The organism is Stagnimonas aquatica (assembly GCF_003730135.1).
GTDB lineage: Bacteria > Pseudomonadota > Gammaproteobacteria > Nevskiales > Nevskiaceae > Stagnimonas > Stagnimonas aquatica.
Map to the genome: position 1 here is coordinate 282,165 of NZ_RJVO01000001.1, position 111,631 is coordinate 393,795.

A 111,631-nucleotide genomic window follows, 5' to 3' on the forward strand; every position below is an offset into this window, starting at 1 on the left:
GCGGTGGGGATGCGGTGGCGCTCCAAAAAGCCCTTGGTGAAGGCCTTGCTGGCCTCCAACTGCGCCGCCGCCTTGGTCGGCCCGAAGATGCGCCGGCCGGCGGCCTCGAAGGCATCGACCACGCCCAGCGACAGCGGCAGTTCCGGGCCAACCACGGTGAAGCCCACACCCTCGTCGGCGGCCAGCCTGAGCAGGCCGGCGATGTCGTCGGCCGCCACCGGCACATTGCGGCAACCGGCCTCGCGGGCGGTGCCGGCATTGCCCGGCGCCACCAGCACCTCGCTCACGTTCGGGGAGGCGGCGAGCTTGTAGGCGAGCGCGTGTTCGCGGCCGCCGGAGCCGATGACCAGGACTTTCATGGGGATTCGTCGGACTTCAAGAGGAAGAATGGCCGACTATTTTACGGGCATCGCCCGCACCGGCCTTCGGCCACAAAAAAGCCCGCCTTGAGGGCGGGCTTCTCACACGCTGCGGGTCTTAGCCCTTGTAGGCCTTGATGCCGGCTTCGATCTCGCCACGGGCGCCGGCGGCGTCGCGCCAGCCGGTGATCTTCACCCACTTGCCCTTCTCCAGCGCCTTGTAGGAGCTGTAGAAGTGGTGGATCTCGTTCTTGACGCGCTCCGGCACGTCGGCGAGGTCCTGCAGATTCGGGTAGGCGTTGTTGCTGACCTTGTCCACCGGCACCGCCAGCAGCTTGGCGTCAGTGCCCTTCTCGTCCTCGGTGTCGAGCACGGCAACCGCGCGGCACTTGATCACCGAACCGGCAACCACCGGGTGCGGGGTGATGACCAGCACGTCGACCGGATCGCCGTCGCCGGCCAGGGTCTTGGGGATGTAGCCGTAGTTGGCCGGGTAGCTCATCGCCACGTTCATGAAGCGGTCGACCATCAGCAGGCCGGTTTCCTTGTCCACCTCGTACTTCACCGGCGGACCGTAGGCGGGAATCTCGATGACGACGTAAAACTCGTTCGGCGCTTTTTCGCCGGGGCCAAGGGCTTCAAATCCCATTGCAGTGTTCTCTCTCGGTAGGTGGAGCAGCAGGTTCGGGGGGCGGGATTATACGAAAGGCGCTGTCCGCGTTCGTTGACGCTCTCTGCCGCCGGACGGTACTGTTAAAGGCCAGACGGATCGGCAGTCGACGCCGCCAACCGCTGCCCCCCATTCGAGAAGGCTTGAGAGATCATGAGAATCGTCCTGCTAGGCGCGCCCGGCTCCGGTAAAGGCACGCAAGGCGAAAAGCTGGTTGCGCACCTGGGCATCCCGAAGATTTCCACCGGCGACGCGCTGCGCGCGGCGGTAGCCGCCGGCACCGAGCTGGGCAAGAAGGCCAAGGCGACCATGGACGCCGGCCAACTGGTCGCCAACGAGATCGTGATCGGCATCGTCGAGGAGCGCCTGGCCCAGCCGGACGCGCAGAAGGGCTTCATCCTTGACGGCTTTCCGCGCAACACCGCGCAGGCCGAGGTGCTGGAAGGCATCCTCAAGCGCCTGGGCAAGGACGGCATCAGCAAGGCCGTGCACCTGCACGTCGACGACGAGGAAATCGTCACCCGCCTGCTGCTGCGCGCCGAGAAGGAAGGCCGCGCCGACGACAAGGAAGACGTGATCCGCCACCGCATCGGCGTCTACAACGCCGAGACCAAGCCGCTGCTCGATTTCTACGGCAAGCAGGGCAAGCTGGTGACGGTGGAAGGCGTGGGCTCGCTGGAAGACATCTTCAGCCGCATCCTCGGCGTGCTCTGAACCCCTGCGAAACCGGCAACAAAAAGGGATTTATATACGAAACTAGACGGCGAGCCCCTTAGTTCGGCTTTTTCTTGACCGGCTTCGCCTTCGCTGCGCTCTTGTCGGCGGCGCGAAAAATCGCCTTCGCAATTTCCTCCGGAGTTCCGGGCAGCGGGTCAATTTGGTTGGTGACGGGGCGGCCACGTTGGCGCGTGGGCTTCTCGGTCATGCAGCTATGCTCGTGCTGTAGGGGAGCGATTTAATGTATGTTTCCATAGCCGCCCAATCTGGCTCTTTGGTCCCCGTTGTGGGGAGGCGAACTATGGACTCGTTCATTCGGTCGAGGTGCCATTTGCGGCCGTAATTGAAGCGGAACCGCTCCCGCCTAATCAGCGCGCAAATAAACATCGCGGTGTAGGGGGTCATCTCAAATTTCGGGTACAGGACATTTACGTCATCGGACGCCCGGAAGGGCTCGGGTTGATAGAATGCCTCGGCAACTGATCCGTTGTAGTTGACCGTTATGGTGCCGCCTGTGTGATTTGGCTCGGCGCTGACAAACTGCCGGTAGCCGTTGTTCGTATCGATCGCGCCGATGAAGGGGGTTTCACCCGGCTTCATCTCGGCCTTCGTCAATCTTTGTCCCTTCTTGATGTCGAACAACGCATCGTATCGGAAGCCAGCCCAAGCGCTGGTCTTTAGCGGAGCGGAGCTAGTCGCGAGTACCGGGGCTTTGGCTCCCGCAAATGGATCTAGGCTAACGGTCTTTACCCACGCGGGCATCGCGGTCGGGGCAGGCAATTCTAGCCCCGCAAGTGTTTTGTTCGCCTGTCGGCCAAACCCGAACCTGAAACGATTCGCGGTAATGCACCGAACCCACCAGAGCTTTTCCTGATCGGTCATCGGTGTCTTCGCCGTCAGCACCATGACGTGATAGCCACTGTAGAACGGGAACGGCTGTAGGAAAGCAGCACCAGCGCCCCCTTGGCCGTTGAGCGCCACGGTGACGGTCCCGGCTGCTGCGGGCTCTACATCGGGGAGCCGCTCGACACGCCCGCTGACACCGTTGTTCCGGATAGTGCGCGAGACGAAGTTAACGGCGTCTGGTGCGTCGGACACCGTTAGCCGATTGAACTCCAAGCTGTGTCCGTATTGAAGGAAAAAGAGATCGCTAACCGTCGTCATCGTCCGGCGTCCCATGCATCTTGCCCGCGCCAATCAAGCGAAACATTGCGTAGCTCTTTACGACTTCCTCGAAATCCTTCTGCGTTATCGTGCTGTAATCAGTCTCCATATGCGCCTCCGCGCACCATTCATCGTCTGCGGTGACAGCCGTCAGCACGCTGAGGCCAGTGTCCTTTTCTCGGTTCAGGAATAGTTCGAGCCAGTGGCGGCGGATCGCAGTCCAATTACCCTTGTCGATCCGCCCCATGTGCTTCGTCTTGAGAAACCCGTCGTCCTTGAAATAGCCGAAGAACGTCTTGAATCCCTTGGGCTGAGGCTTGTGAGCGTCAAACACCATGATGCAAGTGATGACACCCACAGGGTGAAAGAGGTCCGCCGGCATCGAAAGAACGCCGGACAGCGTATGACTAGCGAGCAATCGCTCGCGGGCCGCGACAGCTTTCGCGGTCGCGGATGTTACGCAACTCATCTGCACTATCGCGGCACACCGCCCACCCGGCTGTAGGCAGGCCAGGGCATTCTCGATGAACTCAAGTTGCCCGTCCTCACCCACGTCGTAGGGCGGATTGAGGAACGCAACGGTTGGGTTGAGCGAACGGACCTTCTCGATGATTTCCTGAGCGAAAGAGTCGCCCTGATAAATGTGCGATTTCCCGTCGCCGCTCATCATCATGTTGGAGCAAGCGAAGGTGAACATATCAGTCCGGCGCTCGATGCCGATGAGCTGATTTTCCTTAATGGCCCTGCGCTTCTTCTGGTCCGAACCGGCGAGCTGGAGCATGTGCTTCATGGCCGAAATCAGAAACCCACCGCTGCCACAGCACGAGTCAAATACAACATCGTTCGTATTGAGACCGACAAGATCGCAAAACAGCTCTGTTACGTGCTGCGGCGTCAAAACCAAGCCGGTCTTCTTGTCGGTGCCAGCGTAGCGAATGAACTCTCGATAGAAGCGCCCCAGCACGTCATAGCCCTTGTCGCCAAGCGTGATGAGCGGGAGAACGGACTTTTCGAGGCGCTCCGTTATATCGCGAAGGACGTAATTATCGAGTTGATCGGACGCCTTCTTCTTTTTGATTTGCGCCGACTTGGCGATCGAGTGGTTCTTGATCTTCTCGTACTCGCCGATCATCGAGTCCACGCGGCCGGCGTCGATCTCGGCGTCCTTCAGAACATTCTTGATGCTCGATACAATAAACGCCGCCAGCCGCTCCGGCGTCGGTTCGAACTTTTTCGAGGTCGCGCGTTCCTTGTAGGACGCTTTGAACGCCCCATCTTGCAGGGCGAGCAGGATGGCGCTGACAAGTGTGCAGCGTTCATATTCCACAATGGAATAATCGTTCAGTTCCCTGTTGAGGTCGATCGCCGTTTTGGTGATCTCGGCGGACTCAATGCTCTGAGCTTGTTCGTCGCCTTTGAAGCGAGAGATGTACGAGAAAACATCGAGAAGGGTTGAACCCTCGTCGCTCACCTCGGCCTGCCCCATCTTCTGATAGAAGGTGGATATTTTCAGCTTGCCGAGCACGCTGCCGCTCACCGCGATTGAGATCACGTTATATTCTTGGGATAGGAACGCGGAGTAGTGAAGGACGCCATCGACCGCGTACGAGGCCGGATATTGGCGGTCCGCGCTCTCGTGAAATTTCGCGTCTGCCTTGCACTCCACAACGATGATGTCGTCCGGCAGAGCAGGGATCGTGATAATGAACTCGGGGGAGCCCCCTTTCCCAGTCAACTTCTTTGATGCCGTGGCGAGGCAGCGCCTAGCCTTCGCGACCGACGACTTCTGCTCATCAAGCTTGATAGCACTGAAAAGCGGGTCGTTCTTGAAGTGATCGCGAACGAAATCCTCGGTGATCTTTTCGTTTTTCACGATACGTCCACAAGATCGTTATATCGGAGGCGCTTACCGTCGAGGCCCTTCGCCAGCAAAGTCATCTGCATGATGGTATCGAGCCCGCGCACGTAGTGGCGACCCGCGAACTCGGTGACATAACGCGAGATGTGCTTCGCGCTCATCTGGTGATAGGTGCCCTTGTAGCCCCGCTTGAGCATCGCCCAGAAGCTTTCGATGCCGTTGGTGTGGGCCATGCCGTTCACGTATTCGCCGACGCTGTGCCGGACAGAGCTATGGGCAAACGAGGACGACAGGCTGCGATAGCCGCTATGCTCGTCCGTGAAGACAGCCGCGCCAGTTTCCACATTATCCACAACGAACCCCTTCAACGTCGCGGAATCGGTCTTCTCGATCACGCTCGCATTGACCTTGCCGTCGCGCTCTTTGGCCCCGATCACGGCGGTCTTGCCGACCGCGCCCCTGCCGGCCTTCAAACGCGTGCTTGTTGCGTTCTTTCCCGCCCACGTAGGTTTCGTCAATCTCTACCTCGCCAGTCAGCTTCCCACCGCCGTCGATCCACCCCTGCCTGATCTTCTGCGCGAGCAGCCAAGCCGACTTCTGAGTGAGACCGAGATCACGGTGCAGCTTCATGCTCGAAACGCCCTTGAGGCTCGTGGACATGAGGTACATCGCGATCGCCCATTTTTGCAAGGCGACCTTGCTGGACTGCATGACAGTGCCGGTTCTCACGCTGAAATATTCGCGGCACTCGCCGCAATGGTAGGGCATCGGACGCTCATTCGGGGCGGTCGAAGTTTTGAGCGAACCGCAATGCGGGCAATGGCGCTGCCCTTCGGGCCAGCGGATGTCCTCAAGCCACTTGCGGCTCGCGGCTTCATCCGGAAACATCTGAAAAAGCTGCAACACTGTAAGGCCGTTACGTTCGCTTCTGCCAGGAGCTTTCTGTGACATTTCAATCCCCTCTGTGTCTAATTATGTAATTTAAATGAGGCGGGAGGGCAAGCGATTTCGTCTGGCTTCGTATATAACTTCCCCACAAAAAAGCCCGCAGTCGCGCGGGCTTTTTTGTGGGCCGTGGACGGCCGCGCTTTCCTTCAGAGGCCGTGCGATTCCAGCCAGCCGACCGGGTCGCTGGACTCGTCGGACGCCGCGACCCGCTCCTCCAGGCCGAAGTCCTCGCGCTCGGCGTCGAGCGCGCCACGCAGGTCTTCGGGCGGGGCGCAGGGTCGGGCCTCGAGTTCGGCCCAGCTATCGAAATCGTATTCGTCGAGCGCGCCGTCGTAGTACTGCACCAGCACGATCTCGGTCTTGGCGTCGACCCCGACGATCTCGAAGCGCTCGCCCGCCGACTCGTACCAGTCGCCGACCGATACCTCGCGCAACCATTCGGCCATCTGCTGCTCCTTGCGAACCCGTTGAGAGGAGGTCGCGAAACCCTTGTACGCCCGGGGTCCGGGAGCGGCAACCGCCTTTCGTCGTATGACCAGCGGTGCGGCCTAGGCCGGCTCGGCCAGGGCCTGCAACAGGCTTTCGCCGACCACCGCCCGGCGCCAGCCGCTCAATACCCGCACCGGCGCGCTGGCGCCCAGGAACAGCAGCGCCTCCAGCTCGGCGCGCGGCGCCAGCAGGCCGGGCGGCAGCTGCAAAGCCTCGGCGGCCTTGCGACAGGCGTCCTGGAGCCGCTGCAGCCGACGCTTCTGCTCCGGTGCCAGGCGCTCGTCCTGCGCCAGTACCGGCAGCGGCTCGGGCAGCGGTTCGGCGAGCAGGGCGAGCAGACGGCTGCCGTGGCGCTCCAGGGTCTTGGGCGGCAGCACCTTCAGCGCCGCCAGTTCCTCGGGATTGCGTGGCCGCCGCTCGGCCAGGCGGTACAGCGCCTCGTCGTCGAGGATCCAGCCGCGCGGCCGGTTGCGTAGCTGCGCCTCGGTCTCGCGCCAGGCGGCGAGCCGCGCCGCCAGCTGCTGGCCGACCGGCGCCAGCCGGGCGAGGCCGCGCAGGCGCTTCCAGGCATCCTCGGGACGGGTCTCGTAGGTGGCCGGGTCTTCCATGCGGCGGGCATCTTCCAGCAGCCAGGGCTCGCGGCCGGCGGCGACCAGAGCCTCGTGCAGCGGCGGGTAGAGCGTCGCCAGATGGGTGACATCGGCGGCGGCGTAGTCGATCTCCGCCTGGCTCAGCGGCCGCCGCGACCAGTCGGTGCGCGACAGGCTCTTGTCGATGACGATGCCCAGGCGCTTCTCCACCAGGCCGGCGTAGCCGAGCTGGTCACCGAGGCCCAGCAGCGAGGCCGCGAGCTGGGTGTCATAGACCGGCGCCGGGCAGCGGCCGGTGAGCTGGCTGAAGATCTCCAGATCCTGCGAGGCGGCGTGGAACACCTTGATGGTCGCGGGATCATTGAGCCGCTCGAACAGCGGGCCCAGGTCGGCGATGGCGATGGCGTCGATCACCCAGGCGTCCTGGCCGTCGCCGATCTGCACCAGGCAGAGCTTGGGTCGGTAGGTGTCGATGCGCAGGAATTCGGTATCGACGGTCAGCCAGGCGCGGCCCTGCCAGCGGGCGATGGCGGCGGCGAGGCCGGCGGGGGTGTCGATCCAGTGGGTTTGGCTCATGGTTTTGCTGTCGTGCGTAGACCAATACGGTAGCATCGCGCCACCCATTTACCGGCGTCTGATCGATGTTTGCCCACGCCCTCCGCGTGACGCTCGCCCTGCTGCTGTTCCGTGGCGGGCCGCAGGATTTCCCCTATTCCGTGCCCCTGAGCCGGGCCTGCGCCGCCATCGCGGTGGTCAGCAGCCTGCTGCTGATGGCGCCGCTGGCGCCGCTGCCCATGGCCCTGGCCGCCGCGCTCGGCGGCGCCGGCGGTCTGGCCTTCTTCACCCGCAGCCTGCTGCGTGCGCGCGGCATGGAAAACCGTCTGGCGCAGACGCTGGGCGCGCAGTACCTGGCCGGCGCCCTGTTCGCGCTGGCGATGTGGCTGCCGTTCCAGGCGATGGCGCCCTCGTTCCTGGCGCTGATGCAGGACCCGGAGGCGATGGAAAAACTGCGCCTGGGCACGCCGCCGGCGGTGGAGGCCCCGGCCTGGGCGGCGCTGCTCTCCGATCTGCTGTTCTTCTGGAGCATCGCGGTGAGCGTGCGCATCAACCGTCTGGCCGCCGATCTGTCGATGACCGCCAGCGTGCTGCTGACCCTGGTCAGCCTGTTCGTGATGCTCAGCTTCGTGGTGTTCGCGCAGCTGCTGGCGATGCCGCTGCTGGCGATGTTCGGCGATCTGCCCGCCACCGCGCCCGCCGCCGCTCCCACGGTCTGACAAAACCCATGCACCTGCACATCCTCGGCATCTGCGGCACCTTCATGGGCGGCATCGCCGCCATCGCCCGCGAGGCCGGCCATCGGGTCAGCGGCAGCGACGCCAACGCCTGGCCGCCGATGTCCACCCAGCTGGAGCAGCTCGGTATCGCCCTGCAATCCGGCTACGCCGCCGAGCATCTGCAACCGGCGCCGGACGTGGTGGTGGTCGGCAATGTGGTGACCCGGGGCGCGAAGTTCCCGGCCATGGAGTACGCGCTCGACCAGGGCCTGCCCTACGTGAGCGGCCCGCAATGGCTGGCCGAGAACGTGCTGCGCGGCCGCCATGTGCTGGCGGTGGCCGGCACCCACGGCAAGACCACCACCACCTCGATGCTGGCCTGGATCCTCGACTACGCGGGGCTCAAGCCCGGCTTCCTGATCGGCGGCGTACCGGCCAACTTCGGCATCTCGGCGCGGCTGGGCGAGTCGAAGTACTTCGTGATCGAGGCCGACGAGTACGACACCGCGTTCTTCGACAAGCGCAGCAAGTTTGTCCACTACCGGCCGCGCACGGCGATCCTCAACAACCTCGAATACGACCACGCCGACATCTTCGAGAACCTCGGCGCCATCGAGAAGCAGTTCCACCACCTGATCCGCACCGTGCCGGCCAGCGGCCGGCTGGTGGTGAACGGGGGTGACGACAATCTCGCGCGGGTGCTGGGCATGGGCTGCTGGAGCGCGGTGGAGCGCTTTGACGATGCGGCCGGCTGGCGCGCCGAGCCGCGCCCGGCGGTCGCGCCCGGTGCTTTCGAGGTGTTCCGCGCTAGCGTCTCGCTGGGTGTGGCGACGCTGGCGATGCCCGGCGCCCACAACCGCGCCAATGCCCTGGCGGCGATTGCCGCCGCCGAACACGTCGGCGTCGATCCGAAGCTGGCGATGGCGGCACTGGCCAGCTTCAAGGGCATCAAGCGCCGGCTGGAAGTGTTCGGCGAGGCGCGTGGCGTCACCGTCTACGACGACTTCGCCCACCATCCCACCGCCATCGCGGTGACCCTCGCCGCGCTGCGCGAGCGGGCGCCGGGCGCGCGCATCCTCGCCGTGCTGGAGCCGCGCTCCAACACCATGCGGCTCGGCACCCACAAGGACGAGCTGGCGCACAGCCTGGAAGGCGCCGACCGCTGCCATGTCTACGCGCCAGCCAGCCTGAAGTGGGATGCCGCCGCCGCGCTGGCGCCGGTCGGCGCGCGGCTGGCGGTGCATGCCGATCTGGATGCCCTGGTCGCGGCGGTGGCCGCCGAGGCGCGCGCTGGCGACCAGGTGCTGGTGATGAGCAACGGCGATTTCGGCGGCGTCCACGGCCGCCTGCTGAGCGCGCTGGGCCAGGGCGGCTAGGGCCCGTCACCCATTAGAACGTCGCTGCGTTGCCGACCAAAAGCGCGTCAGGCAAGGCGCCGGCTGTCCATCCGCCGCCGCCCGCCTCCCTCCGGCGACGGCGGGTCTGAAAATTTTTCGTGAATTTCCTGCATCCGCAGGGCTGATACCGGGCGTATTCCCCGGGCGTGTGTTGCTGCGCGCTCGCGGTCGATAGGGTGCTGCAACCCGGGGTCCACCCGTGTTGACGGCGCTCGCCAGGTCACCCCACTGACGAGGAAATTTCATGAACTTCAAGATCTTGCCGTTCCCCTTGGCCGCCATGGCGCTGTTCGCCGGCCTGGCCGCCTGCAGCAACAACGACGCCCCGGCGCTGCCGCCGGTGGTTGCCGATACCTATGTGCTGACCAGCGGCAACCAGCTGCTCGGTTTCGCCGCCGCCGACCCCAGCCGCCAGAACCGCGTGGCGCTGCAGGTGCCGGCCGGCGAAACCCTGCTCGGCGGCGACTACCGCCCCGCCGACGGCCTGCTCTACGTGCTGACCAAGGCCGGCACCGCCGGCAAGCTCTACACCGTCAACACCAGCACCGGCGCGCTCACCGCCGCCACCGCCGCCAGCCTGAGCAACGCTACCGGCGGTGCGTCCGTCGAGCTGAGCGGCGTCAAGTTCGGCGTCGACTTCAACCCGGTCGCCGACCGCCTGCGGGTGGTCTCCGACACTGGCCAGAACCTGCGCATCAACGTCACCGCCGCCGCCAGCAACACCATCGTCGATGGCGCCATCTCCAGCGGCCTGACCGAGGCGGCCTACACCAATACCTTCGCCAGCGCCTGCCAGACCGACCTCTATTACCTGAGCGCCAGCCAGTTGTTCCTGTCTGCCGCGCCCAACGGACTGGCCACCAACGCCGCGACGCCGCGCCTGGTCGGCAGCCTGGGCGTGACCGCCGATGCTGACAGCGGCTTTGACGTGCGCACCAGCGCCACCGGCAACAGCCTGGTCGCCGCGCTCAAGGTCGGCGGCGCCTACGGCTATTACGAGATCAATCCGGCCACCGGCGCCGCCACCAGCCGGGGCGGCCTCGCAGTGCCGGCCGGCAACACCGTGGTCGGCCTCGTCGCCACCCTGCCGACCGCCAGTGCCACCCCGGCCTTGCAGCCTGGCAACACCCTGGCGGTACTCGGCGGCGCCGCGCCCAGCCTGGTCAGCTTCAACCGCGCGCCCAGCGGCTCGCCGGCCAAGCTCTGCAGCACGGCGGCGATCACCGGCATCGGCGCTGGCGAGACCATCGTCGGCGGCGACACCCGCCCGGCCAACGGCCAGCTCTACCTGCTCACCCAGAACGGCACCACCGGCAAGCTCTACAGCCTGGCCAGCACTGGCGCCGCCACCCTGGTCTCCACCCTCGCCGCTGACAGCGGCGATGCCAGCGCGCCCTACGCCGGCCTCGACGGCAGCAACTTCGGCGTCGACTTCAATCCGGTGCCGGACCGTCTGCGCGTGGTCTCCGACAGCGGCCAGAACCTGCGTATCAACGTCGATACCGGCGCCACCACTACCGACACCGGCCTGACCACCGCCGGCGTTGAGGGTGGCCGTTCCGGCATCAGCGCCGCGGCCTACACCAACAGCCTGGCCGGCGGTAACGCCGCTTCGCTGGCCACCACGCTGTACGCGCTCGACAGCAGCACCGATGCCCTGGTGCGGATCGGCAACGATCCCGCCAACGGTGTGGCCGGCGACCCGGGTAACCCCAACAGCGGCGTGGTCGCGCCAGTGGCGGCGTTGACCAGTGGTGGTGCGGCCTTCGACCTCGCCGCCAGCAATGCCTTCGAGATCATCGGCAGCACCGGCGGCGCCTTGGTCACCTCCGGTAGCACGCTCTACAGCCTGAGCCTGAGCGACGGCGTGCTGACCTCGGCGGGCAGCTTCACCGGGCCAGTGCTGGCGCTGTCGGCCAGCGGCGCACAGACCGCGACGGTGTTTGGTGTCACCACCGGCAACAAGCTGGTCAGCTTCGCGCCCTCGTCGCCGGGGACGGTCACGGCCATCGGCACCATTGGCGTGCCGGCCGGAGAAACCGTGCTGGGCATCGACTTCCGCCCCAGCGTCGGCCCGCGCGACAACGAGCTATGGGCACTGACCAGCGCCGGCAAGCTCTACACCGTCAACACCAGCACGGCGGCGGCGACGGCGATCTCCACCCTCAGCGGCACCGGCCTGAGCTTCCCCGGCACCGGCGAGCACGGCGTCGACTTCAATCCGCTGCCGGATCGCCTGCGGGTGGTGAATGCCGGCCAGCAGAACCTGCGCATCAACCCGGAAACCGGCAGCACCACGGTGGACGGCAACCTGAGCAGCGCCAACGTCTTCGGCGCCGGCTACACCAACAGCTTCGGCAGCGCCGCCGCCACCAAGCTGTACTACCTGGCCGAGGGCGGCAGCACCGACAGCCTGCAGACCACCACCGCCCCCAATGACGGCGCGCTGACCACGGTCGGCGCCGGCCTGGGCGTCGACGTCAGCGCCATCGGTGATCTCGACATCGCGGGCGGCCAGAACGGTTTCGCACTCGCCGCTCTACAGCCAGCCGCCGGCGGCGTTTCCGGCCTGTACCGGCTGAGCCTCAGCGCCGGCACCGCGACCAGCATCGGCAACATCACCACCCTCGGCGACGAAGCCATCCGTGGCATTGCCATCCAGTTGAAGTGAGGTGAGCGCAGTAGTTGGGGCCGGCTCTGCCGGCCCTTTTTTTTGGGGCGGATTGCGGCATGATCGCGGCCTGCCTTCGCGAGACCCCCATGTCGCTACCCGCCGCCACCGAACTTGAAGCCTGGGCCGTCCGCGCCCTGGAAGCCGCCCGCCGGGCCGGCGCCACGCAGGCGGAAGCGAGTGTTTCCACCAGCCGCGCGCTCACCGTCAACGTGCGCATGCGCGAGCTGGAGTCGGTGGAGTTCCAGCGTGATCGCGACCTGCACCTGACCGTCTATTTCGGCCACCGCATGGGCGCGGCCAGCACCGCCGATCTTTCCGACGCCGGCCTGCGCGACAGCGTGCAGGCGGCCTGCGACATCGCCCGCGCCGCTGGCGAAGACCCCTGCCTGGGCCTGGCCGACGCCGCGCTGATGGCCGATACCACCAAGCTGCCCGACCTCGACCTCTACCACCCCTGGACGCTGAGCCCGGAACAGGCCAGCGAGCTGGCGCTGCGTTGCGAAGCCGCCGCCTTCGCCGCCGACCCGCGCGTCAGCCAGAGCGAGGGCGCCGGCATCGACAGCCGCGAAGGCCTGGGCGTCTACGCCAACAGCCACGGCTTCATCGGCCACCGTCGCTCCAGCGACCATTCGCTCTCCTGCGGCGTGATCGCCCGCGCCGGCGAGGACATGCAGACCGGCCACCACTACAGCAGCGCCCGCGCGCCGGACGATCTCTGGACGCCGGAGGTGATCGGCGCCGAGGCCGGCCGCCGCGCCGCCGCCCGCCTGGGCTCACGGCCACTGTCCACCCGTACCGCGCCGGTGCTGTTTGCGCCGGAGATGGCGCGCGGACTGATCGGCCACGCGCTCAGCGCCATGAGCGGCGGCGCCCTCTACCGCAAGACCAGCTTCCTGCTCGGCAAGCTCGATAGCCCGGTGTTCTCGCCGGCGGTGAGCCTGCTGCAACGCCCCTTCATCCCGCGCGGCGCCGGCTCGGCGCGCTTCGACGGCGAGGGTGTCGCCGCCCGCGAACGCAACCTGGTCGAAGAAGGTGTGCTGCGCGGCTGGCTGCTGGGCAGCTATGCCGCCCGCAAGCTCGGCCTGAGCAGCACCGGCAACGCCAGCGGCGCCTACAACGTGCTGGTGCCGCCCGGCCCGCTCGGCTTCGAGGCGCTGCTCAAGGAAATGGGTACCGGCTTGCTGGTCACCGGCCTGATGGGCCAGGGCGTCAATCCGGTCACCGGCGACTACTCGCGCGGCGCCGAGGGCTACTGGGTGGAGGCTGGCGAGATCGTCCACCCGGTGGACGAGGTGACGGTCGCCGGCAATCTGCTCGACATGTACCGGCGGATCGTGGCGGTGGGCAGCGACGTGGACCGGCGTGGCGGCGTGCGCGTCGGCAGCCTGCTGGTGGACGGGATGACCATCGCCGGGACCTGATCGCGCCTGCCAGGGCCTCAGGCGAAGGCGCTGATCCGCTCCTCGCGCATCTGCTGCGACCGCAGCATCTGGGCGAACGACGACGCCACCACCGGCTTGCACAGGTAGTAGCCCTGGAACTCGTCGCAGCGGGTGCTGCGCAGAAACTCCAGATGCGCCGCCGTCTCGATGCCCTCGGCGAGCACCCGCAGGCCCAGGCTGTGCGCCAGGGAAATCACCGCGCGGACGATGCTGGCGGAATCCGGGTCGCGCGGCGCCGCGAGCAGGAAGCTGCGGTCGATCTTCAGGCAGTGCACGCGGAAGCGCTGCAAGTAGCTCAGGCTGGAATAGCCGGTGCCGAAATCGTCCATCGAGATCAGCACCCCCAGCTCGCGCAGACGGGCCAGCATCGCCGCCGCCTTCTCGCCGTCCTGCATCACCGCACTCTCGGTGATCTCCAGCTCCAGGCACTCCGGCGCCAGGCCGGTCTCGGCCAGCACCTCCGAAACCAGCTCGGCGATGTCGCCGCGCGCCAGCTGCCGGGGCGACAGATTGACCGACACCGGCAAGGCCGGCAGCCCCTGCCGCTGCCAGGCTCGTGCCTGGGCACAGGCGGTGCGCAGCACCCATTCGCCGATCGGCACGATCAGGCCGGTCTCCTCGGCGAGCGGGATGAATCTTCCCGGTGGAATCAGGCCTTCGGAACTCTGCCAGCGCACCAGCGCCTCGACGCCGACGATGCGGCCGCTGGCGAGCTCGTACTTGGGCTCGTAGTGCAGCACGAATTCGCGACGCTCCACCGCCTGGTGCAGGCGCATCAGCAGGTCCAGCCGGCCGGCATCCTGCGGCGCCATTTCCGAGGCGAAGAACTGGACGTTGTTACGCCCCATTTCCTTGGCCCGGTACATGGCGGCATCGGCGCTGCGCAGCAAGGCCTTGAGGTCGTCGCCGTCCTGCGGAGCGAGGCTGACGCCGATGCTGCAGGTGAGGCTCAGCTCGCGTCCGCCGACCCGGCAGGCTTGCGCCACCGCCGAGCGCAGGCGCCCGGCGATGTGCTGGGCCTGCTCGCGGCACATCGGGCCATCAAGCAGCACCACGAATTCGTCACCGCCGAGACGCGACACCAGATCACGTTCGCGCACCGCCTGCTGCAGCCGACGGGCGACGATCTGCAGCAGGTGATCGCCGGCCTCGTGTCCGAGGCTGTCGTTGACCAGCTTGAACTGGTCGAGGTCGATGAACACCAGCGCCGGTCCCTGGGCGGCGGACCGCGACAGCACATGGCCGACCCGCTCGGTCAGCAGCAGGCGGTTGGGCAGGCCGGTGACCGCGTCGTGGGTGGCCTGATGGTGCATCCGCAGCTCGTGGCGCTTGCGCTCGGTGATGTCCTCCACCGTGCCTTCGTAGAACAGCAGCTGGCCGTCCTCGCCACGCACCTCGCGGGCGTTCTCGGAGATCCAGATCACGCTGCCGTCGCGACGGTAGATCTCGGATTCGAAATTGGTGACATGGCCCTGGCCTTCCAGCGCCGCGACGAAATCGGCGCGCCGGCGCGGCTCGACGTAGAGCTGGTGGTCGATGTCGCGCAGGCTGGCGATCAGCTCCGCCGGGGAGTCGTAGCCATACATGCGCGCCAGCGCCGGGTTGACGGTGACATAGCCGTCGCGCGCGGTGGACTGGAAGATGCCCTCGATGGCGTTCTCGAAGATGCTGCGGTAGCGGCGCTCGGCCTCCGCCAGCGACTGCTCCACCAACCGGCGCCGGGAGTTGTCCTGGACGATGGCCTCGACCGCGACCACCGACCCGTCTTCGGCGAAGGCGCCGGCGCCGCGCTCCAGCACCCAGCCGATGTGGCCATCGGCACGGACGATGCGGTACTCGATCTCGTAGCGCTGACGACGCTCCAGGGCGGCGGTGATGGCCAGGCTGACCGCCTCGCGGTCCTCGGGATGCCGCAGCTGGTGAAAGCTCAGGCTGTCGGTACCGCTCAGCGCCTGCGGGCTGTAGCCGGTGAGCGCCAGACAGCCCTCGCTGGCGAAGTCCAGCGTCCAGCGGCCATCGCAGCGGGCGCGGTACACCATGCCGTCCAGGTTCGACAGCAGCGTCGCCAGCGGATGACCCCGCTGCGGCATGCCGCTGGACAGGCTGGGAGGCAGGACTTGCTGAACCCGGAGGGCACGCATCGGTGGGGAGGTCTTGTTCAGGCTGGCGTTGCAGCAATGGTCATGCCAGCCGGCCGCCGACGCCAGACCGGCCCACTCGCAGGGTCGGATTTGCCATGCCAAGCTGCCAGCCCTTGCGGCCTACAGGAAGCCTTGCAGCCATGATTACCGTCCACCACCTCAACAATTCCCGCTCCCAGCGGGTGCTCTGGCTGCTGGAGGAGCTGGGCCTGGGATACCGGGTGCAGCGCTACCAGCGCGACGCCCGGACCATGCTGGCGCCACCGGAGCTGCGCGCCGTGCATCCGCTCGGCAAGTCGCCGGTGATCGGCGATGGCGCGGTCACTGTCGCGGAGTCAGGCGCGATCATCGAATACCTGCTGGAGACCTACGGCCAGGGCCGGCTGCAGCCGCCGCCCGGCAGCCCGGAAAGGCTGCGCTACCGCTACTGGCTGCATTACGCCGAGGGCTCGGCGATGACGCCGCTGCTGCTGAAGCTGATCTTCAGCCGCCTGCCCCAGCAGCCGATGCCGTTCTTCGTGCGGCCGGTGGCGCGCGCCATCGCCAACGGCGCGCTGAAGAGCTTCGTCGATCCGCAGGTGCAGCTGCACCTCGACTATCTGGACGCGGAGCTGGGCCGGCACCGCTGGTTCGCCGGCGAGGCGTTCAGCGCCGCCGACATCCAGCTGAGCTTCCCGATTGAAGCCGCAGGCGCGCGCGGGGGACTCGATCAGCGCTGGCCGCGGTTGCAGGCCTTCCTGAAGGAAATCCAGCGCCGGCCGGCCTACCAGCGGGCACTGGAAGCCGGCGGCCCCTACGAGCTGCTCAGCTAAGCCGGGCACGGTCGGCAGCGCCGCTGCCCGCCGTGAGCGGTGGCGCTTTAGTGGCGCAGACCCTTGACCCGCACCTTGAAGTCCATCGCCGGGCCGGGGGTCGGCGCGGTCTTGGTCTTCATCACGTAGTTTGGCGACTCCAGCTCCAGATCCAGCTTGTAGAACAGCCGCGCCATCGACAGCGCGATCTGCACTTCCGCCAGGCTCTTGCCCAGGCAGGTGTGCGGGCCACGGCCGTAGGGCGAGTAGGCGCCGGCCTTGAGGTGCTCGGCGCGCGGCTTCTGGTAGCGGTCGATGTCGAACTTGCGCGCCTCCGGGTAGTACTCGTCCATGAAGTGCGGGACGCTGGTGCCGATGTAGATCATCTCGCCTTCCTTGATCTGGTGACCTTCGAAGACGAAATCCTTGGTGGCGGTACGCATCTGCGCCACCGCGATCGGGTACAGGCGCATGGTTTCCATGATCGCGCCCTGCAGCGAGGGCAGCTTCTTCAGCAGGCCGTCCTCGTCGACATCGCCTTCGGCGAACAGGGCATCGACCTCGGCCAGCACCCGCGCCTTCACCTCGGGATGCTTGAGCACGGTGTAGACGATGGCGGCGGTGGTGTTGGCGACGGTGTCGAGACCGGCGACGTAGGGGCCGGTCAGGGTCACGATCAGGTTGTTCTCCGGCATCACTTCCGGCTGCTCGACGTGGGCCGCGTAAACGTCGTCGATCAGGTTGCGCTCTTCCGGCTTGATCTTGCCGTAGCGCGCCTTGGCGTTGGCGATCATCTGCTCACCCAGCTCGAACACCCGCGCCTTGGCCTTCTTGTACTGCGGCCGCTTGAGCAGGATCTTCGGACGCTGACGGGTGACCAGCACGTTGAGGATGTAGAGGATGGTGGTGCGGATGTCCTTCACGTACTCCAGCGGCGCGGCGCCGGTGAGGATGGTGCCGAGCTGGTCGACCACCATGTACTGCATCGCCTCGACCACCGGGATGTCCTTGCCCACCGGCCAGTCGCGCTTCATCGCGCCGTCGGTGATCGCCACCAGCTCGTTGTAGCGGCCCTTGATCGACTCCTTGGAGTAGCCGTTGCGCATGATGTCGCGCAGCTGCTTGTGGCTCTCGCCATCTTCGCCGGTGAGGATCTTGGTGGCGCCGTACTCGTTGACCAGACCGGCCCAGAACTCCTTGGAGCGCAGCGACTCCTTGCCCTCGCGGGTGCCGAGGAAATTGGCGGCCTCGATGCCGGCCATCAGCACGTACTTCTCGCCCAGCACCGACAGCCGGCACACCGGCCCGTAGGTGCGGTAGCAGTCGACGAAGAACTGCGCCGGATCCTTGGCCAGGCCGAGCAGGCTGCCGATGAAGGGGAGACCGGGGACAACCGGGGTTTCGCGCAGGGCGACGGGTTCGGCGACGGATGACATACGGATTCTCCTCAGGGCCTCGGGCGGGCGTGGTTCCGGAATTTCGAGAACTCTCTCCCAATATTCCACCGCCCGAATACCCGGATTACGGCTTGACGGCGCCCGGGACTTGTGTCTCTGCCGGTCAGGCCTCGCGGCGCACGTCGGCCTCGGCGATCGACTGCTCCACCAGCCCGGAGCGCCACAGCCAGGCGTAGAGCAGCACGCCCGGCAGCGCCACCAGGGTGGTCAGCAGGTAGAAATCGACGTAGCCGAAGCTCTCGATCAGCGCGCCAGCGCTGGTGCCGGTGAGGAAGCGGCCGACGATGGACGCCGCCGCCGACAGCAGCGCGAACTGGGTGGCGGTGAAGGCCAGATTGCAGAGCGCCGAGAGATAGGCCACCACCACCACGCCGCCGATGCCGCTGGCGATGTTCTCGAAGCCGATGGTGAAGGCCAGGAAGGCATTGCTGTGACCGATGCCGGCCAGCGCCGCGAAGGAGAGATTGGACACCGCCATCAGCACCAGGCTCAGCAGCACCGCGCGCTTCATGCCCAGGCGCGCGTAGAGCACGCCGCCGATGAAGATGCCGACCAGGTAGGCGATGAAGCCGAAGCCGACATCGTAGGTGGCGATCTCCTCGTTGCTGAAGCCGAGGTCGTCCAGCAGCAGGCGCACGGTGAGATTGGCGAGGGTGTCGCCGATCTTGTGCAGCAGCACGAACAGCAGCACCAGCCAGGCGCCGCGCCGGCGGAAGAACTCCACCAACGGCGTCAGCACCGCGTCCAGCGCCTCGCCCAGGCCGCGCCGGCGCGACGGCGGCGCGTGGTGGCGCGGCGGCTCGCCCATGAACAGGCCGGCCAGCACCGCCGGCAGCGCGAAGGCGGCGCAGAACAGATAGGCCAGGCCCCAGCCACCGCGATCCGCCACCAGCAGCGCCAGCGCGCCGGCCGACACCGAGCCGATGCGCCAGCCGTATTGCGACATGCCCGAGCCGATGCCGAGTTGCTGCGGCTCCAGCAGCTCGATGCGGTAGGCGTCGATGACGATGTCGAAGGTCGCGCCGGCGACGCCGACCAGGACCGCCGCCAGCGCCACCGTGCTCAGGCTGGCATTGGGGTCGGTGAAGCCCAGAAAGCTCACCGCCGCCGCCACGGCGGCCGCCGACAGCCACAGCCAGGAGCGGCGCTGGCCGTAGCGGCCGAGCAGCGGCAGGCGCGCGCGGTCCACCAGCGGCGCCCACAGGAACTTGAAGTTGTAGACCAGGAAGGCGAGCGAGAAGGCGGTGACGCTCTTCTTGCTGATGCCGTCCTGCGCCAGCCGCGTGGTCAGCGTCGCGCCGATCATCGCGTAGGGAAAGCCGGAGGAGATGCCCAGCAGCAGCGCGGCGAGCGGAGCGGATTCGAAATAGGGGCGCAGCGAGGCCGGCAGGCGGTCGCGCAGTCGGGAGAGCGCAGTGGTCATGCGCGGCATGCTAGCCGGAAACCGCGCGCCGGCCGCGCCCGCAATCAGGCCAGCGGCGTCGCCGGTTCGGCGGCGGCCACCGCCTCCAGCAGGGTCTTGAAGTGGGCGGCGGAAGCGGTGCCGGAATGCACCGCCCGGCCGCTGCCGTAGACCGGCATCATCAGCCGCACCACATCGCGGTCGCGCGACACCTGGCGCGCACCCAGCGCCAGCAGATGGCGGATGAAGCGCTCGTTGTCGGCGGAGACGTCGTAGATGAACTGCTTGAGTCCGGCCACATGGCCCGCCCGGTGCAGACAGGCGTGCAGCAACTGACCGACGCCGCGTCCCTGGTACTGGTCGAGGATGGTGATGCCGACCTCGGCGATGCGGGAGTCGCCATCCAGCCGGATGCAGCGCGCCACGCCCACACCCGGCTCCTCCGGCTGCGCGAGATTCAGCGCCCCGTAGGCGAGGTGCAGGCGGCCGTCGGGACGGGTGAGGAATTCCAGCTGCTTGGACGACAGGCCACTGAGCTGCCCGAAGAAGCGCATCCGCCGCGACGCTTCGGAAAGCTGCTGGTAGCCGGCCTCGAAGCGCGGCGCGTGCTCGGGCCGGACCGGCGAGACCTGCACCCGCAGGCCGTCGTCGAAACGGTAGTTGAACGTGCCCGGAGGCTTGGCGAGCCAGCGCTTAAACATGAACGCCACCCTAGCAAAGCCGGGGCCAGCCCCCCGCGCATCCAAGACGAACCGCCCTGCGCGGCAGGATCAACGGCGCTTGTATTGATTAAATATTTCAACCATTATTTAAATATGGAACTGAAAACCGCCGTTGCCGCCCTCGCCGCCCTGGCCCAGGAAACCCGCCTGGCCGCCTACCGCCTGCTGGTGCAGGCCGGCCCGGCCGGGCTCGCCGCCGGCCGCATCGCCGAGGCGCTGTCGGTGTCGCCGGCCAGCCTGTCCTTCCACCTCAAGGAAATGGCCTATGCCGGGCTGATCCAGGCCCGGCAGGACGGCCGCTACATCATCTACAGCGCCCACTTCGAGCAGATGACTGCCCTGCTCGCCTACCTCAGCGAGAACTGCTGCGCCGGTGCCGGCCCGGAGGCCGCCAACACCGCCTGCTGCCCGCCGAAATCCACCGGAGACTCACCATGACCGCCGCCCCGCCCAGCGCCGGCAAGCGCTTTCACGTCCATGTCTCGGTCGCCGACCTCGCCGCCAACATCCGCTACTACAGCGCCCTGTTCGGCGCCGCGCCGACGGTGATAAAGCCCGACTACGCCAAGTGGATGCTCGACGACCCGCGCCTCAACTTCGCGATCTCCGCCCGCGGCGCCCAGCCCGGCCTCGATCATCTGGGCTTGCAGGTGAATAGCCCCGAGGAACTCGCCGCCCAGCGCCAGCGCCTACAGGGCGCCGAGCTAGCGCTGGAAGTAGAGGGCGAGACCACCTGCTGCTATGCGCGCTCAGACAAGCACTGGAGCCGCGATCCGCAGGGCATCGCCTGGGAGACTTTCCAGACCCTGGGCGCGGCGCCGACCTTCAATGGCGGCGCCACCGAGCCCGCTGCCAGCGCCTGCTGCCCGGCGCCGGCCGAGACCCTGGTCGCCCTGCCCGGTGGCAGCAAGCCAAAGATCGACAAGGGCGGCTGCGCACCGCGCAGCGGCTGCTGCTGAACACTCCGATCCAGCCCCCGACCGGTCCTTCCCATGGAACACCGCAAGCTCAACGTCCTGTTTCTCTGCACCGGCAACTCCGCCCGCTCACTCCTCGCCGAGGCGCTGATCAACCATCTGCCGGTCGGCGGCGGCAAGTTCGTCGGCTACTCCGCCGGCAGCCAGCCCAAGGGCCAGCCGCACCCGCTGGCGCTGGAAACCCTGGCCAGCCACGGCGTCAGCACCGCAGGCCTGCGCAGCAAGAGCTGGGACGAGTTCGCAGCACCCGGCGCGCCGGTGATGGACTTCGTGTTCACCGTCTGCGACAGCGCCGCCGGCGAGACCTGCCCCTATTGGCCGGGCCAGCCGGTGACCGCGCACTGGGGCCTGCCCGACCCGCCCGCCGCCGGCGACGAGGCGGCCCAGCGCCGCGCCTTCCGCGAGGCCTTCTTCACGCTGAAACGCCGCATAGAGCTGTTCGCCGCCCTGCCCTTCGACAAGCTCGATCATCTCAAGCTCGGCGAACAGGTGCGGCAGATCGGCCAGCAGCCGGCCCAGTAGGCCCGCACGATGAACCTGTTCGAGCGCGGCCTCACGCTCTGGGTGGCGCTGTGCATGCTCGCCGGCACCCTGCTCGGCCAGTGGCTGCCGGGCGCCTTCGCCGCCATCGGCCAGTTGGAGCTGGCCCAGGTCAATCTGCCGGTCGGCGCGCTGATCTGGCTGATGATCGTGCCCATGCTGGCGCGGGTGGATTTCTCCAGCCTCGGCCAGTTGCGCCGGCACTGGCGCGGCTTCGGCGTGACGCTGGCGGTCAACTGGCTGCTAAAGCCCTTGCTGATGGCGGCCCTGGCCGGGCTGTTCATCCGCCACTGGTTTGCCGACTGGCTGCCGGCCGATCAGCGGGACAGCTATGTCGCCGGCCTGATCCTGCTCGCCGCCGCGCCCTGCACGGCGATGGTCTTCGTCTGGAGCCGGCTGGTCGGCGGCGACGCCAATTACACGCTCAGCCAGGTGGCGCTCAACGACGCCCTGATGCTGCTGCTGTTCGCACCGCTGGTGGCGCTGCTGCTGGGCGTGGCGGCGGTGCCGGTGCCCTGGGCCACCCTGCTGCTCAGCGTCCTGCTCTACATCCTGCTGCCACTGGCCCTGGCCCAGGCCCTGCGCCGGCACTGGCGGCGGCGCGGCCCGGCGGAGCTGGAACGCCAACTGGCGCGGCTGGGCCCGGCCTCGATGCTGGCCCTGCTGGCGACCCTGGTGCTGCTGTTCGGCTTCCAGGGCAAGGCCTTGCTGGCACAACCGCTGACGGTAGTGCTGCTGGCACTGCCGATCAGCCTGCAGGTCGCGATCTCCTCGGCCACTGCCTATCTCGCCAACCGCGCGCTCGGCGAGCCGCATGCCATCGCTGGCCCCAGTTGCCTGATCGGCGCCAGCAATTTCTTCGAGCTGGCGGTGGCCGCCGCCATCGCCCTCTACGGCCTGCATTCCGGGGCGGCGCTGGCCACCGTGGTCGGGGTGCTGGTGGAGGTGCCGGCGATGCTGGCGGTGGTGGCCGTGGTCAACCGCAGCCGGAACTGGTATCGGCGAGCCGAGCTCCCTGGGAATTGAACGAACCGTCCGCGCCCCTTTTTGGGGCAGCGTAGAATCCGCGCCCTTGATCGTGCTTTCCGGCCCGTTGCCGACCGATGAATCACCACCAGACTCCCCATCCGCAGCCCGCTTCGCCGTCCGGCAATTCGGCCGCCCGGGGCGCGCGCCGCCGCCGTTCCAGCCTGAGCATCCGCGCCGCCACGCGCGAGGACTATCCGGCGGTGCTGGCGCTGCTGAGCGCCGCCCACCTGCCGCATAGCGATCTCACCGCCGAACATCTCGACCACTTCCTGCTCGCCGAGCGCGACGAGGAGCTGGAAGGCGTGGTCGGTCTCGAAGGCCAGGGTGAAGCGCGCCTGCTGCGCTCGCTGGCGGTGGCCGAGCGCGCCCAGGGCCACGGCCTGGGGCACCAGTTGCTGGAAGCGGCGGAAGCCAGCGCCCGCGCGCAGGGCGCCAACCGGCTGTGGCTGTTGACCACCACCGCCGAACCCTTCTTCGCGCGCGCCGGCTACGCCCGCGCCGAGCGTGAAACCGCGCCCAAGGCCCTGCGCCTGCTCACCGAGTTCACCAGCGTCTGTCCGTCCAACGCGGCGTGCATGACCAAGCTGCTGGGCTGAGGCGGCAAGGCGGCTGGATTCCCAAGGGCCTGGCAGCCTCTAGCGATTTGCCCTAGGGCCTATCACCAATTAGAACGTCGCTGCGTTGCCGGTCAAAAGCGCGTCAGGCAAGGCGCCGGCCGACGCGAAGGCTGGTTGCCTTCGCTAGGCGGGCAACGCCGCATGACGCGCTTTTGGCCAGCAACCCTTCGGGGCGGGACGGTTTTGGGGCATTGCTACGTCAGCCAGTGTTTCAATAGAGCCACTATTGCGCACACTGGCTTCCTTGCACTGCCCCAAAACCGCCTTCCGCCGCAGCGACGTTCTAATTGGTGACAGGCCCTAGGGGTGGCTGTTGAACCAGTTGAGGATTTCCACCGGCGCCATCTGGATCCACTGGTGGCCGACCTTGCAGTTGGCCTGGCTGTCGGCGTCGCAACGGGTGTCGCCCAGGAGCTTCAGGCCCCGGCTGTAGTCCACCACCGTGTAGGCCTTGCCGGCCAGCGCGGCGGCGTAGGGCAGCATGGTCGAGAGCGGCACGATGTCATCGCCGGCGCCGTGCAGGAACAGCGTCGGCGGGTGATCCGGAGGCAGCGCCGGCACCACGCAGCCACGGCCGGAGCAATTGGCGTAGGACGCCGACTGCACCGCCAGTGCCCGGAACCGGCTGGCGTAGTTGATCGCCATGCGACTGCTGTTGTAGCCGCCGCTGGAAATCCCCGCCGCGTAGAGCCGGTTGCCATTCAGCTTGGCGCCGAAGCCGCTGCCCGCCTGACTGGCGTCGATCACCGCGAACAGCGCCTGGAAGAACTGTCCGTCGGCCGTGCCGGGATACTGCTCGGCGGTCGGCCCCTTGTTCTCGGTGCAGCCGCCGGCCGGACAGGCCGACATGTTGTTGGTCTGCCAGGCGGTGCTGACGCTGGTCGCCGGCGGCGCCAGCACCGCGTAGCCGGCGGCGAGCAGGTCGCGCAGGACCTGCACCTGGTAGTAGTTGCCGAAGCTCAGTGCCCCAGTGGAGCTGGCCGGCGCGGTCCAGGAGATCAGGCCGCCGGTGCCGTGATACAGCAGCACCACCGGCCAGCCACCCACCGGCGCGGTCCCGGCCGGCAACTGGTAGCGCACCTCCCTGGAGGGGCTGCCGACGCCGAGCGACTGGTACTCGCAAGTGATCCGGCCGAACAGGTTTTCGCTACAGGCGGAGCCGCTCTGCGCCTGGGCGCCAGCGGCAGTCAGCAGCAACAGCAGTACGAGCAGTGGGCGCATCGGAGGTCTCGCTGGCGGAGCACCACGGAACCCTAACCCGGCGCCACGGCCGGGCGCCAGTCAACGGACTTCGGCGTTGCGCGAGCAATCGGTGACGTGACTGCCGCAATGGCCGGCGTAGAGCCGCTCCACCTCTGCCGCGTGCACCTTGGCGATCACCCCGCGACGCGCCTTGTGGGTGCTGGTGAGCTGGCCGTTGGCGAGGGTGAACGGCGGCACCCAGGCCAGCCGCAGGATCTGGTGGCTGGCGGGCAGGTCGGCGAGCTTTTCCCGGCACAGGTTGAACAAGGCCTTTTCCAGCGCCGCACGGGTCTCGGCATCGTCGAAACCAGCCGGCAGACCCAGGCTCTGGCGCAGCGCCGCGAAGCGGTTGGCATCGGGCACCACCAGGGCGATCAGATAGGGCCGGGACTCGCCCAGCACCACCGCCTGCTCGAACAGCGGCTCGGCGCAGAGGCGCGCCTCGATCTCGCAGGGCGCGGCCTTGACCCCGGTGCTCATCACCAGGATGTCCTTGATGCGGCCGGTGAGGTAGAGCTTGTCGCAACACAGGCGGCTGACCTTGTCGCCGGTGTGCAGCCAGCCGGCTTCGTCGAGCACCGCGCGGGTCGCCGCCTCGTCGTGCCAGTAGCCGCGCATCAGCGAGGGGCTGCGCACCCACAGCTCGCCATCGGGGCCGATCCGGGTTTCGACGTTGTCGAGCGGCGCCCCTGCGGATTCCGGGTCGGCATCGCCCGGGCGGTTGACGCTGACCACCGGCCCGGCCTCGGTGAGGCCGTAGCCCTGCAATACCGGCAAGCCCAGCGCCGCGAAGCTGCGGGCGATGTGCGCGGACAGCGGCGCGCCGCCGGAGATGGCCATGCGCAGGCGGCCGCCGAGTCCGGCGCGCACCGCCTCGATCACCCCGCCGGTGAGCCGGCGCGAAAAGCGCTGGCGGGCGCTGCCCGAGGGGATGCCGGCCGACTGCACCGCCAGATGGAACAGCGCGCGCTTGTGCAGCGGACCATCGTCAACGCCACGCAGCAGACGCGCGTACAGGCGCTCGTAGACCCGGGGCACCGCCAGCATGCCGGTGGGCCGCAGCAGACGCAGGTCCTCAGCCAGGTGCTCGGGGCCGCGCGAATAGGCGGTCTCGGCACCGGCGAGCACCGCGCCGTGCCAGCCGGCGACACGCTCGAAGGAATGCGACAGCGGCAGCAGCGACAGCAGGCGATCGTCGGCGCGCATGCGCAGGGCCCGGGCACAGGCGAAGACATTGGCCAGCAAGGCGCCGTGGCTGAGCATGGCGCCGCGCGCGCGGCCGGTGGTGCCGGAGGTGTAGACCAGGCCGGCCAGCGCCTCGCGATCCGCCGGCGGACGCCGGTAATCGACCCCGGCGCCGAGAAAGCCGGCCAGGGTCGCGCTGCGTTCGCCCTCAGCCGGGCCGCGCTGGATCACCGCCTGCCGCAAGGCCGGCAGCGGCGCCTGCGCGCGCAGAGCCTCCCAGGCGGCGGCCTCGCGCAGGAACACCAGGCTGGCGCCGGAATCTTGAAGGATGTGGGCGGCACTGCCGACGGTGTCCTGCACATAGATGCCGACCGCGACCAGTCCCAGACGGTGAATGGCCTGCTCGGCGGCCACCCAGTCGGGACCGTTGTCGAGCTGGATCGCCACCCGCGCACCGGGTTCCAGCGCCTGCGCCGCGAGGCCACGGGCGAAGGCCTCGACGCGGGCGTCGAGACCGGCCCAGTCGAGACTGCGCCAGTCGCGCGCCTCGGCGTCGAACCAGCGGCAGGCGGCGCCCTGCGGAGTCAGCCGCACCCGGGCATCGAACAGCGCCGCCACGCTGTCGATCTCGCTTTCGGCGATCCCGGCTAACGGCGCTTCGATGAGGGACAGACTTTCGCGGGCTATCGCCATGGAGAAACTCCTCTAGACCCCGAGCCAGGATTTGCGTCGGCTTGCGACGGCCGGGTCCGGAGCCTCGATCAGACTCAACGTCCAGGTGTCGGCGGGCGCCGGCTCCGGACAGATCGCGGCGCGCATCAGCTCGTCGCCGCGGAACCACAACAATTCGGCCGGCACATTGCTCTTCAGCGCGTCGATGCGGCGCGAAAACTGACCGGCGGTGAGCTTCAGGCCGTCGAGCGCCAGCAACTGGTCGCCAACGGCCAGCCCGGCCCGCTGGGCGGCGGAGCCAGCCAGCACCTGCGCGACGCTGCCGTCGCCCTTCAGCTTCAGGCCCAGGGTCTGCTTCTGCGCGCTGCCGCTGCTGCGACCGCCCAGGTCCTGCTCGCCGGTGGCGGCACGGCGCTCGGCACGCACGCCGAAATCGGCCAGGGTTTCCGCCAGCGGCAATTCATCGGTGCCGCGCAGGGCGCTATCGAAGAACGCGCGCAGCTTGAGGCCCGACAGCTCGGCGGCGATTGCTTCCAGCGCGCCCTCCGGCGCCGGCCGGTCGTGACGGCCGTAGCGGCTCCACAGGGCCTGCATGACGGCATCGAGCGTCACCGCCGAATCGCGGCGCAGGATCAGGTCCAGGCAGAGCGCCACCAGCGCGCCCTTCACGTAGTAATTGGTGCTGGCGTTGGGGCTGTTGTCGTCGGGCTGGTAGTACTTGATCCAGGCCTCGAAGCTGGCGTCGGCCAGCGTGTGCACCCGGCGCGCCGGCGTACGCTCCAGCCGGGTGGCGGCCTCGGCGAGCAGATCGAGATAGACCGGCGCTTCGATCAGCCCGGCGCGCAGCAGGAACAGATCGTCGTAATAGCTGGTGACGCCCTCGTAGTGCCAGAGATCGCGCGAGTAGGCCGGGCCGGAAAGATCGCTCTCGGCGAACGACGCCGGGGTGATGCGCTTGACGTTCCAGAGGTGGAAATACTCGTGGCTCACCAGCCCGAGGAAGGTCCGGTATTCCTTGCCGAGGCCGCTGTCGCCGGGGCGCGGCAGGTCGTTGCGGGAGCAGACCAGGGCGGTGGATTCGCGGTGTTCCAGGCCGCCGTAGCCGCCGGCGGTGACATTGGTCAGAAACCAGTAGCGCGGCATCGCCGGCTCGCCGCCGAACATCGCGCGCTGGGCGGCGCAGATCTTCGCAATGTCCGCCGCCAGCCGCGCCTCGTCGGGCTCGCAGCGGCCGGACAGGGTGAGCGTGTGCGGCAGATCGCCGGCAACGAAGTCGATGCGCCGGAACGCCGCCATCTCCACCGGGCTGTCGATCAGGGTTTCGTAGTCGGGCGCGGCATAGCGGCCGAAGCCAGCGGCGTCGATGCGCAGCGGCGTCAGCGCGGTGGCCAGTCGCCAGTCGGCGCAGTCGGCGTCGTCCGGGCGGGCGATCTCCAGCTCGAAGCCGGCGTATTCGTAGCCCTGCGGGCAGTAGACCAGCGAGGAGGCGTTGAAGAAGCCACGGCGCACGTCCAGCCAGGCCTTGCGCACCGAGTCGTCGAGCGCGTGGACCCGATAGGTGAGTTCGATCTCGCCGCCGGCCGCGCTGGCGGGCACCCGCAACCGGGACTTGTCGAGCCGCTCGACGGCCACCGCCTGCCCGCCCCGGACGGCCTGGAGATCGAACAGGTGCTTGGCGAAGTCGCGCACTAAATAACTGCCGCGAATCCAGGCTGGCAGGCGGAATTCGAGGGCATCCGTACCCGCCGTGACACGCAGGCGGACCTGGTACTGATGGGCGCGTGGGTCGGCTCTGACGGCGACCTGCACAGCCGGAAGGGAGACGGCCAAAGTGTGATCGGGTTGGCGAAAAGACCGGCAGTTTACTCCCGCGCTCCGGCGCCGGGCAGCCCCCTTCCATCAGCCCGATGACGGGCTTTGTAACCAAACCGTCGCCGGGCCTTCACACGGGCTTTTTAGAGTCCGCCCGCTGCGCCTAGACGCCGCCCAGATCCCAGCACCAAACCAGCAAGGAACCCCCATGTCTCTCGACCGGCACGAACACGACACCGAGAACGTCGACCACGGCGACGTCCTGAACTCCCCCAACTACTTCGGCAACGTCCTGTCGGCGACCATGAACCGTCGCGAAGTGATGCGCGGCGGTCTCTCCGCCGCCGTGGCGGCCGGCTTCGCCGGCAGCGCGCTGAGCGCCTGCGGCGGCGACGGCCCCGGCAGCGGCGCGGTGGTCGGCACCAAGAATGTCGCCCGCAGCCTCGAAGACCGCGTGCTGATCCCCTCCGACTACAGCGCCTCGGTGCTGTTCGCCACCGGCGATCTCATCAACGCCGCCGGCGGCGACAAGAAGTTGCAGGACATCACCGGCGACGAGATGGCGGTGCGTGCCGGTGACCACCACGACGGCATGTACTACTTCGGCCTCAACGCCGCCGGCGCGCTCGACCGCAACGGCAGCGACCGTGGCGTGATCGCCATCAACTTCGAGAACATCAATCAGCAGTTCCTGCACGCCGCCGGCGCGACCGTGGATGCCAGCGGCAACCGCACGGTCGCCGACGAGGTGGTGAAGGAAATCAACGCCCACGGCGTTGGCCTGATCGAGGTGAAGAAGAACGCCGGCAAGTTCGAAGTGGTCGCCGGTTCGGCGCTGTCGCGCCGCATCACCCCGGAAACCGAGGCCAAGTTCGCCGGTCCGGTCGCCGGCTCCAAGTGGGTGAAGACCAAGTACTCCACCGACGGCCTGAAGAGCCGTGGCACGCTCAACAACTGCGCCTACGGCTACACCCCCTGGGGCACCTACCTGACCTGCGAGGAAAACTGGGCCGGCTACTTCGACAACGCCAGCGAGGCGGCTCCCGGCGTCGAGTACAGCCGCTATGGCATCAGCAAGGGCCAGAAGGGCAGCTACCGCTGGGCCACCGCCGGCAGCGACGACCGCTTCGCGCGCTGGCAGCTCAACAGCGTGGGCGCCGACGCCAGCGCCGACTACCGCAACGAGGCCAATACCTTTGGCTGGGTGGTGGAGATCGACCCGATCAACGCCGCCGTCACCCCGGTCAAGCGCACCACCTTCGGCCGCATGGCCCACGAGTGCGCCTATCCCTCGATCATCACCGCCGGCAAGAAGTTCGCGTTCTACATGGGCGACGATGCCCGCTTCGAGTACGTCTACAAGTTCGTGCCGAACAAGGCCTGGGACGCGGCCGACGCCACCGGCGGCGTCAGCGCCGGCGACAAGTACCTGAACGACGGCGTGCTCTACGTCGCCAAGTACAACGCCGATGGCACGGGCACCTGGATTCCGCTGGTCGCTGGCACCGGCGCGCTGACCGCCGCCAACGGCTTTGCCGATCAGGCCGAAGTGCTGGTGAAGACCCGCGCCGCCGCCGACGCGGTGGGCGCCACCAAGATGGACCGCCCGGAATGGTGCACCGTCGATCACGGCAGCGGCGACGTGTTCATCACGCTCACCAACAACACCAACCGTGGCGTCGGCACCAACCCCGGCGTGGACGCGGTCAACCCGCGCGCCGCCAATGCCTACGGCGAAGTGCTGCGCATGCGCGAAGCCGGCAGCGACCCCGCCGCCACCAGCTTCGCCTGGACCATCTTCGTGTTCGGCTCGCCGGCGACGCTGGCCGCCAGCAATCTGTCGGAGCTGACCGCCGACAACGACTTCGGCTCGCCGGACGGCCTCTGGGCGGACCCGCGCGGTCTGCTCTGGATCCAGACCGACAATCCGCACGGCAACGACATGGGCAAGCTCTGCAACAACCAGATGCTGGTCACCATCCCGCCGAGCGCCTTCGACGTGAAGCCGGTGATCAAGCGCTTCCTGGTCGGCCCAACGCAGTGCGAGCTGACCGGCATCGACATCACCCCGGACGGCAAGACCATGTTCGTCAACATCCAGCACCCGGGTGAAGACACCGCCGCCGCCGACGTCAACGCCGCCGACAGCAATGCCGCCAGCAAGTACAGCAGCGCCTGGCCCTACGACCGCAGCGACGCCACCAAGGCCGGCACCAAGGCCGGCCGGCCGCGCTCGGCCACTCTGGTCATCACCAAGAAGGACGGCGGCGTGATCGGCTTCTGATTCCGGTTTAACCCCGTGGTCTCTGGAGCCCGCGCAAGCGGGCTCTTTTTTGTCCGCGCTCCGGCACTCAGCCGCGACGGCGCAGCCAGACCTGGTACATGCCGCCGAAGCTGCGCGGCGCGTCGGCCTCGTAGGCGTCCCACTGCGCGGCATCCAGCCGCTCGGCCGGTCGGCCCAGTCGCCGCGCGGCCTGCTCGGCGACCGGGGCCGGCGCTTCCAGTTGCAGCCAGTCGAAGCCGGCCGCCTCGGCTTCGGCCAGGAATTCCGGCAGGCGGTAGTGCCGCTCGCGGCGGTTGAACAGCAGGTCGCGGCAACCGGCGCGCGAGTAGAAGTCGATGGATCCGACGATGGCCGGATCGGGACTGCCGTAGTCGCCGCGCAGATAGGCCGCGCGGCCTTGCCGCACCACCGCTTCATCGCCCTCGAAAGCCGGCGCTGGCCAAAGCTCGCGCAAGCGCCGGACCTCGGCGCGCGCACGGGCGCTGTAAACCGCCGCGCACAGCAGGCCGCCGGGGGCGAGTACCGAGGCCAGCGCCGCCAGTCCGGCGGCCGGGTCCGGCAGGTGGTGCAGCACGCCGATGCACTCGACCAGGTCGTAGCGCGCGCCGCTGCCGGTGAGGCTGAGCAGATCGGCGCAACGCCATTCCACGCCGCGCAGCCCGGCGGCGGCGCAGGCGCGCTGCGCGTAGGCCAGGCTGCTGCGGGAAAAGTCCAGCGCCTGCAGGCGCGCGCCGGGATAGCGGTCGGCGGCGCGCAGCAGTTGCTGGCCGCTGCCGCAGCCGGCGATCAGCACCCGGGGCCGCGCCGGCAGAAGGCGGGTGACCCCGGCGGGTGGCGGCCAGGGACGGCGCGGCTCGGCCTGCCAGCGCGGATAGGGATCGTCCTCGTACTGGGCGGCCAGCCCGGCATCGACGGTGGTGGCGGCCGGCCATGACCGCGCCAGTTCGGCCTCCGCCAAGGGCTCGGCCAGGAGTCGGCGCACCAGTTCGCCGGCTGGTAGCCGCGCCAGCACCGGCGCCCAGTCGCCAGGCTCGGGCGCCGCCGCCAGAAAGGCCCAGGCCAGCAGCGCCTCGGGTGGTGGCCGCCCTTGCGCGGCGGCGGCGATCAGCGAGGCGTGCGCAGCGGCGCGGACGGTGGCGTCGGTCGTCGGCAGGGCGAGGCGGCCGGTCTGCTGCGCCCACAGCGCCAGCGCGACCAACAAGCGCGGGTAGCGCTGGCAGGCCGCGCCGGCCTCGATCAGGAGCCGCGCGGCGAGCGCCGCCAGCAGAGCTTCCCAGCGCGGCTGCGGCAGCGGGCTGAGCGCCAGCAGACGGTGCAGCAAGAGGTCGGCTTCCAGCGCCGCCAGCACCGCCGTCGAAACCGGATCGGGCGCCGACAGGGCGGCCGCGACCGGCGGGCTCAGCGCCAGATACTCGGCCAGCGGCGCCGCCAGTTCGGCGGGCCGCGCCCAGACTTCGTCCAGCGCCAGAACCCAGACGCGGTCGATATCGGCATGCCGCGCCGCCGGGCGGTGCGCGCGCAGGAAGTCGAGCAGGCCATCGCAGCCGGCATGCGGCCGCGCGGCGCTGTCCAGGCTGGCGAGCAAGGCATCGAACTGCGCAGCCGTCAGGCCGGCGCGCGCCGCCTGATCGGCCCGGCGCAGCAGGTCCTTGAGGGTTTCGGGCGGCGCGGCGCGGGAGCTCACCGCGCCATGCTAGCCAGCCGGCATGACAGCTGGCGGACAAAAAAATGGGGCCGCGATGCACTCGCGGCCCCCAGAAAACCACCCAAGGAATTTTTACAACGCGGCTTCCAGGGTCAGGCCGACACCCCGGCCACGGCCGTCGATGCCGGAGGCGTGCTCGCGGTAGCTCTTGTCGAACAGGTTTTCACCGACCAGCTGCAGGCGCAGGCGCTCGCTGGGGCTCCAGCGCAGGGCGAGGTCGACCACCGCGAAGCCTGGCGTGCCGCCGTCGGCGATGCGGGCGTCGGTCTGATCCAGGCCGTCGAGACGGTGCTGGCTGTCGTTGAACCAGACGCTGGGCGCGATCACCAGCTTGGGCAGCGCCTGCCAGTCGAGACCGAGCACGCCGTTGAGCGGCGGGATGCGGTTGCCGGGCTCCTTGCTGCCATTGGCCAGCTCCTTCTCCGCCCAGGTGTAGTTGAGCGTGGCACGGGCGGTGATCCGGGCCAGCAACTGCTGCCGCAGCGAGCCTTCGAAACCGTAGTAGGTCGCGCTCGGCAGGTTCTCGGCCTGGTAGCAGCCGGCGGCGTCGGTGCAGCCCTGCTCGCCCTGCGGCACCACGCGGGTGGGGTTGTCGGTGGAAATCTGGTCGCGATAGCCGAAGTAGAAGATGCTGAACTCGCCGACCGTGCCGCCCGACCGGTACTTGAGGCCGGTGTCGAGCGACAGCAGGCTCTCCGGCTTGAGGTTGGTGTTGGCGACGAAGGGCCGCGCCGGGCTGCCGCCACGGTCGCCGACCAGGGCCAGGTCGAAGATGTTGGGCGCGCGATAACCACGGCCGAGGTTGCTGGTCCAGGCCAGACTCGGCGAGATCGCGTAGCGCAGGCCGAGCTGGGCGCTGTAGTCGGTGTTGTCCACCTCGCCAGCGATGGTGCGGTCGGACTCCGGCGCCGCCGGCAGCGTGGTGCTGGTGTAGTTGACGCGGCCACCGAGGTTGGCCTGCCAGGCCGGCGCGAAGGCCCAGAGGTCTTCCAGATAGACGCCGTAGTTGTCGGTGCTGGCACCGTTCGGGAAGCGGCTCTTGAAGCTGGTCGTTCCCGAGCTGGCGGTGTAGCTGGCGCCGCTGTTGCCGCTGCGCTGCTTGGTGCTGTCCACCGCGTCGCGGTACAGCTCGGTGCCGTAGCGCAGCGTGTGCTGCGGGTTCAGCACGGTCTGCGCGGCGACGGTGAGGCCATCGAGAGTCGAGCGGTTCTGCTCGCGGTCGTAGCGGGTCGGGTTGGCCGAGGGGTTGTCGAAGCGGTCGTCGTTGATGATCTGCCGGCCCAGATGCACTTCCAGACTGTCCACGAAAGCCAGCGGCGCGCTGTGCCGCCAGCGCAGGTGGTAGAAGGCGCGGTTGTTGTCGTAGATCGCCTGGATGCGCGAGGCCGGCGGCGGATTGGAGCCCGGCACCATCTCGTTGTAGCGGAACAGTTGCGGCACCTCGAAGTACTGCACCGCGAAGCTCAGTTCGTCCGCCGGCGTCGCCGCCCAGATCGCCTTGAAGTCGTAGGCGCGCGCGGTGTACTCGCCCGGCCCCACCGTGTCGCTGAGGCTGATGTTGCCGGCGCCGTCGGCGCTCTGGCCCAAGCCACCGATCTTGCGGTCGCCGTAGTTGGCGATGGTGTAGCCGGCGGCCAGTGAGAGCTTCTCGTTGCCGGCGGCGAGCTTCACCCGGCCGACCTTGGCGGAATCGGCGCTGCCGTAGTGCAGGCGGGTTTCGGCGGCGGTGCCGATCTGGCTGCCGCTGAAACGGGTTTCCGGCGTGCGCACCTGGATCACGCCGCCCATCGCGTCGGAGCCGTAGAGGGTGGAGCTGGGGCCGCGCACGATCTCGATCTGGTCGACGTTCCAGGGGTCGAGCAGGGCGATGTACTGGCTCGGCGCCGAGCGGAAGAAGGCATTGTTGAGGCGGAAGCCGTCGACCAGATGCAGCACGCCCGAGCCCTTGAGACCGCGGACGATGGCCATGCCCTGGCCGGGGCCGGTCTGCTGGAAGTACACGCCGGATTCGCCGCGCAGCAGCTCGCCCATCACCTGCGGGCTCTGGTTGCCGATGTCTTCGGCGCCGAGCACGGTGACCGGTTGCGCCACCTCGAAGCTGCTGGCGCTGCCACGGGTGGCGGTGACCTGGACGGGGTCGAGCAGGACGCTATCGGCGTAGGCCGGCGCGGCCACAAGGGCGGCGGCCACGGCGAGATGACGAGGGGTGAACATCGGGGCTCCCTGAAAATGTGATTGACGACAAGTTCAGGTCGAAAAATAGCTCTTACAACGTCAAATATTGGTCAATTAATACCGGAATGCTCACGGAGAATTGAGAAATACCGGATTGCCGATCACCGTGCGGGTCTGAAGGTCGCGCAGCTCGATGCGCCAGACCGTGCCCAGCGGCCCCTCGCCGGCCGGCCGGCGCTGCGCCGTCTGGCGATGCACGAACGGATCGGTGAGCACCGGCAGGCTGGCCACCAGTTGGCCGTTGGCGTAATAGCTGAGCCACTGGCCGGCACCGCCAGTGACGGTGGTGGTGAGCGTCGCGCTCTCGCCCTCGGCGAGCCTCAGCCGGTCGCCATAGATGCCCTGTTGACCATTGGGGCCGGAGGCCTCGAATAGCACCTCCGGCGAGCCGCTGACGCCACGGGTGCGGATGTAAGCATGGCCGGCGCGGATCGCCGCCTGCAGCGCCGGCCGTGACAGCTCGCTGGCATAGACCGCAGTCAGGCTGGAGCCATAGCCCTTGCGTAGGCGCTGGTCCTCGGCATCGACGCCCTTGCTGTCGGAGCCGCTGACGGCGGTGATCTTGTAGCCCTGCCGCAGCAGGCCTTCCCACTTCTGGATGGCGGTGCCGACGAAGGGGTTCTCGATGGAACCCACCGGCAGTGGAATCCCCAGATCGTCCGGCGTTGCCAGCATCGGGCCGTTGACCAGTTCGATGGTATCGACCTGCGACCAGTCGATGGCGTCGTCCAGCTCGAAGTAGCAACCCCGGCAGAAATTGCTGAACAGCGGCGGCGGAAAGGTGGTGGGGTGATTCACCCCGAACAGCGCACCGTCGGCCTTGCTCAGGCGCTGGATCTCGGCGGCGCTGACATCCTCGAAACCGTGACGGTATTCGAGCACCGAGGGCGTTTCACCGAAGGCCATCAGGTGGCCGTGGTAAGTGATGATCTCGCGCCCCGGCCAGATCAGCAGATCGGGATGGGCCCGCTGCACCGCGCCCAGCGTGCGCCAGTGCTGGCCGGTGACGTACTCGGTGACCATCAGGAAATCGAGCTGCGCGGTGCGCGCCTGGGCGATGAAGTCCGGCCAGTCCGGCGCGTTCGGATTGGAGTGGTAGGCGTGCATGTGGAAGTCGCCGCGATACCAGCCGGGCAGCCGCCGCGCGACATGTTGCCGGTCCACCGGATCGTCGGCCGGCGTCGCCCCGGCGGATGCGGTCTTGCACTCGACGACGACCCGGTAGTCGGCGCCGGCCGGCGCCACCGCCGCCACACCGAGGTCGGCGTACCAGGTGCCGGGCTCGATGGCGCCGGGCACGAAGCCACGGTCGGCGCTGTCGCGCTGCACGTAGATCGGCGCCTGCCCCTGGTCGATGCGGCCCTGGCGCGAGCCGCCCCAACCGCGAAAACCCTGGGCACTGCGGTAGCCGTGCTGGTCCCAGAGACCGAGATCGAAGGTGGTGGCGGTGAGCGGTGTCGACGGCGGGTTGCCGGGCCTGTCGCTCCACTGGTAGCTCAGCTCCACCCGCTCGCTGCCCGGCGCCACCACAAAGGGCAGCATGCGATAGCTCTTGGCCTCGGTGGCGCTGGCCGTGCCGGTGAATTCCAGCGCCGGCGCGCCCGGCGCACACAGCGCCGTCCCCGGCGGTGGTGGTGACGGCGACGGTTCGGACGACGGCGCCTGCGAACGACCGCAGGCCGCGAGCAGGACCAGCAAGAGGGACGATGCGGAGCGTAGTTTCATGCCCGCAGTTTAGTGAGCGCCGGCGGCCGCGAAATGACACCGCAGTCCGGCGAAAACCGCTAGGCTTGCCAGCCATGAGCATAGGCATTGATCCCAACGCACCCCTGTCCCTGCGCGGCCACCTCACCAAGCTGTTCGCAGGCCTCACCGTGAAACCGGCGCTGCACGACCCCGACATGGCGCGCAAGCGCCTGCGGGTGAACAAGCTCGCCAAACTCACCTGGCCCGCCAGCGGCGCCACCTACACCGCCGGCGCGCTCGGCGAGGTGCCGGTGGAATGGGTGGCGCACCCCGCCAGCGGCGCGCGCGGCTTCGTGCTCTACCTGCACGGCGGCGCCTATGTCACCGGCTCGCCGCGCAGCCACCGCGTCCTCACCTCGCGCCTGGCCCGCGACGCCCGAGTCTGTGTCGCGGTGCCCGACTACCGGCTGGCGCCGGAACATCCCTTCCCCGCCGCCATCGACGACGCGCTGGCGGCCTATCGCGGCCTGCTGGCGCAGGACATCTCTGCCAACAAGATCATCATCGCCGGCGACTCCGCCGGCGGCGGCCTGGCGCTGGCGCTGGCGCTGCGCCTGAAGAGCGAGCCGCTGCCGCAACCCGCCGGCATCGTCTGCCTCTCGCCCTGGACCGACCTGACCATGTCCGGCGACTCGGTGAGTTCACGCGCCGGGCTGGAGGTGATGCTGTCGCGCCAGCTCGGCGCCGACAGCGCCGCGCAGTACCTGGCCGGTCAGGACCCGAAGCTGCCGCTGGCCTCGCCTCTGTTCGCCGATCTCAGCGGCCTGGCGCCGCTGCTGATCCAGGTCGGCGGCCAGGAGATCCTGCACGACGACTCCACCCGCCTGGCGCAGCGCGCCAGCGCCCTGGGCGTGCCGGTGACGCTGCAGATCTGGCCGAGGCTCTGGCATGTCTGGCAGTTGCACGGTGGACTGATGCCGGAGTCCGACGCGGCGATTGCCGCCATCGCCGACTTCATCCACGCCCGCCTCACCGGCCGCTGATGGACAGCCAACGGCCGTGAGCAGCGAACTGACCGTCGCGCCCCGCCGCGAAGACAACGCCAGCCCGCTGCCGGCCGACGCGCCCAACCGCATCGGCAAGTACGAGATTCGCGGCGTGCTCGGCAAGGGCGCCAGCGGCCTGGTCTACAAGGGCTTCGATCCCTTCGTGCAGCGCGAGGTGGCGGTGAAGATCGCCCTGCACCTGAGCGAGGACCGGCAGGGCGGCAACTTCGAGATGCAGGCGAAGAACTTCTTCGTGGAAGCGCGCGCCGCCGGCATGCTCAACCACCCCAACATCATCGCCCTCTACGACGCCGGCATGGAGGCCGACCTCTGCTACATCGTCATGGAGTACGTCGACGGCGACACCCTGCTGCCCTGGTGCCGGCGCAACGGGCCGCGCATGCCGCTGGACAAGGTGCTGGATGTCGGCATCAAGTGCGCGCGCGGGCTCGACTACTCGCACGTCAAGGGCGTGCTGCACCGGGACATCAAGCCCAGCAACATCATGATCACCAAGGACGGCGTCCCGAAGATCATGGACTTCTCGATCGCCGAGCTGAACGAGCCGCGCGAGGGCGTCGGCAGCACGGCGGTGGGCTCGCCGCTGTACATGTCGCCGGAACAGGTGATGCGCCAGCCGGTCGGCCCCACCTCCGATCTCTACGCGCTGGGCGCGGTGCTCTACCAGTTGCTCACCGGCGAGCCGCCGTTCTACTCGCCACACCTGCCCGGCTTGTTCGCGGCGATCCGCAACCAGCCGCCGCCGGCGCTGGAAAAGAAGCGGCCGGACGCTTCCCGCGAGCTGTGCCAGATCCTGGCCAAGCTGCTCGCCAAGAAACCGGCCGAGCGCTATCAAAAAGGCCTGGACCTCGCCTCCGACCTGATGCGCGAGCAGGAGCGCCTGCGCGAGAGCGACGCCCACTCCAACCGTCGCGAAAACCGCGACTCGCTGCGCGGCCTGGCCTTCTTCAATGCCTTCACCGAGGAGGAGATCGACGGCATCCTCGGCGCCAGCCAGCTCAAGACCTTCGCCGCCGGCACCACCATGGTCGAGGAGGGCGATGTCGAGAACGCCTTCTACATCATCGCCATGGGCCAGGCGCTGGTGCGCAAGGGCGGCAAGCCGATCCATGTGCTCGGCAAGGGTGACTGCTTCGGCGAGATCGCCCTGCTCTCCGGCATGCGCCGCACCGCCTCGGTGCAGGCGGCGAGCACGGTACTGGCGCTGCGCATCAACGCCACCCTGCTCGACAACGTCGCGCCGGAAAGCCAGTTGCGTTTCTACAAGACCTTCACCCAGACCCTGATCTACCGGCTGACGATGTCCAACGCGCGGCTGTCCGCTGCCACGCCCTCGCCGCCGGTCACCTGAGCGGACTCACTCCGGCCACAGCCAGGCGGCGCCGCGCACGCCGCTGGAGTCGCCATGCAGCGCCGGCTTCAGCCGGGTATCGACACGGTCGCTGAACACCCAGGCACCCCAGCGCTGCGGAATGCTCTGGTACAGCGCCGCCAGCTTCGACAGGCCGCCGCCGAGCACGATCACTTCCGGATCGAGCAGATTGATGACGCTGGCCAGCGCCCGCGCCAGCCGGTCCTGATAGCGCTCCCAGCTCTCGGCGCAGGCGGCGTCGCCGGCGGCCACGCCCTCCAGGATCTGCTCGCTGCGCAGCGCGCCGCCGAAGCGCTGGGCGTGGTCGCGGGCAAAGCCGGTGCCGGACAGCCAGGCCTCGATGCTGCCGCGCAGGCCGTCCCAGTGCGCCGGTCCCGGCACTTCGTCCCAGTCGGCGCGCGGCCAGGGCAGCGGGTTGTGTCCCCACTCGCCGGCGATGGCATTGGGGCCGGACAGCAGACGGCCGTGGACGACGATGCCGCCACCGACGCCGGTGCCGAGGATCGCCGCGAATACCGTGCTGGCGCCGGCCGCCGCGCCGTCGGCGGCCTCCGACACCGCCAGGCAATCGGCATCGTTGGCCATGCGTACCGCCCGCCCCAGAGCCACCTCGATGTCCTGCTTGAGCGGACGGCCGTTGAGGCAGATGGAATTGGCGTTCTTGATCAGCCCGGTGGCCGGCGAGATGGCGCCCGGATGGCCGATGCCCACCGGCAGGCCGGTGCGGCCGGCGGCAGCTTCCATGCGTCGCACCAGCTCGGCGATGGTGGCGATCTGGCCGTGGTAGTCCTCGTAGGGCGTCGGCAGACGCTCGCGCGCCAGGATCGCCGAGCCCGGCCCCATCAATACCGCTTCCGTCTTGGTGCCGCCGAGGTCGATTCCGATACGCATGCCGCTATTTTGCCAGTGCGCCGGAAAACTCCATGCTGCCGTCGTCGACCGCGCCGTAGCGCAGGCTCAGGAGATCGAACAGATAGTTCTGGTAGAGCTTCCAGGGCGACTTCGAGCCCTGCTTGGGGAAGGCTTCGATGGCGCGCTGCACATAGCCGGAGGAGAAGTCGATCAGCGGCTGCTCCTGTAGCTCCGGGTCCCGGCGACGCGGCGTGCACTGCCGGTAGCCGTGCTGGTCCATGTGCTTGAGCAGGCGGCAGAGATAGGCCGAGCTGAGGTCGACCTTCAGCGTCCACGAGGCATTGGTGTAGCCGATCGCCAGCGCCATGTTGGGGATGTCGCTGATCATCATGCCCTTGTAGCTGAGCTTGCTGGACAGATCGACCCGCTCGCCATCGACCACGAACTCCAGCCCGCCCAGCGCCAGCAGCTTCAGGCCGGTGGCGCTGACCACCACATCGGCGGCCAGCTCCTGCCCGGACTTCAGGCGGATGCCCCGCTCGGTGAAGCTGTCGATGTGGTCGGTGACGATGTCGGCCTTGCCCGAGCGCAGGGCGCGGAACAGATCGCCATCCGGCACCAGGCAGACCCGCTGGTCCCAGGGGTCGTAGCTGGGCGCGAAGTGCTTGTCCACGTCGAAGCCCCTGGGCAGTTGGTGGCGCACGCCGGCGCGGATCAGCTTCCTGGCCAGCCCCGGCGCGCGGCGGCAGAGGTTGAAGAAGAACATCTGCATCAGCACGTTCTTCCAGCGGGTGATGGCGTAGGCGAGCTTGGCCGGCAGCAGGCGACGCAGGCCGTTGGCGATCGCATCCTGGCCCGGCAAGGCGAGGATGTAGGTTGGCGAGCGCTGCAGCATGGTGACCTGGGCCGCTTCGCGGGCCATCGACGGCACCAGGGTGACCGCCGTCGCACCGCTGCCGATCACCACCACCCGCTGGCCGCGATAGTCGAGATCGGCCGGCCACTGCTGCGGATGCACGAAGCGGCCGCGAAACCGATCCAGCCCCGGATAGTCCGGCGTGTAGCCGCCGGCGTAGTCGTAGTAGCCGGCGCAGAGGTAGAGAAACCGGCAACTCAGGCGCAGGCGCTCGCGCTGCGGGCCGCGCTCCACCTCCACCGTCCAGCGCGCCTCGGGCGTGGACCACTCGGCGCCGACCACCCGGTGCTGGTAGCGGATGTGCGGCCCGAGGCCGTAGTCGCGCACCACCTCGCGCATGTAGTCGAGGATCGCCGGGCCGTCGGCAATCGCCTTCGCCGCCGTCCAGGGGCGGAAGGAATAGCCGAGCGTGTACATGTCGGAATCGGAGCGGATGCCGGGGTAGCGGAACAGATCCCAGGTGCCGCCGAGCGTCTCCCGCCCTTCGAGGATCGCGTAGCTCTGCTGCGGACACTGCTGCCCGAGGTGCACCGCCGCGCCGATGCCGGACAGGCCGGCACCGACGATCAGCACATCGAAATGTTCCAGGGACATGCGGCGGCGCTCCGGGTCGGGAGCCGGCACTGTAGAAGGACCGGGGCACCAGCACAGTTGCCGCCGCGCCAGCCACCGGCGCAGCGCAGGTCAAGGCACCCGTGCCCGCCGCCGGCCCCGAGGCCGGCGGCGGACGCGGCTAACGGCCGTTGCGATCACGCACGATCTCCGCCGCCTGCTGGAAGGTGGGGCGGTTGATCCAGTGGATCGCCGGCACCGGCTGGTAGGCGAAGGAGGTGTGCTCGACGGCGTCGCAATCCTCCACCACGCCACAGTCGGCGGCCTTGGGATAGACCAGCTGCGTGCCGTCCCAGGCGGCCTGGTTGGCAAGCCCGCCGAGATCGGTCAGCGCCTGATTGAGCGCGCTCAGCACCGCCGCGCGGCAGAGCGCAGGGTCCTCGGAGCCGGCGCACTGGAGCGCCCGGTAACTGGCATGCCCCGGAGTATCGAGCGCGGTCTGCAGCAGGCGGCGCATGTGCTGGTACCAGCCTTCCTGAAAGGCCGAGCCCTGCGCCCGTGGCGCGTCGAGACGGCCGGTCAACACCCCGGCCTTGGTCGATAGCGTTTCCAGCTGCGGGGTCAGGGTCTGCATCAGGCGCAGGTACCAGGCGTCCATGAACACCACGGCGGCACGGTGGTCGTAGACGCCGTCGGCGTCGCGGTCGCGCCGGTAGCCGCCCAGGCCCTTGCCGTTGTCGATCCACTGCCGGGAGCCGTCGTCCAGCCAGTCCTGCATCAGCGCCAGCACCGTCTGCTGGTCCTCGCTCAGAGTGCCCGCCCGGGCAAGCTCGATCAGCAGCGGCAGCAGGGTCTGGCCACGGTGGTCGGTGTAGGCGGCATCGGCCATCACCTCGACCATGGTCGCCAGCGTGTGCTTGCGACCGCTGGCGCGGAACGCCGCGAGACGGTCGCTGAGCATGCTCACCCGATGAGTCGGTCCGTAGGTGCCGTTGGCATCGGCCGCCCACCAGCCGGCGGCACCGGAGTTGTTCCAGTTGGCCAGATAGCCCTGCGGCGGATTCAGATCCTGGATGTGCGCCGACAGCGGCAGAAAACCCGGCCACTCGTAGTAGCCCTGGTCGTCCATCGCGGTCGGCCGCGCGCGGCTCGGGTATGGCACCTCGCCGCCGTAGCGGCTGAAGAAGTCATCCGGCAGGTTCTGGTCGGCCACCCATTCGTAGTTGCCGTCGCCCCAGTTGGGCAGCTCCGGATGGACACCCGCCGCCCGCTGCGGATAGAGACCGGACTGGATGTAGGCGATGTCCTTGCTGTCGGCGTAGAGCCAGTTGAAGGTCGCCGTCATGCTGTTGAACAGCTTCTTGAACCGCGTGTGATCCATCGCCATGCCGGTGGTGGTGAGCAGCGCGAACGGCGCGGCGGTATCGACATCGGCGAGAAAGGTGCTGCGCTGGCTCGAAACCACCACCGGCTCGCCCTGCACGGTGGCGGTGCCCACCACCGGTCCGTAGTGGGTGCGCAAGACGTAGCGGCGCACGGTTTCCGGATTCTGCGGGCCGCCCAGCGCGAGGCTGGCGACGGTGAGATTGGCGGTCCAGGTATCGAGCCGCTTGTACAGGCGCACGCAGCGGCCCTTGTAGAGATAGCCATCGCTATCCGGATAGCCGTCGCCGTCGGCGTCGCCGCGCGAGGCCGGCGCGCCGCTGGTGTTGCACAGCTTGGACACCCGCAGGTCGGTGAAATCGGAACCTGCCGAAGTCGGGCTCCAGGCAAAGTCGAGCCCGCGCCCGATCACGATGTAGGGCAGGTTGACGGTGGAGATGCCGCGCGCCGCCAGCTCGTAGGGCGTGCCGCCACGCGAGACCACGGCGGCCTCCCATAGCAGCTGCGGCATGAAGTAGCTGGTCTGCGGACCGGCCACCAGGATCGGGTGACCACTTTCGGTCTGGCTGCCGGCGGCGGCGATCCAGTTGGAGCTGGTCATCGGCAGTCCGTGGCGATTGAGCAGCCGCTTGAGGCTCAGGCCGGGGTCGGCACTCGCCTGCTGCGCCACCAGGTGCGCGAGCCCCGGTCGCAGCGGCGGCCGGGTCAGCTCGGCCAGCCGATCCGCCGGCGCACGGGGCAGCAGGTTCAGACGCCCGAGGCCGCGCAGCCCCTCGACGCCGAGCGGCGCCTCGGGAACCGCCAGCGGCAAGGGCAGCGTCGGCAGCCCGGGCCCATGCGACTGCAAGCTGTGGCCCACGAAGCTGCCGACATCCCAGATCGCCGTCCCCGGCGGCAGGGTCTGCGGGCAGCTCTCGTCCACCGAGGGCGGGCTCTGGGTGGCGAAGGTTCCGGAAGCGGTGACCGGGGTATCCGGGGCATTGGCATGGCGCAGGTCGCGCCAGAGCTTGCAGGCGGCCTCCGGCAGACGGGTGGTGCCGCCGGTGATGCTGGGATCCAGCGCCTGCAACAGCTGCAGATTGCGCGCCTCGCCACCGCCGCCCAGGCCCAGCGCCGACTGGATCAGCACCGCATTGGCGACGATGTCGTTGACGGTGAAATCCGCCGGCGGGAACAGCGGCTCGCCGCCCAGGCGCAGCCCCAGCGTGGTGTATTCCAGCGGCAACTGGCTCAGCCCCGCCGGCGTCTGCAGGTAGTCGATGTAGGCGTTCATGCCGGCGACAAAGCTCTCGGTGTCCTGCAGGAACAGCGGTCCCAGCGGCCCGAGCTTGGCGACGGCCTTGTCGACGATGCCGCGGATCTCGTCCTCGCCGTAGGCGGAGGCCGAACCGAATTCCAGATCGAGGTCGTAGGTGGTCGGCGAGGGACCGAGCTTCTCCGAGGCGCGACCGCGGCCGGCGGCACGCAGCACGTCGAACAGCCACAGACGGTCGGCGGCGGCGGCATAGCCCAGGCCGAACTGCGCAGCCTGACGGTCGGCGCCGTCCACGTAGGGCACGCCCCAGCCGTCGCGGCGGATGGTCACCGGCTTGCCGTTGGGCGCGGTCAGGCTGAGGCTGGAAACCGCCTCGGCCTCGGGCAGCTCCAGGCCGGCCTGCTTGAAGTAGTTGCAGGCCTGGTCCGAGGACTTCTGGTGCGCGCCGATGTCGGCCGGCGGCGCGCAGCGGTCGGCGCGCAGCGGCGACCGGGCGTAGGCCAGATCGCCGTAGAGGTCGAGCTGGTCGCGGTAGTTGTCGGGATAAGCCAGCTGCGGCTGCCCCGGCAAGGGGCCACCCACGGCACCGGCCGAGTTTCCGTTCGAGCCCGGCGGGAGGATCGACAGGAAGACATTGGCGGCGTCTGCTACCGGCGGCGGCCCGCCTCCGGGCGGGGCGCCAGTCGCCGGCGCGCTGCTGCGCCCGCAGGCGGTGAGCAGACCGCAAGCCAGAACAAGGGACAGCACCGGCAGACGCCGGCGGACGTGGTGGTTCATCATTTCCAACTCCTCCAAAGGGCGCGGTACGTTGCCGGGCCTCGGTACTCATAACGGGATGGTCATGGAAGCGGTTGTCATGTCGGCGGATATTTTTTCCACCGGGTCGGTACTGCCGGTTTCGGCCCTGCCCTCCGGCGCCCTGGAATCGCTCCTGGCGCCCCTGGGTCTGCGCTGGCAGCCGGTGCCGGACGGCGCCGAGATTCCCGGCAGCTACTGGGGCGACTCCGAGGCCGGGTTGATCGGCAACTGCCTGCACCTGCGCGCCGACACCCCGGTGCATTCGGCGCTGCACGAGGCCTGCCACTGGCTGCTGGCCGACGAGCAGCGGCGCGCCGGCCTGCACACCGACGCCGGCGGCAGCGACACCGAGGAGAACGCGGTCTGCTACCTGCAATGCCTGCTGGCCGAGCGCCTGCCCGGCTATTCACGGGCGCGCTGCTTCGCCGACATGGACGCCTGGGGTTATCACTTCATCCTCGGCAGCGCCGCCACCTGGTTCGCGGGCGACAGCGCCGATGCGCAGGCCCTGCTACGCGAGCGCGGCTGGCTGCCGCTGGCCTCGGCGGCTCAGCAGATGCAGGCCCAGACCGAGTAGCGTGCACAAGAGCTGCCCATCCCCTCGCCGCAAATTGCGCGTGCTTGCCTGATCGGATCTGCCCCGTAGGAGCGGGCTTGCCCGCGACCCGTTTCCGGCAAACCAACCGGTCGCGGGCAAGCCCGCTCCTACATTGGCGAGCGGATGGATCCAGGTCGGTCGGGGCAAGGCTCCATCTACAACCAGATCGCATTCCAGTACGGATAGTCTCCGAGTCGCTGAACCAAGCCCGCCCGCAGCGGATTCATCACGATATAGCGGGCCACCGCCCGCAAGTCCTCTTCACGGCGCAGGGCATGATCGTGATAGGCCTCGGACCAAACTGGGCCTAGACGCTGCAAAGCCGCATTGGCGGAGCGCGCACTGAACGATTTAATCCGGCGGACGACCTGCGCCAAGGCATCCCGCTCCCCTAGCTCCAGTAACCAGTGCGCGTGATCCGGCATCAGCACCCAGGCCAACAACCGGGCATCGCCGAGGCTGGCCTGCGACCCGAAGCTGCGGGCTGCGGCACGCGCGGCGGCGTCATCGCGAAACCAGGGCTGCCTTTGCAGCGTGACGGCGGTCAGCAGGTAAACCTGCCCAGCCTGAGAATGGCGCCCTCGCCGCAGCGCGCGCTGTCCGGATTCCATCGCCCCATCTCCCGGTCGGAGCGGGCTTGCCCGCGACCGATTCTCGGCAGGCCCTCTGCTCGCGGGCAAGCCCGCTCCGACTACGGCAAGCGATGGCGGAGAGCGGCTAGCGCCAGGGGATGCTCACTGCCACGCTCACCCGCAGCGGATCGTCGCGCTGGACCAACCAACATGGCCCGCCATCCTCTCCAGCCTGCCGCTAAAGCTCGGTGACCGTGACCTCGACGCTCATGCCCAGCGGATCGCCGGGCTGGCCGACGAAGCTGCCGGCCAGCGGCACCGCCTGTTCGGGATCGCGGGTCACCGCCACTTCGATGAGGTTATTGCCGGCGACCAGGCCATTGGTCGGGTCGTAGGCGACCCAGCCCTCGCCCGGCAGGTAGACCTGCAACCAGGCATGGGTTTCGCCGCCGCCGAGCAGATTGCCGCTGGCGCCGGCCTGGCCGGCGTCGTAGAGGTAGCCGGAGACGAAGCGGGCCGCCAGGCCCAGGCTGCGCGCCGCCTCCATCATCAGCAGGGCGAAGTCGCGGCAAGTTCCGGTGCGCTCGCTGAGCGTCGCCGAGGGGGGCCAGGTGCCGGGCTCGTCGCGACGCTGGTAGCGGAACTCCTCGCGGATCGCGGTATTGATCGCCGCCAGGCTCGCCAGGGTGCCGCCGCCATGCGCCTTGACGTAGCGACGCGCCCACAGCGCCAGCCGGTTGCCAGGATCGGGCGAGTGCCGGCGCAGGTAGGGCGCGAGGTCGATCCGCTCGGAGTCCGAGTACGCCACCGGCAGGGTCGCCGCCTGCGGGTCCAGAATCAGTTGCTCCGGATCGGCCGGATAGTGCTCGACCTCCAGCACCGACTCCAGCACCAGCTCGGTGGCCGGCTCGTGGAAATGCAGCCAGAGCACCGAGTTGCCGAACACATCGCTGGTCCAGCGGGTTTCGGCGGCCGGCGAAACCGACAACTGCGTGTCCAGCACCCGCAACTCGTGAGTGTCGCGGGGGCGGCAGAGAAAGCGGTGCGGGTCCAGACGCACCGGGTTGGCATAGCGATAGGTGGTGCGATGCCGGACTTTCAGTCGGATCATGGGCTGTCGGTTCCGCGAGGGCCGCGTAGAGTGTGCGCACCATGACTGAACCGCCACTGGCTGACGAGCCCCGCAACCTCCTCGGAGGCCGGCTGCTGCCCTGCTCCTACGCGCCGCTGACCGGTTATTTCCGCGATGGCTGCTGCAAGACCGACGGCAATGACCAGGGCCGGCATCTGGTCTGCGCGCGGATGACCATCGAGTTCCTGCGCTTCAGCCTGGAGCGCGGCAACGATCTGGTGACGCCGCGCGCCGAATATCTTTTCCCCGGCCTGAAGCCGGGTGACTGGTGGTGCTTGTGCGCGCTGCGCTGGAGCGAGGCCCTGGAGGCCGGCCTGGCGCCACCAGTGAAGCTCGCCGCCACCCACGCGGCGGTGACCCGTTACGTTTCCAGAGCGGCGCTGCTGCGCCATGCGGTGGACCCGCCGGAGACGGTCTGATGGGCCTCAGCGAAGCCATCCGTCGCGCCGCCGAGTGCGGCTGCGAGCTGGAGCCGATCCCCGGCCGGCGCCGCTATCTGATCCGCGCCATCGGCTACGACGCCGACCCTTACGAGATCGACGAGGACGTGCTGCTGGGGCTGTCGTCGGAGGAGTTCCTGCGCGAGTGGATCCCGGCGCGGGTCTGAAGCTCGCTCAGCCGGCAACCTCCAGACTGACCCGGGCGCGGCCCTCGCGCTTGCTGCGGTAGAGCGCGGCGTCGGCGCGGCTCAGCAGCTCGCGCAGGGAGTCGCCCTCGCGCGGCACCAGCGCCGCGACGCCGATGCTGCAACTGACCAGGCCCAGCGGCGAGCCGGCATGCGGGATCGCCAGCGCCCGCAGTGCCTGCTCCAGGGCTTCGGCGACGGTCAGCGCGCCCGTGCCGTCGGTTTCCGGCAGCAGCACCAGGAATTCCTCGCCGCCCACCCGCGCCACCAGGTCGGCCGGCCGGCGCAGTCCGGCCTGGAAGCAGCGCGCCGCCTGCCGCAGGCATTCGTCGCCGCCCGGATGGCCGTAGTGGTCGTTGTAGGGCTTGAACCAGTCGAGGTCGATGGCCAGCACCGCCAGCGTCTGCCGGTTGCGCAGCGCCCGCTCCCACTCGCGCTGCGCCTGCTCGTCGAAGGCGCGGCGGTTGGACAGCCCGGTGAGCGGATCGCGGTAGGCCATCTGCGCCAGCTCCAGCTGCGCATCGAGCAGCTCCTGCTCGGCGACGCGGCGGTCGTGAATGTCCTCGATGGCGCCGGTGATGCGACGGAAGCGGCCCTGCTCGTCGAATTCCGCCTTGGAGGAGATGTTGAACCAGCGCCAGCCACGGTCGGCGGTGCACAGCTGCGCGTCGACGGTGGTGACGCCGCCGCGCTCGCGTAACTGCCGGTAGATGGTTTCGCGCACCGGCAGCATCGCCTCGCCGAACAGGCGGCGGGTGCTGGCTTCGTCGGCCGGCAGCTCCGCCGGGGTGTAGCCAAGCAGCTGGTAGTAGCGCGGCGACCACCAGCGCTCGACCAGCTGGCCCTGCTCGAAGCGCTGGTCCCAGACGCCCACCTGCAGGCTGTCGACCACCAGGTTGAAACGGCGGGCATCGGCGTCGATGCGGTCGCGCAGCTCGGCGGCCTCGCGCATGCGGGCGATCTTGGCGGTGGCCAGTTCCAGCCAGTCCTCGTAGCGCGGCAGGGCGTAGAGCAGCAGCAGGAACAGCGGATTGCCGACCAGCACCCAGAGCAGCAGCGGCAGCTCTTCCGGCCTTTGCAGACCGAAGCCGGTCAGCTGCCGGAGGCCCAGCAGCGTCAGCACCGCGACGATGGCGCCGTAGCCCCAGCAGAGGATCAGTGCCCGTCGGCTGGGCAGCAGCACCACCGCCGCCAGGTAGATGAAGGGCACGTAGGCGAACACCGGCCGGAACAGGCCGAGTCCGGTCTCCCGGAGCAGTGGGCCGAACATCGCATAGGCGATGCGCTGCAGCAGCAGTGCCGCACCCAGCAGGATCAGCAGCAGCGCCCAGCGTTGCAGGCGCGGCTGATCGCCGGCCTGGTTGGCCGCTGCCGCCCGCCACCAGATCAGCAGCAACAGCAGGGCGTCGAGAGGGTAGACCAGCCACTCGATGGTGCTGCGCACCGGCAGCTGGTAGGTGGCGATGCCACCACCCACCGCCAGCAGCAGATGGAAAGCCAGAGCGACCTGGAGGCTGCGGAAGCGCAGCCGCGCCAGGCCCGGACCGTGCATGCGCTCCGGCGCGGTCAGCGCGCCTTGGCCTGGTTGGCGACCGCCTCGGCGGCGCGCCTGGCGGCCTCCGGATCGCCCAGGTAGCGGTGGCTCTTCACCTTCAGGTCGGCGTCCAGCTCGAACAGCAGCGGGATGGCGGTGGGGATGTTGAGTTCGAGAATCTCGGACTCGCTGACGTTGTTGAGGTACTTGTAGAGCGCGCGCAGCGAGTTGCCGTGGGCGGTGACCAGCAGGGTCTGGCCGGCCTTGAGCTGCGGCGCGATCTGGTCGTGCCAATAGGGCAGCACCCGCACCAGGGTGGTGGCCAGCGACTCGGTGCCCGGCAGCGCCGCCGCGTCGAGCTTGGCATAGCGGGGATCGTTGGCCGGATGGCCGGCGTCGCTGGCGTCCATCGCCGGCGGCGGCACGTCGTAGCTGCGGCGCCAGATCTTCACCTGCGCCTCGCCGTGCTTGGCGGTGGTCTCGGCCTTGTCCAGGCCCTGCAAGGCGCCGTAGTGGCGCTCGTTGAGGCGCCAGGTCTTGTGTACCGGAATCCACAGCTGGTCCATCACATCGAGCGCGGTGAAGTTGGTGCGGATGGCGCGCTTCAAGACGCTGGTGTGGGCGCAATCAAACTTCAGGCCCTCGGCCTTCATCAGCTCGCCGGCCCGGATCGCCTCCTGGCGGCCCGCCTCGGTGATGTCCACGTCCACCCAGCCGGTGAAGCGGTTATCGAGATTCCATTGCGACTGGCCGTGACGGAGGAGGACGAGCTTGCGGGTAGTCATAGGGATTGCGGATTGCGGATTGCGGATTGCGGATTGCGGATGGAATTATCCCAGAACCGGGCAGGCGGTCTTGGCGCGGACTTCTTCGGCAGTGACGCCGGGCGCCAGCTCCACCAGTTTCAGGCCGTCGGCGGTGACGTCGAGCACGCCCAGTTCGGTGATGATGCGGTCCACCACCTTCACGCCGGTCAGCGGCAGCGTGCAGGCGGGAAGAATCTTCGCCTCACCCTTGGCGGTGTGTTCCATCAGCACGACGACGCGCTGCACGCCGGCGACCAGATCCATCGCGCCACCCATGCCCTTCACCATCTTGCCGGGGATCATCCAGTTGGCCAGGTCGCCCTGCGCCGACACCTGCATGGCGCCGAGGATGGAGAGGTTGATGTGGCCGCCACGGATCATCGCGAAGCTGTCGGCGCTGCTGAAAAAGGCCGAGCCCGGCAACGTGGTGATGGTCTGCTTGCCGGCATTGATGAGGTCGGCATCGACCTCGGCCTCGGTGGGGAACGGGCCGATGCCGAGCAGACCGTTCTCGCTTTGCAGCCAGACATCCATGCCGGCCGGGATGTAGTTCGCCACCAGCGTCGGCAGGCCGATGCCCAGGTTCACGTAGTAGCCGTCCTGCAATTCGGCGGCGGCGCGCTGCGCCATCTGCTCTTTGGTCCAGGCCATGGCTTAGTTGCTCCGCAGCGTGCGCTGCTCGATGCGCTTCTCGGGCCTGGCATTGACCACGATGCGGTCCACGTAGATGCCGGGCGTGTGGATCTGGTCCGGGTCCAGACTGCCGGTCTCGACCAGCTCCTCGACTTCGGCGACGCAGACCTTGCCGGCCGCCGCGATCATCGGATTGAAGTTGCGCGCGGTCTTGCGGAACACCAGGTTGCCGACGCGGTCGGCCTTCCAGGCCTTGACCAGGGAGACATCGGCCTTGAGCGCGCGCTCCATCACATAGGTCTCGCCGTCAAACTCGCGCAACTCCTTGCCGTCGGCGACCACGGTGCCGACCCCGGTCTTGGTGAAGAAGGCCGGGATGCCGGCGCCGCCGGCGCGCAGTTTCTCTGCCAGCGTGCCCTGCGGGGTGAATTCCAGCTCCAGCTCGCCGGAGAGGAACTGCCGCTCGAACTCCTTGTTCTCGCCGACATAGCTGGAAATCATCTTCCTGATCTGCCGGGTGGTCAGCAGCAGGCCCAGGCCGAAGCCATCGACGCCAGCGTTGTTGCTGATCGCGGTCAGGTTCTTCACGCCGCTGTCGCGCAAGGCGGCGATCAGCGCCTCCGGGATGCCGCAAAGGCCGAAGCCGCCGACCGCCAGGGTCTGGCCGTCCGCCACCAGACTATCCAGCGCCGCCTGGGCGCTGGGGTAGAGCTTATTCATGCGTCTCCTCGTCCATGCTCGTCGCTGCGCATTCTAGCGGCGCCGGTTTGGCTAGCTAATGGGTGACTAGTTCGCCGTGATGCGGGCCAGGCGACTGGCCGGCGGCCGGCCCAGCTCGGCGCTGATCCAGCGCGCGACCTCGCAGAGCGCCTCCAGATCGACGCCGGTGGTGTAGCCGAGACCGTGCAGCAGGTAGACCAGATCTTCGGTGGCGACGTTGCCAGTCGCGCCTTTCGCATAGGGGCAGCCGCCCAGGCCGCCGACGCTGGCATCGACCACCCGCACGCCGGCTTCCAGGCAGGCGTAGACATTGGCCAGCGCGGTGCCTCGGGTGTCGTGGAAGTGCACCGCCAACCGGGGCATCGGCACTTCCGCCGCGACCGCCTTCAGCATCGCCACCGCCTTCTTCGGCGTGCCGACGCCGATGGTGTCGCCCAGCGAAACCTCATAGCAGCCCATCGCCGCCACCGCCTTCGCCACCCGCACCACCTCGCTCACCGCGACCTCGCCCTGATAGGGGCAGCCGAGCACGGTGGAGACGTAGGCGCGCACCTTCAGCCCCTGCGCCAGCGCCTGCTCGGCGACCGGCGCCAGCCGTGCCAGCGACTCGTCGATGCCGGCATTGATGTTCTTGCGGTTGAAGGCCTCGGAGGCGGCGGTGAACAGGGCGATCTCCTGCACGCCGGCCGCCAGCGCCCGCTCCAGGCCCTGGAGATTGGGCACCAGCACCGGGTAGGACAGGCCTGGCCGCCGCTGCAATCCCGCCAGCACCTCGCCGGCATCGGCCATCTGCGGCACCCATTTGGGGCTGACGAAGCTGGTCGCCTCCACCACCGGCAGGCCGCAGGCGGCGAGCTTCTCGATCAGCGCGATCTTGGTGGCGGCGGGGACCAACTGTTTCTCGTTCTGCAAGCCGTCGCGCGGACCAACCTCGACGATCTTGATGAATTCAGGCGTGCTCATCCGGCAAGTCTAAAGCTCAGCGCGGGGCGTAGACGCCGCGCTTGACCGGCAACCACCAGGTGAAGCCGAACAGCAGGGTGCCAATCACCAGCCGCAGCGGCGCGGGATTCAGGTGCTTGAGCACCTTGAAGGCAACCGGAATCTCCAGGGCATGGGCGCCCAGCAGCACCGCCGACAGCAGCACCAGGAAGTGCTGGGAGTGGCCCATCAGGATCAGTGCGAGGCCGGCGGCGTAGATCGCCAGGAGGGTGAGGTTCTGGGCGATCCAGAAAGGTTTGCTGTTCATGCGGTTGGGCGTGCTGTGGAGAAGGAAAAATCAGGAGGCGGTTTCGGCTTCCAGCGGCACGAACAGCCGCATGAAGGCGATGAAGGCGAGCTTGTTGCCACTGCTCATCTCGAACTCGCGGGCGATGGTGAGGCCGGGGTTGCGCAGCTTGGCGAGCATTTCCTTGAACACCTGCGCCGGCACCCGCACCACCAGGTCGGCGGCCGGCGCGGCCTCACCGGGCGGGATGATCTCGCTGGCGCCCCGGCGAACGATGTAGGTCCAGCTCTCGCCGGCATCGGTGAACTCGAAGCGCACGGTGGTGATGCGTTCGCCGGCCGCCTCGGCGTCGAGGTTGACCGCCATGCCGTCGAAGAAGGTCGACAGCGGCATGTTGGCGAGCATCTCCGGCGTCGGCGTCACCGCGCGGCTCGGCAGCGGGTAGTCGCCGCGCAGCTCGTGCCAGGCCACCAGATACCAATGGCGGGCATTGGGATTGCTCTCGGCCTCGCCCAGCGCCTTGAGCGCGGCCAGCCGCGCCTCCTTCACCGTGGCGGCCTCCGGCCGCAGGCGCAGAGCCGCGCCGCTCAGCTCCAGCACCCACTGCCAGTCCGCCTTGGCGGCGGCGGCGCTGATCGCCGCGTCCATAGACTCGGCACCGCCGGCCAGGGCCTGCAGGCGCTCGGCCTGCTGGCGCGGCGGCAGCGGGTGCAACTGCTCGGGCCGGCCATCGAACCAGCCGAGATTGCCGCCATAGAGGCTCTTCGCGCTCCAGCCCGGCTTGCCGTAGAACTCCTGCAAAAACGGCGCGGCGGCGAGATGCGCCGGCAGCTTGATGCGCTCGGCGATCTCGTCCGGCAGGAGGCCGATGTTCATCAGCCGGATGGTCTGGTCGTGGACGTAGCGGATGGCGTCGCGGTAGTCGGTGAGCGTGTCGTAGATCGCCTGCTCGCCAGCGAGCGGCCGGGTGTGGCTGGGCACCAGCACCGCCGGCCGCAGCGCGCGCATGCGATCCAGGCTCGCCGCCCATTTCTTCGGGTCGCGGAAGCCGGTGCCGCGAATGGTGTAGAGGTTGGGGAAGGCGTGGTAGAGGTTGTCGCCGGGCAGCAGGATCCTGCGCTCCGGCAGCCAGAGGTAGATCTGGTCCTCGGTCTCGCCCGGTGCATGCACCAACTGGAAGTGGATGCCGGCAACGGTATCGTCCAGGGTGTCGCGGAAGGTCTTGGTCGGCCGCAGGATGTTGACCGTGCTGCCCTCGTGGATGTCCAGCGCGCCACCGATACCGACATTCAGCAGCTCGTCCGGGCTAAGGCCCCAGCCGTACATGCGCAGCGAGCGTTGGGTGATGATCGGCTGCAACTCGGAACTGATCTTGTCCATGTTGCGCGCCACATCTTCCTGCGCGTAGATCGGCACCGTCGCGCCCGCCGGGATGAAGGCCGAGGCGCCACCGATATGGTCCGGGTGCGAGTGGGTGTAGACGATGGCCTTGACCGGTTTGTCGGAGACCTTCGCGAACTCCGCCGCCACTGCCTTCGCCGACTCCACCGACTCCATGGTGTCGACCACGATGGCGCCGTCCTCGCCTTCGATGAGGATGGAGTTGGCGATGCCGAAACCCACCGCCACCCAGACTCCGGGCGCGGCCTCGATCACCGCGCGGCGGAACTCATTGCTGTGGGCCTGCAGGTCTGCGGGGGTGGCAACCGCCGGTGCCGGCGCCGGCTGGGGCTTGCCGCAGGCGGTCAGGCTCAACAGGGCCAAGGCTGCGGCCATTCCTAGCTTCATGCTGTCTCCTCAGCGGCTGGATTCTTGGTTTGCGGCACGCAGTGTGCCGCAAGACGGCGACGCTCGCCGCGACTCAGGGCGCGCTGGTGGCGGCGAGCACGGCGTCGGGATTTACCGGGCAGCCCAGCCGCTCGAACTCCGCCCTGCGGTAATGCCGGCCTTCGGGGTAGTAGGCGCCCAGCACCTCGCGCTCGTGGGCTCCCGAGGGGCCGGGGATGTTCTGGATCGCCTCGGCGAAGTCGCCGCGCGGCAGCATGTGCCGGTAGATCAGCAGGCTGTTGCTGAACGGCCCCCAGTTGAGCCAGTTCACGCCGCATTCGGCGATGGCATTGGAAGGTCGGTCCTGGGCGCGGCTGACCAGGATGATCGCGCGCGCGCCTTGCACACCTTGCACCTGCTCGTCGTACAAACAGTCGATGTAGCGCTGGCTGTTGACCTCGTTGCTGCACAGGCTCCAGTAGCGCAACTGGCCATCGCCCATCACCGGCTCGCCGCTGCGGGTCTGCGGCGTGGTCGGCATGCGCGCCACCATCACCCCGACCTCGCCGAAGCTCTGGCTGAGGCTGGCGGTCATGTAACTGTTGTGGACATTGCTGGCGAAGCCGCCGCTGTTGCTGGTGCTCTGCCCGAGTGCTCCGGAGAGCAAGGGGCCGAGCACTGGCACGGCATCGAGACGGTGCGACTGCGAACTGAGCAGATCGAAGAACTTCAGCCAGCGCAGCTCCGGGAACGCCGCGAGATTGGGCTGGGTCTCGACGGCCGGGTCGAGGCCATTGAGCAGCTCCGCCGCCGGCAGCGTTGGCAGGCGTTCCAGCGCCGAGCAGGCTTCGCTGCCGCGCAGCACCGCGCCGCCGGCCAGCGGCAGCGCCAACTGCGGCAGACCGACGCCGCCACTGAGGTCGTAACCCGCGTCCTCGACATAGACCCGGTAGATCACCACCGCCACTGGCGAGGGCAGGCGCTGCTCGCCAGCGGCTACGAAGCTGTAGAGCGTATTGGGCTCGCGCTGCGCAGGGTCCTGCGGCGGCACGGCGGCGATCACCCGCACCCGGTAGTCGCGCGCCTCGCGGTCGCGACGGGCGCCAACCGCGAACGGCTGCGTCGCCCCCGCTTCGGGCGCGATCTCGACATCGGCGAGCGCGTCGATCGGCTCCAGGCGCGGGTTGTAGAGATTGAACGAGGCGTAACGGGCGTGCGGGTAGCGCCCCTCCAGCCACAGCTCGCCGCCGGGCGGAATCGGCAGCGCGGCGACCCAGTAGGTGGCGGCACGGTCGGGGTAGAGGATGTTGAGCAGGTTGGGATCGCTGCGCAGCAGCCAGGTGCAGTCGCGCGGCAGCTCGGCGCCGCTCGCCTGTGGCGCAGCCGGCGTACCGCCATTGGTCGCGGCGGGGTCGTCGGATTGCGCGCAGGCGCCGACCAGCCCCGACAGCATCATTGCAGCCAGCAAACCGGCTCGACGCATCTCACTCTCCTCCCACGCTTCATTATTCCTACCCGGGCATCCGTGGCCCAGGCGGTCTGTCAGCCGCCGCTGGCGGCGTGGCGATTCTTGACCCGCACGTAATGCTCGGCGGAGTACTTCAGCGAAGCACGCTCGGCCTCGGTCAGCACGCGGGCCTTGACCAAGGGATTGCCACGATAAAGATGACCGGACTCCAGGCGCTTGCCGGGCGGCACCAGCGAACCGGCCGCCAGCAGCACCTCGTCCTCGATCACCGCCTGATCCATGACGATGCTGCCCATGCCGATCAGCACGCGGTTGCCGATGGTGCAGGCATGCAGGATCACGCCGTGGCCGACAGTCACGTCGTCACCGATCTCCAGGCCGCAACCGCCGGGCGTGTAGGGGCCATCGTGGGTGACATGCAGGCAGGCGTTGTCCTGGACATTGCTGCGGGCGCCGATGCGGATGCGATTGACGTCGCCGCGCACCGTGGCCAGCGGCCAGATGCTGCTGTCGGCGCCCAGGCTGACGTCGCCGATCAGCTGCGCCGACTCGTCCACCCAGGCGCCCTCTGCCAGGCTCGGACGGATGCCCTCGAAGGCGCGGATCAAGGCCTCGGCTCCGTCGCAGGCAGCGTCGCCGGTTGCGGATCCGGTTTCAGGCCGCTCTTGCGCAGCACGAAGTCCTTCACATAGCTCATCACGTCCGATTGCCCCTGCAACGGCTGGCTGAGGGTGGCGACGATCCAGCCGTGGCTCATCTTCGGATAGATCACCGTCTCCACCGGCCCGCCGGCGGCGCGGACCTTGGCGGCGAAATTGCGGGTGTTCTTCGGCCACACCGACTCGTCGTTCTCGCCGTGCAGCAACAGCAGCGGCGGATTGCGGCCATCGACATGGTTGATCGGCTGGGTGTCGGCATAGCGCTCGGGCGGGCCGAACATGTCCTTGATGTCGGGGTCGGTGAAGGGCATGAAGTCGTAAGGCCCGGCCAGGCCGATCATGCCGGACAGCCAGACCCGCGAGCCGCCCACCGCCGACAGATAGGACTCGTCGGCAGCGAGCATCGCCGCGTTGTAGGCGCCGGCCGAGTGCCCCATCACGAACACCCGGCCGATGTCGCCACCGTAGCGCACGATGTTGTCGTGGACCCAGCGCACCGCCTGCGCGGAGTCCTCGACGAAGGCCGGGAACTTCACCTGCGGGTACAGCCGGTAATCGGGCAGCACCGCGACGAAACCCTGCTTGGCCAGGGCGGCGCCGACAAACTCGTACAGCTCCTTGCTGCCCTCGCTCCAGCGGCCGCCGTAGAAGAACACCACCACCGGAGCGTTCTGGCTGCCGTAGGGGGTGTAGACGTCCAGCTTCAGCCCCTGGGCCGGGGCGTAGACGATATTGGTGGAGCGGCTGTAGCCGCTGGTCGGGGTCAGGCCATTGAGCAGCTGCTGGCCGGAGCAGCCTCCGAGCAGGCCCGTCAGGGCCGAAAGCAGGCCGATACGCATCCAAAATCTCCGAAACACAGGCGATCTCTCCAACAACGGTGCACAAACACCAATATGACGAACTATGCCTGCTTACGCCGGAGGACGGCTGGCGGAGGCAAAAAAGAAGGCCCTCCTTGTGGGAGGGCCTAAGCGGAACGGTCAAACCGTCTGGGAAGGACGGTAGGGATGAATTGCCTTGGGGAGGGCGTCAAGACCGTTCCGAAGGGAACGTTGAAGGTTTTGGGCGCGTCGCGACACTGTCTCGTGATTTTACGATGCGCCTCAGAACCGAATGGTCGCAGAAAAGTTCATTCGCTGACAAATCCGTCTATCCGCCGCTCAACGGCGGGAAATCACGGCTCTCCCTCCCAGATTCAAGACCGTTCGTTCAAGCGATTGTTTTTGCTTTCGTTTTGGAAATTCACTACAACTTCGAAACCTGCCATTACGTTCACGCATGCCCCGGAAAGGTCGATAAAAATTTTTGCACGCACCGTTCACAATTGCTGAATTCCGGCCTCGGAGAACGGTCGCGCCTTGCAAGCGCGCTGGCTGTCTCCATCCTCATTCCACCATTGACTGTCACGAGTATCTGCCGTGTCCGCGCCCTTCGTCTCTGAATTACCCGCTTTCGACCACCTGCGCCCCGAGGATTCGGCACAGGCGCTGGAACAGGTCCTCTCCCAGAACCGCGAGGAGCTGGTCAGCCTGCTGAGCCGCAGCGAGTTCCGCTGGGAAACGCTGGTGGAGCCGCTGGAGGAAATGGGCGACCGGCTATCGCGCAGCTGGGGGCCAATCTCTCACCTGTTCGGCGTCTGGAGCACCCCGGAATGGCGTGCCGCCTACAACGCCGGCCTGCCGAAGGTTACCGAGTATGGCGTCGAGGTCTCCCAGAACGAGGCGCTATACCGGGCCTACCGCTCGCTCGCCGACAGTCCGGCGTTTGCCGGCTACTCGCCCACCCGCCGCAAGCTGGTGGAGGACGCGCTGCGGGACTTCCAGCTCTCCGGTATCGCCCTGCCGCCGGCCCAGAAGGAGCGCTTCAAGGCCATCAGCCTGCGGCTGTCCGAACTCCAGGCCAAGTTCGAAGAAAACGTCATGGACAGCGTGCAGGCCTGGCAGCTGCTGATCGCGGAAGAAGCGGAACTGGACGGCATGACCGAGGCCGCCAAGACTGCGGCGCGCGCGAAGGCCCAAGCGAAGGGGCTGGAAGGCTGGCTGCTGACGCTCGACTTCCCGAGCTACGACGCCGTCATCACCAAGAGCCGTAATCGCGCGCTGCGCCAGAAGCTCTACGAGGCCTATGCCACCCGCGCCAGCGACGTCGGGCCGCACGCCCCGGGCCACGACAACAGCGCCCTGATGTCCGAAATTCTCGCCTTGCGCCGCGAGGAGGCCGAGTTGCTCGGCTACGCCGACTACGCCGAACTGTCGCTGGCGACCAAGATGGCGGATTCGCCAGCCGAAGTGGAGCAGTTCCTGCGCGAGCTGGCCAGCAAGGCCCGGCCACGCGCGCTGCAGGAGCTGGAGCAACTGCGGCAACTGGCCGCCGCCGACGGGGTTGCCGATCTGCAGGCCTGGGACCTCGCCTACTACTCGGAGCAGCTGCGCGAACGGACCCTGGGCCTCTCCGACGAAGCCCTGCGCCCCTACTTTCCCTTCCCGCAGGTCCTGCGCGGCATGTTCGATCTGGTCGAGCGCCTGTTCGGCGTCCGCATCGCCGCGCTGGAAGGTGTGCCGACCTGGCATCCCGAAGTCAGCGTTTATTCGCTGGCGCATGCCGACGGCGAGTGGATCGGCGCCTTCTACCTCGATCCCTATTCGCGTCCCGAGACCAAGCGCGGCGGCGCCTGGATGGACGAGTGCATCGGCCGCCGCCGGCTGACCGCAGGGAGCCTGCAACTGCCAGTGGCCTATCTGGTGTGCAATTTCACCCCGCCCCAGTCCGGCGAGCCGGCGCTGCTGACCCACGACGAAGTGTTGACCCTGTTCCACGAATTCGGCCACGGCCTGCACCACCTGCTGACCCGCGTCGAAGAAGGAGCGCTGGCCGGCATCCGCGGCGTCGAATGGGATGCCGTCGAACTGCCCAGCCAGTTCATGGAGAACTGGTGCTACGAGCCGACCACGCTGAAACTGTTCGCCCGCCACTGGCAGACCGGTGAGCCGATGCCGGACGCGATGATCGAGCAGCTGCGCGCCGACCGCCGCTTCCAATCCGGCCTCGCCACCCTGCGGCAGGTCGAGTTCGCGCTGTTCGACTTGAGCCTGCACCGTGACCAGCAGCCGCCCAGTAGCCTGCGCCTGCTGGAACTGCTCAATACCATCCGCGACGAGGTTTCAGTGCTGAAACCACCGGCACTGAATCGCATGCCCTGGAGTTTCGGCCATATCTTCGCGGGCGGCTACGCCGCTGGTTATTACAGCTATAAATGGGCGGAGGTGCTTTCTTCCGACGCCTTTGCGGCGTTCGAGGAAGCGGGATTTACCCCGGAAGTCGGCCACCGGTTCCGCGATGCCATCCTGGCGGCAGGCGGCTCGCGTCCGGCCATGGGCAATTTCGTCGAATTTCGCGGTCGCAAGCCGGTGGTGGAGCCCTTGCTGCGCCATTCCGGCCTGCTGGAATCCAGTGAATAGATCAGGTTAAAAAATACCCGCAAAGACCAATTTCAATTGGATTCAAAATATCGCAAAATAAATAGCCGCAAATTGCGGCGCTCACTTTATTACTGAATTCGGCCATGAACGAACTCGAAAAACTCTCTCTTGAAGAACTGCTGAGCCTGCAGAAGCAGGTCGCGACGGAAATCGACAGCCGGCGTTCGGCCGAGAAAGCCAAGGCCCAGCAGGAAATCCTGGCGCTGGCCAGCCGCTATGGGCTGGCCGTGCAGTTTGCCGGCGGTAGCGCGCCCAAGGCCGCGAAGGCTCCGAAAACCGGCGGCAGCGTGGCACCGAAGTACCGCCACCCGCAGGACAGCTCGCTGACCTGGACCGGCCGCGGCCGCTCGCCGGTTTGGGTTGCCGAGTGGAAGACCAAGCACGGCTCGCTGGACGCCATCACCATCAAGTAATGGTGGGCTGCAGCCCCCGCAGCAACTGCGGGGGCTGGGCGGTGAAACCAAATCAGTGCTCGGTTGGATCCGCCAGCAGCAATAAAAAACCGCGCCGTAGCGCGGTTTTTTATTGCCCATGATTCGAAATGCGCGATCAATTGCGCTTCATCGAATCAAAGAAGTCGGCATTGGTCTTGGTATGCCGCAGGCGATCAAACAGGAGTTCCATCGCCGCCAGCTCATCCATGGAATGCAGGAGTTTGCGCAGTATCCAGACCTTGTTGAGATCCTGCGGATTCATCATCAACTCTTCCTTGCGGGTACCGGAGCGGTTGATATTGATGGCCGGGAACACCCGCTTTTCGGCGATACGGCGTTCCAAGTGGATTTCCATATTGCCGGTGCCCTTGAACTCCTCGTAGATCACTTCGTCCATCTTGCTGCCGGTATCAACCAGAGCAGTGGCGATGATGGTGAGACTGCCGCCTTCCTCGATATTGCGGGCGGCACCGAAGAAACGCTTGGGCTTCTGCAGGGCATTGGCATCGACACCACCGGACAACACTTTGCCGGAGCTGGGCGCCACGGTGTTGTAGGCGCGCGCCAGACGGGTGATGGAGTCGAGCAGGATCACCACGTCGCGCTTGTGCTCGACCAGGCGCTTGGCCTTTTCGATCACCATTTCCGCGACCTGCACGTGGCGGGAGGCGGGTTCGTCGAAGGTGCTCGCCACCACCTCGCCGCGCACCGTGCGCTGCATGTCGGTGACTTCTTCCGGACGCTCGTCGATCAGCAGCACGATCAGGTAGGCGTCCGGATAATTGGCCGCCAGCGACTGCGCGATGTTCTGCATCAGGATGGTCTTGCCGGCCTTGGGCGGCGAAACGATCAGGCCGCGCTGGCCCTTGCCGAACGGCGCGACGATGTCCACCACGCGAGCGGTGATGTCCTCGGTGGTGCCGTTGCCGCGCTCCATCTTGTACTGCTCGTTGGCGAACAGCGGCGTGAGATTCTCGAAGCTGACTTTCTTGCGGCTGGCTTCCGGCGGCTCGTAGTTGATCGAGTCCACCCGCAGCAGCGCGAAGTAGCGTTCGCCGTCCTTGGGCGAGCGCACCCGGCCGTGGATGGTGTCGCCGGTACGCAGATTGAAGCGGCGCACCTGGCTGGGCGAGACGAACACGTCGTCCGGCCCGGCCTGGTAGCTGGAGTCCGGGGTGCGCAGGAAGCCGTACTGGCCATCCGGCATCACCTCCATCACGCCGTCGGCCATGATGTGGTCGCCGCGCTTCGCCGCCGCCTTGAGCAGGGCAAAGATCAGGTCCTGCTTCTTGGTGCGGGCGATGTTTTCCAGGCCCAGCTGCTCGGCCATCTCCAGCAGCTCCGCCGCCGACTTCTTCTTGAGGTCGGCGATGTGCAGGATCTTCGGCGGCTCCAGGCTGACCGGCTGACCGCCGGCGCCGGGCACATGGCCGTTGCCATTGCCGTTGGGGCGCGGCTGACGGCGCGGCTGGTCGTCGTAATCGCCAGGCTCGTCGCTCATCTGCGGCGGCGGCGGGATCGGCGCGTCGTAACCGGGCGGGATGGCGCCCGGCGGCAGCGGCTGGCCGTTTTCATCGAGAAACACCGGCGCCTGCGCGGCAGCGGCGGCCTGCTGGGCGAGCAACTGCGCCTGGGCCTCTTCCTCGGCGAGGAAATCCTCGACATCCATCGGCAAGCCTTGCTGCTGGTGCGAGCCCTGCTGACCAGGGCCGCGACCCTTGTTGCGATGTCCGTGGAAGCGACGACGATTTTTCATCGAGGAAGACGGCGGTTTCGGAGGTTGTTTAGACAAGGTGTGGAGTCACGAAAGCGGCAAGCTGGGTCTTGGCGACCGCGCCTACCTGGGTGCCGGCAGGAGCGCCGTTCTTGAACAGGATCAGAGTGGGAATGCCGCGAATACCAAACTTAGGCGGCGTACCCGGGTTTTCATCGACGTTGAGCTTGACCACCTTCAGCTTGCCGGCGTTTTCGGCGGCGACCTGTTCCAGAATCGGCGCGATCATGCGGCAGGGACCGCACCATTCGGCCCAGAAATCGACCAGGACCGGCAGGTCGGACTTCAGGACGTCCTGCTCGAAAGAGGTGTCGGTAACAGCGCTGATGTGTTCGCTCATGGCAAAAACTCCGGTGGATGGGGCGCGCGGGGAGAGGGTTTTTAGGCGCAAGCCCAGAGTGGGGACCGCGCGCTTCAAACGCAACGCTAGCCAGCGCGAATCGCGATTGAATCTTTCAGCGAGTGGGATTGATTGGCTTGATGGGCTCGGTGCCACAGCGGGCGTCGGTTTGGGACTTGCCACGCGAGAGCCGTATAGTTACGAAGTATTTGAATTGATCCCGAAGCCATTTGCAAGCCGCCCGACGGCTTTGCCGAAGCCTCATACCCGCCCATGCGCCCCTGCTGTCGGCCGGCGCAGCACTCCAACTCGATGAAACCCGATCACTTAAGCGACGTCACCTTCGCCTCACTCAACCTCCATCCGCGCCTGCTCTCCGGCCTGGAAAAACTCGGCTACGGCCACTGCACTCCCATCCAGGCCGCCTGCCTGCCGCGTGCCCTCGCCGGTCAGGATCTCGCCGGTCAGGCACAGACCGGCACCGGCAAGACCGCAGCCTTCCTGCTCGCCACCATGCAGCACCTGCTGACCAACGCCCCGCGCTCGCCGGAAGGCGTGGTCGCTCCGGGCGCCTTCATGCTGGCGCCGACCCGCGAGCTGGCGGTGCAGATCTACAACGACGCCAAGGCCCTGGGCGCCGACACCGGCCTGTCGATGACGGTCTGCTACGGCGGCGCCGGCTACGAGCAGCAGCGCGCCGAGATCGAGCGCGGCGTCGACATCCTGATCGGCACGCCCGGCCGCCTGATCGACTTCTACAAGCAGAAGCTCTACACCCTCGACTACGTCGAGATCATGGTGCTGGACGAAGCCGACCGCATGTTCGACTTAGGCTTCATCGACGACATCCGCTACCTGCTGCGCAAGATGCCGCCGCCGGCCGAGCGCAAGAGCTATCTGTTCTCGGCCACGCTCAGCCACCGGGTGCTGGAACTGGCCTTCGAGCACATGAAGCCGGACGTGCAGAAGATCGAGATCGAGCCCGAGCAGGTCACCGCCGAGCGCGTGAAGCAGGCGCTGCTGCACATCTCCAACAGCGACAAGTTGCAGGCACTGGTCGGCCTGCTGCGCCAGCACGATCCGGTGCGCACCCTGGTGTTCGTCAACACCAAGCGCGACTGCGAGCAGGTGGAGAACGCGCTCAATCTCAACGGCTTTGAGGCCGCCACCCTGTCCGGCGACGTCGCCCAGACCCGGCGTCTGAAGCTGTTGCAGGACTTCAAGGACGGCAAGCTGCCGATCCTGGTCGCCACCGATGTCGCCGCCCGCGGCCTGCACATCAGCGGCGTCACCCACGTCATCAACTTCGACCTGCCGCAGGACGCCGCCGACTACGTGCACCGCATCGGCCGCACTGCCCGCGCCGGCGCCCAGGGCGACGCCATCTCGTTCTGCTGCGAGAGCTATGTCTACTCGCTACCGGATATCGAGAACTACATCGGCATGCGTATTCCGGCGCTGCCGGAAAGCGTCGAACAGCTCAAGGCCGGCGTGCCCTACTACGTCGCCCCGCCGCGCCCGAGCCGTGACTTCCGTGGCGGCCCGCGTCGCGGCGGTGGCGGTGGCCGTCCCGGCGGCGGTCGCGGCGGACCGCGCCGCCGCTGACGCGCGGCCACGCCCCCGCGATTTATAGCGGCAGCAATTCCGGCAGTCGTTGGACTGCCGGGAACTCGATGATTTCGCGCGGCGGCTGTCCGCTGTCGGGATGGGCGATGGCCAGCACCTGGCCGATGCCGAATGCGCGCGCCGCGCGCAGCACCGGCAGGCTGTCGTCGACGAACAGCGCCTGCTCGCGCGGAAACGGATGGCGGGCCATCAGGCCGTTCCAGAAATCCGGCGACTCCTTCGGCGCACCGAAATCGTGCGAGCAGACGATGCGGTCGAAATAGCCGGTCAAGCCGGTGTGTTCCAGCTTCAGCGTCCAGCTATCGCGATGGGCATTGGTGGCCAGCCAGACCTGCTTGCCGGCAGCCCGCAGCGCCTTCAAAAAGTCTTCAGTGCCTTCCAGCGCGCGGATGCGCTCCCGGGTGGCGCGCTTGAGCGCGGCCATGTTGAGGCCGGTGAGGCGACTCCAATGGTCGGTGCAATACCAGGGCAGCGTGTGCTGCAGACCGGTGAAGTGCGGCTCCAGCGCGGCGCGCGCTGCTTCCACGCTCAGACCCTGGGCGGCCGCGTAGGCCTGCGGCACGTGCTCGCGCCAGAAGTAGTTGTCATAGGCGAGATCGAGCAGGGTGCCATCCATATCCAGCAGCACCCAGTCAACCCTCATCCAGTCCACGAGCTCGGTTTTCATCCTGCCTATGATACGGGCATGAACACCCACGACCTGCTGGACGCCGTCACCCGCATCGCGCTGGATGCCGGCCGCGAGATTTCGCGCATCTACCAATCCGACTTCGCGGTACAGAGCAAGGGCGACGATTCGCCGCTCACCGAAGCCGACCTCGCAGCCCAGCGCTGCATCGCCGCCGGCCTCGCGGCGCTGACGCCGGAGGTGCCGCTGATCTCCGAGGAGAGCCCGCTGCCGCCGCACGCCGAGCGCCAGCGCTGGCCCTGCTACTGGCTGATCGACCCCCTCGACGGCACCCGCGAGTTCATCAAGCGCAATGGCGAGTTCACCGTCAACATCGCGCTGATCGAAGCCGGCCAGCCGGTGCTCGGCGTGGTCCACGCGCCGGCGCTCGACGTCACCTACAGCGCCGCCCGCGGCCTGGGCAGCTACAAGGGGCTGTGCAGCGAACGGCTCGCGCTGAAGACCCGCCCCTTCCCGGCGCGCCCGGTGTTCCTGGTCAGCCGCTCGCACCGCGATCCGCGCCTGGACACCTTCCTGGCACGGGCGCCGGCGCACGACGCCGACGGCGTCGGTTCCTCGCTGAAGTTCTGCCGCGTCGCCGAAGGTATCGCCGACCTGTATCCGCGCCTGGGACCCACCAGCGAATGGGATACCGCCGCTGCCCAGTGCGTGCTGGAAGTGGCCGGCGGCGCGGTGCTGCGCCTGCCCGACCTGCAGCCGCTGGGCTACAACGGCAAGGACTCGATCCTCAATCCGGAGTTCATCGCCGTCGGCGACCGCAGCGTCGACTGGCGCGCCCTGCTCGGATGAACCGCCGGCAGGCCGGCACGGCCTACCGCGAGCGCATCGCAGCGCTGTTGGCGGAGCTGGGCCTGCCAGCCAGCCTGTTTGCCGACCGCCCGCTGCGCCTGATTGCGGAGGCGCGTCGGCTGACGCCGGTCGGCCTAGGCACCGACGGCCGCGACAAGCTGCTGACTCCCGGCGCTGCCCGCGCCTGGCGGTCTCTGCGCGCGGCGGCGGCAGGCGATGGCGTCGAACTGCTACTGATCTCCGGCTTTCGCAGCGTCGACTATCAGGCCGCGCTGATCCGCGCCAAGCTGGCGCGCGGCCTGAGCGCCGAGGAAGTGCTGCGCATCAACGCCCCGCCTGGCTACAGCGAGCACCACAGCGGCCGCGCAGTAGACATCGGCTGCACCGGGACGGCGGCGCTCGACGAGGCCTTCGAGACCACGCCCGCCTACGACTGGCTGCGCCGGCATGCGGCGGAGCACGGCTTCCGGATGTCGTATCCGCGCGGCAACCGCCAGGGCTATCTCTACGAACCCTGGCACTGGTTCCATGTCGGGTCCACGGCCGCCAACAAGCCCGCCATGTAGGAGCGGGCCTTGCCCGCGACCGCCAGGTCTAGACCCGCACCTCGGAAAAATCCCGCGCCGACGGGTGTTGCGGGAAGGCCTTGGCCTGGGCGTCGCGCAGCAACTGGGTGGTGGCCAGGCCGGCCTCGCGCGCGGCGTCCAGCTCCTCGCCGATGTCGGAGAGAAACAGCACTTCGCCAGCCGGCAGGCCAATCTCCGCGACGATGTGCCGGTAGGAGGCCACCTCCCGCTTGCCGCCGATGCGGGTGTCGAAATAGCCGGAGAACAGCGGGGTGAGATCACCGTAGGCGGTGTGGCCAAAGATCAGTTGCTGCGCCTCCACCGAACCGGAGGAATAGACGTAAAGCCCCAGCCCCTGCGCATGCCAGCGCCGCAGGTAGTCCGGCGTATCCGGGTAGACATGCCCCTCGAGTTCACCGGCGGCATAGCCCTGCGCCCAGATCATGCCCTGCAGAGCCTTGAGCGGCGTTGCCTTGCGGTCCTCGGCGATCCAGCGCTCCAGCACGTCGGCGGCGTCTTCCAGGGTGAGCTGCCGGCCTTCGGCCTCGGCGACGGCGTGGACCTGCACCGCCACTTCCGGCCGCCGCGCCTGGGCGCGCAGAAAGCTGCGAAGGTGTGCCTTCGCGTAGGGGAACAGGGTCTGGTGGACGAAGTCGATCGAGGAGGTGGTGCCCTCGATATCAGTCACTATGGCTTTGATCATTGCATTCTCCGAGCCGTCCTTGGCGTTGTGTCCAGCCCGGACATCCATGTCCGGGCGTTCGCCGGGCTGGAGTGCCATTCAAGGCACTCCAGCTTCCTCCGGCTCACCCCTCGATGTCGGTCAGGATCGCGCGGATCGTCACACTCCGGCTCCCGCGTATTCGGGGAAGCTCTTGGCGATGGGATCGCCGGTGAAATTGCCGACCCAGCCGTCCGGCCGGGTGAAGAAGCGGATCGCCTTGAACAGCGGCTTGGGCCCCATGTCGAACCAGTGGGTGGTGTCGGCCGGCACCTCGATCAGATCGCCGGCGGTGCAGAGGATCTGATAGACCTTGCCGCCGGTGCGGATGTAGAACACGCCGGCACCGTCAACGAAGAAGCGGATCTCGAAGTCAGCGTGCGTGTGTTCGGCGAGAAACTTGCCGCGCGCCGCCTGCGCCTGCTCGTGCTCCGGGTGCATGGACACCACGTCCACCGACTGGAAGCCGTACTTGGCATTGAGCGCGGCAACCGAGCCCTCGTAGGCCTTGAGCACCGTTGCCGGGTCGGCGTCCGGCGCCAGTTGGGCGTCGGCGCGCCAGCGCTCCATCGGCACGCCGACCGCCGCCAGCTCGCGCTGGATGGTGGCGAAATCGCTGCTGTGCAGCAGCACCTGGTCGGGACGGTGGTCGGGGGTGATGGTCAACGTGGTCACAGCATGGCCTCCCGCAGATGGCATTCCAGCATGAATTCGATGGCCTCGACCCGGTGCCGCGCCTGCGCCACTGTGGCGCCCCAGGCGTAGAGGCCGTGGCCGGCGATCAGGTAGGCCGGCGTCGTCGGCGCCTGCACCATGTGGGCATCGACGACCGCGCTCAAGCGGGCGATGTCCTGGTCGTTGGCGAACACCGGGATCGCGACATTGGACTGCGGATCGGGCGCGCCGGGTAGCACTTTCAGCAATTCGTAGTTGCTTAGAACGATTTGCGCATACCGCCGCGACAGCACGGTGTTGGCAGTGGAATGCGTGTGCAGCACCGCGCCGGCGTCGGCGTGACGGCGGTAGATCTGCATGTGCAGCAGGGTCTCGTAACTGGCCTTGCGCCCGGCTTCCAGGGGTTTGCCATCGAGGTCGGCGATCAGGAAGTCGGCCTCGGCCAGCTCGCCCTTGTGATTGCCGCTGGCGGTAATCAGCACCCGCTCCGAGTCCAGCCGCGCGGAAAAATTGCCGCCCGTGGCCGGCACCCAGCCACGGGCATGGAACAGGTTTCCGGCCGCGATCATCTGGCGGGCCTGTTCGGCGATGCGGACGGAGTCGTTCATGGGGCGCGCAGGATAGGGCGAGGCCGATGGCGCTTCAATGAAGCGGGCTTGGCGGCAGCGTTCAGCGCAGGCGATCCGCGCCCGGCTGCAGGCCGATGAAGGGCAATGCACCGCCGGCCATGGTCTGCGGCAGCACGCCGTTCCATTTGTCGATGGCCTTGCTCTGCACCTCGATCTCGCGCAGCTTGAGCAGGTCGGGGGTGATCTCCTGCTTCTGGGCACGCAGGCTCGCCGCCTCGGCCTCGGCGGTGGCGATGCGCTGCTTGGCCTCGATCTGGATGCGCTCCAGATCGCGCTGCGCCTTCAGCGCCAACTGCTCGGCCTCCTGCTTGGACTCGATGGCCTGGCGGAACTGGTCGGAAAACCGGAAATTGGTGATCGACACCTCGTCCAGCGCCAGGGCATTTTCGGCGCGGGCGTTGATCTTCTCGGTGAGCAGCGCGCGGATGCTGCCGCGCACTTCCTCACGCCGGGTGATGAGCTCTTCGGCGGTGTACTTGGCGGTGACTGCCTTGAAGGTCTCCTGCACCGCCGGGTCGATCACCTTCTGCTCGAAACCCGGGCCGACATCCCGGTAGAGCGTGGCGGTGAGCGCCGGATTGATGCGGTAGTTGAGCGTGATGGCGGTGTGCACCGTCTGCAGATCGCGGCTGGCGGCCTCGCCCTCGGAGTCGGCGCGCGCCACCCGCACGTCGATCTTCACCACCTGCGACAGCGGATTGACCAGGTGCAGGCCCTCGTCCAGCGGCAGCGGATCGACCTTGCCGAACAGGGTCACCACGCCGCGATGGCCGGCCGGCACCACCGAGAACGGCGAGAAGCGCGCGAAGAACAGGATCGCGGCGATGGCCAGCACGATCCACTTGATGAACGAGGTACGCATGGGAACAGCTCCGGCAGAACCAGCAGGATCAAGACGACGGAAGCGGGCGTCGAAGGTGGCCATCGGCTAGACCAGGAACACCGCCGCCAGGGCCAGGAAGATGAAAAAGCCCATGCTGTCGGTGCAGGCAGTGAGCAGCACCGAGGAACCCATCACCGGATCGCGGCCGAAGCGCTGCAGGGTGAGCGGAATCAGCACCCCGGCGGCGGCGGCCACCCAGAGATTGAGCAGCACGGCAGCGGCGATCACCAGCGCCAGCGGCCACTGGTGATACAGCGCCAGCGTCGCCAGGCCCAGCACCGAACCCCAGAGCGAACCGTTGACGGTGGCGATGGTGAATTCCTTGCTGAACATCTTGCGCAACTGCGTCGGCCCGAGCTGGTTGAGCGCCAAGCCACGGATCACCAGCGCCACCGTCTGGTTGCCGGTGTTGCCGCCAATCGAGGCCACCATCGGCATCAGCGCAGCGAGCGCCACCAACTGGACGATGATGCCCTCGAAGGCGCCAATCACCCGCGAGGCGACGAAGGCGGTGAGCAGATTGAGCGCCAGCCAGGGCCAGCGGTTCTTGGCGCTTTCCATCGCCGGCGCGAACAGGTCTTCCTCCTCCGACAGACCGACCTGGCGCAGGCTCTCGCTCTGGGCGCGCTCGTTGATGGCGTCGACCACCGCATCGACGGTGATGCGCCCCACCACCTGCTTGTGCAGATTCACCACCGGCGCGGAGATGAGGTCGTATTTCTCGAAGGCGGTGACCGCGTCGGCGATGGCATCGCCGGTATAGAAATACGTTGGATCGGCGGTCATCACGTCCTTGACCTCCCGCTCCGGCTCCGAGAGCAGCAACTGCTCCAGCGACAGCACCCCGCGCAGGTGACCACCGCGATCCATGACGATCAGCTGGTTGATTTCCGGCGGCAGCGATTTCTGCCGGCGCAGCAGGCGCAGCACCGCCTCCAGGGAGGCGTCCTCGCGCACCGACAGGAAGTCGAGGTCCATCATCGAGCCGACGCTGTTCTCCGGGAAGGACAGCACCGAGCGCACCTCGGCCTGGTCGTCCCGGTCCAGGCGTACCAGCACCTCCTGGCTCAGCTCCTCGGGCAGCTCGGTGAGCAGTTCGGCGATGTCGTCGGAGTCGAGGTGGCGGACCACCGCCGCGATCTCCTCCGGCCGCATGTCGCCGAGCAGGGCCCGCAGCACCGCCTCGTTGATCTCCAGCAGCACGGCACCGCGCCGCTCCGGCCGCACCAGTCCCCAGGCCGCCTCGCGGGCATCGGGCGGCAGGCTTTCGAGGATGAAGGCGACGTCGGCCGGGTGAAGCTGGGCGAGCTTCTGCTCCAGTTGCGCCTGTTGCTGGCGGGCAACCAACTGCGCCACCACGTCCTGGCGGCTGTTGCCCTCGGAGCGACTCACCAGCTCCCGCTCGACCGCCTGGCGCGTCAGCAGATCAATGATCTGCTCGCGCGCCTGCTCGAGGTGGCGGTGATGGAGGCGTTCCTGGGATTCGCTCATGGCCGCGAATGGTAGCCCGGAAAAATGAAAAAGCCCGCATGGAGCGGGCCTTTCGGAAAACTGGATCCCCGCCTTCGCGGGAATGATTTCGCGCCGAGGCGCGAGATCACTTGATCTTGGCTTCCTTGAACACGACGTGCTTGCGCACGACCGGGTCGTACTTCTTGAACTCGAACTTCTCGGGCGTGTTCTTGCGGTTCTTCTTGGTCGTGTAGTAGTAACCGGTGCCTTCGGTGGAGACGAGCTTGATCTTCTCGTTGTCCTTCTTCTTGCCAGCCATTGCTCGATCTCCTTACTTGGCCACTTCGCCGCGGGCGCGGAGGTCAGCGAGCACCGGCTCGATGCCCTGCTTGTCGATGATGCGCAGGCCGTGGTTGGACACGCGCAGCTTCACGAAGCGCTTTTCGCTCTCAACCCAGAACCGGTGCGTGTGCAGGTTGGGCAGGAAGCGGGTCTTCTTCTTGACGTTGGAGTGGGAAACGGTGTTTCCCACCATCGGCTTCTTGCCAGTGACTTGGCAGACTCGGGACATGGCTGAAAGACCTCTACGGGAGGGGTTATCCAGGCTCCCGCGAATGCGGAAACCTGACAAAAAGGGCGCGAAGTATGCCGGCCGGCCAAAGATTAAGCAAGCGCCCGTCGCCGACGGCTAGAGGAGCCCGCGTTCGGCGAACGACAGGGGCGCGCCCTCGCCCACCACGAAGTGATCCAGCACCCGCACCTCGATGGTGGCCAGCGCCTGCCGCAAGCGCTCGGTGAGCCGGCGATCCGCTTCGCTGGGATCGGGCGTTCCGGAAGGATGATTGTGAGCAAAGATCACCGAGGCCGCGCCCAGCCGCAGCGCCGCCTTCACCACCTCGCGCGGGTAGACGCTCGCCTCGCTGAGCGTGCCCTCGGCCAGCAGTTCGCAGGCGAGCAGGCGGTTCTGGGCATCCAGGAACAGACCGCAGAACAGCTCACGGTCGCGGTCGCGCAGACGGCTGGCCAGGTAGCTGCGCACCAGCGCCGGCTCGCGCAGCAGGTCGCGCTCGGCCAGGGTCTCGCCGAGGTGGCGGCGCGCCAGCTCCAGCACCGCCTGCAACTGCGCGTACTTGGCCTCGCCCAGCCCCTTGGCGACGCAGAAGGCGGCGCGCTCGGCGCCCAGCAAACCGCGCAGGCCGCCAAACCGGGCCAGCAGCTCGCGGGCCAGATCGACCGCGCTCAGCCCCGGCAGGCCGGTACGCAGGAAGATCGCCAGCAGTTCGGCATCGGACAGGCCGGCGGCACCGCGCGCCAGCAGTTTTTCGCGCGGACGCTCGCCTTCCGGCCAGTCGCGGATGCTCATCCGCCGCCGCCCGCCAGTCCTGGCGGCAGCGGGCAGTGCAGGCTGGCACAGGCCACCCGCAGCAGTTCCACTTCGCCGACGCTGACCCGGCCGTTGTGGGCCAGGGTGAGCACCAGGGCCTCCACCAGCAACTGCTTGGCCGGGGCAGCCAGTTCATCCAGGGCATCCAGCGCGGCATCCAGCACCGGCCAGGCCACCGCGCCGGGATAGCGGCGCGCCTGGCGTGGGTAGAGATGACTCCAGCCCTCGGCGTAGGCACGCCGCGCCGCCTCGGGTTCGGCATTGCCGGCCTCGGCCATCGCCGCCAGCAGGCTGGACACCGCGTCCTCGCTGCCAGCAAGCCGGCGGCGACCGCTTTCGTGCACCTGCGGCGGCGCCAGCAGGTCGGCAAGCTGCATGCGCAGCATCCGGCCGAGCACGAACTCGAAGGCGCAGACCCGACCGTCGGCCTGGCTCACCGCCGCGATCACCGCCATGGTGCGTTTCAGCTCCAGCACCGGCTGGCGGCGCAACAGCGGGAAGGCCAGCGCCGCCAGCGGCAAGCGCTGGGCCGGATGCAGATTGGCCTGGCGCTCGCGCCAGTAGCGCGCCTTGATCGCGGTCGGCTCCCCGAGCTGGGCGGCGATCAGCCGCAGTTGCTCGGCGGCCAGCGCGTCGTCGCGGCCGTGCAGCAACAGCGCCAGCAGCAGCGCCGGCGCTTCCGATGCCTCTTGCACGCCGGCGGCCAGTTCCGGCGGCAGGGTGGCGTGCAATTGCTCGGCGTAGCGGTAGTCGTCGGCGCCGGGATGGGCGACCTGGGCGATCACCTGCTCCGGGCTCAAGGAGCCGCCGCCGGCTTGCAGCCGCGAGACCGGCAGCTCGTCCTGCTCGGAAACGTAATAGCCGGGATCGTTGACCTGCTCCGCGACTGCGCGCAGCGCCTCCGGCCTGAAGCCGGGCTCCAGGCGGCGGATGCGCGCCAGCACCGGCGGATGGGTGGCGAACAGCCAGTGCAGACCGAAACCGTCGCCGAACAGCATGTGGCTGACCTGTTCGCCACGACCATTGGAAAGCTGCGAACCAAGGTCGTAGCCGGCAATTTTTTTCAGCGCCGTCGCCAGTCCGAGGGTCTGGCGGGTGAACTGCACCGCCGAGGCATCGGCCAGGAATTCGCGCTGCCGCGAGATGCGCGCCTTGATCAGCCGCCCGAACAGCAGCCCGACCGCGCCGGCCGCCATCAGCCCGCCACCCAGCACCGTCAGCGTGCCGCCGCGCTTGCCGCCGCGCGGCGTCGACTCCAGCAGCTCACGGCCGATCACATGGATCACCAGCAGGCCGAACACCAGGCCCATCAAGCGGATGTTGAGCCGCATGTCGCCGTTCAGCACATGGCTGAACTCGTGGGCGATCACGCCCTGCAATTCGTCGCGGTTGAGTTTTTCCAGACTGCCTCGGGTCACCGCGATGGCGGCATCGGCCGGCGCATAGCCCGCAGCGAAGGCGTTGATGCCGGACTCCTGTTCCAGCACATAGACCTCCGGCACCGGCAGGCCGGAGGCGATGGCGATCTCCTCCACCACGTTGCGCAGCCGCCGCAGGCGCGGGTCGCGGGTGCCTGGGTCCACCCGCACGCCGCCCAGCGACTGCGCGACCGCGCCGCCGCCGGCCCGCAGCTGGCTGATCTTGAACAGGCTGGCAAGGCTGATGACCAACAGCACCAGCAGCGCGCCGGCCGCCACCAGCGCCGGCGTCGGCAGGCGCAGGTCGGCGTAGAAGAGATCCTGGCTGCTGGCCGCCGAGACCGTGAGTGCCAGTACGCCACCGACCAGCACGGCGACGATCAGCACCGCCACCACGAAGGCGCAGAGCATCCAGCGCGACTGCGCGCGGGCCCGCGCCTGGTGCTCGAAGAAGTTCATCGCCGTAGCGACACGAACCGCCTACCGAGGTCAGAAGCTGACTTTCGGCGCCTGCCTTGCTTCTGGCGTCTCCAGCTCCAACGATTGCGCCGCAGCAAAGCCGAACAGGCCGGCGACGAAGTTGTTGGGGAACACCTCGCGCTTGTTGTTGTAGCTCAGCACGCCGTCGTTATAGGCCTGGCGGGCGAAGGCGATGCGGTTCTCGGTGGACGCCAGCTCCTCGCTGAGCTGCTGCATGTTGGCGCTGGCCTTGAGTTCCGGATAAGCCTCGACGGTGGCGGTGAACCGGCCCAGAGCGCCGCCGAGCAGGCCCTCGGCGCTGGACAACTGGCGCATCGCCGCTGGATCGCCGGGATTGGCCTGCGCCGCCTTGAGCGCGCTCAGCGCGCCACCGCGCGCGGCGATCACCGCTTCCAGCGTGCCGCGCTCGTGGCCAAGGTAGGCCTTGGCCGTTTCCACCAGGTTGGGGATCAGGTCGTGCCGGCGCTGGAGTTGCACGTCGATCTGCGCGAAGGCGTTCTTGTAGCCGTTGCGCAGCGTCACCAGCCCGTTGTAGACGCCGATCAGGAAAAACGCCAGCAGACCCAGCACCAGCAGAAAGATGACAGCGGACATCGCACGCTCCCTTTGATCCAGATGTCGAGGCGACCCAGCGTCGAGCATAGCGGGCCTTACAATGCGCGTCATGACTACAGCTACTCCTCGCAAGCTGCTGCTCGGCGTCACCGGCGGCATCGCCGCCTACAAGGCGGCGGAACTGACGCGCCTGTTCGTCAAGGCCGGCTGGCAGGTGCAGGTGGTGATGACCGCCCACGCCAGCGAGTTCGTCACCCCGCTGACCTTCCAGGCGCTCACTGGCCGGGAGACGCGCGGCGCGCTGTTCGACCCCCAGCACGAAGCGGCCATGGGCCACATCGAGCTGGCACGCTGGCCGGACGCGATCCTGATTGCGCCGGCCTCGGCCAACAGCCTGGCGAAGCTGGCCCAGGGTCTGGCCGACGACCTGCTCTCGACGCTCTGCCTGGCCACCGACAAGCCGATCTTCGCGGCACCGGCGATGAACCGCCTGATGTGGGCCAACGCCGCCACCCAGGCCAATATTGCCGTGCTCCGGCAGCGCGGCCTGCGCCTGCTCGGCCCCGGCGCCGGCGCCCAGGCCTGCGGCGAGACCGGCGAAGGCCGCATGTGGGAGCCCGAGCAGATCTTCGAAGCGGTGGTCGCGCAGACCGGCGCCGCCGCGCCCGCCGATCTCGCCGGCCTGCACGCGGTGGTAACCGCCGGCCCCACCCGCGAGCCGCTGGACCCGGTGCGCTTCCTCACCAACCGCTCTTCCGGCAAGCAGGGCTACGCGGTGGCCGAGGCGCTCGCCGCGCGCGGCGCGCGGGTGACGCTGATCTCCGGCCCCACCCAGTTGGCGACGCCGCGCGGCGTCACCCGCATCGATGTCGAAAGTGCCGAGCAGATGCTGGGCCTGAGCCTGGCCGCCGCCGCCGAGGCGCAGATCTTCGTCGGCGCCGCTGCGGTGGCCGACTACCGCGCCAGCGAGGTCGCCGGCGAGAAGATCAAGAAGACCGGCGAGTCGCTGACCCTGGTGCTGAGCAAGAATCCCGACATCCTCGCCACCGTGCGCGCCGCCCAGCCCGGGCTGTTCATGGTGGGCTTCGCGGCGGAAACCGAGAAGCTCGCCGAGCACGCGCGCGGCAAGCTCAGCAACAAGAAGCTCAACCTGATCGCCGCCAACTGGGTCGGCAACGGCAAGGCCTTCGACACCGAGGACAACGCCTTGCAGCTCTACTGGCCGGAGGGGGAGCAGGAAATCCCCGCTGCCAGCAAGGCCGAGGTCGCCCGGCAACTGGTGGACCGCATCGTCTCGCTCTACCAGGCCCGCTAACCCCTTAACCCGCGCCTTACCCGCGCTGACCATGAAGAACATCCAGCTCAAGATTCTCGACCCGCGCGCCGCGCAACCCGCCTACGCCACGCCCGGCTCCGCCGGCCTGGACCTGCGCGCCATCCTCGACGCGCCGCTGGAGCTGGCGCCGGGGCAGACCACCTTGATCAAGACCGGGTTGTCGATCTTTATCGGCGACGCCGGTCTGGCGGCGGTGATCCTGCCGCGCTCCGGCCTCGGCCATAAGAGCGGCATCGTGCTCGGCAACCTGGTCGGCCTGATCGACTCCGACTACCAGGGCGAGCTGATGGTGAGCTGCTGGAACCGCAATCCGCCCGGCACCGCCCCCTTTGTGATCCAGCCCGGCGAGCGCATCGCGCAACTGGTGCTGGTGCCGGTGGTGCAGGCGGCGTTCGAGGTGGTGAGCGAATTCCACGCGGTTTCCGACCGTGGCAGCGGCGGCTTCGGCTCCACCGGCCGCGCCTGAGCGTCACACTCCGTCATCATTCCGTCGCAGAACCTTCACCCCGCATTGATCCTCGCAGCGTAGAACGCCGGCCATCGTCGTCACCCTGTGAGGCATCCATGGCCCGGGACGGACTGCTCCATGTCAGCAACATCCGCAAGCAAATGCCCATCGACATCAGCAACGCCCAGAACATCGCCCGGGTCCTGACCGAGGCGCTGCCCTACATCCGGCGCTTCTCCGGCAAGACCTTCGTGGTCAAGTACGGCGGCAACGCCATGAAGGGCGACGACATGATCCAGTCCTTCGCGCGCGACATCGTGCTGATGAAGCGCGTGGGCATGAATCCGGTGGTGGTGCACGGCGGCGGCCCGCAGATCGGCGGACACCTGGAGAAGCTCGGCAAGAAGAGCGAGTTCATCGAGGGCATGCGGGTCACCGATGGCGAGACCATGGACGTGGTCGAGATGATGCTCGGCGGCCTGGTCAACAAGGCCATCGTCGCCGCCATCAACCAGCAGGGCGGCCAGGCGGTGGGCCTCACCGGCAAGGACGGCGGCCTGATCCGCGCCAAGAAGCTCACCATCAAGGGCCAGGACCTCGGCCAGGTCGGCGAGGTGGACTCCATCGACCCGCGCGTGGTCACCCACCTCGAAGCCGGCGGCTTCATCCCGGTGATCGCGCCGGTGGGCGTCGGCAGCGAGGGCGAGGCCTACAACATCAACGCCGATCTGGTCGCCGGCAAGCTCGCCAGCGTGCTCAAGGCCGAGAAGCTGATGCTGCTCACCAACGTGATGGGCGTGAAGGACAAGGAAGGCAATGTGCTCACCGGCCTCACCGTGCCACAGGTGCAGGCGCTGATCGCCGACGGCACCATCTACGGCGGCATGCTGCCGAAGATCCAGTGCGCGCTCGACGCGGTGAACTCGGGCGTGAAGACCGCCGTCATCATCAACGGCGAGCTGGACCACTCGGTGCTGCTGGAGCTGTTCACCAACGACGGCATCGGCACCCTCATCAAGGCGCACTGAGTCGCCCGCGCGCGCTCAGGCGCGGTGGTAGGGGTGATTGGCGTTCAGGCTCCAGGCCCGGTACAGGGCCTCGACGACCAGCACCCGCACCAGCGCGTGCGGCAGCACCAGCTTCGACAGACCCCAGCTTTCCTCGGCGCGGGCCAGCACTTCCGGCGCATGGCCGTCCGGGCCGCCGATGGCCAGCGCGACATCGCGGCCGTCCTGCTGCCAGCGTTGCAGGCGTAGCGCCAGTTGCTCGGTGGTCCATTGGCCGCCGCGCTCGTCCAGCGTCACCAGCCGCACCTCGCGCGGCAGCGCCTTGAGGATTTTTTCGCCCTCGTCGCGCTTGAGCCGCGCCAGGTCGGGGTTCTTGCCACGCGGCGTCACCGCGATCTCGCTCAGGGCGAAGCCGTATTCCGGCGGCAGGCGGCGGCTGTAGTCGGCGAAGGCTTCTTCCACCCAGCCCGGCATGCGGGTCCCGACGGCGATCAGGCGCAGCTTCATGCCTTTCGCCGCCGGCCGACGCTAGCGCGCTTTCTTCGCCGCAGGCTTCTTGGCGACTGCTTTCTTGGCAGCAGGCTTCTTCACGGCGGCTTTCTTCGCGACCAGCTTGCTCAGCGGTTTCGGAGCGGACTTGGCAGCGGATTTGGCGGCCGACTTGCTGGCGGCGGTCTTGGTGACTGGCGCGGCTTTCTTGGCCGGGGCCGATTTCTGGGGAGCGACGGCCTTCCTGGCCGGCACTGCCTTTTTCACAGCCGCTTTCTTGACCGGCGCTTTGGCCTTGCTCTTGACCTTGGCCTTCGCCGGCTTGGGTTCGTCGAGCACCGGCTTGGGCTGGCCCAGATCCCAGAGCTTTTCCAACTGGTAGTGGGCACGCGCCGAGGCTTGCAGGGTGTGGACCACCACCCCGTTGAGATCCACCAGCGCCCACTCGCCCTGCTCCAGCCCCTGCGAGGACAACGGCCGCACGCCGGCTTCCAGCGCCTTCTCGATGACGCTGTCGGCAAGCGCCTTGACGTGGCGGCTGGAGGTGCCGGTGGCGATCACCAGATGATCGGTGACACTGGTCAGGCCGCTGACATCAATCACCTGGATGTCGACACCCTTGACGTCTTCGAGGGCGCCGACGGCGAGCTTGGTGAGCTGGTTGGTATTCATCAGTGTTTGGATTGGTCGTCCTGGTCGGTGAGGGCTTGCAGATCCTGCGGGGTCAGCGCGTCGAGAATGGCGTCGGGCACCAGCCCGCGCACCGAGTGACCGGTGCGCAGCAGGCGGCGGATGCGGGAAGACGAGATTTCCAGCAGCGGCAGCGGCAGCTCCAGCCAAAGACCGGCCGGCACCGCGCGCAGCGCCTCGACGCTATCGGCATGGCGCTCGGCGAGGATGTCGGCCTCCACCGGTGGCAGCAGCGCCGAACCAGGGCGAGACACCACCGCCAGATGGGCAAGGTCGAGAATCTCGCGCCAGCGGTGCCAGGTGTGGAAATGCGCGAAGGCGTCGGCGCCCAGCAGCAGCACCAGCGGCGTGCGCGGCCGCCATTTCTTCAGCTCGGCGAGCGTGTCGATGGTGTAGCTGGGGCCTTCGCGCTTGATCTCGCGGTCATCGGCGATCAGGCCCTTTTCCTTGGCCACCGCGCGCCGCACCCATTCCAAGCGCTTCTGCGGCGACACCCGCGAATCCGGCCGGTGCGCCGGGTGGGCGGTGGGGATCAGCCGCACCTGCGAGAGCTGCAGGCGATCCATCGCCTCCAGCGCCAGACGCAGATGACCGTTGTGGAAGGGCGCGAAGGCGCCGCCGAAGATGCCGATGGGAGCGATAGCCACGCGGCGGGCCTAGCGGACCTGCCCGTCGCCCAGCACCACCCACTTCTGCGAAGTGAGTCCTTCCAGCCCCACCGGCCCGCGGGCGTGGAACTTGTCGGTGCTGATGCCGATCTCGGCGCCGAGTCCGTACTCGTAGCCGTCGGCGAAGCGGGTAGAGGCATTGACCATCACCGAGGCCGAGTCCACCTCGCGCAGAAACCGCCGCGCGCGTGTGTAGTTCTCGGTGACGATGCTGTCGGTGTGCTGGCTGCTGTAGTCGTTGATGTGGCGGATCGCAGCATCGAGGCCATCGACCACCCGGATCGCCAGGATCGGCGCCAGATACTCGGTGCGCCAGTCTTCCTCGGTGGCGGGCTTGGCCTCCGGCAGGAACTTGCGGGTGCGCTCGCAGCCGCGCAGCTCCACTTTCAGGTCGCGGTAGATGCGGCCCAGTTCGGGCAGCGCGCGCGGCGCCATGCTGGCATCGACCAGCAGGGTCTCCATGGTGTTGCAGGTGCCGTAGCGCTGGGTCTTGGCGTTGACGGCGATGGCGATGGCCTTTTCCAGATCGGCATCGGCGTCGATGTAGACGTGGCAGATGCCGTCGAGATGCTTGATCACCGGCACCCGGGCGTGTTCAGCGACGAAGGCCACCAGGCCCTTGCCGCCGCGCGGGATCACCACGTCGACGAACTGCGGCATGGTCAGCAGCTCGCCGACGGCGGCGCGGTCGGTGGTGGACAGCACCTGCACCGCATCGGCCGGCAGACCGGCGCGTTGCAGCGCACGACGGATGCACAGGGCGATGGCCTGGTTGGACTGGTGCGCCTCGGAGCCGCCGCGCAGGATGGTGGCATTGCCGCTCTTCAGGCACAGCGCGGCGGCGTCGGCGGTGACGTTGGGCCGCGACTCGTAAATGATGCCGACCACGCCCAGCGGCACCCGCATCTTGCCGACCTGGATGCCGGAGGGGCGCAGCGCAAGATCGGTCATGGTGCCGACCGGATCGGGCAGCGCCGCCACCTGGCGCACGCCGTCGGCCATCGCCTCGATGCGCGCCGGGGTCAGCTCCAGGCGGTCGAGCAGGGCGGCATCGAGGTTGTTGTCGCGGGCCCGGCGCATGTCCTCGCGATTGGCTTCGAGGATCGCCTCGGCCTCTTCGACCAGACGCTCGGCGAGGGTGAACAGGGCGGCGTTCTTGGCGCCGGTGTCGGCCTTGGCCAGCTCGCGGCCGGCGGCGCGGGCCTTGGCGCCCAGGTCCTGCATGTAGGCCTTGAGGGCCGCTGCGGTTTCGGTTTTTGCGTTTGCCACGTCGTGCTCAGGCGGCGACCTTGGTCGCCGGGGGCGCGGCCCCACTGGCCGCCAGGACCAATGTTAGCAAGTCCTCCCAGGCCGCCGACTCGCGGCCGGTCTTCACCGACTGGTCGACCCTGGCCAGCAGCACCAGGCCGGCGGCCGGTGAATAGCGCGCGCCACGCCGCAGCAGCGCCTCGTAAGGCTTGGCGCGGGCGCCGAACAGCTTGGCCTGGGCCAGCGCGCTGGCGACATCGCGGCTGCGCGCGTAGGCGGCGTTGACCGCCCCCCAGTTGCGCAGGGCATAGGCCAGGGCCCCGACCAGTTCCAGCGCCGAGACGCCTTCCTCGCGCAGACGCTCCAGCGAGCGCAGCGCCGACAGGCCGTCGCCGGCGAGCATCTTGTCGACCAGATCGAAGGCCTCGTAGCGCGCCGAGTCGGCAACCGCCTGCAGCAGGGCTTCGGCATCCACCGGCGCGTCCGGGAATAACAGCGCCAGCTTGGCCAGATCCTGCGCACAGGCCAGCAGATTGCCTTCGGTGCGCTCGGCCAAGAGACGCGCCGCCTCCGGCTCCAGGCGCAGGTTCAAGACGCGGGCGCGCTGCTCGATCCAGGCCACCAGCTCCTCGGGCTTCACCGGCCAGGCGTAGACGGCGAAGCCCGCCGTCTCCAGCGCCGAGAACCAGCCGGACTCGCGGCCACGTTTGTCGAGCGCGCCGGCGACCACCACCAGCAGGATGTCGGGCGAGGGCTTCTCGGCGAGCTGGGCAAGCGCCTTGGCACCGTCTTCCGACTTGCCGCCGGCCTCGTTATCTCCGCCCTCCTCGCCCTTGCCACGGCGATGACCGTTGGGGCCCTTGGGCAGATGCACCTCGATCATCCGCCGGCTGGCGAACAGCGACAGCGAGGCGCATTCGTCGAATACCTGCTGCCAGCGGAAACCCGGCTCCACCGTGAGCGATACCCGCTCGCTATAACCCTGGGCGCGGGCGGCGGCACGCAGCTCGTCCAGGGTTTCCTGGATCAGCAGCGGCTCCTCGCCGGCAAGCACCACCACCGGCGGCAGGCCTTTCTTCACATGGGCGGCGACTAGTGCGGGGCGCAGTTGCATGCGCGGATTATCGCCTGCCGGCGGTCGGGCTTTCAGAAGAATTGCAGCAGCGCATCGGCGGTCGCCTCCGGCGCATCAAAATGCAGCATGTGGCCGGCGCCAGGAATGCTGACCTCCTGGCGGTCCCGGAAGCAGGCGCGCCGGGCGGCCTTTTCCTCGGCGTTCAGGGTCTGTCCGAACGCCGAGCCGCCGGCATCGACAAACAGGGTCGGCGCGCGAATCTGCCGCCAGATCGCCTCGCTCTCGGCATTGCGGTAGAGCGTCGGCATGTCCAGCCGGTGCCGGGGATCGGCGAGCAGGTGGATGCGGCCGGCGCCATCGGCCGCGCCCCAGCCACGCGCCACGAACAGCGCGCGCTCGGCGCTCAGTTGCGGATGCTGCTTCTGCACCCGTTGCGCCAGCTCCTCGAAGCTCGCGTAGGTCTTGCCGCGCGCCGGCGCCTTCAACTGGTCCAGCCAGCGGCCGAAGCGGCGCGGCGCGCTCTCGGGCGGCATGTCGGGCAGGAACAGGCCGTCGAGAATCGCCAGCCGGCGGACCCGCTCCGGTCGCAGGCCGGCATAGAGGCTGACGACCTGCGCGCCCATGCTGTGGCCGGCCAGATGCACCGGCGCGGCGGGCGAGAGGTAGTCGACCAGGGCGTCGAGATCGGCGACATAGTCCTGAAACCAGTAGCCGTCGGCCGCCCATTCGCTATGGCCATAGCCGCGCTGGTCGAGCGCGACGACGCGGAAGCACTGCCCTAGCCGCTCACCGACATCGGCGAAGGTGGCGGTGGTGTCGAGCCAGCCGTGGCAGTAGATCAGCAGGGGCTTGTCACTGCCGTCGGCGGCGAGACTCTGCGCGCCAGCGCTCGCCAAGCGCGGCTCCTCGCCCCAGCAGCGCAGGTGGAAGCGCAGACCGCGCAGGCGCACATGCCGGGACTCGCCGCTCATGCCTTCAGACCTGGATCATCAGCTTGCCGAAGTTTTCGCCGCTGAACAGTTTGTTGAGCGTTTCCGGAAAGGTCTCCAGACCCTGCACGATGTCCTCGCGCGACTTCAGCTGGCCCTCGGCCAGCCAGGCGCCCATGGCCTGGATTGCCTCGCCGTAGCGCGGCGCCCAGTCGAACACCACCATGCCCTCCATGCGCGCGCGGTTGACCAGCAGCGACATGTAGTTGGACGGCCCCTTCACCGGCGTGGTGTTGTTGTACTGCGAGATGGCGCCGCAGATGACAATGCGCGCCTTCATGCGGATCTGGGTCAGCACCGCGTCGAGGATGTCGCCACCGACATTGTCGAAGTAGACATCCACACCCTTGGGCGCCAGCTCGCGCAGGGCCTTCTTCACGTCCTGCGACTTGTAGTCGACGCAGGCGTCGAAGCCGAGGTCGCGCACCACGTAAGCGCACTTGTCGGCGCCGCCGGCGATGCCGATCACCGTGCAGCCCTTGAGCTTGGCGATCTGGCCGACCACCTGGCCGACCGCGCCGGCCGCGCCGGAGACCACCACCACCTCGCCGGGCTTCGGCTGGCCGATCTCCAGCAGGCCGAAGTAGGCGGTGAGGCCGGGCATGCCGAGCACGCCCAGGTACTTGGGCAGCGGCGCCAGACGCGGATCGACCTTGCTCAGGCCTTCCGGCGGCAGCGCCGCGTAGTCCTGCACGCCCCAGTTGCCGACCACGTGGTCGCCAGCCTTGAACGCCGGCGTCTTGCTCACCAGTACCTCGCCCAGGGTGCCGGCGCGCATCACCTCGCCGATCGCCACCGGGCGGATGTAGCTCTTGCCCTCGTTCATCCAGCCGCGCATCGCCGGGTCCAGCGAGATGTAGAGGGTCTTCACCAGCAGCTCGCCATCCTTGGGCTCCGGCAGCGGCGTCTCGGCATAGGCAAAGTCGCTGCGTTTGACCAAGCCCTGTGGGCGCGCGGCGAGGGTGAACTGGCGGTTGATCATTTGGTGTTTCTCAGTTGGTGATTGTTGACCTGCCATCCCTGGCGCAACGGCAGCCCCGTCTGTCTAGCCCTCGGCGGCCATCCATGGCCGCCGGCAGATCGGGACGAAGCCCTTCAAGGCTGTTCGTCTATTCCGATCTGCCCCTTGAGATAGGCTTCCAGCAGATTCAGACGGTCGTTGCCCCAGAACATCTGGTCATCGACGTAAAAGGTTGGCGCACCAAAGGCCCCGCGCTGGATGGCCGCCTCGGTATTGGCGCGCAAGGCCTCCTTCACCGCCGGCTCCTGGGTGGCGGCCAGCAGCGCAGCACCGTCGAGGCCGACGCTCTCGGCAATGGCGCTCACCACTTCCGGCTGACTCGGGTCCTGGCCCTCCGCCCAATAGGCCTTGAGCAGGGCCAGGCTGAACTCCACGCCCTTGCCCTGATCCGCTGCGGCCAGGCAGGCGCGGCTGGCCAGCACACTGTTGAGCGGGAAGAGCTTGGGAAACCGGAACGGCACGCCGTAGAACTTGGCCCACATCCGGGCATCGCGGAACAGGTACTTGCCCTTGGCCGGCAGCGCCGCCGGCATCTTGTTGCCGGTGGCCTCGAAGACCTTGCCGAGCAGGAAAGGCTTCCAGTGGACCTCGGCGCCGCAGCGCCGGGCCAGGGCTTCGATCTGGGTGGCGGCCAGATAGCTATAGGTGCTGGCCGGGTCCCAGAAAAATTCGATGGTCTTGCTCATGGTGATTTATCCGTGGTCTCCTCGCATACCGGCCAGTATCATGAGTCGGCCAGCGGCCGGCAAGCGGCACGAATCCTGCAAACAGGATCGCGGGCTGACGGGAGCCGCCAGCGGCTGACGTCACGGCATCAGGGCCCTACAATCGGCGGCCGCCGCAAGCGGGCTTACGGCAAATTTCCGGTGCAACGATGACGTACTGCGTGGCGGTGAAGGTCGATGACGGTCTGGTGTTCGTGGGCGATACACGGACTTCCGCCGGCGTTGATGACGTTCGCACCTACAACAAGATGCATGTCTTCGAGACCCCCGGGGAGCGGGTGTTCGTGGTGATGTCGGCCGGCAACCTGGCCACCACCCAGACGGTGCTGACCCACCTGCGCCGCGACATGGCCGACGACAAGCCGGTCAACCTCAACAACATCCGCCATATGTTCGACGCCGCCGACTACCTCGGCGGCCTGTCGGTGCGCTCCCAGAAGGAAGCCGGCGCCCACACTCAGTACGCCAGCAATGTCGATTTCCGCACCACACTGATCCTCGGCGGCCAGATCCAGGGCGAGGACCCGGCGCTGTACCTGATCTACCCGGAAGGCAATTGCATTTCCGCCTCGCCGGAGACCCCGTATATCCAGATCGGCGAGAGCAAGTACGGCAAGCCCATCCTCGACCGCGTGATCCGTCCACAAATCTCGCTGGAAGACGCCGCCCGCTGCGCGCTGGTGTCGATGGACTCGACCATGAAGTCCAATCTCACGGTCGGCCCGCCGCTGGACCTTGCAGTGCTGCCGCGCGACGCGCTGCGCATCACCCACAAGGAGCGCTTCGACCTCGACACCCCGTTCTACGCCAACCTGCGCAAGTCCTGGGGCGATCTGCTGATGCGCTCGTTCACCGAGCTGCCGCGCTTCGAATGGGAAGCGCAGAGCCAGGCTCAGACCCAGCTGCTCTGAAACCGGGCGGCCTCGCCGCCCAGCATTGAACGCGACTTTCGACGCAGCCGGCTGCCAAGTCCGGCGGATGCCGTTACCCTGCCTGGGTGTTCAGAACAGGGTCGCCCAGGAGCGGCCCGGCCAGCTGTACCGGCAATCCCCGTGCGCAATGGAGTGCGAACCAGGCCGTGTCCAACCCGCAGCAATGCCCCTATCCCGGCCCGTTTTCGCCGGCACTCTTGCAGCTGGTCGAAGGCCAGCTCGGCGATCACCAGTCCATCGTGCTGCGCATGGTCGCCTGCATGGACGCGCAGATTTCCGACTACCGCCAGCTGAGCGATGCGGCCATCCGAGTCGACATCCAGGAGTCCCTGGACTACGTGCTGCAACTCTGGCTGCGCGGCCTGCTCGAAGACCGCTGGCCGAGCGCCCTGGAGCTGGAACCGCTGGTCGCCTATGGCCGCCGCCGGGTGCATCAGGGCATCTCCATGGAGAGCCTGTTGCAGGCCGCGCATTCCGGCGCGCGCCTGCTCTGGCAGGAAACCCTGGCGCGCGCGGAGTCGAGCCCGGAGTTGATGCAGGAACTGCTGTACCGGGTGTCGCCGCGCTTGCTGGCCTACTTCGACCTGGTAGGGCAGACCCTGTCCGGCGCCTATGCCGAGGAACGCCGCGAGCGCTTGTCCTGGCGTGACCGCCTGCGCTACGAACTGTGCCGGCTGGTCTTCAACAACCCCGAGGATGTCGACGGCTTCCGCACCCGCATGAGCGCCTTGGGCATGGACAGCAGCGCCCTGCACCTGGGGCTGGCGCTGCGCATGCAGGCGGGTGATGGCCTGGCCTTCCCCGACTCCCGCCTCGACTTGCTGTTTACCGCCATCCGGCGCCTGCTGGAAACCGACGGCGAGACCCTGCTGCGCACCGTGCGGCACGGCCACCTGCTGATCTGGGCGCCGCTGCTGGCGGGCGAGTCGCTGATCGAGGGCGAGGCGCGGCTGGCGGCGCAGATGCAGGCCCTGCTGCGCGCCGATGCCGGCATCGCCGCGATCGGACTCGGCCTGCCCGATTCCGGGCCGCGCGGCTGGCAGCTGAGCGCCGAGCAGGCGCTCAAGGCGCTGGACCTGGGTGCCCGCCTGGAACCGCAGCAGACCTTGCGCCGCTACTTCGACTTCGCGCTCTACGACGCACTCAGCCAGTCGGACAGCGTCTGGCGCTTCCACGAATGCCTGATCGAGCGACTGTCGCGGGAGGCGCATCTGACCCGCACACTGGAGGCCTACTTCGAGCACCGCCAGCATCGCAAGGCGGTGGCCGGTGCGCTCGACATTCATCCCAACACCCTGAGCTATCGGCTGGAGCGCATCGAGACCATCCTCGGCGCCCGGCTCGACGAGGTGAACTGGCAGTCGCGGCTGTACGCCGCCCTGCGCTTGCGCCGCCTGCACAGCAAGAACGAACCGGTCGGCTAGCGGCGCCAAGACCCCGGAGCGCAGTGCAGCAATTTAACTGACGCGGCGCAGCAAAAACGCGCACGTCAAGATTTCGTTGTGCGGATCCACAGCGCCGGCCGTGGTTTCACCAATGGTAGTTGCAGGCTGGCTTTCCCATACTCCCGGCTGTCACTGGAGTCCCATCCGGTGACCGCAGGCAAAAAATTGCTGCGCCTTGCACAGCGGCCGCCAGGCTGCTGTGCAGACAAATACATTGACAGCGAGAGGAGATGGACGATGAGCAAGAAAAGCAGCGGCAGGCTGCGTCTCGGCGTCGGTTGTTCGCTACTGGCGGTTCCGCTAGGTGCGATGGCCTTCCCGTTCAGCTATGGCGAAATCAAAGGCAACCTCGACACCACGGTCTCGGCCGGCGTCACCATGCGCATGGAGGCCCCCGATCCCAGCCTGGTCGGCATCACCAACGGCGGCACCTCCCGCTCGGTGAATGACGACGACGGCAATATCGGCTTCGACAAGGGCGACCTGGTCTCCGGCGTGCTGAAAGCGACCCACGACCTGGAACTCAAGTACCAGGACTACGGCCTGTTCACCCGCGTCAATTATTTCTACGACGCGGTCGCCTCCGATGCCAGCCATCGCGAGGACCGCTTCAACGCCGCCGGCCTGGCGGTGCAGGACCGCCCGGCCTACGAATACGAACTGGGCAAGCGCGGCCGCGAGCGACTGGGCTCGCGCATCGACATGCTCGATCTGTTCGCCTATGGCCGCTTCGATCTGGCCGGCCACAACCTGTCGGCACGCATCGGCCGGCAGGTGGTGAGCTGGGGCGAAAGCACCTTCATCGGCAACAGCATCAACTCGATCAATCCGGTCGATGTCGCCAAGATCCGCACCCCCGGCGCGGAGCTGAAAGAGGCCCTGATCCCCACCGCCATGCTCTGGAGCTCGCTGCAGTTGAGCGACTCGGTCAGCCTGGAAGGTGTCTGGCTCACCGCCTACGACAAGACCGAGATTGACCCGCGCGGCAGCTTCTTCTCCAGCAACGACTTCGTCTCCGACGATGGCGACAAGGCGATTGTCAGCTTTGGCCGCCGCGAGGACGACAACAAGTCGGTGCTGACCCCGAACGCCGCCAGCTCGGCCAGTGCCTGGGTACCGCGCCAGGGCGGGCCGGAGGTGGACGACGCCACCAAGCAGTTCGGTGCCGCCATCCGCTACTTCTCGGAAGCGCTGGGCAGCACCGAGTTTGGCCTCTATTACCTGACCTACCACAGCCGCACGCCGCTGGTGTCGGCGATCCGCGGCGTCGCCACCAACGCCGGCAGCGCGACGCCACTGTGCTCGGCGTCGGCAAGCACCCCCGGCTGCCGGGCCAGCTTCTTCGCGGAGTTCCCCTCCAACATCGACCTCTACGGCCTGAGCTTCAACACCGTCGGTCCCTGGGGCGTGGCTTTGCAGGGCGAGTACTCGTTCCGGCCCAACCAGCCGCTGCAGTTGTCCGGCACCGAGGTGCTGCTCACCTCGCTGGGTGTACCCAGCAGCATGAGTCCGACCCCGCTGACCTCCGGCACCTACATCCAGGGCTGGCGCGAGGTGAACATGCACCAAGCGCAGATGACCGCGACCAAGGCCTTTGGCCCGACGTTCGGGGCGCAGCAGTTCCTGGTGCTGGGCGAAGTGGGCGTGACCCAGACCGATCTTCCGGAAGAGCTGCGCTTCAACGGCCCGGGCGCCGGCCTGCCGGCCTGCGGCTTCGCCTCGGCGGCGACGCTGGCGGCGGTTTCCAACGGCTCCTGCCAGTCGGAAGGCTTCGCCACCAACACCTCCTGGGGGTATCGCATCGTCAGCCGTCTCGACTTCGAAAGCGTGATCGGCTCGGTGCAGATGTCGCCGCGTCTGGTCTGGGCGCATGACGTCAACGGCGTCGGCCCGACCTTCAACAAGGACAGCAAGGCCATCACCCTGGGCCTGGCGCTGAACTACCTGCAGCGCTGGCAGGCGGACATCGGCTACACCACCTTCTTCGGCGGTCGCACCTATGCCGGCACCGATCCGGTGCCGCCGGGCATCGACATCAACCCCGATCCGGCGGTGACCACCCTGAGCCCGGGTGATTCCACCCAGTCGCAGTCCTTCGCCACCAGCGCGAACCCCAACAAGGACCGCGACTTCCTCGCCATCAGCGTCTCCTACGCGTTCTAACTGGAGAGTATTCCCATGCGCAGCCCCGCAAAACTGACCGCGCTATTCGCGGCAGCCCTGAGTTCGATGACGGCCCTCGCCGCCGTCCCCGCCGCCGAAGCCGACAAGCTCGGCACCACCCTCACTCCCATCGGCGCCGAGAAGGCCGGCAACGCCGCCGGCACCATCCCGGCTTGGACCGGCGGTCAAACCAGCGTGGTCGCCGGCTTCAAGACCGGCGGCCACTACCCCGACCCGTTCGCCGACGACAAGCCGCTGTTCACCATCGACTCCGCCAGCGCCGACAAGTACAAGGACAACCTCTCGCCGGGCCAGCTGGCGATGTTCAAGCGCTACCCGACCTTCAAGATGAAGGTCTACCCGACCCGCCGCAGCGCCTCCTACCCGGCGGGCATCTACGCCGAGACCAAGGCCAATGCCACCAAGGTGAAGCTGGTGCAGGGCGGCAACGGCATCGAGGGCACCACCGGCGGCGTGCCGTTCCCGATCCCGCAGAGCGGTCTGGAAGCGATCTGGAATCACCTCACCGTCTACAAGGGCGACACCTACGCCACCTCCTGGGCGCAGGCGCCGGTGACCGCCGGCGGCGACTACAACCTGGTGAAGTTCGACTACGAGTACGACTTCTCCTACGGCAACCAGAAGAAGACGCCGGAGCAACGCGACCCCAACCTGCTGTTCTACTTCCTGCAGATCATCAAGGAGCCGCCGCGTCTCGCCGGTTCGATCCTGCTGGTGGACGACTTCATCGATCAGGTGAAGACGCCACGCAAGGCCTGGACCTACAACCCCGGTCAGCGCCGCGTGCGTCTGGCGCCGACGGTGTCCTACGACAACCCCGGCACCGCCGCCGACGGCCTGCGCACCAACGACGACTTCTTCATGTACAACGGCGCCACCGACCGCTACGACTGGAAGCTGGTTGGCAAGAAGGAGATGTACATCCCCTACAACGGCTACAAGATCAACGGTCCGTCGGTGAAGGTGAAGGATGTGCTGATGCCGGGTCACATCAACCCCGATAACGCCCGCTACGAGCTGCACCGGGTGTGGGTGGTGGAGGCCAATCTCAAGGCAGGCACCTCGCACGTGTACAAGCGCCGCAGCTTCTACCTCGACGAGGATAGCTGGGTGATCCACGTGGTCGACAAGTACGACAACCGCGATCAGCTCTGGCGCGTCGATGAGCTGCACAGCCTCAACTACTACGACGTGCCGTTCCTGGCGCCGGGTCTGGAGCTGCACTACGACCTGCAGTCCGGCCGCTACATCGCCATGGGCCTGCGCAACGAGGAAACCAAGGTCTACGAGCCGATCGTCCGCAGCCCGGCCGACTTCACTCCCGACGCGCTGCGGACCAAGGGCACCCGCTAAGCGGGGCGTCGCCTTACCTGCCCGCCCCCGGCCGCCTTTTGGCCGGGGGCTTCTTTTTGCCTGAAGGATTCCGTCCGTCGCGAACGGGCCCGCCGACCGATCAGCTGCGGAAGTAGGACTCGGCGATGGCGTCGTCGAGCTGCCCGAGACCGACCTGGATCTCGTCCATGAACAGCGCCAGGCCGTCTGGCTGCGACAGCAGCGAGCCGATGTTGGCATCGGCGATCAGCGCCTTGGTGCGCTCGATGGCGCGCTCGACCTTGCGGCTGGGCGGCAGGAACGGCATGGTCGAACCGATGGTGGCCAACGCGAAACTGACGCTGCGCGGGAACTGCCGGTCCTGCAACAGGAAGCGCAGCACACCAGGGCCGTTCACGCGCGCGCGCACGTGGCGACGGTACATCTGGTAGGCGGTGAGCGACTTGAGCACGCTCATCCACTGGATGTTGTCGAACGGCGTCAGGCTGGCATCGGCCTGGAACAGGCGCGAGGAGCGCACATCCAGGATGCGGGTGGTCATATCCGCCTGCTCCAGGTTGGTGCCCATGCGCAGAAACTGGAAGCCGACATCGCGGCTCATGTTCGAGGTGAGCACGCCGACGGTGGTCATGGCGCCATTGATCACGCCCTGCAGGAAATCCTGCCGGCGGGCGCGGGTGACACTGCGCTCGCCGCGCTCCTGCACGAACAGATACAGATCGTTCAGCCGCTCCCAGGCCTCGCGCGGCAGGCAGTCGCGCGACACCCGGGCAATCTCGCGGGCGTAGTTGAGGCTGGAGAAGATCGAACCGGAATTGCGTTCGTCCATCAGCGTGAAGCGCACCACATTGTCTTCGGTGGCCTGGCCGCCGGCGGCACGGAAGGCGGCATCGGCGCCGGTGATTTCCAGCAGTGGCGCCCAGCCGACGGTGACGTTGCGCGGCAGGTCCAGCAGCAGATTGGCGTGGACGTTGATCAGGCGGGCGGTGTTTTCAGCACGCTGCACATAGCGGCCGAACCAGTAGAGGTTGTCAGCAACACGCGACAGCATGTCAGTGCTCCCCCGCCCGGGCGGCATCGGCTTTTGCCGGCGCCGCGCTGCTCTGGGTCTGGGCCTGCGGCTCGTCCTTGTCGGCCTCGACATCGACGATCCAGGTGTCCTTGGAGCCGCCGCCCTGGGAGCTGTTGACCACCAGCGAGCCCTTCACCATCGCCACCCGGGTGAGGCCGCCGGTAGTGACGTAGGCATTGCCGTCGGGGCGCGAGAGGATGAACGGCCGCAGGTCGAGATGCCGAGGCTGCACGCCTTCGCTGGTGATGGTCGGCGCGGTGGACAGGGACAAGGTCGGCTGCGCCATGTAGTTGCGGGGATTCTTCAGGATCAGGTCGCGGAACTTGTCGAGCTCGGCCTTGCTGGCGCGCGGGCCGATCAGCATGCCGTAGCCACCGGATTCGTTGGCCGGCTTGACCACCAGCTTCTCCAGATTGGCGAGCACATAGCTGCGCTGCTTCTCGTCCATGCACAGATAGCTGGGCACGTTGGGCAGGATCGCGTCCTCACCAAGGTAGTACTTGATCATCTGCGGCACGTAGGCATAGACGACCTTGTCGTCGGCCACGCCCGCACCCGGGGCATTGGCCAAGGCCACCTTGCCGCGCATCCAGGCCCGCATCAGGCCCGGCGCGCCGAGCATGGAGTCGGGGCGGAAGGCCTCGGGATCGAGGAACAGGTCGTCGACCCGGCGGTAGATCACGTCCACCCGCTTCAGGCCATAGATGGTGCGCATGTGCACGCAGTCGTCGTCGCCGACCACCAGATCGCTGCCCTCGACCAGTTCCACGCCCATCTGCTGGGCGAGGTAGGCGTGCTCGAAATACGCGCTGTTGTAGATACCGGGCGTCAGCAGCACCACGGTCGGGCTGTCGAGCGGGCGCGGCGACAGGGCCGCCAGCATGTCGTAGAGCTGCGCCGGATAGTCGTCCACCGGGCGGATGGTGGTGGTCTCGAACAGCTCCGGCCAGACCCGCTTGGTCACCAGGCGGTTTTCCAGCATGTAGCTGACGCCGCTGGGGACTCGCAGGTTGTCCTCCAGCACGTAGAGCGTACCGTCGCCGTCACGGACCAGGTCGGTGCCGCAGATGTGCGCCCAGATACCCCCACGCGGCTTCACCCCCACGCATTGGGGCCGGAAGTTGACGCTCTCGGCCAGTACCTCGCCAGGGAACACGCCGTCCTTGACGATCTTCTGGGCGCCGTAGACGTCCTGGATGAAGTGGTTGAGCGCGCGGGTGCGCTGCTTCAGGCCGGCCTCGGCGCGTTCCCACTCCTTCGAGGTGATGACCCGGGGAATGATGTCGAACGGCCAGGCACGGTCTACATTCTTGCCTTCGGAATAGACCGTGAAGGTCACCCCCATCACCTTGATCGCCAGGTCGGCGGCCAGCTGGCGCTCGGCCAACTCCTTGGGGGAGAGGTTGACGAGGTAATCGATCAGCTTGCCGGCACCTTCCCGCGGTGCGCCGCTAGCGTCAATGAGCTCATCGTAATGTTCATGGTTGCGGTAATCGCGCCACTCAACGGCCATATATGCGGTCCGGGGGCCTTTTGTATGTCTGTGGGTTCAAAGCTAGCATGCCCACTCGCAAAACGCAGGCCAGTTACCCGAAAGGCGAGTGCGGCGCTGATTGCCGGGACGCAGACAGCGCCTCGTCTGCGGAGACAGCGGCGTACGCTGATCCGGCGAGGCTGGCCGGCGATGCTAAACTGCCCGAAACCGTAATCACCGACGATGGCCCGCACCGCCCCCGCACTGGAACTCAAAGGCCGACTGCTCTCCACCACCCGCCTGCGGGTGCTGAAGGCCGACCTTGCTGCCATCGAAGCCCAGTTGTCCGAACTCGCCCGGCAAATGCCGCAGGCGGTCAAGGGCATGCCGGTGGTCATCGAGAGCGAGGAGCCGCTCGACCTAGACGCCTTGCTGACCAGCCTGCGTCGCCACGGCATCCAGCCCCTGGGCGTGAGCGACGGCCCGCTCAATAGCGCCGCGCTCGCTCTTGGCCTGCCGGTGCTGCCGCGCGACAGCCGTGCCCCCCGCGCCGAACCGCCCCCCGCCGCAGCCAGCCCGGCGGCCGCCGTCAAGCGCAGTACCCGCATCGTCACCGAGCCGGTCCGTTCCGGCCAGCAGATCTACGCCGAAGACAGCGACCTGATCGTGCTGGCCGCCGTCAGCCCCGGCGCCGAAGTGATCGCCGATGGCTGCGTGCACGTCTACGGACCGCTGCGCGGCCGCGCCATCGCCGGCGCCCGTGGCGATCAGAGCGCGCGGGTGTTCGCCCGCCGCTTCGAGGCCGAGCTGGTGGCGGTGGCCGGTATCTATACAGTCGCCGAGCAGATCCAGGGCAGTCCGCGCGGCGAAGCCGCGCAGGCCCTGCTGCGCGATGGCAAGCTGAGCATCGAAACCCTGGGCAGCTAACTAACAGCCCCCGAAACAGGACTCCTCTAGGAAATCACCGTGGCCAAGATCATCGTCACCACCTCCGGCAAGGGCGGCGTCGGCAAGACCACCACCAGCGCCAGCTTCTCCACCGGCCTCGCCCAGCGCGGCAAGAAGGTCGCGGTCATCGACTTCGACGTCGGCCTGCGCAACCTCGACCTGATCATGGGTTGCGAGCGGCGGGTGGTGTTCGATTTCGTCAACGTCATCCAGGGCGAGGCCAATCTCAAGCAGGCCCTGATCCGCGACAAGAACAACGACAACCTCTACATCCTCGCCGCCAGCCAGACCCGCGACAAGGACGCGCTGTCGCTGGAAGGCGTGGAGAAAGTGCTCAACGACCTCGCCGACGAGGGCTTCGACTACATCGTCTGCGACTCCCCGGCGGGCATCGAGCGCGGCGCCCACCACGCCATGTACTTCGCCGACGAGGCGCTGGTGGTCACCAATCCCGAAGTCAGCTCGGTGCGCGACTCCGACCGCGTCATCGGCCTGCTGTCGAGCAAGACCCGCCGCGCCGAGCGCGGCGAGAAGGTTCGCGAACATCTGGTGCTGACCCGCTACAACCCGGCGCGCGTCGAGAAGGGCGAGATGCTGTCGGTGAAAGACGTGCAGGACATCCTCGCCATCCCGCTGCTGGGCGTGATCCCGGAGAGCCCCTCGGTGCTGACCAGCTCCAACGCCGGCGCGCCGGTGATCGCCGACCCGCTGAGCGACGCCGGCCAGGCCTATCAGGACCTGGTGGCGCGTTTCCTCGGCGAGGAGCGACCGATGCGTTTCATGACCGTCGAGAAGAAGGGACTGTTCAACAAGCTCTTCGGCGGCTGAGGACATGGCCATGGACTTGATGAGTTTCTTCCGCGCCAAGAAGCCGGCCACTGCCCAGCTGGCCCGCGACCGGCTGATGGTGGCGGTCGCCTGGCAGCGCGACAACGACGGCCGCCGCAACGCCGGCCCCAGCTATCTGCCGCAACTGCGCGAGGAACTGCTGGCGGTGGTGCGCAAGTACGTGCAGGTCGCTGACGGCGCGGTGCAGGTCAACGTGCAGCGCGAGGACGGCCTGGAAGTGCTGGAGATGAACATCGCGCTGCCGGACGCCAAGACCGGCAGCTGAGCGCCACGCGCCAGCAATGAAAAAGCCCTCGCATGCGAGGGCTTTTTGCTTTCCGGCTGCGGGCGGAGGCCGCGCCTACTTGCCGCGCAGCTCCTTGCGCAGAATCTTGCCGACATTGCTCTTCGGCAGCGCCTCGATGAACTCGAAGAGCTTGGGCACCTTGTAGCCGGTGAGCAGCTCCTTGCAGTGCTCGCGCAGCGCCTCGACGGTCAGCGCGGCGTCCTTCTTGACCACGAAGACCTTCACCGCCTCGCCGGTCTTGGCATCGGGAATGCCGATGCAGGCGCATTCCAGCACGCCGGGATGGCGGGCAACGACATCCTCGATCTCGTTCGGGTAGACGTTGAAGCCGCTGACCAGGATCATGTCCTTCTTGCGGTCGACGATCTTGAAGTAGCCGCTCTCGCTCATCACCGCGACGTCGCCGGTCTTCAGATAGCCGTCCGGGGTGAACACCTTGGCGTTCTCCTCCGGCTTGTTCCAGTAGCCGCGCATCACCTGCGGCCCCTTCACGCACAGCTCGCCCGGCACGCCGACCGGCACCGGCTGGTGATCGTCGTCACGCAGGCTGACGTCGGTGGACGGCAGCGGCAGGCCGATGGTGCCGTTCCAGTCGGGCTGGTGCAGCGGACCGAAGCAGACGCCCGGCGAGGTTTCCGAAAGTCCGTAGCCCTCGGTGAGGCCGCGACCGGTCACCTCGCGCCACTTGCCGGCCACCGCCTGCTGCACGGCAGCGCCGCCACCGACGGTGAACTTCAGCGCGGAGAAGTCGATCTCCGCGAAGCCGGGGGTGTTGAGCAAGCCGTTGAACAAGGTATTGACGCCGGTGAAGGCGGTGAACCGGTGCTTGGACAGCTCCTTGACGAACCCGGGCATGTCGCGCGGATTGGTGATCAGCACGTTCTTGCCGCCGACACTGAGGAACAGCAGGCAGTTCACCGTCAACGCGAACACGTGGTACAGCGGCAGTGCGGTGACCACCAGATCCTCGCCCTCGACCAGATGGCCGCCCATCCAGGCGCGCATCTGCATGAGGTTGGCGATGATGTTGCCGTGGCTCAGCGTCGCGCCCTTGGACAGGCCGGTCGTGCCACCGGTGTACTGCAGGAAGGCGACGTCCTCGTGGCCCAGGGCCATCCGGTGCATGGGCTGCGCCTTGCCGCGCGCCAGGGCGGTGCGGAACGGCACTGCGCCAGGGATGCTCCAGGCCGGCACCATCTTCTTCACCCGCTTCACCACGAAGTTGGTGATCAGGCTCTTCGGGAAGCTGGCCATGTCGCCGACCTGGGTGGTGATCACCACCTCGACCGGGGTACGGCCGAGCACTTCCTGCAGGGTGGTGCAGAAGTTCTCGACGATGACGATGCCGCGCGCGCCGGCATCCTTGAGCTGGTGCTCGAGTTCACGCGGGGTGTAGAGCGGGTTGACGTTCACCACCACCATGCCGGCGCGCAGGATGCCGAAAATCGCCACCGGGTACTGCAACAGGTTGGGCATCATCACCGCCACGCGGTCGCCCTTGTGGAAGCCCAGCACGTTCTGCAGGTAGCTGGCGAAGTCCTGCGACAGACGGTCGACGTCGTCGTAGCTGAGCCGATCGCCCATGCACTCGTAGGCGGTCAGGTCGCGGAACTTCTCACAGCTCCGGTCCACCAGTTCCGCCACCGAACTGAACGTCGAAGGATCGATCTCCGCCGGCACGTCGCTGCCGTACTCGTTCAGCCAGACCTTTTCCGCCTCGGCGGCTCCTCGCTTTGCCATGTCGCTCCCCGTTCTACGGGCCTTGCTAGAGAAACTCTTCAGCCGGGCGTATCCCCAGGCTTGCGCGGGATGAATCAGCCCCGCCTTGGATGGCCGGCATTATTAGGAAAATCGCCTTACCGCGCCAGCGAGCCCGAAGACGGCTCCGAGACCCAGTCGCGCAGGCTCTGCGCCCCGACCTCGGCAACTGCGGACTCGGCTTGCCGCAACCACTCGGCGGCGGCGCGCAGCCCTTCACCGGTGCCGGGCGCGGAACCGCGCAGCAGGCTCCAGAGACTGTGCAGGCTGATGCTGCTGGGGTCTCGGGCCAGCACCCAGCGATCCCCGGTCTGCGCCAGCACGCCGGCCACCACCAGGGGCTCGGCCAGCAGTGGCAGGGTCTGCTCGGAAACCCCGAGCAGGCGCGACAGCCGTTCCGGCGCCAGCGGCGCTTCGCCGGCCACGAAGGCCCGGGCCACCGCCGAGACCAGAGCCAGGGAAGCCTGTTCGCGCGCGCGCGAACCCTGCGGCGCGCTGTCGGCGAACGGCCCGAAGCGGTGCGGGCATTGCGTGAAGTAGGCCACCTGACAGCCGCACAGCAGGATCAGCCAGCCCAGGTACAGCCAGATCAGCACGAAGATGACGATGGCAAAACCGGAATAGATGGCGTTGTAGTTGGTCGCGCCGGCGACGAAGGCGGCAAAGGCGTAGCTGGCGCTCTGCCACATCAAGCCGGCGAACAGCCCCCCGGCGAAGGCCGGCCGCATCCCCACCCGGGTGTTGGGGATGAAGGCATAGAGGAAGGTGAACATGCCCACCATCAGCGCATAAGGCAGCAAGGCCGACACCAGGTACAGCAGAAAGCCGAAGCCGGGAATCTGCGCCAGCCAGGAGATGGCCTGGTTGTTGAGCAGGCTGGCGGTCACTCCCAGCGCGGCGAACACCACCACCGGGCCCACCATCAGCACCGCCAGGTACTCGCCGAAGCGCTGCGACAGTCCACGCACCCGCTCGACGTGCCAGATGTGGTTGAAGGCCTCCTCCACCTTCTGGATCAGCGACATCGCCGAGTACACCAGCAGCGCCACGCCCAGCGAGCCGAGCACGCCGACCTTGATGTTCTCGACGAAGCGGATGAGGTTGTCGGCGACTTCTTTCGCCTGCTCGGGCCCCAGGCCCTTGAGCGATTCCAGCAGGAAAGGCTCCAGACTGTTGTGCACGCCCAGTGCTTTCAGCAGCGAGAAACCCAGCGCCAGCAGCGGCGTCAGTGACAGCAGGGTGGTGTAGACCAGGCTCATCGCCCGCAGCGACAGCTGTCCCCGCCAGAGCACTTCGAACAGGGCGTCGGCGCCGCGCGCCAGGGCCAAGCCGCGCTGCTCCAGCCGGCTACGGGGTTCGGCTTGCCATAGCCGGAGACGCAGAGTTTGCAATTGGTCGCGAATCATCAATGCATCCTAGCCGAAGCGCAGGATGCACTTAAGTGCCTGATCCTTCGACTGAACTGGCCACGACCAACGGTGCTTGACAGGGTCCGGGGCCGAAAATATGATGCGCTGCAACAAATGCTGCATTGCAACACGGCAGCCGTCGCTTTCCCTCACCACACCATTTGCTTGGAGTTAACTCATGGACGTCCAGTCACTGATCACCGAAGTCACCGGCCGCGCCGAGAAGATCGCCGCGCAGGGCCAGGAAGTTGCCACCATCGGCTTCGATACCCTGAAGACCGCCAACGGCATCGTCGTCGAGACCGTGCAGACCCTGGCCAAGACCAATGGCGACGCTGCCGTTGCCCTGTTCGGCGAAGCCAAGACCAGCTTCGAGAAGGCCAGCAAGGCCGGCGTGCAGGCGGTGATCGCCGACCCGGTTGCCTACCTGCCCGCCACCACCCCGGCGGTGGAAGCCTTCAACACCTCGCTCAAGACCCTGGGCGCCACCCGCGTCGAGCTGGTCAAGACCTTCGAAGGCGGCTATAGCAGCATCAAGGCCAGCATCAATGGCCAGCCGACGGTGAAGAAGGTGGCCAAGGCCGCCGCCAAGAAGACCGAGGCCGTCGCCAAGACCACCGTCAAGACGGTCAAGGCCGCCGCCAAGAAGGCGAAGGCCTAAGCAGGAAAGCCATCTCACCGGAGGCTTTCCCTCCCTTGGCTTCCGATGAGATACGCTCCGCAGGGCCGGTCCACACCGGCCCTGTTTTGTTTTCAGCCGCCCAAGAAACTCCGGCCAGTCCCACCCGGATCCCGCAGGGAACCCGGCTATTGCAGGAGTCGGATCGCATGAACCCGAAGACCGCCTTTACCACCGCCCGCCAAGGCCTGAGCCTGCTGGCGGAACACGAAACCAATGCCCTGGGTGACCACCTGCAGGCGCTCAACCGCCGTCTGGCCGTCGCCCGCAAGGCGCGCTCGCTGGGCGAGCTTTTGCGCGATCAGCTGGATCTGCTACCCGACACCCGGGCGCGCCTGCGCCGCGATCACCACCGGCGTGGCCAGTTGCTGGCCGGGCTGCGCCAGGAACTGCGCCGCTGACCGGTTTTGCGGCCTAGCCGCGACTCAGGCCGAGGACTTGGACGCGCGCCGACGCGGCTTGGCCTTGGGTTTGACCGCCGACGCCACCTTGGCGCGCGGCTTGCGGCTGGGAACCGGGGCCGGGAACTCCGGCTCGCTCACCCGCACTTTCACGCTCGACAGCAGACGCTGCACCGCCGCCGACCCGGTGTCCTTGAGCGTGCCCAGGTTGTCACGCACGAAATCGGCCGCCGGACTCAGGTTCTCGCTGGCCTGCCCCATCTTGTCGCGCAGGAAGGCGACGATGTCCTCCTGCAGACCGGCCACGTCCGGCAGGCCCAGGAAGCGGCGCAGCTCTTCCGGCTTGACGTCAATCTCGACCTTGATCTGCATGGGCAGCTCCTAGAAGTAAATCAGGCAGCGGACAGGAACAGGGCGATGATGCAGGCGAAACCCGCCAGCCACATCAGCGAGCGCAACAGCGCACGGTCGGCCAGATAGCTGAGGCCAAACAGCAAGCGGAAACCGACGAAGGCCAGCGCCAGCGCATCGGCACGGGCGTTGGCGCCAAGCACCAGGTGATTGACGATCACCGCCGCCGCGAACGGCGGGAACACCTCGAAGCTGTTCTGCTGCACCCAGTTGGCGCGCTGACGCCAGCCGCTCAGGGTTTCGAAGTAGGCGCGCGGACGGCTGTTGTCGAAACGGCGACTCCACTTCGCCGCCAGGGCGAAGGGGAACGGCAGCAGCGCGGCGGCCAGGATGCACCAGAAGGCGATACTCATGGCGAGGTGGTGGTGAGCAGGCGCATGGCTTCGCGGTACTTGGCGGCGGTCTTCTCCACCACCTCGTCGGGCAGATCGGGGCCGGGCGCCTTCTTGTCCCAGTCCAGGGTCTCCAGATAATCGCGGACGAACTGCTTGTCGAAGCTGGGCGGGCTGGTGCCCGGCTGCCAGGTGCTGGCCGGCCAGAAGCGCGAGGAGTCGGGGGTCAGCACTTCGTCGATCAGGTGCAGGCGACCGTTCTCGTCGGTGCCGAACTCGAACTTGGTGTCGGCGATCAGGATGCCGCGACGGGCCGCATACTCCGCCGCCTGCCGGTAGATGGTCAGCGTGTAGTGCTTGAGCTGGGCGGCAAGGTCGGCACCGACCAGCTCGATCACCCGGGCGTAGTCGATGTTCTCGTCGTGCTGGCCGGCCGGCGCCTTCCAGGCCGGCGTGAAGATCGGCTCGGGCAGTTGCGCCGCCTGGCGCAGCCCGGGCGGCAGGGCGATGCCGCAGACCGCGCCGGTGGCCTGGTAGTCCTTCCAGCCGGAGCCGATGAGATACCCGCGCGCCACGCATTCCACCGGCAGCGCCTTGAGCTTCTTGACGATTACCGCCCGCCCCTCGCACTCCGCGAGTTCGCGCGGCGTGAGCCAGTCTTCCAGGCGCATCTCCGGCGCCATCTGGTTGGGCAGCAGGCCGGCAAAGCGCTGCATCCAGAAGCTGGTCAGCGCGGTCAGCACCGCGCCCTTGCCGGGGATCGGCCGGGGCAGGATCACGTCGAAGGCCGAGAGCCGGTCGGTGGTGACCAGCAGCATGTGCTGGTCGCCAACCGCGTAGATGTCGCGCACCTTGCCGGCGTGGATCTTGGGCAGGCTGGTGATGGTCGAGGTGTGCAGGGGCGCGGTCATTCGGGTACGGGATGGGATGCGGAACGCGGCGATTGTCGGTGCTAAGCGCCCCGCCGCCAAGCGCGGGGCGAACTTTGGGATAATGCGCCATGGCCAAGCTATCCCCCGTCATCGCTCCCTCCATCCTTTCCGCCGACCTCGCCCGCCTGGGCGAGGACGTGCAGCGCGTCCTCGGCGCTGGCGCCGACTGGGTGCATTTCGACGTGATGGACAACCACTACGTCCCCAACCTCACCTTCGGACCGACCATCGCCGAAGCCTTGCGCAAGTACGGCGTGACCGCGCCGCTGGACGTGCACCTGATGGTGGAGCCGGTGGACGCCCTGGCGCAGTCGTTCGCCAAGGCCGGTGCCAGTCTCATCAGCTTCCACCCGGAGGCCACCCGCCACATCGACCGCAGCTTGCAGGCGATCAAGGCGGCCGGCTGCCAGAGCGGCCTGGTGTTCAACCCGGCGACGCCGCTGGACTGCCTCAAGCACGTGCTCGACAAGGTCGATCTGGTGCTGATCATGTCGGTCAACCCCGGCTTTGGCGGCCAGAGCTTCATTCCCGAGGCGCTCAACAAGCTGCGTGCGGCGCGGGCGCTCATCGACGCTCATCAGGACGCCAGCGGCCGCGAGATCCGTCTGGAGATCGACGGCGGTGTGAAGATCGACAACATCCGCGAGATCGCCGCCGCCGGTGCCGACACCTTCGTCGCCGGCTCGGCGATTTTCGGCGCTGGCGACTACGCTGCTACCATCCGCGCCATGCGTGAAGAGATCGCCAAGGCCTGAACATGAACCCGCGCCCGCCCCTGCGTGCCGCGCGCCCTTGCTGGCGATGGTGAACCTGCGTCCGATCCCCAACTGATCCGATCTGCCCGTTCACCGCGCGCCAAGCGGCGCGCCGCCCAGAAAGACATGCCCACACAACACCTGATCGCCCTCACCCGGGAACTGCCCGGCGACCTCGACACGCCGGTCGGCGCCTATCTCAAGCTCGCCAACGAGCCCTACAGCTACCTGCTGGAATCCATGCAGGGCGGCGAGCAATGGGGCCGCTACTCCTTCATCGGCCTCGCCTGCCGCGAGGTGATCCGTGTCTACAACCGCCGGGTCAGCATCCAGCGCGACGGCGAGACGGTGTTCGAGGACGAAGTCGCCGATCCGCTCGCCTTCATCCGCGAACAAGTCGCGGCGGTACGCGCGCCGCTGCCCGGCGCGCTGCGCTTCACCGGCGGCTGGGTCGGCTACTTCGGCTTCGAAACCGTGCGCTATGTCGAGCCCAAGCTCGACCACGATCTGCCCGACCCGGTCGGCACGCCGGACATCCTGCTGATGCGCTCCGACGAGGTGGTGGTGTTCGACACCCTGCGCGCCAGCATCACCCTGGTGGTGCACGTCGCCGACAGCGCCGAGGCCCGCGCCGCCGGCGAACGCCGGCTCGATCAATTGCAGGAACGTCTGGCCGCGCCTCTGCTCGCCAGCCGGGCGCCGGTGAACGGCCCTGCCGAGGACCTGCCCTTTGTCTCGACCATGGGCGAGACCGCGTTCAAGGCCGCCGTGCAGCGGATCAAGGACTACACCGCCGCCGGCGACGTGATGCAGGTGGTGCCGGCACACCGGCTGTCGGCGCCGTTCAGCACCGATCCGGTGCAGCTCTACCGCGCCATCCGCCGGCTCAACCCCTCGCCCTATCTCTACTGCCTCAATCTCGGCGACCACCAGGTGGTCGGCTCCAGCCCGGAGATTCTGGTGCGGGTGCAGGACGGCCTCGCCACCGTGCGTCCCATCGCCGGCACCCGCAAGCGCGGCGCCACGCCGGAGCAGGACCGCGCGCTGGAAGCCGAGCTGCTCGCCGACCCCAAGGAGATCGCCGAGCACCTGATGCTGATCGACCTCGGCCGCAACGACATCGGCCGGGTCGCCGAGACCGGTAGCGTCAGGCTCACCGACAAGATGGCGATCGAGCGCTACAGCCACGTCATGCACATCGTCAGCAATGTCACCGGCCAGCTCAAGACCGGGGTCGATGCGCTCGACGCGCTGGCGGCGACCTTCCCGGCCGGCACGCTCAGCGGCGCGCCGAAGGTGCGGGCGATGGAGATCATCCAGGAGCTGGAACCACACAAGCGCGGCATCTACGGCGGCGCGGTCGGCTATCTCGGCTGGTGCGGCAACATGGACATGGCCATCGCCATCCGCACCGCCGTCATCAAGGACGGCCAGATCCACGTCCAGGCCGGCGCTGGCGTGGTCGCTGATTCCGATCCGGCTTCGGAATGGGAAGAGACCATGAACAAGGCCAGGGCGATGATGCGCGCCGCTGCACAGGCGGCCGTCAGCTAAGCGCCGCGACGACCCCTCCGGCGCTGCGCGCCACCTCCCCTACTCGCGTAGGGGAGGCAACATCGGCCTTGCCGCGTCAGCAAGAGTTTCAATAGACCCGCTATTGCGCACTCCTGCTTCCTTGCACTGCCCCCAAGCACTTGGCCTCGGCGCGGCTTGCCGGTGGCCAGCCGCGTTAAGCCGAGTGCGCCTTCCGCCGCAGCAAGGTTCTAATGGGCGACAGGCCCTAGTCGTCGCGCATCTCCAGATTGCGGTTGATGCCCAGCGCCAGCAGGGTGCCGACGGCGCCGGAGAGCAGGTAGAGGCCGACGTAGCCGACCCCGAAATGCGCAGCGATGAACAAGGCCACCAGCGGCGCGAAAGCTGCGCCCACCAGCCAGGCCAGGTCGGAGGTGACCACCGCGCCGCTGTAGCGGTAGCGGCTGGGGAAGGTGGAATTGATCGCGCCCGCCGCCTGCGCGTGCGAAAACCCGAGCAGCACGAAGCCGCCGAGCACGAACAGCAGCGCGCCGAGCACGCTGCCGTGCAGGAAGGCCGGCAGCAGGCCGGCCAGGCTGAACAGCGCGATCAGGCCGGCACCCACCGCCAGCGTCGCGCGCCGGCCGATGCGGTCGGCGATCTGGCCGGACAGCAGCATGCTGACCATGCACAGCACCGCGCCGAACATCTGCACGATCAGGCAGTCGATCACCGATTGATCGCTGAACAGCGTCACCCAGGACAGCGGGAACACGGTGACCAGATGGAACAGCGCGAAGCTCGCCAGCGGCGCGAAGGCGCCGAGCAGGATGCTGGCGCGCTGCGTGCGGAACAGATCCGCCAGCGGTGAAGGCTCCAGCTCGCGGGTCTGCAGCAGGGCGGTGAACTCCGGCGTCACCACCAGCCGCAGGCGGGCAAACAGCGCCACCACATTGATGGCGAAGGCGACGCAGAAGGGATAGCGCCAGCCCCATTCCAGGAAGTCCTTGGGCGACAGCGCCGACACCAGATAGGCGAACAGACCGGCGGCGATGAAGAAGCCGATGGGGCCGCCGAGCTGGGGGATCATCGCGTACCAGCCACGACGGTTCTCCGGGGCATTGAGCGCCAGCAGCGAAGGCAGGCCATCCCAGCTACCGGCGATGCCGACGCCCTGGGCCATGCGGAACAGGCCGAGCAGCAGGATCGAGTACTCGCCCAGCGTCGCGTAGCCGGGCAGGAAGGCGATGCCGGCGGTGGCAGTGCCGAGGATGAACAAGGCCACCGTCAGACGGGTGCCACGTCCGTAGCGGGTGTGCAGCACCCGGAACAGCAGCGAGCCGAGCGGACGGGCGACGAAGGCCAGCGAGAACACCGCGAAGGCGTAGAAGGTGCCGGTCTGGGCGTCCACGAAGGGAAAGAACACCGAGGGGAACACCAGCACGGCGGCGATGCCGAACACGAAGAAGTCGAACATCTCCGACAGCCGTCCGATGACCACGCCGATGGCGATCTCGCCGGGAGCGACGCGGTGGGCCGGCGCCTGGGCGTCAGCGCCAGGAACATCCAGGGTGTGCGGTGCGGCGGTCGACATGGGAAGGTACCTGTGGCCGTGAGGAGGCTGGCGGCATTTTAGGGCCAGCCTCAGGACGGAAAGCAGGGGTGGGACAAAACGTCCAATCGCGCCACCGGAATCCCGCGCCTACAGTCGTCGGCGGAGCCTCTCCGTGCGACTGAATTCCGCCATGTACGCCCGCCGTGCCTACAGCTTACTGACGCTGCCGCTGGTCTTCCTGCTTGCCGGCTGCGACGCCGTGGTGATGTCGCCTTCCGGCGACATTGCCATGCAGCAACGCGACCTGATCGTCGTCTCCACGGTGCTGATGCTGCTGATCGTGGTGCCGGTGATGCTGCTGACCGGCTTCTTTGCCTGGCACTACCGCCAGTCCAACAAGAAGGCGACCTACGATCCCGACTGGCACCACTCCACGCAGCTGGAGCTGGTGATCTGGTCGGCGCCGCTGCTGATCATCATCGCGCTCGGTGCGGTGACGTGGATCACCACCCACACCCTCGACCCCTACCGCAAGCTCGACCGCCTCGACGCCAGCCGGCCGATCCCGGCAGACGTGCAACCGCTGAAGGTGCAGGTGGTCGCGCTGGACTGGAAATGGCTGTTCATCTACCCCGACTACGGGGTCGCCAGCGTCAATGAAATGGCGGCGCCGGTGGACGTGCCGATCGAGTTCCAGATCACCGGCTCGACGGTGATGAACGCCTTCTACGTGCCGGCGCTGGCCGGGATGATCTACGCCATGCCAGGCATGCAGACGCAGCTCCATGCCGTCATCAACAAGGCCGGCGACTACCAGGGCTTTTCCGCCAACTACAGCGGCGCCGGCTTCTCGCACATGCGCTTCACCTTCAAGGGCCTGGACGGCGCCGGCTTCGACCAGTGGGTCGCCGGCGTGCGCGCCAGCCCGGCTGCACTCGGCCGCGAGGAGTACCTGAAGCTGGAGCGGCCCAGCGAGCGCGAGCCGGTGCGCCACTACGGCCAGACCATGGTCGGCCTCTACGACGCCATCCTCAATCTCTGCGTCGAGCCGACCAAGATGTGCATGCGCGACATGATGGCGATTGACGCCAAGGGCGGCCTCGGGCTGGCCAGCGTCTACAACGTCTCGCGCCTGAGCTACGACGCCGAGCGCCGGCGCGGCGTGCTGCCGCAGCCGCCCGCCGAATACGTCACCGCGCTGTGCGCGGCCGCCCCCGAGGTGATGCTGTCGCCGGCCTCGCCGCCGAGCTACGGCCTGAGCCGCCTCGCTCCCTGATCCAAAGACGCGCCGAGACGACCATGCAAACCCCGACGCCAGAACGCTCCGAGCTGATGCAGACCCTGTTCGGTCGCTTGAGCTTGGACGCCATCCCGTACCACGAGCCCATCCTGCTCGCCACCTTCGCGGTCACCGCGCTGATCGGCCTGGCGCTGGTGGTCTGGATCACCCGCGCCCGCGCCTGGGGCTGGCTGTGGCGCGACTGGTTCTGCTCGATCGACCACAAGAAGATCGGCGTGATGTACATGATCCTGGCGCTGGTGATGCTGCTGCGCGGCTTCGCCGACGCGATCATGATGCGCCTGCAGCAGGCGATGGCCTTCGGCGATGCCATGGGCTACCTGCCGCCGCACCACTACGACCAGATCTTCACCGCCCACGGCGTGATCATGATCTTCTTCGTCGCCATGCCCTTCGTCACTGGCCTGATGAACTACGTGGTGCCCTTGCAGATCGGCGCCCGTGACGTGGCGTTTCCCTTCCTCAACAACTTCAGCTTCTGGATGACCGTGGTCGGCGCGCTGCTGGTGATGACCTCGCTGTTCATCGGCGAGTTCTCCACCGCCGGCTGGCTGGCCTACCCACCGCTCTCGGGGGCGGACTACAGCCCCGGCGTGGGCATGGACTACTACATCTGGGCATTGCAGATAGCCGGTGTAGGAACCCTGCTCTCCGGCGTCAATCTCATCGTCACCATCGTCAAGATGCGCGCGCCGGGCATGACGCTGATGAAGATGCCGGTGTTCACCTGGACCTCGCTGTGCACCAACGTGCTGATCGTCGCCGCCTTCCCGGTGCTGACGGCGGTGCTGGTGCTGCTGTCGCTGGACCGCTACGCCGACACCAACTTCTTCACCAACGACTTCGGCGGCAACCCGATGATGTACGTGAACCTGATCTGGATCTGGGGCCACCCGGAGGTCTACATCCTGATCCTGCCGCTGTTCGGCGTGTTCTCGGAAGTCGTCTCCACCTTCAGCGGCAAGCGTCTGTTCGGCTACACCTCGATGGTCTACGCGACGGTGGTCATCACCATCCTCTCCTACCTGGTGTGGCTGCACCACTTCTTCACCATGGGCTCCGGCGCGAGTGTGAACTCGTTCTTCGGCATCACCACGATGATCATCTCCATCCCCACCGGGGCGAAGATGTTCAACTGGCTGTTCACCATGTATCGCGGCCGCATCCGCTTCGAGCTGCCGATGCTGTGGACCATGGGCTTCATGTTCACCTTCGTCATCGGCGGCATGACCGGCGTGCTGCTGGCGGTGCCGCCGGCCGACTTCGTGCTGCACAACTCGCTGTTCCTGATCGCCCACTTCCACAACGTCATCATCGGCGGCGTGGTGTTCGGTGTGTTCGCGGGCATCAGTTACTGGTTCCCGAAGGTGTTCGGCTATCACCTCGACAAGTTCTGGGGCAAGGTCAGCTTCTGGTGCTGGCAGATCGGCTTCCTGTTCGCCTTCATGCCGCTCTACGTGCTGGGTCTGATGGGCGTGACCCGCCGGGTCAGCCACTTCGAGGACCCGAGCCTGCAACCCTGGTTCATCGCCGCCGCTTTCGGCGCGGTGCTGGTCGGCGCCGGCATCCTCGCCTCGCTGATCCAGTTCTACGTCAGCTACAAGCGCCGCGCGGAACTGCGGGTGGTGGGCGGCGATCCCTGGGATGCCCGCACCCTGGAATGGTCCACCTCCTCGCCGCCGCCGGAATACAACTTCGCCTTCACCCCGCGCGTGCACGAGGTCGATGCCTGGTGGGACATGAAGCGCAACGGCTATGTGCGGCCTACCAGCGGCTTCCTCGCCATCCACATGCCCAAGGGCACCGCCGCCGGCATCACCCTCGCCGGCATCAGCCTGGTGTTCGGCTTCGCGATGATCTGGCACATCTGGTGGCTGGCCGGGCTGTCGTTCGCGGGCCTGATCGGCGCCGCGATTGCCCACACCTTCAACTACGACCGCGACTACCACATCCCCGCCGATGAGGTGACTCGCAGCGAAGACGCCTATACCCGCGCACTCGCGGCCCAGGAGGCCTGATCCATGAGCGCTACCGCACACGCGCCGACGCTGGCCGGCGACGCCAGCCGCTTCTATCTGCGCGAGGAGCATCACCCGCAGAACGGCACCCTGCTCGGCTTCTGGCTGTACCTGATGAGCGACTGCCTGATCTTCGCGGTGCTGTTCGCGATGTACGGCGTGGTCGGCAGCAACTACGCCGCCGGCCCGGCGCCCAAGGATCTGTTCGACCTGGAACTGGTCGCGCTCAATACCGCGATGCTGCTGTTCTCCTCGATCACCTATGGCTTCGCCATGCTGGAGATGGCACGCAACCGCGTGCGCCCAACGCTGATCTGGCTGGCGATCACCGGCCTGTTCGGCCTCGCCTTCCTGGGCATCGAACTCTACGAGTTCCACCATCTCATCCACGAAGGTGCGGGGCCGCAGCGCAGCGCCTTTCTATCGGCGTTCTTCACCCTGGTCGGCACCCACGGCCTGCACGTCAGCTTCGGCATCGTCTGGCTGGTGGTGCTGATGGCCCAGGTGAAGAAGCATGGCCTGACCGGCGCCAACCGCCGGCGGCTGTCCTGCCTGTCGCTGTTCTGGCATTTCCTCGACGTCATCTGGATCGGCGTCTTCACCTACGTCTACCTGATGGGAGTGCTGCGATGAGCTCTGCGAATGCCCACAACCACCACGAAGCCCTGGTCCACGGCCACGACGAGCACCACGACGACGGCGCCGCCCATGGCAGCTTCAAGAGCTACATGATCGGCTTCCTGCTGTCGGTGCTGCTGACCGCGATTCCGTTCTGGCTGGTGATGGGCGAGGTGCTGCCCAGCAAGCTGGCCACCACCGCGATCATCCTTGGCTTCGCGCTGGTGCAGATCGTCGTGCACATGGTGTTCTTCCTGCACATGAACACCAGTTCCGAAGGCGGCTGGAACATGCTGGCGCTGATCTTCACCCTGGTGCTGGTTGTCATCACCCTGGCCGGCTCGCTGTGGGTCATGTTCCACATGAACGCGAACATGATGCCGGCCTCGGTGCACGAAATGCGCAACCTGCCCTGATGTCCGGCGACGGCCGCCGCAGGCCGCTACCGGCGGCGCCATTGGCGCTGCTGGTGCTGCTCGCCGTCGCCGTCCTGCTCGGCCTGCTGGCACTGGGACACTGGCAGCTCGAACGCCGGGTCTGGAAGCTGGCTCTGATCGAGCGCGTGCAACGGCAACTGGCGGCGGCGCCGGTACCAGCGCCGGCACCCGCCGACTGGCCCGGCCTGTCGGCGCAGGACGAATACCGCCGCGTCGAGGTCGAAGGCGAGTTCCTGCACGCGCGTGAAACCTGCACCCAGGCGGTGACCGTGCGCGGCCCCGGCTGTTGGGTGATGACGCCGCTGCGCACCCCGGCGGGCTGGATGCTGCTCATCAATCGCGGCTTCGTCGATGCCGAGCACCGAGACCCCGCGACGCGCCCCGAGGGTCAGATCACCGGCACGGTGCAGCTATCCGGCCTGCTGCGGCTCAGCGAACCCGGCGGTGGCTTCCTGCGCCACAACCGGCCGGCCGAAAACCGCTGGTACTCGCGCGACGTCGCCGCCATCGCCGAGGCCCGGGCCTTGCAAGACGCGCCGGTGGCGCCGTACTTCATCGACGCCGAGACCTCGGTCGCCGGCGGGCCGGTCGGCGGCCTGACGGTGCTCAAGTTCCGCAACAGCCACCTGGTCTACGCCCTGACCTGGTTCGGGCTGGCGGCCATGGTTTTGGCCGCCCTGGCGCTGCTGCTGCGCCAGGAATGGCGGCTGCGAAGACGCCGCACTTGAGCTCCCGGAGCTGGCCGGGAGCCGCCCGCGACATCGCTGCTAGGATGCGCGCCATGTCCACGGCCCGGCCCTCCAACCGCAGCTTTTCGCTGCTCGATTCGCTCGGCGAGACCGCCAGCCAGCAGAACGCGATGCTGCTGATCCAGCTGCGCTGGCTGGCGGTCTTCGGCCAGGCCGCCACCATCGTCTTCAGCACCTTGCAGTTCGACCTGCAACTGCCCCTGCCGCCGATGTTCGCGGTGATCGGCGGCCTGGTACTGCTGAACCTGTTCAGCATGCTGCGGCCGCGCCAGGCCGGCGAGGTGCGCAATGGCGACCTGCTGCTGGGTCTGCTGCTGGACATCAGCGCCCTCACCGCCCTGCTCTATTTCAGCGGCGGCGCCACCAATCCTTTCGTCTTCCTCTACCTGTTGCAGCTGACGCTGGCGGCGATCCTGCTCGAAGCCTGGTCGACCTGGCTGCTGGTCGCCTATGCCTGCCTGTGCTTCGCGGTGCTGACCCGCCACTACCTGCCTCTGAGCCTGGCCAGCAGCGACCCCGCCCGCCTGTTCCAGCTGCACGTCTACGGCATGCTGGTCTGCTTCGTGCTCGACGTGCTGCTGCTGGTGCTGTTCCTCGGCCGCATCAACGCCAACTTGCGCCGCCGCGACGCCCGGCTTGCCGACCTGCGCCAGCACGCCGCCGAGGAGGATCACATCGTGCGCATGGGTCTGCTCGCCTCCGGCGCCGCCCACGAGCTGGGCACGCCGCTGTCCACCCTGGCGGTGATCCTCGGCGACTGGCGGCATCTGCCGGAGTTCCGCGACCAGCCGGAGCGCCTGCAGGAACTCGAGGAGATGGACGCCGAGCTGCGCCGCTGCAAGAGCATCGTCAGCGGCATCCTGCTGTCGGCCGGCGAAGCGCGCGGCGAGGCGGTGAGCCTGACCACGGTCGCCGGCTTTCTCGACGAGCTGGTCACCGAGTGGCGGCGCCTGCACCCACAGACCGAGCTGGCGTACAGCATCGAGTCGCCGCTCGACGAGGCCGCGTTCCGACGCAGCCCCATCGTCTCCGACACCGCGCTGCGGCAGGTGCTGTTCAACGTGCTGGACAACGCCCAGGAAGCCTCGCCGGCCTGGGTCGGCCTCCGGGTCCGCTGCCAGGACGGACGGCTCGGCCTGCGCGTCGAGGATCACGGCCCGGGCTTCCCCGCCGAGATGCTGGCGCGGCTGGGCAAGCCCTACCAGTCCAGCAAGGGCCGGCCGGGCAGCGGCCTGGGCCTGTTCTTGGTGGTCAACGTGCTGCGCAAGCTGGGTGGCACGGTGGATGCCGCCAACGCCGAGACCGGCGGCGCGGTGGTGCGGCTGGAACTGCCGCTTGCCGCGCTCAGCCTGGGGGACGCACATGAGCATGGCGGCTGAGCGGCTGCTGCTGATTGTCGAGGACGACGAGGCCTTCGCCCGCACCCTGCGGCGTTCGTTCGAGCGGCGCGGCTATGCGGTGCTCGGCGCGGCCTCGCTGGAAGCGGTCAGCGGCCTGCTACAGGAAGCCCGCCCCAGCCATGCGGTAGTCGATCTCAAGCTCGGCAAGGAGTCGGGCCTGGCGGTGGTGCGCTATCTGCACGAGCGCGACCCGGACTTGCTAATCGTGGTGCTGACCGGCTTCGCCAGCATCGCCACCGCCGTCGAGGCGATCAAGCTGGGCGCCTGCAACTATCTGGTGAAGCCGGCCAACACCGACGACATCGAAGCCGCCTTCGGCGGTGAATCGCTGCCCGAGCCGGCGGAGGCGCCGATGACCGCCCGCGCCACCTCGATCAAGACCCTGGAGATGGAGCGCATCCACGAGGTGCTGGCGGAGACCGGCTTCAACATCTCGGAGACCGCCCGCCGCCTGGGCATGCACCGCCGCACCCTGGCCCGCAAACTGGCCAAGCGCTGGGTGCCCTGAGTCGGCGCCCTTGCCCCGGGGCAAGGGCGCGTCCGGCCAATCAGAAGTCGAGGTTGAGGCGCGCGCCCCAGATGCGCGGCGGCGCCAGCGACTCCTGGCGGCCGAAGTCGGTCATGAACACGCCGGCGTTGTAGCGCTCGTCGGTGAGGTTCTCGCCGAACACGGTCAGCCGCAGGCCGGCGCGCCGCAGCAGATAGCTGACCCGCGCATTCACCAGCGCATAGGCCGGCTCGTAGCTGTCCGGCTTGGACTGCGCCTCGGTGGGGGTGTTCTGCGCCAGGTAGTAGAAGCCGGAGTTGTAGTAGTAGTCGCCGGCCACCTCCAGGCTGCCGCCGGGCACCTTGAAGCTCTGGCTGACGGTGGCGGCGGCGGTGAAGTCCGGCACCCGCACGATCTGGTTGCCACTGAAGTCATGGCAGCTCGACAGGCTGGCGTCGTAGTTGCCGTTGTTGTCGCGGCAATCGCTCTGGTAGGCGATGCCCTGCTGGTTGAAGCCACGGCCGTTCTCGTAGTCGCGGTACTTGGCATCCAGCCAGCTGGCGCTGCCGCCGAGCTTCAGGCCTGGGTTGAGGCGCGGCAGCGGTCGCCAGGCCAGCTCGGCCTCGACGCCGCGGATACGGGCCTTGCCGGCGTTCTCCAGATTGACCGCGCCACCGGAAGTGAAGGACATGAAGCCGGTCTGCTGGTTGCGGATGTCGTTCTGGAACACCGCAGCATTGAAGCGCAGGCT

The 111,631-nt window shown here is 67.7% G+C and carries 108 protein-coding genes (2 of these 108 only partly in view); 44 read left to right on the forward strand and 64 right to left on the reverse strand.

Going from position 1 to position 111,631, the window contains the following annotated elements; translation table 11 throughout:
- On the reverse strand, positions 1-359 hold the start of the coding sequence (purD, locus tag ED208_RS01270) for a phosphoribosylamine--glycine ligase (RefSeq protein WP_123210044.1). 928 nt of this gene lie to the left of the window's left edge; 359 of the gene's 1,287 nt are visible here — the first part of the coding sequence; the start codon lies at positions 357-359; its stop codon lies off the left edge, out of view.
- Positions 360-477: 118 nt separating this feature from the next.
- Complete coding sequence (gene ppa, locus ED208_RS01275; protein WP_123210045.1) at positions 478-1,008, reverse strand: inorganic diphosphatase; 531 nt, start codon at positions 1,006-1,008, stop codon at positions 478-480.
- Between the two features lie 174 nt (positions 1,009-1,182).
- Here ppa and ED208_RS01280 point away from each other — a divergent pair, with 174 nt between their 5' ends.
- Entirely contained in the window at positions 1,183-1,743 is a 561-nt protein-coding gene (locus tag ED208_RS01280) for an adenylate kinase (RefSeq protein WP_123210046.1), read from the forward strand.
- Positions 1,744-1,801: 58 nt separating this feature from the next.
- Here the strand turns inward: ED208_RS01280 and ED208_RS17210 are convergent, their stop codons facing one another.
- From ED208_RS17210 to rnd, 7 genes are all read right to left on the reverse strand, one after another.
- Positions 1,802-1,954: a hypothetical protein gene (locus ED208_RS17210; RefSeq protein WP_158608387.1), complete on the reverse strand. Its 153-nt coding sequence runs from the start codon at positions 1,952-1,954 to the stop codon at positions 1,802-1,804.
- Positions 1,951-2,910: a restriction endonuclease subunit S gene (locus ED208_RS01285; protein ID WP_123210672.1), complete on the reverse strand. Its 960-nt coding sequence runs from the start codon at positions 2,908-2,910 to the stop codon at positions 1,951-1,953. The genes ED208_RS17210 and ED208_RS01285 overlap by 4 nt, the downstream gene beginning before the upstream one ends.
- Positions 2,897-4,783 (reverse strand): HsdM family class I SAM-dependent methyltransferase, encoded by a 1,887-nt coding sequence (locus tag ED208_RS01290; RefSeq protein ID WP_123210047.1) that lies wholly within the window; start codon positions 4,781-4,783, stop codon positions 2,897-2,899. Before ED208_RS01290 ends, ED208_RS01285 begins: the two co-directional genes overlap by 14 nt.
- Positions 4,780-5,205: an IS1595 family transposase gene (locus ED208_RS17405; protein WP_233574739.1), complete on the reverse strand. Its 426-nt coding sequence runs from the start codon at positions 5,203-5,205 to the stop codon at positions 4,780-4,782. Before ED208_RS17405 ends, ED208_RS01290 begins: the two co-directional genes overlap by 4 nt.
- Complete coding sequence (locus ED208_RS17410; RefSeq protein ID WP_199720469.1) at positions 5,114-5,719, reverse strand: IS1595 family transposase; 606 nt, start codon at positions 5,717-5,719, stop codon at positions 5,114-5,116. The genes ED208_RS17405 and ED208_RS17410 overlap by 92 nt, the downstream gene beginning before the upstream one ends.
- Before the next feature lie 143 nt (positions 5,720-5,862).
- Positions 5,863-6,162: a DUF6763 family protein gene (locus ED208_RS01300; protein WP_123210048.1), complete on the reverse strand. Its 300-nt coding sequence runs from the start codon at positions 6,160-6,162 to the stop codon at positions 5,863-5,865.
- 102 nt (positions 6,163-6,264) lie between these two features.
- The gene (gene rnd / locus ED208_RS01305; protein WP_123210049.1) at positions 6,265-7,371 is read right to left on the reverse strand and encodes a ribonuclease D; all 1,107 of its coding nucleotides are present in this window, start codon (positions 7,369-7,371) and stop codon (positions 6,265-6,267) included.
- A 65-nt stretch (positions 7,372-7,436) separates the two neighbouring features.
- Between rnd and ED208_RS17415 the strand changes: the two genes are divergently transcribed.
- The 4 genes from ED208_RS17415 (at position 7,437) to pmbA (ending at position 13,561) form a co-directional block, all read left to right on the forward strand.
- The gene (locus ED208_RS17415; protein WP_199720470.1) at positions 7,437-8,069 is read left to right on the forward strand and encodes a hypothetical protein; all 633 of its coding nucleotides are present in this window, start codon (positions 7,437-7,439) and stop codon (positions 8,067-8,069) included.
- Between the two features lie 8 nt (positions 8,070-8,077).
- Positions 8,078-9,445, forward strand: coding sequence for a UDP-N-acetylmuramate:L-alanyl-gamma-D-glutamyl-meso-diaminopimelate ligase (gene mpl, locus ED208_RS01310; RefSeq protein WP_199720471.1), 1,368 nt, complete (start codon positions 8,078-8,080; stop codon positions 9,443-9,445).
- Between the two features lie 265 nt (positions 9,446-9,710).
- Positions 9,711-12,137, forward strand: a complete 2,427-nt coding sequence (locus ED208_RS01315) for a DUF4394 domain-containing protein (RefSeq protein WP_123210051.1) — start codon at positions 9,711-9,713, stop codon at positions 12,135-12,137.
- Between the two features lie 89 nt (positions 12,138-12,226).
- Positions 12,227-13,561: a metalloprotease PmbA gene (pmbA, locus tag ED208_RS01320; protein WP_123210052.1), complete on the forward strand. Its 1,335-nt coding sequence runs from the start codon at positions 12,227-12,229 to the stop codon at positions 13,559-13,561.
- Between the two features lie 17 nt (positions 13,562-13,578).
- On the opposite strand, the gene ED208_RS01325 is transcribed toward pmbA, so the two are convergent.
- Positions 13,579-15,723: a putative bifunctional diguanylate cyclase/phosphodiesterase gene (locus tag ED208_RS01325; RefSeq protein WP_199720473.1), complete on the reverse strand. Its 2,145-nt coding sequence runs from the start codon at positions 15,721-15,723 to the stop codon at positions 13,579-13,581.
- 140 nt (positions 15,724-15,863) lie between these two features.
- On the opposite strand from ED208_RS01325, the gene ED208_RS01330 reads away from it, so the two are divergent.
- Positions 15,864-16,535, forward strand: a complete 672-nt coding sequence (locus ED208_RS01330; RefSeq protein ID WP_123210054.1) for a glutathione S-transferase — start codon at positions 15,864-15,866, stop codon at positions 16,533-16,535.
- A 47-nt stretch (positions 16,536-16,582) separates the two neighbouring features.
- Here ED208_RS01330 and ED208_RS01335 read toward each other — a convergent pair whose 3' ends face one another.
- From ED208_RS01335 to ED208_RS01345, 3 genes are all read right to left on the reverse strand, one after another.
- Positions 16,583-17,950: a cytochrome P450 gene (locus ED208_RS01335; protein WP_123210055.1), complete on the reverse strand. Its 1,368-nt coding sequence runs from the start codon at positions 17,948-17,950 to the stop codon at positions 16,583-16,585.
- Between the two features lie 124 nt (positions 17,951-18,074).
- Complete coding sequence (locus ED208_RS01340) at positions 18,075-19,394, reverse strand: AmpG family muropeptide MFS transporter (RefSeq protein ID WP_123210673.1); 1,320 nt, start codon at positions 19,392-19,394, stop codon at positions 18,075-18,077.
- A gap of 44 nt (positions 19,395-19,438) precedes the next feature.
- The gene (locus tag ED208_RS01345) at positions 19,439-20,074 is read right to left on the reverse strand and encodes a GNAT family N-acetyltransferase (RefSeq protein WP_123210056.1); all 636 of its coding nucleotides are present in this window, start codon (positions 20,072-20,074) and stop codon (positions 19,439-19,441) included.
- A 114-nt stretch (positions 20,075-20,188) separates the two neighbouring features.
- Between ED208_RS01345 and ED208_RS01350 the strand changes: the two genes are divergently transcribed.
- The 5 genes from ED208_RS01350 to arsN2 all read left to right on the forward strand — a co-directional run bounded on the left by ED208_RS01350 (position 20,189) and on the right by arsN2 (position 23,237).
- Entirely contained in the window at positions 20,189-20,533 is a 345-nt protein-coding gene (locus ED208_RS01350) for an ArsR/SmtB family transcription factor (protein WP_123210057.1), read from the forward strand.
- Positions 20,530-21,054: an ArsI/CadI family heavy metal resistance metalloenzyme gene (locus ED208_RS01355; RefSeq protein WP_123210058.1), complete on the forward strand. Its 525-nt coding sequence runs from the start codon at positions 20,530-20,532 to the stop codon at positions 21,052-21,054. Before ED208_RS01350 ends, ED208_RS01355 begins: the two co-directional genes overlap by 4 nt.
- A gap of 33 nt (positions 21,055-21,087) precedes the next feature.
- Positions 21,088-21,594 carry an arsenate reductase ArsC gene (locus ED208_RS01360; RefSeq protein ID WP_123210059.1) on the forward strand — a complete coding sequence of 169 codons (507 nt, stop codon included), beginning with the start codon at positions 21,088-21,090 and terminating at the stop codon, positions 21,592-21,594.
- A gap of 9 nt (positions 21,595-21,603) precedes the next feature.
- The gene (arsB, locus tag ED208_RS01365; protein ID WP_123210060.1) at positions 21,604-22,638 is read left to right on the forward strand and encodes an ACR3 family arsenite efflux transporter; all 1,035 of its coding nucleotides are present in this window, start codon (positions 21,604-21,606) and stop codon (positions 22,636-22,638) included.
- Between the two features lie 77 nt (positions 22,639-22,715).
- Positions 22,716-23,237: an arsenic resistance N-acetyltransferase ArsN2 gene (gene arsN2 / locus ED208_RS01370; protein ID WP_123210061.1), complete on the forward strand. Its 522-nt coding sequence runs from the start codon at positions 22,716-22,718 to the stop codon at positions 23,235-23,237.
- A gap of 321 nt (positions 23,238-23,558) precedes the next feature.
- Here arsN2 and ED208_RS01375 read toward each other — a convergent pair whose 3' ends face one another.
- The 3 genes from ED208_RS01375 to ED208_RS01385 are packed head-to-tail and all read right to left on the reverse strand — an operon-like array spanning position 23,559 to position 28,166.
- Positions 23,559-24,479, reverse strand: coding sequence for an extracellular medium-chain-length polyhydroxyalkanoate depolymerase (locus ED208_RS01375; protein ID WP_123210062.1), 921 nt, complete (start codon positions 24,477-24,479; stop codon positions 23,559-23,561).
- Between the two features lie 60 nt (positions 24,480-24,539).
- Positions 24,540-26,378, reverse strand: coding sequence for an AMP-dependent synthetase/ligase (locus ED208_RS01380; protein WP_123210063.1), 1,839 nt, complete (start codon positions 26,376-26,378; stop codon positions 24,540-24,542).
- A gap of 12 nt (positions 26,379-26,390) precedes the next feature.
- Complete coding sequence (locus ED208_RS01385; protein ID WP_123210674.1) at positions 26,391-28,166, reverse strand: M61 family metallopeptidase; 1,776 nt, start codon at positions 28,164-28,166, stop codon at positions 26,391-26,393.
- Positions 28,167-28,377: 211 nt separating this feature from the next.
- Between ED208_RS01385 and ED208_RS01390 the strand changes: the two genes are divergently transcribed.
- A complete protein-coding gene (locus ED208_RS01390; protein ID WP_123210064.1) occupies positions 28,378-30,453 on the forward strand; it encodes a PhoX family protein in 2,076 nt (691 codons plus the stop codon).
- 67 nt (positions 30,454-30,520) lie between these two features.
- Here the strand turns inward: ED208_RS01390 and ED208_RS01395 are convergent, their stop codons facing one another.
- From ED208_RS01395 to ED208_RS01405, 3 genes are all read right to left on the reverse strand, one after another.
- Positions 30,521-32,137, reverse strand: a complete 1,617-nt coding sequence (locus ED208_RS01395; RefSeq protein WP_123210065.1) for a class I SAM-dependent methyltransferase — start codon at positions 32,135-32,137, stop codon at positions 30,521-30,523.
- Between the two features lie 93 nt (positions 32,138-32,230).
- A complete protein-coding gene (locus ED208_RS01400; protein WP_123210066.1) occupies positions 32,231-34,372 on the reverse strand; it encodes a TonB-dependent receptor plug domain-containing protein in 2,142 nt (713 codons plus the stop codon).
- Between the two features lie 90 nt (positions 34,373-34,462).
- Positions 34,463-36,118, reverse strand: a complete 1,656-nt coding sequence (locus ED208_RS01405; protein WP_148044650.1) for a CehA/McbA family metallohydrolase — start codon at positions 36,116-36,118, stop codon at positions 34,463-34,465.
- Positions 36,119-36,192: 74 nt separating this feature from the next.
- Here ED208_RS01405 and ED208_RS01410 point away from each other — a divergent pair, with 74 nt between their 5' ends.
- Together ED208_RS01410 and ED208_RS01415 are read left to right on the forward strand one after the other, a co-directional pair.
- On the forward strand, positions 36,193-37,122 hold the full coding sequence (locus tag ED208_RS01410; protein WP_123210068.1) for an alpha/beta hydrolase: 930 nt from the start codon (positions 36,193-36,195) through the stop codon (positions 37,120-37,122).
- Positions 37,123-37,138: 16 nt separating this feature from the next.
- Entirely contained in the window at positions 37,139-38,497 is a 1,359-nt protein-coding gene (locus ED208_RS01415; protein WP_233574740.1) for a serine/threonine-protein kinase, read from the forward strand.
- A 6-nt stretch (positions 38,498-38,503) separates the two neighbouring features.
- On the opposite strand, the gene ED208_RS01420 is transcribed toward ED208_RS01415, so the two are convergent.
- The 3 genes from ED208_RS01420 to ED208_RS01430 all read right to left on the reverse strand — a co-directional run bounded on the left by ED208_RS01420 (position 38,504) and on the right by ED208_RS01430 (position 44,253).
- Positions 38,504-39,409, reverse strand: coding sequence for an ROK family protein (locus tag ED208_RS01420; RefSeq protein ID WP_123210069.1), 906 nt, complete (start codon positions 39,407-39,409; stop codon positions 38,504-38,506).
- A gap of 4 nt (positions 39,410-39,413) precedes the next feature.
- Positions 39,414-40,880: a flavin-containing monooxygenase gene (locus ED208_RS01425; protein ID WP_123210070.1), complete on the reverse strand. Its 1,467-nt coding sequence runs from the start codon at positions 40,878-40,880 to the stop codon at positions 39,414-39,416.
- 139 nt (positions 40,881-41,019) lie between these two features.
- Positions 41,020-44,253, reverse strand: a complete 3,234-nt coding sequence (locus ED208_RS01430) for a penicillin acylase family protein (RefSeq protein ID WP_158608388.1) — start codon at positions 44,251-44,253, stop codon at positions 41,020-41,022.
- A 64-nt stretch (positions 44,254-44,317) separates the two neighbouring features.
- On the opposite strand from ED208_RS01430, the gene ED208_RS01435 reads away from it, so the two are divergent.
- The gene (locus ED208_RS01435; RefSeq protein ID WP_199720474.1) at positions 44,318-44,851 is read left to right on the forward strand and encodes a hypothetical protein; all 534 of its coding nucleotides are present in this window, start codon (positions 44,318-44,320) and stop codon (positions 44,849-44,851) included.
- A 176-nt stretch (positions 44,852-45,027) separates the two neighbouring features.
- On the opposite strand, the gene ED208_RS01440 is transcribed toward ED208_RS01435, so the two are convergent.
- Both ED208_RS01440 and ED208_RS01445 read right to left on the reverse strand, forming a co-directional pair.
- Positions 45,028-45,483: an REP-associated tyrosine transposase gene (locus ED208_RS01440; RefSeq protein WP_123210072.1), complete on the reverse strand. Its 456-nt coding sequence runs from the start codon at positions 45,481-45,483 to the stop codon at positions 45,028-45,030.
- A 199-nt stretch (positions 45,484-45,682) separates the two neighbouring features.
- Positions 45,683-46,555 (reverse strand): transglutaminase family protein, encoded by an 873-nt coding sequence (locus ED208_RS01445; RefSeq protein WP_123210073.1) that lies wholly within the window; start codon positions 46,553-46,555, stop codon positions 45,683-45,685.
- Positions 46,556-46,596: 41 nt separating this feature from the next.
- Between ED208_RS01445 and ED208_RS01450 the strand changes: the two genes are divergently transcribed.
- Both ED208_RS01450 and ED208_RS01455 read left to right on the forward strand, forming a co-directional pair.
- Positions 46,597-46,995 carry a DUF2237 family protein gene (locus tag ED208_RS01450; protein ID WP_123210677.1) on the forward strand — a complete coding sequence of 133 codons (399 nt, stop codon included), beginning with the start codon at positions 46,597-46,599 and terminating at the stop codon, positions 46,993-46,995.
- Positions 46,995-47,183, forward strand: coding sequence for a hypothetical protein (locus ED208_RS01455; RefSeq protein ID WP_123210074.1), 189 nt, complete (start codon positions 46,995-46,997; stop codon positions 47,181-47,183). The genes ED208_RS01450 and ED208_RS01455 overlap by 1 nt, the downstream gene beginning before the upstream one ends.
- A gap of 7 nt (positions 47,184-47,190) precedes the next feature.
- On the opposite strand, the gene ED208_RS01460 is transcribed toward ED208_RS01455, so the two are convergent.
- From ED208_RS01460 to ED208_RS01505, 10 genes are all read right to left on the reverse strand, one after another.
- Positions 47,191-48,753, reverse strand: coding sequence for a GGDEF domain-containing protein (locus ED208_RS01460; protein WP_123210075.1), 1,563 nt, complete (start codon positions 48,751-48,753; stop codon positions 47,191-47,193).
- A 14-nt stretch (positions 48,754-48,767) separates the two neighbouring features.
- Positions 48,768-49,520 carry a 2,3-diphosphoglycerate-dependent phosphoglycerate mutase gene (gene gpmA / locus ED208_RS01465; RefSeq protein ID WP_123210076.1) on the reverse strand — a complete coding sequence of 251 codons (753 nt, stop codon included), beginning with the start codon at positions 49,518-49,520 and terminating at the stop codon, positions 48,768-48,770.
- Positions 49,521-49,565: 45 nt separating this feature from the next.
- Positions 49,566-50,192, reverse strand: coding sequence for a CoA transferase subunit B (locus tag ED208_RS01470; RefSeq protein ID WP_123210077.1), 627 nt, complete (start codon positions 50,190-50,192; stop codon positions 49,566-49,568).
- A gap of 3 nt (positions 50,193-50,195) precedes the next feature.
- Positions 50,196-50,894, reverse strand: a complete 699-nt coding sequence (locus ED208_RS01475; RefSeq protein WP_123210078.1) for a CoA transferase subunit A — start codon at positions 50,892-50,894, stop codon at positions 50,196-50,198.
- A 66-nt stretch (positions 50,895-50,960) separates the two neighbouring features.
- Positions 50,961-51,857, reverse strand: coding sequence for a hydroxymethylglutaryl-CoA lyase (locus ED208_RS01480; protein WP_123210079.1), 897 nt, complete (start codon positions 51,855-51,857; stop codon positions 50,961-50,963).
- A gap of 16 nt (positions 51,858-51,873) precedes the next feature.
- Positions 51,874-52,143: a hypothetical protein gene (locus tag ED208_RS01485; RefSeq protein ID WP_123210080.1), complete on the reverse strand. Its 270-nt coding sequence runs from the start codon at positions 52,141-52,143 to the stop codon at positions 51,874-51,876.
- A 30-nt stretch (positions 52,144-52,173) separates the two neighbouring features.
- On the reverse strand, positions 52,174-53,898 hold the full coding sequence (locus ED208_RS01490; RefSeq protein WP_158608389.1) for an alkyl sulfatase dimerization domain-containing protein: 1,725 nt from the start codon (positions 53,896-53,898) through the stop codon (positions 52,174-52,176).
- An 85-nt stretch (positions 53,899-53,983) separates the two neighbouring features.
- Entirely contained in the window at positions 53,984-55,372 is a 1,389-nt protein-coding gene (locus ED208_RS01495) for a hypothetical protein (protein WP_148044651.1), read from the reverse strand.
- 59 nt (positions 55,373-55,431) lie between these two features.
- A complete protein-coding gene (locus ED208_RS01500) occupies positions 55,432-55,965 on the reverse strand; it encodes a gamma carbonic anhydrase family protein (RefSeq protein ID WP_123210083.1) in 534 nt (177 codons plus the stop codon).
- Positions 55,962-56,855 carry an alpha/beta hydrolase gene (locus tag ED208_RS01505; protein ID WP_123210084.1) on the reverse strand — a complete coding sequence of 298 codons (894 nt, stop codon included), beginning with the start codon at positions 56,853-56,855 and terminating at the stop codon, positions 55,962-55,964. The genes ED208_RS01500 and ED208_RS01505 overlap by 4 nt, the downstream gene beginning before the upstream one ends.
- 257 nt (positions 56,856-57,112) lie before the next feature.
- Here ED208_RS01505 and ED208_RS16925 point away from each other — a divergent pair, with 257 nt between their 5' ends.
- From ED208_RS16925 to ED208_RS01515, 3 genes are all read left to right on the forward strand, one after another.
- A complete protein-coding gene (locus ED208_RS16925; RefSeq protein ID WP_148044652.1) occupies positions 57,113-57,457 on the forward strand; it encodes a hypothetical protein in 345 nt (114 codons plus the stop codon).
- A complete protein-coding gene (locus ED208_RS01510; RefSeq protein WP_123210085.1) occupies positions 57,435-59,474 on the forward strand; it encodes a M3 family metallopeptidase in 2,040 nt (679 codons plus the stop codon). Before ED208_RS16925 ends, ED208_RS01510 begins: the two co-directional genes overlap by 23 nt.
- Before the next feature lie 104 nt (positions 59,475-59,578).
- The gene (locus tag ED208_RS01515) at positions 59,579-59,908 is read left to right on the forward strand and encodes an H-NS histone family protein (RefSeq protein WP_123210086.1); all 330 of its coding nucleotides are present in this window, start codon (positions 59,579-59,581) and stop codon (positions 59,906-59,908) included.
- 136 nt (positions 59,909-60,044) lie between these two features.
- Here ED208_RS01515 and rho read toward each other — a convergent pair whose 3' ends face one another.
- Entirely contained in the window at positions 60,045-61,430 is a 1,386-nt protein-coding gene (gene rho, locus ED208_RS01520; protein WP_436286618.1) for a transcription termination factor Rho, read from the reverse strand.
- A gap of 283 nt (positions 61,431-61,713) precedes the next feature.
- Complete coding sequence (gene trxA, locus ED208_RS01525; protein ID WP_123210087.1) at positions 61,714-62,043, reverse strand: thioredoxin TrxA; 330 nt, start codon at positions 62,041-62,043, stop codon at positions 61,714-61,716.
- A 312-nt stretch (positions 62,044-62,355) separates the two neighbouring features.
- Between trxA and ED208_RS01530 the strand changes: the two genes are divergently transcribed.
- On the forward strand, positions 62,356-63,648 hold the full coding sequence (locus ED208_RS01530) for a DEAD/DEAH box helicase (protein ID WP_123210088.1): 1,293 nt from the start codon (positions 62,356-62,358) through the stop codon (positions 63,646-63,648).
- 22 nt (positions 63,649-63,670) lie between these two features.
- Here ED208_RS01530 and yrfG read toward each other — a convergent pair whose 3' ends face one another.
- Positions 63,671-64,336 carry a GMP/IMP nucleotidase gene (gene yrfG / locus ED208_RS01535; RefSeq protein ID WP_123210089.1) on the reverse strand — a complete coding sequence of 222 codons (666 nt, stop codon included), beginning with the start codon at positions 64,334-64,336 and terminating at the stop codon, positions 63,671-63,673.
- 18 nt (positions 64,337-64,354) lie between these two features.
- Between yrfG and cysQ the strand changes: the two genes are divergently transcribed.
- Together cysQ and ED208_RS01545 are read left to right on the forward strand one after the other, a co-directional pair.
- Positions 64,355-65,146, forward strand: coding sequence for a 3'(2'),5'-bisphosphate nucleotidase CysQ (gene cysQ / locus ED208_RS01540; RefSeq protein WP_123210090.1), 792 nt, complete (start codon positions 64,355-64,357; stop codon positions 65,144-65,146).
- Positions 65,143-65,712 (forward strand): M15 family metallopeptidase, encoded by a 570-nt coding sequence (locus ED208_RS01545; protein ID WP_123210091.1) that lies wholly within the window; start codon positions 65,143-65,145, stop codon positions 65,710-65,712. Before cysQ ends, ED208_RS01545 begins: the two co-directional genes overlap by 4 nt.
- A 28-nt stretch (positions 65,713-65,740) precedes the next feature.
- On the opposite strand, the gene mtnC is transcribed toward ED208_RS01545, so the two are convergent.
- From mtnC to ED208_RS01595, 10 genes are all read right to left on the reverse strand, one after another.
- The gene (mtnC, locus tag ED208_RS01550) at positions 65,741-66,415 is read right to left on the reverse strand and encodes an acireductone synthase (protein ID WP_123210092.1); all 675 of its coding nucleotides are present in this window, start codon (positions 66,413-66,415) and stop codon (positions 65,741-65,743) included.
- A 138-nt stretch (positions 66,416-66,553) separates the two neighbouring features.
- The gene (locus ED208_RS01555) at positions 66,554-67,108 is read right to left on the reverse strand and encodes a 1,2-dihydroxy-3-keto-5-methylthiopentene dioxygenase (RefSeq protein WP_233574741.1); all 555 of its coding nucleotides are present in this window, start codon (positions 67,106-67,108) and stop codon (positions 66,554-66,556) included.
- Positions 67,105-67,716, reverse strand: a complete 612-nt coding sequence (locus ED208_RS01560; RefSeq protein ID WP_123210094.1) for a methylthioribulose 1-phosphate dehydratase — start codon at positions 67,714-67,716, stop codon at positions 67,105-67,107. The genes ED208_RS01555 and ED208_RS01560 overlap by 4 nt, the downstream gene beginning before the upstream one ends.
- A 61-nt stretch (positions 67,717-67,777) precedes the next feature.
- Positions 67,778-68,599, reverse strand: a complete 822-nt coding sequence (locus ED208_RS01565) for a prohibitin family protein (RefSeq protein ID WP_123210095.1) — start codon at positions 68,597-68,599, stop codon at positions 67,778-67,780.
- 66 nt (positions 68,600-68,665) lie between these two features.
- Positions 68,666-70,111: a magnesium transporter gene (gene mgtE / locus ED208_RS01570; RefSeq protein ID WP_123210096.1), complete on the reverse strand. Its 1,446-nt coding sequence runs from the start codon at positions 70,109-70,111 to the stop codon at positions 68,666-68,668.
- A gap of 106 nt (positions 70,112-70,217) precedes the next feature.
- Positions 70,218-70,391: a 50S ribosomal protein L33 gene (gene rpmG / locus ED208_RS01575; RefSeq protein ID WP_123210097.1), complete on the reverse strand. Its 174-nt coding sequence runs from the start codon at positions 70,389-70,391 to the stop codon at positions 70,218-70,220.
- A gap of 12 nt (positions 70,392-70,403) precedes the next feature.
- Positions 70,404-70,643: a 50S ribosomal protein L28 gene (rpmB, locus tag ED208_RS01580; protein WP_123210098.1), complete on the reverse strand. Its 240-nt coding sequence runs from the start codon at positions 70,641-70,643 to the stop codon at positions 70,404-70,406.
- 117 nt (positions 70,644-70,760) lie between these two features.
- Positions 70,761-71,435 carry a RadC family protein gene (gene radC / locus ED208_RS01585; RefSeq protein ID WP_123210099.1) on the reverse strand — a complete coding sequence of 225 codons (675 nt, stop codon included), beginning with the start codon at positions 71,433-71,435 and terminating at the stop codon, positions 70,761-70,763.
- A complete protein-coding gene (locus ED208_RS01590) occupies positions 71,432-73,333 on the reverse strand; it encodes a M48 family metalloprotease (RefSeq protein ID WP_123210100.1) in 1,902 nt (633 codons plus the stop codon). The genes radC and ED208_RS01590 overlap by 4 nt, the downstream gene beginning before the upstream one ends.
- A 30-nt stretch (positions 73,334-73,363) precedes the next feature.
- A complete protein-coding gene (locus tag ED208_RS01595) occupies positions 73,364-73,948 on the reverse strand; it encodes a LemA family protein (protein WP_123210101.1) in 585 nt (194 codons plus the stop codon).
- A gap of 70 nt (positions 73,949-74,018) precedes the next feature.
- Here ED208_RS01595 and coaBC point away from each other — a divergent pair, with 70 nt between their 5' ends.
- The 3 genes from coaBC (at position 74,019) to argB (ending at position 76,721) form a co-directional block, all read left to right on the forward strand.
- The gene (gene coaBC / locus ED208_RS01600) at positions 74,019-75,224 is read left to right on the forward strand and encodes a bifunctional phosphopantothenoylcysteine decarboxylase/phosphopantothenate--cysteine ligase CoaBC (RefSeq protein ID WP_123210679.1); all 1,206 of its coding nucleotides are present in this window, start codon (positions 74,019-74,021) and stop codon (positions 75,222-75,224) included.
- Between the two features lie 31 nt (positions 75,225-75,255).
- Positions 75,256-75,711, forward strand: a complete 456-nt coding sequence (gene dut / locus ED208_RS01605; protein ID WP_123210102.1) for a dUTP diphosphatase — start codon at positions 75,256-75,258, stop codon at positions 75,709-75,711.
- Between the two features lie 131 nt (positions 75,712-75,842).
- Complete coding sequence (gene argB, locus ED208_RS01610) at positions 75,843-76,721, forward strand: acetylglutamate kinase (RefSeq protein WP_366512200.1); 879 nt, start codon at positions 75,843-75,845, stop codon at positions 76,719-76,721.
- Between the two features lie 15 nt (positions 76,722-76,736).
- Here argB and rlmH read toward each other — a convergent pair whose 3' ends face one another.
- The 8 genes from rlmH to ED208_RS01650 all read right to left on the reverse strand — a co-directional run bounded on the left by rlmH (position 76,737) and on the right by ED208_RS01650 (position 83,566).
- Entirely contained in the window at positions 76,737-77,207 is a 471-nt protein-coding gene (rlmH, locus tag ED208_RS01615) for a 23S rRNA (pseudouridine(1915)-N(3))-methyltransferase RlmH (RefSeq protein WP_123210103.1), read from the reverse strand.
- Positions 77,208-77,228: 21 nt separating this feature from the next.
- Complete coding sequence (gene rsfS, locus ED208_RS17855; RefSeq protein WP_123210104.1) at positions 77,229-77,861, reverse strand: ribosome silencing factor; 633 nt, start codon at positions 77,859-77,861, stop codon at positions 77,229-77,231.
- The gene (gene nadD / locus ED208_RS01625) at positions 77,861-78,526 is read right to left on the reverse strand and encodes a nicotinate-nucleotide adenylyltransferase (RefSeq protein WP_123210105.1); all 666 of its coding nucleotides are present in this window, start codon (positions 78,524-78,526) and stop codon (positions 77,861-77,863) included. Before nadD ends, rsfS begins: the two co-directional genes overlap by 1 nt.
- Before the next feature lie 9 nt (positions 78,527-78,535).
- On the reverse strand, positions 78,536-79,771 hold the full coding sequence (locus ED208_RS01630) for a glutamate-5-semialdehyde dehydrogenase (RefSeq protein ID WP_123210106.1): 1,236 nt from the start codon (positions 79,769-79,771) through the stop codon (positions 78,536-78,538).
- Positions 79,772-79,823: 52 nt separating this feature from the next.
- Positions 79,824-80,909, reverse strand: coding sequence for a DNA polymerase III subunit delta (gene holA, locus ED208_RS01635; RefSeq protein ID WP_123210107.1), 1,086 nt, complete (start codon positions 80,907-80,909; stop codon positions 79,824-79,826).
- Between the two features lie 32 nt (positions 80,910-80,941).
- Positions 80,942-81,841, reverse strand: a complete 900-nt coding sequence (locus tag ED208_RS01640; RefSeq protein ID WP_123210108.1) for an alpha/beta fold hydrolase — start codon at positions 81,839-81,841, stop codon at positions 80,942-80,944.
- Positions 81,842-81,845: 4 nt separating this feature from the next.
- On the reverse strand, positions 81,846-82,841 hold the full coding sequence (locus ED208_RS01645) for an NADP-dependent oxidoreductase (protein ID WP_123210109.1): 996 nt from the start codon (positions 82,839-82,841) through the stop codon (positions 81,846-81,848).
- A 113-nt stretch (positions 82,842-82,954) separates the two neighbouring features.
- Complete coding sequence (locus ED208_RS01650; protein ID WP_123210110.1) at positions 82,955-83,566, reverse strand: 2-hydroxychromene-2-carboxylate isomerase; 612 nt, start codon at positions 83,564-83,566, stop codon at positions 82,955-82,957.
- 188 nt (positions 83,567-83,754) lie between these two features.
- Between ED208_RS01650 and ED208_RS01655 the strand changes: the two genes are divergently transcribed.
- The 4 genes from ED208_RS01655 to ED208_RS01670 all read left to right on the forward strand — a co-directional run bounded on the left by ED208_RS01655 (position 83,755) and on the right by ED208_RS01670 (position 89,519).
- Complete coding sequence (locus tag ED208_RS01655; protein ID WP_123210111.1) at positions 83,755-84,516, forward strand: proteasome-type protease; 762 nt, start codon at positions 83,755-83,757, stop codon at positions 84,514-84,516.
- Positions 84,517-84,683: 167 nt separating this feature from the next.
- Positions 84,684-85,961 carry a PucR family transcriptional regulator gene (locus tag ED208_RS01660; protein WP_148044653.1) on the forward strand — a complete coding sequence of 426 codons (1,278 nt, stop codon included), beginning with the start codon at positions 84,684-84,686 and terminating at the stop codon, positions 85,959-85,961.
- A gap of 258 nt (positions 85,962-86,219) precedes the next feature.
- A complete protein-coding gene (locus ED208_RS01665; RefSeq protein ID WP_123210113.1) occupies positions 86,220-88,145 on the forward strand; it encodes a DUF1302 domain-containing protein in 1,926 nt (641 codons plus the stop codon).
- A 15-nt stretch (positions 88,146-88,160) separates the two neighbouring features.
- Complete coding sequence (locus tag ED208_RS01670; protein WP_123210114.1) at positions 88,161-89,519, forward strand: DUF1329 domain-containing protein; 1,359 nt, start codon at positions 88,161-88,163, stop codon at positions 89,517-89,519.
- Positions 89,520-89,619: 100 nt separating this feature from the next.
- On the opposite strand, the gene ED208_RS01675 is transcribed toward ED208_RS01670, so the two are convergent.
- Positions 89,620-90,549: an alpha-E domain-containing protein gene (locus ED208_RS01675; protein ID WP_123210115.1), complete on the reverse strand. Its 930-nt coding sequence runs from the start codon at positions 90,547-90,549 to the stop codon at positions 89,620-89,622.
- 1 nt (position 90,550) lies between these two features.
- Positions 90,551-92,083: a circularly permuted type 2 ATP-grasp protein gene (locus ED208_RS01680; RefSeq protein ID WP_123210116.1), complete on the reverse strand. Its 1,533-nt coding sequence runs from the start codon at positions 92,081-92,083 to the stop codon at positions 90,551-90,553.
- 204 nt (positions 92,084-92,287) lie between these two features.
- Here ED208_RS01680 and minC point away from each other — a divergent pair, with 204 nt between their 5' ends.
- Genes minC through minE form a run of 3 tightly spaced genes read left to right on the forward strand, consistent with a single transcriptional unit; the run spans position 92,288 to position 94,106 of the window.
- On the forward strand, positions 92,288-92,971 hold the full coding sequence (minC, locus tag ED208_RS01685; RefSeq protein WP_123210117.1) for a septum site-determining protein MinC: 684 nt from the start codon (positions 92,288-92,290) through the stop codon (positions 92,969-92,971).
- Positions 92,972-93,010: 39 nt separating this feature from the next.
- Positions 93,011-93,820, forward strand: coding sequence for a septum site-determining protein MinD (gene minD / locus ED208_RS01690; protein WP_123210118.1), 810 nt, complete (start codon positions 93,011-93,013; stop codon positions 93,818-93,820).
- A gap of 10 nt (positions 93,821-93,830) precedes the next feature.
- Complete coding sequence (gene minE / locus ED208_RS01695; protein WP_233574743.1) at positions 93,831-94,106, forward strand: cell division topological specificity factor MinE; 276 nt, start codon at positions 93,831-93,833, stop codon at positions 94,104-94,106.
- A gap of 75 nt (positions 94,107-94,181) precedes the next feature.
- Here minE and ED208_RS01700 read toward each other — a convergent pair whose 3' ends face one another.
- A complete protein-coding gene (locus tag ED208_RS01700) occupies positions 94,182-95,867 on the reverse strand; it encodes an AMP-binding protein (protein WP_123210120.1) in 1,686 nt (561 codons plus the stop codon).
- Positions 95,868-95,983: 116 nt separating this feature from the next.
- The gene (locus ED208_RS01705; RefSeq protein ID WP_158608390.1) at positions 95,984-97,213 is read right to left on the reverse strand and encodes a YihY/virulence factor BrkB family protein; all 1,230 of its coding nucleotides are present in this window, start codon (positions 97,211-97,213) and stop codon (positions 95,984-95,986) included.
- Between the two features lie 259 nt (positions 97,214-97,472).
- Here ED208_RS01705 and ED208_RS01710 point away from each other — a divergent pair, with 259 nt between their 5' ends.
- Together ED208_RS01710 and ED208_RS01715 are read left to right on the forward strand one after the other, a co-directional pair.
- Positions 97,473-97,955: a hypothetical protein gene (locus ED208_RS01710; RefSeq protein ID WP_123210122.1), complete on the forward strand. Its 483-nt coding sequence runs from the start codon at positions 97,473-97,475 to the stop codon at positions 97,953-97,955.
- 167 nt (positions 97,956-98,122) lie between these two features.
- Positions 98,123-98,374, forward strand: a complete 252-nt coding sequence (locus ED208_RS01715) for a hypothetical protein (RefSeq protein ID WP_123210123.1) — start codon at positions 98,123-98,125, stop codon at positions 98,372-98,374.
- Between the two features lie 24 nt (positions 98,375-98,398).
- Here the strand turns inward: ED208_RS01715 and ED208_RS01720 are convergent, their stop codons facing one another.
- From ED208_RS01720 to ED208_RS01730, 3 genes are read right to left on the reverse strand one after another with little or no spacing between them, the layout of a single operon-like run.
- Entirely contained in the window at positions 98,399-98,746 is a 348-nt protein-coding gene (locus ED208_RS01720) for a DUF6489 family protein (RefSeq protein ID WP_123210124.1), read from the reverse strand.
- Between the two features lie 20 nt (positions 98,747-98,766).
- The gene (locus ED208_RS01725; protein WP_123210125.1) at positions 98,767-99,138 is read right to left on the reverse strand and encodes an MAPEG family protein; all 372 of its coding nucleotides are present in this window, start codon (positions 99,136-99,138) and stop codon (positions 98,767-98,769) included.
- A complete protein-coding gene (locus ED208_RS01730; protein WP_123210126.1) occupies positions 99,135-100,028 on the reverse strand; it encodes a phosphoribosylaminoimidazolesuccinocarboxamide synthase in 894 nt (297 codons plus the stop codon). Before ED208_RS01730 ends, ED208_RS01725 begins: the two co-directional genes overlap by 4 nt.
- 89 nt (positions 100,029-100,117) lie before the next feature.
- Here ED208_RS01730 and rpe point away from each other — a divergent pair, with 89 nt between their 5' ends.
- Together rpe and trpE are read left to right on the forward strand one after the other, a co-directional pair.
- Entirely contained in the window at positions 100,118-100,804 is a 687-nt protein-coding gene (rpe, locus tag ED208_RS01735; RefSeq protein ID WP_123210127.1) for a ribulose-phosphate 3-epimerase, read from the forward strand.
- Between the two features lie 126 nt (positions 100,805-100,930).
- The gene (trpE, locus tag ED208_RS01740; RefSeq protein WP_123210128.1) at positions 100,931-102,358 is read left to right on the forward strand and encodes an anthranilate synthase component I; all 1,428 of its coding nucleotides are present in this window, start codon (positions 100,931-100,933) and stop codon (positions 102,356-102,358) included.
- A 226-nt stretch (positions 102,359-102,584) separates the two neighbouring features.
- Here the strand turns inward: trpE and ED208_RS01745 are convergent, their stop codons facing one another.
- Positions 102,585-103,910, reverse strand: coding sequence for an MFS transporter (locus ED208_RS01745; RefSeq protein ID WP_123210129.1), 1,326 nt, complete (start codon positions 103,908-103,910; stop codon positions 102,585-102,587).
- Between the two features lie 151 nt (positions 103,911-104,061).
- On the opposite strand from ED208_RS01745, the gene cyoA reads away from it, so the two are divergent.
- From cyoA to ED208_RS01780, 7 genes are read left to right on the forward strand one after another with little or no spacing between them, the layout of a single operon-like run.
- Positions 104,062-105,147 carry a ubiquinol oxidase subunit II gene (cyoA, locus tag ED208_RS01750; RefSeq protein ID WP_123210130.1) on the forward strand — a complete coding sequence of 362 codons (1,086 nt, stop codon included), beginning with the start codon at positions 104,062-104,064 and terminating at the stop codon, positions 105,145-105,147.
- A 23-nt stretch (positions 105,148-105,170) separates the two neighbouring features.
- Positions 105,171-107,189, forward strand: a complete 2,019-nt coding sequence (gene cyoB / locus ED208_RS01755) for a cytochrome o ubiquinol oxidase subunit I (protein WP_123210131.1) — start codon at positions 105,171-105,173, stop codon at positions 107,187-107,189.
- 3 nt (positions 107,190-107,192) lie between these two features.
- The gene (gene cyoC / locus ED208_RS01760) at positions 107,193-107,822 is read left to right on the forward strand and encodes a cytochrome o ubiquinol oxidase subunit III (protein WP_123210132.1); all 630 of its coding nucleotides are present in this window, start codon (positions 107,193-107,195) and stop codon (positions 107,820-107,822) included.
- Positions 107,819-108,223 (forward strand): cytochrome o ubiquinol oxidase subunit IV, encoded by a 405-nt coding sequence (gene cyoD / locus ED208_RS01765; RefSeq protein ID WP_123210133.1) that lies wholly within the window; start codon positions 107,819-107,821, stop codon positions 108,221-108,223. The genes cyoC and cyoD overlap by 4 nt, the downstream gene beginning before the upstream one ends.
- Positions 108,223-108,972, forward strand: a complete 750-nt coding sequence (locus ED208_RS01770; protein WP_123210134.1) for an SURF1 family protein — start codon at positions 108,223-108,225, stop codon at positions 108,970-108,972. The genes cyoD and ED208_RS01770 overlap by 1 nt, the downstream gene beginning before the upstream one ends.
- Positions 108,973-109,025: 53 nt before the next feature.
- Positions 109,026-110,372: an ATP-binding protein gene (locus ED208_RS01775; RefSeq protein WP_233574745.1), complete on the forward strand. Its 1,347-nt coding sequence runs from the start codon at positions 109,026-109,028 to the stop codon at positions 110,370-110,372.
- Complete coding sequence (locus ED208_RS01780) at positions 110,362-110,901, forward strand: response regulator transcription factor (RefSeq protein ID WP_123210681.1); 540 nt, start codon at positions 110,362-110,364, stop codon at positions 110,899-110,901. Before ED208_RS01775 ends, ED208_RS01780 begins: the two co-directional genes overlap by 11 nt.
- 40 nt (positions 110,902-110,941) lie before the next feature.
- Here ED208_RS01780 and ED208_RS01785 read toward each other — a convergent pair whose 3' ends face one another.
- Positions 110,942-111,631: the end of a TonB-dependent receptor gene (locus tag ED208_RS01785; protein WP_123210136.1), read on the reverse strand. It continues 1,725 nt past the right edge of the window; 690 of the gene's 2,415 nt are visible here — the last part of the coding sequence; its start codon lies off the right edge, out of view; its stop codon occupies positions 110,942-110,944.

Excerpts from the sequence above, each read along its gene's own strand:
- rpmG (WP_123210097.1), bottom strand. The coding sequence starts at position 70,391 with ATGGCTGGCAAGAAGAAGGACAACGAGAAGATCAAGCTCGTCTCCACC.
- ED208_RS01630 (WP_123210106.1), bottom strand. The coding sequence starts at position 79,771 with ATGCAGGACCTGGGCGCCAAGGCCCGCGCCGCCGGCCGCGAGCTGGCC.
- mtnC (WP_123210092.1), bottom strand. The coding sequence starts at position 66,415 with ATGATCAAAGCCATAGTGACTGATATCGAGGGCACCACCTCCTCGATC.
- yrfG (WP_123210089.1), bottom strand. The coding sequence starts at position 64,336 with ATGAAAACCGAGCTCGTGGACTGGATGAGGGTTGACTGGGTGCTGCTG.
- gpmA (WP_123210076.1), bottom strand. The coding sequence starts at position 49,520 with ATGACTACCCGCAAGCTCGTCCTCCTCCGTCACGGCCAGTCGCAATGG.
- arsN2 (WP_123210061.1), top strand. The coding sequence starts at position 22,716 with ATGAATCACCACCAGACTCCCCATCCGCAGCCCGCTTCGCCGTCCGGC.
- ED208_RS01485 (WP_123210080.1), bottom strand. The coding sequence starts at position 52,143 with ATGAACAGCAAACCTTTCTGGATCGCCCAGAACCTCACCCTCCTGGCG.
- cysQ (WP_123210090.1), top strand. The coding sequence starts at position 64,355 with ATGAACACCCACGACCTGCTGGACGCCGTCACCCGCATCGCGCTGGAT.
- arsB (WP_123210060.1), top strand. The coding sequence starts at position 21,604 with ATGAACCTGTTCGAGCGCGGCCTCACGCTCTGGGTGGCGCTGTGCATG.
- coaBC (WP_123210679.1), top strand. The coding sequence starts at position 74,019 with ATGACTACAGCTACTCCTCGCAAGCTGCTGCTCGGCGTCACCGGCGGC.
- ED208_RS01340 (WP_123210673.1), bottom strand. The coding sequence starts at position 19,394 with ATGACCACTGCGCTCTCCCGACTGCGCGACCGCCTGCCGGCCTCGCTG.
- ED208_RS01770 (WP_123210134.1), top strand. The coding sequence starts at position 108,223 with ATGTCCGGCGACGGCCGCCGCAGGCCGCTACCGGCGGCGCCATTGGCG.
- ED208_RS01490 (WP_158608389.1), bottom strand. The coding sequence starts at position 53,898 with ATGGCCGCAGCCTTGGCCCTGTTGAGCCTGACCGCCTGCGGCAAGCCC.
- ED208_RS01725 (WP_123210125.1), bottom strand. The coding sequence starts at position 99,138 with ATGAGTATCGCCTTCTGGTGCATCCTGGCCGCCGCGCTGCTGCCGTTC.
- ED208_RS16925 (WP_148044652.1), top strand. The coding sequence starts at position 57,113 with ATGCGCCTCAGAACCGAATGGTCGCAGAAAAGTTCATTCGCTGACAAA.
- trxA (WP_123210087.1), bottom strand. The coding sequence starts at position 62,043 with ATGAGCGAACACATCAGCGCTGTTACCGACACCTCTTTCGAGCAGGAC.
- ED208_RS01280 (WP_123210046.1), top strand. The coding sequence starts at position 1,183 with ATGAGAATCGTCCTGCTAGGCGCGCCCGGCTCCGGTAAAGGCACGCAA.
- rlmH (WP_123210103.1), bottom strand. The coding sequence starts at position 77,207 with ATGAAGCTGCGCCTGATCGCCGTCGGGACCCGCATGCCGGGCTGGGTG.
- ED208_RS01745 (WP_123210129.1), bottom strand. The coding sequence starts at position 103,910 with ATGTCGACCGCCGCACCGCACACCCTGGATGTTCCTGGCGCTGACGCC.
- ED208_RS01775 (WP_233574745.1), top strand. The coding sequence starts at position 109,026 with ATGTCCACGGCCCGGCCCTCCAACCGCAGCTTTTCGCTGCTCGATTCG.
- rpe (WP_123210127.1), top strand. The coding sequence starts at position 100,118 with ATGGCCAAGCTATCCCCCGTCATCGCTCCCTCCATCCTTTCCGCCGAC.
- mpl (WP_199720471.1), top strand. The coding sequence starts at position 8,078 with ATGCACCTGCACATCCTCGGCATCTGCGGCACCTTCATGGGCGGCATC.
- minE (WP_233574743.1), top strand. The coding sequence starts at position 93,831 with ATGGACTTGATGAGTTTCTTCCGCGCCAAGAAGCCGGCCACTGCCCAG.
- ED208_RS01730 (WP_123210126.1), bottom strand. The coding sequence starts at position 100,028 with ATGACCGCGCCCCTGCACACCTCGACCATCACCAGCCTGCCCAAGATC.
- ED208_RS01595 (WP_123210101.1), bottom strand. The coding sequence starts at position 73,948 with ATGTCCGCTGTCATCTTTCTGCTGGTGCTGGGTCTGCTGGCGTTTTTC.
- ED208_RS01655 (WP_123210111.1), top strand. The coding sequence starts at position 83,755 with ATGACGTACTGCGTGGCGGTGAAGGTCGATGACGGTCTGGTGTTCGTG.
- ED208_RS01285 (WP_123210672.1), bottom strand. The coding sequence starts at position 2,910 with ATGACGACGGTTAGCGATCTCTTTTTCCTTCAATACGGACACAGCTTG.
- ED208_RS01355 (WP_123210058.1), top strand. The coding sequence starts at position 20,530 with ATGACCGCCGCCCCGCCCAGCGCCGGCAAGCGCTTTCACGTCCATGTC.
- ED208_RS01645 (WP_123210109.1), bottom strand. The coding sequence starts at position 82,841 with ATGATCAACCGCCAGTTCACCCTCGCCGCGCGCCCACAGGGCTTGGTC.
- ED208_RS01405 (WP_148044650.1), bottom strand. The coding sequence starts at position 36,118 with ATGAAACTACGCTCCGCATCGTCCCTCTTGCTGGTCCTGCTCGCGGCC.
- cyoD (WP_123210133.1), top strand. The coding sequence starts at position 107,819 with ATGAGCTCTGCGAATGCCCACAACCACCACGAAGCCCTGGTCCACGGC.
- ED208_RS01495 (WP_148044651.1), bottom strand. The coding sequence starts at position 55,372 with ATGCGTCGAGCCGGTTTGCTGGCTGCAATGATGCTGTCGGGGCTGGTC.
- holA (WP_123210107.1), bottom strand. The coding sequence starts at position 80,909 with ATGCAACTGCGCCCCGCACTAGTCGCCGCCCATGTGAAGAAAGGCCTG.
- ED208_RS17415 (WP_199720470.1), top strand. The coding sequence starts at position 7,437 with ATGTTTGCCCACGCCCTCCGCGTGACGCTCGCCCTGCTGCTGTTCCGT.
- ED208_RS01480 (WP_123210079.1), bottom strand. The coding sequence starts at position 51,857 with ATGAGCACGCCTGAATTCATCAAGATCGTCGAGGTTGGTCCGCGCGAC.
- ED208_RS01375 (WP_123210062.1), bottom strand. The coding sequence starts at position 24,479 with ATGCGCCCACTGCTCGTACTGCTGTTGCTGCTGACTGCCGCTGGCGCC.
- ED208_RS01670 (WP_123210114.1), top strand. The coding sequence starts at position 88,161 with ATGCGCAGCCCCGCAAAACTGACCGCGCTATTCGCGGCAGCCCTGAGT.
- cyoC (WP_123210132.1), top strand. The coding sequence starts at position 107,193 with ATGAGCGCTACCGCACACGCGCCGACGCTGGCCGGCGACGCCAGCCGC.
- radC (WP_123210099.1), bottom strand. The coding sequence starts at position 71,435 with ATGAGCATCCGCGACTGGCCGGAAGGCGAGCGTCCGCGCGAAAAACTG.
- ED208_RS01715 (WP_123210123.1), top strand. The coding sequence starts at position 98,123 with ATGAACCCGAAGACCGCCTTTACCACCGCCCGCCAAGGCCTGAGCCTG.
- ED208_RS17210 (WP_158608387.1), bottom strand. The coding sequence starts at position 1,954 with ATGACCGAGAAGCCCACGCGCCAACGTGGCCGCCCCGTCACCAACCAA.
- ED208_RS01530 (WP_123210088.1), top strand. The coding sequence starts at position 62,356 with ATGAAACCCGATCACTTAAGCGACGTCACCTTCGCCTCACTCAACCTC.
- ED208_RS17410 (WP_199720469.1), bottom strand. The coding sequence starts at position 5,719 with ATGTCACAGAAAGCTCCTGGCAGAAGCGAACGTAACGGCCTTACAGTG.
- ED208_RS01325 (WP_199720473.1), bottom strand. The coding sequence starts at position 15,723 with ATGCGTGCCCTCCGGGTTCAGCAAGTCCTGCCTCCCAGCCTGTCCAGC.
- ED208_RS01665 (WP_123210113.1), top strand. The coding sequence starts at position 86,220 with ATGAGCAAGAAAAGCAGCGGCAGGCTGCGTCTCGGCGTCGGTTGTTCG.
- ED208_RS01455 (WP_123210074.1), top strand. The coding sequence starts at position 46,995 with ATGGGCCTCAGCGAAGCCATCCGTCGCGCCGCCGAGTGCGGCTGCGAG.
- ED208_RS01335 (WP_123210055.1), bottom strand. The coding sequence starts at position 17,950 with ATGTCATCCGTCGCCGAACCCGTCGCCCTGCGCGAAACCCCGGTTGTC.
- cyoB (WP_123210131.1), top strand. The coding sequence starts at position 105,171 with ATGCAAACCCCGACGCCAGAACGCTCCGAGCTGATGCAGACCCTGTTC.
- ED208_RS01515 (WP_123210086.1), top strand. The coding sequence starts at position 59,579 with ATGAACGAACTCGAAAAACTCTCTCTTGAAGAACTGCTGAGCCTGCAG.
- ED208_RS01410 (WP_123210068.1), top strand. The coding sequence starts at position 36,193 with ATGAGCATAGGCATTGATCCCAACGCACCCCTGTCCCTGCGCGGCCAC.
- ED208_RS01315 (WP_123210051.1), top strand. The coding sequence starts at position 9,711 with ATGAACTTCAAGATCTTGCCGTTCCCCTTGGCCGCCATGGCGCTGTTC.
- ED208_RS01350 (WP_123210057.1), top strand. The coding sequence starts at position 20,189 with ATGGAACTGAAAACCGCCGTTGCCGCCCTCGCCGCCCTGGCCCAGGAA.
- ED208_RS01425 (WP_123210070.1), bottom strand. The coding sequence starts at position 40,880 with ATGTCCCTGGAACATTTCGATGTGCTGATCGTCGGTGCCGGCCTGTCC.
- ED208_RS01400 (WP_123210066.1), bottom strand. The coding sequence starts at position 34,372 with ATGTTCACCCCTCGTCATCTCGCCGTGGCCGCCGCCCTTGTGGCCGCG.
- ED208_RS01390 (WP_123210064.1), top strand. The coding sequence starts at position 28,378 with ATGTCTCTCGACCGGCACGAACACGACACCGAGAACGTCGACCACGGC.
- ED208_RS01720 (WP_123210124.1), bottom strand. The coding sequence starts at position 98,746 with ATGCAGATCAAGGTCGAGATTGACGTCAAGCCGGAAGAGCTGCGCCGC.
- ED208_RS01710 (WP_123210122.1), top strand. The coding sequence starts at position 97,473 with ATGGACGTCCAGTCACTGATCACCGAAGTCACCGGCCGCGCCGAGAAG.
- ED208_RS01475 (WP_123210078.1), bottom strand. The coding sequence starts at position 50,894 with ATGAATAAGCTCTACCCCAGCGCCCAGGCGGCGCTGGATAGTCTGGTG.
- rsfS (WP_123210104.1), bottom strand. The coding sequence starts at position 77,861 with ATGAATACCAACCAGCTCACCAAGCTCGCCGTCGGCGCCCTCGAAGAC.
- ED208_RS01780 (WP_123210681.1), top strand. The coding sequence starts at position 110,362 with ATGGCGGCTGAGCGGCTGCTGCTGATTGTCGAGGACGACGAGGCCTTC.
- ED208_RS01330 (WP_123210054.1), top strand. The coding sequence starts at position 15,864 with ATGATTACCGTCCACCACCTCAACAATTCCCGCTCCCAGCGGGTGCTC.
- ED208_RS01675 (WP_123210115.1), bottom strand. The coding sequence starts at position 90,549 with ATGCTGTCGCGTGTTGCTGACAACCTCTACTGGTTCGGCCGCTATGTG.
- ED208_RS01560 (WP_123210094.1), bottom strand. The coding sequence starts at position 67,716 with ATGAACGACTCCGTCCGCATCGCCGAACAGGCCCGCCAGATGATCGCG.
- ED208_RS01650 (WP_123210110.1), bottom strand. The coding sequence starts at position 83,566 with ATGAGCAAGACCATCGAATTTTTCTGGGACCCGGCCAGCACCTATAGC.
- rpmB (WP_123210098.1), bottom strand. The coding sequence starts at position 70,643 with ATGTCCCGAGTCTGCCAAGTCACTGGCAAGAAGCCGATGGTGGGAAAC.
- cyoA (WP_123210130.1), top strand. The coding sequence starts at position 104,062 with ATGTACGCCCGCCGTGCCTACAGCTTACTGACGCTGCCGCTGGTCTTC.
- dut (WP_123210102.1), top strand. The coding sequence starts at position 75,256 with ATGAAGAACATCCAGCTCAAGATTCTCGACCCGCGCGCCGCGCAACCC.
- trpE (WP_123210128.1), top strand. The coding sequence starts at position 100,931 with ATGCCCACACAACACCTGATCGCCCTCACCCGGGAACTGCCCGGCGAC.
- mgtE (WP_123210096.1), bottom strand. The coding sequence starts at position 70,111 with ATGAGCGAATCCCAGGAACGCCTCCATCACCGCCACCTCGAGCAGGCG.
- ED208_RS01440 (WP_123210072.1), bottom strand. The coding sequence starts at position 45,483 with ATGGAATCCGGACAGCGCGCGCTGCGGCGAGGGCGCCATTCTCAGGCT.
- ED208_RS01345 (WP_123210056.1), bottom strand. The coding sequence starts at position 20,074 with ATGTTTAAGCGCTGGCTCGCCAAGCCTCCGGGCACGTTCAACTACCGT.
- ppa (WP_123210045.1), bottom strand. The coding sequence starts at position 1,008 with ATGGGATTTGAAGCCCTTGGCCCCGGCGAAAAAGCGCCGAACGAGTTT.
- rho (WP_436286618.1), bottom strand. The coding sequence starts at position 61,430 with ATGAGCGACGAGCCTGGCGATTACGACGACCAGCCGCGCCGTCAGCCG.
- ED208_RS01445 (WP_123210073.1), bottom strand. The coding sequence starts at position 46,555 with ATGATCCGACTGAAAGTCCGGCATCGCACCACCTATCGCTATGCCAAC.
- ED208_RS01420 (WP_123210069.1), bottom strand. The coding sequence starts at position 39,409 with ATGCGTATCGGAATCGACCTCGGCGGCACCAAGACGGAAGCGGTATTG.
- ED208_RS01640 (WP_123210108.1), bottom strand. The coding sequence starts at position 81,841 with ATGAGCGGCGAGTCCCGGCATGTGCGCCTGCGCGGTCTGCGCTTCCAC.
- ED208_RS01545 (WP_123210091.1), top strand. The coding sequence starts at position 65,143 with ATGAACCGCCGGCAGGCCGGCACGGCCTACCGCGAGCGCATCGCAGCG.
- ED208_RS01565 (WP_123210095.1), bottom strand. The coding sequence starts at position 68,599 with ATGCGTACCTCGTTCATCAAGTGGATCGTGCTGGCCATCGCCGCGATC.
- ED208_RS01460 (WP_123210075.1), bottom strand. The coding sequence starts at position 48,753 with ATGCACGGTCCGGGCCTGGCGCGGCTGCGCTTCCGCAGCCTCCAGGTC.
- ED208_RS01450 (WP_123210677.1), top strand. The coding sequence starts at position 46,597 with ATGACTGAACCGCCACTGGCTGACGAGCCCCGCAACCTCCTCGGAGGC.
- ED208_RS01430 (WP_158608388.1), bottom strand. The coding sequence starts at position 44,253 with ATGAACCACCACGTCCGCCGGCGTCTGCCGGTGCTGTCCCTTGTTCTG.
- rnd (WP_123210049.1), bottom strand. The coding sequence starts at position 7,371 with ATGAGCCAAACCCACTGGATCGACACCCCCGCCGGCCTCGCCGCCGCC.
- ED208_RS01360 (WP_123210059.1), top strand. The coding sequence starts at position 21,088 with ATGGAACACCGCAAGCTCAACGTCCTGTTTCTCTGCACCGGCAACTCC.
- ED208_RS01380 (WP_123210063.1), bottom strand. The coding sequence starts at position 26,378 with ATGGCGATAGCCCGCGAAAGTCTGTCCCTCATCGAAGCGCCGTTAGCC.
- ED208_RS01435 (WP_199720474.1), top strand. The coding sequence starts at position 44,318 with ATGGAAGCGGTTGTCATGTCGGCGGATATTTTTTCCACCGGGTCGGTA.
- ED208_RS01590 (WP_123210100.1), bottom strand. The coding sequence starts at position 73,333 with ATGAACTTCTTCGAGCACCAGGCGCGGGCCCGCGCGCAGTCGCGCTGG.
- ED208_RS01470 (WP_123210077.1), bottom strand. The coding sequence starts at position 50,192 with ATGGCCTGGACCAAAGAGCAGATGGCGCAGCGCGCCGCCGCCGAATTG.
- ED208_RS01680 (WP_123210116.1), bottom strand. The coding sequence starts at position 92,083 with ATGGCCGTTGAGTGGCGCGATTACCGCAACCATGAACATTACGATGAG.
- ED208_RS01300 (WP_123210048.1), bottom strand. The coding sequence starts at position 6,162 with ATGGCCGAATGGTTGCGCGAGGTATCGGTCGGCGACTGGTACGAGTCG.
- minC (WP_123210117.1), top strand. The coding sequence starts at position 92,288 with ATGGCCCGCACCGCCCCCGCACTGGAACTCAAAGGCCGACTGCTCTCC.
- ED208_RS01700 (WP_123210120.1), bottom strand. The coding sequence starts at position 95,867 with ATGGCAAAGCGAGGAGCCGCCGAGGCGGAAAAGGTCTGGCTGAACGAG.
- ED208_RS01505 (WP_123210084.1), bottom strand. The coding sequence starts at position 56,855 with ATGCGTATCGGCCTGCTTTCGGCCCTGACGGGCCTGCTCGGAGGCTGC.
- pmbA (WP_123210052.1), top strand. The coding sequence starts at position 12,227 with ATGTCGCTACCCGCCGCCACCGAACTTGAAGCCTGGGCCGTCCGCGCC.